General features: G+C 58.7%; 118 protein-coding genes, 3 tRNA genes and 1 other RNA gene (1 of these 122 only partly in view). 67 read left to right on the top strand and 55 right to left on the bottom strand.

The window, feature by feature from the left end:
• Positions 1-37: 37 nt before the first annotated feature.
• Positions 38-244, bottom strand: a complete 207-nt coding sequence (locus L6963_RS02380) for a hypothetical protein (RefSeq protein WP_237206507.1) — start codon at positions 242-244, stop codon at positions 38-40.
• On the bottom strand, positions 237-419 hold the full coding sequence (locus L6963_RS02375; protein WP_135012838.1) for a hypothetical protein: 183 nt from the start codon (positions 417-419) through the stop codon (positions 237-239). The genes L6963_RS02380 and L6963_RS02375 overlap by 8 nt, the downstream gene beginning before the upstream one ends.
• Positions 420-821: 402 nt before the next feature.
• Here L6963_RS02375 and L6963_RS02370 point away from each other — a divergent pair, with 402 nt between their 5' ends.
• The gene (locus tag L6963_RS02370) at positions 822-1,271 is read left to right on the top strand and encodes a DUF488 family protein (RefSeq protein WP_237206506.1); all 450 of its coding nucleotides are present in this window, start codon (positions 822-824) and stop codon (positions 1,269-1,271) included.
• A 2-nt stretch (positions 1,272-1,273) separates the two neighbouring features.
• Here the strand turns inward: L6963_RS02370 and L6963_RS02365 are convergent, their stop codons facing one another.
• The 4 genes from L6963_RS02365 to L6963_RS02350 all read right to left on the bottom strand — a co-directional run bounded on the left by L6963_RS02365 (position 1,274) and on the right by L6963_RS02350 (position 4,833).
• Complete coding sequence (locus L6963_RS02365) at positions 1,274-2,053, bottom strand: hypothetical protein (RefSeq protein ID WP_237209098.1); 780 nt, start codon at positions 2,051-2,053, stop codon at positions 1,274-1,276.
• A gap of 489 nt (positions 2,054-2,542) precedes the next feature.
• Positions 2,543-3,946 (bottom strand): GmrSD restriction endonuclease domain-containing protein, encoded by a 1,404-nt coding sequence (locus L6963_RS02360; protein WP_237206504.1) that lies wholly within the window; start codon positions 3,944-3,946, stop codon positions 2,543-2,545.
• Positions 3,947-4,112: 166 nt separating this feature from the next.
• Positions 4,113-4,526 (bottom strand): ImmA/IrrE family metallo-endopeptidase, encoded by a 414-nt coding sequence (locus L6963_RS02355; RefSeq protein WP_237206503.1) that lies wholly within the window; start codon positions 4,524-4,526, stop codon positions 4,113-4,115.
• The gene (locus L6963_RS02350) at positions 4,507-4,833 is read right to left on the bottom strand and encodes a helix-turn-helix domain-containing protein (RefSeq protein WP_237206502.1); all 327 of its coding nucleotides are present in this window, start codon (positions 4,831-4,833) and stop codon (positions 4,507-4,509) included. Before L6963_RS02350 ends, L6963_RS02355 begins: the two co-directional genes overlap by 20 nt.
• Positions 4,834-5,004: 171 nt before the next feature.
• On the opposite strand from L6963_RS02350, the gene L6963_RS02345 reads away from it, so the two are divergent.
• Positions 5,005-5,241 (top strand): helix-turn-helix domain-containing protein, encoded by a 237-nt coding sequence (locus L6963_RS02345; RefSeq protein WP_237206501.1) that lies wholly within the window; start codon positions 5,005-5,007, stop codon positions 5,239-5,241.
• 300 nt (positions 5,242-5,541) lie between these two features.
• On the opposite strand, the gene L6963_RS02340 is transcribed toward L6963_RS02345, so the two are convergent.
• On the bottom strand, positions 5,542-5,934 hold the full coding sequence (locus tag L6963_RS02340; protein ID WP_237206499.1) for a hypothetical protein: 393 nt from the start codon (positions 5,932-5,934) through the stop codon (positions 5,542-5,544).
• 101 nt (positions 5,935-6,035) lie between these two features.
• On the opposite strand from L6963_RS02340, the gene L6963_RS02335 reads away from it, so the two are divergent.
• A complete protein-coding gene (locus L6963_RS02335) occupies positions 6,036-6,287 on the top strand; it encodes a hypothetical protein (protein ID WP_237206498.1) in 252 nt (83 codons plus the stop codon).
• Here the strand turns inward: L6963_RS02335 and L6963_RS02330 are convergent.
• Complete coding sequence (locus L6963_RS02330; protein WP_237206497.1) at positions 6,284-6,484, bottom strand: hypothetical protein; 201 nt, start codon at positions 6,482-6,484, stop codon at positions 6,284-6,286. The genes L6963_RS02335 and L6963_RS02330 overlap by 4 nt on opposite strands.
• 75 nt (positions 6,485-6,559) lie before the next feature.
• On the opposite strand from L6963_RS02330, the gene L6963_RS02325 reads away from it, so the two are divergent.
• The 46 genes from L6963_RS02325 to L6963_RS02100 all read left to right on the top strand — a co-directional run bounded on the left by L6963_RS02325 (position 6,560) and on the right by L6963_RS02100 (position 41,193).
• Positions 6,560-6,760 (top strand): helix-turn-helix transcriptional regulator, encoded by a 201-nt coding sequence (locus L6963_RS02325; RefSeq protein WP_237206496.1) that lies wholly within the window; start codon positions 6,560-6,562, stop codon positions 6,758-6,760.
• The gene (locus tag L6963_RS02320; protein WP_237206495.1) at positions 6,760-6,939 is read left to right on the top strand and encodes a hypothetical protein; all 180 of its coding nucleotides are present in this window, start codon (positions 6,760-6,762) and stop codon (positions 6,937-6,939) included. The genes L6963_RS02325 and L6963_RS02320 overlap by 1 nt, the downstream gene beginning before the upstream one ends.
• Positions 6,932-7,234: a hypothetical protein gene (locus L6963_RS02315; RefSeq protein WP_237206494.1), complete on the top strand. Its 303-nt coding sequence runs from the start codon at positions 6,932-6,934 to the stop codon at positions 7,232-7,234. Before L6963_RS02320 ends, L6963_RS02315 begins: the two co-directional genes overlap by 8 nt.
• A complete protein-coding gene (locus L6963_RS02310) occupies positions 7,231-7,389 on the top strand; it encodes a hypothetical protein (protein WP_237206493.1) in 159 nt (52 codons plus the stop codon). Before L6963_RS02315 ends, L6963_RS02310 begins: the two co-directional genes overlap by 4 nt.
• A complete protein-coding gene (locus tag L6963_RS02305; RefSeq protein ID WP_237206492.1) occupies positions 7,386-7,646 on the top strand; it encodes a hypothetical protein in 261 nt (86 codons plus the stop codon). The genes L6963_RS02310 and L6963_RS02305 overlap by 4 nt, the downstream gene beginning before the upstream one ends.
• Positions 7,647-7,737: 91 nt before the next feature.
• Positions 7,738-9,180, top strand: a complete 1,443-nt coding sequence (locus L6963_RS02300) for a ParB/RepB/Spo0J family partition protein (RefSeq protein WP_237206491.1) — start codon at positions 7,738-7,740, stop codon at positions 9,178-9,180.
• Positions 9,180-9,836 (top strand): hypothetical protein, encoded by a 657-nt coding sequence (locus L6963_RS02295; RefSeq protein WP_237206490.1) that lies wholly within the window; start codon positions 9,180-9,182, stop codon positions 9,834-9,836. Before L6963_RS02300 ends, L6963_RS02295 begins: the two co-directional genes overlap by 1 nt.
• 427 nt (positions 9,837-10,263) lie before the next feature.
• On the top strand, positions 10,264-10,599 hold the full coding sequence (locus tag L6963_RS02290; protein ID WP_237206489.1) for a hypothetical protein: 336 nt from the start codon (positions 10,264-10,266) through the stop codon (positions 10,597-10,599).
• Positions 10,600-10,604: 5 nt separating this feature from the next.
• Positions 10,605-11,378: a phage antirepressor KilAC domain-containing protein gene (locus L6963_RS02285; protein WP_237206488.1), complete on the top strand. Its 774-nt coding sequence runs from the start codon at positions 10,605-10,607 to the stop codon at positions 11,376-11,378.
• A 12-nt stretch (positions 11,379-11,390) separates the two neighbouring features.
• Entirely contained in the window at positions 11,391-11,582 is a 192-nt protein-coding gene (locus L6963_RS02280; RefSeq protein WP_237206487.1) for a hypothetical protein, read from the top strand.
• Entirely contained in the window at positions 11,579-12,046 is a 468-nt protein-coding gene (locus L6963_RS02275; RefSeq protein ID WP_237206486.1) for a hypothetical protein, read from the top strand. Before L6963_RS02280 ends, L6963_RS02275 begins: the two co-directional genes overlap by 4 nt.
• Positions 12,043-12,297 (top strand): hypothetical protein, encoded by a 255-nt coding sequence (locus L6963_RS02270; RefSeq protein WP_237206485.1) that lies wholly within the window; start codon positions 12,043-12,045, stop codon positions 12,295-12,297. The genes L6963_RS02275 and L6963_RS02270 overlap by 4 nt, the downstream gene beginning before the upstream one ends.
• Before the next feature lie 32 nt (positions 12,298-12,329).
• A complete protein-coding gene (locus L6963_RS02265) occupies positions 12,330-12,527 on the top strand; it encodes a hypothetical protein (protein WP_237206484.1) in 198 nt (65 codons plus the stop codon).
• 48 nt (positions 12,528-12,575) lie between these two features.
• The gene (locus L6963_RS02260; RefSeq protein WP_237206483.1) at positions 12,576-13,247 is read left to right on the top strand and encodes a hypothetical protein; all 672 of its coding nucleotides are present in this window, start codon (positions 12,576-12,578) and stop codon (positions 13,245-13,247) included.
• Between the two features lie 66 nt (positions 13,248-13,313).
• A complete protein-coding gene (locus L6963_RS02255) occupies positions 13,314-13,664 on the top strand; it encodes a hypothetical protein (protein WP_237206482.1) in 351 nt (116 codons plus the stop codon).
• Positions 13,661-14,416 (top strand): hypothetical protein, encoded by a 756-nt coding sequence (locus L6963_RS02250; protein ID WP_237206481.1) that lies wholly within the window; start codon positions 13,661-13,663, stop codon positions 14,414-14,416. Before L6963_RS02255 ends, L6963_RS02250 begins: the two co-directional genes overlap by 4 nt.
• Before the next feature lie 95 nt (positions 14,417-14,511).
• A complete protein-coding gene (locus L6963_RS02245; protein ID WP_237206480.1) occupies positions 14,512-15,780 on the top strand; it encodes a hypothetical protein in 1,269 nt (422 codons plus the stop codon).
• A gap of 22 nt (positions 15,781-15,802) precedes the next feature.
• Complete coding sequence (locus L6963_RS02240) at positions 15,803-16,201, top strand: VRR-NUC domain-containing protein (protein WP_237209099.1); 399 nt, start codon at positions 15,803-15,805, stop codon at positions 16,199-16,201.
• A gap of 55 nt (positions 16,202-16,256) precedes the next feature.
• Positions 16,257-16,913 (top strand): hypothetical protein, encoded by a 657-nt coding sequence (locus L6963_RS02235; RefSeq protein WP_237209100.1) that lies wholly within the window; start codon positions 16,257-16,259, stop codon positions 16,911-16,913.
• 254 nt (positions 16,914-17,167) lie between these two features.
• A tRNA-Gln gene (locus L6963_RS02230) sits at positions 17,168-17,240 on the top strand.
• A 753-nt stretch (positions 17,241-17,993) separates the two neighbouring features.
• Complete coding sequence (locus L6963_RS02225; protein ID WP_237206477.1) at positions 17,994-18,251, top strand: hypothetical protein; 258 nt, start codon at positions 17,994-17,996, stop codon at positions 18,249-18,251.
• A gap of 3 nt (positions 18,252-18,254) precedes the next feature.
• Positions 18,255-19,931, top strand: coding sequence for a terminase large subunit (locus L6963_RS02220; RefSeq protein WP_237206476.1), 1,677 nt, complete (start codon positions 18,255-18,257; stop codon positions 19,929-19,931).
• A gap of 12 nt (positions 19,932-19,943) precedes the next feature.
• Positions 19,944-21,380: a phage portal protein gene (locus L6963_RS02215; protein ID WP_237206475.1), complete on the top strand. Its 1,437-nt coding sequence runs from the start codon at positions 19,944-19,946 to the stop codon at positions 21,378-21,380.
• Positions 21,381-21,398: 18 nt separating this feature from the next.
• Positions 21,399-22,448: a hypothetical protein gene (locus L6963_RS02210; RefSeq protein WP_237206474.1), complete on the top strand. Its 1,050-nt coding sequence runs from the start codon at positions 21,399-21,401 to the stop codon at positions 22,446-22,448.
• The gene (locus L6963_RS02205; RefSeq protein ID WP_237206473.1) at positions 22,445-23,314 is read left to right on the top strand and encodes an AAA family ATPase; all 870 of its coding nucleotides are present in this window, start codon (positions 22,445-22,447) and stop codon (positions 23,312-23,314) included. Before L6963_RS02210 ends, L6963_RS02205 begins: the two co-directional genes overlap by 4 nt.
• A gap of 3 nt (positions 23,315-23,317) precedes the next feature.
• Positions 23,318-23,689, top strand: coding sequence for a hypothetical protein (locus L6963_RS02200; RefSeq protein WP_237206472.1), 372 nt, complete (start codon positions 23,318-23,320; stop codon positions 23,687-23,689).
• A gap of 18 nt (positions 23,690-23,707) precedes the next feature.
• Positions 23,708-24,730 carry a major capsid protein gene (locus L6963_RS02195; protein WP_237206471.1) on the top strand — a complete coding sequence of 341 codons (1,023 nt, stop codon included), beginning with the start codon at positions 23,708-23,710 and terminating at the stop codon, positions 24,728-24,730.
• 2 nt (positions 24,731-24,732) lie between these two features.
• A complete protein-coding gene (locus L6963_RS02190) occupies positions 24,733-25,047 on the top strand; it encodes a hypothetical protein (RefSeq protein ID WP_237206470.1) in 315 nt (104 codons plus the stop codon).
• 14 nt (positions 25,048-25,061) lie between these two features.
• Complete coding sequence (locus L6963_RS02185) at positions 25,062-25,499, top strand: Gp19/Gp15/Gp42 family protein (protein ID WP_237206469.1); 438 nt, start codon at positions 25,062-25,064, stop codon at positions 25,497-25,499.
• Positions 25,496-25,846, top strand: coding sequence for a hypothetical protein (locus L6963_RS02180; RefSeq protein ID WP_237206468.1), 351 nt, complete (start codon positions 25,496-25,498; stop codon positions 25,844-25,846). The genes L6963_RS02185 and L6963_RS02180 overlap by 4 nt, the downstream gene beginning before the upstream one ends.
• Positions 25,847-26,185 carry a DUF5403 family protein gene (locus L6963_RS02175; protein ID WP_237206467.1) on the top strand — a complete coding sequence of 113 codons (339 nt, stop codon included), beginning with the start codon at positions 25,847-25,849 and terminating at the stop codon, positions 26,183-26,185.
• 3 nt (positions 26,186-26,188) lie between these two features.
• Entirely contained in the window at positions 26,189-26,605 is a 417-nt protein-coding gene (locus L6963_RS02170; RefSeq protein WP_237206466.1) for a hypothetical protein, read from the top strand.
• Positions 26,606-26,647: 42 nt separating this feature from the next.
• Positions 26,648-27,229: a hypothetical protein gene (locus L6963_RS02165; RefSeq protein ID WP_237206465.1), complete on the top strand. Its 582-nt coding sequence runs from the start codon at positions 26,648-26,650 to the stop codon at positions 27,227-27,229.
• A 92-nt stretch (positions 27,230-27,321) separates the two neighbouring features.
• Positions 27,322-27,699 (top strand): hypothetical protein, encoded by a 378-nt coding sequence (locus tag L6963_RS02160; RefSeq protein WP_237206464.1) that lies wholly within the window; start codon positions 27,322-27,324, stop codon positions 27,697-27,699.
• 128 nt (positions 27,700-27,827) lie between these two features.
• A complete protein-coding gene (locus tag L6963_RS02155) occupies positions 27,828-28,046 on the top strand; it encodes a hypothetical protein (protein ID WP_237206463.1) in 219 nt (72 codons plus the stop codon).
• A gap of 63 nt (positions 28,047-28,109) precedes the next feature.
• A complete protein-coding gene (locus L6963_RS02150) occupies positions 28,110-31,292 on the top strand; it encodes a phage tail protein (RefSeq protein WP_237206462.1) in 3,183 nt (1,060 codons plus the stop codon).
• 6 nt (positions 31,293-31,298) lie between these two features.
• The gene (locus tag L6963_RS02145) at positions 31,299-31,862 is read left to right on the top strand and encodes a hypothetical protein (RefSeq protein ID WP_237206461.1); all 564 of its coding nucleotides are present in this window, start codon (positions 31,299-31,301) and stop codon (positions 31,860-31,862) included.
• Positions 31,855-32,424 (top strand): hypothetical protein, encoded by a 570-nt coding sequence (locus tag L6963_RS02140; RefSeq protein WP_237209101.1) that lies wholly within the window; start codon positions 31,855-31,857, stop codon positions 32,422-32,424. The genes L6963_RS02145 and L6963_RS02140 overlap by 8 nt, the downstream gene beginning before the upstream one ends.
• Before the next feature lie 514 nt (positions 32,425-32,938).
• Entirely contained in the window at positions 32,939-33,292 is a 354-nt protein-coding gene (locus L6963_RS02135) for a hypothetical protein (protein ID WP_237206459.1), read from the top strand.
• Between the two features lie 182 nt (positions 33,293-33,474).
• Positions 33,475-35,622, top strand: coding sequence for an 8-oxoguanine DNA glycosylase, N-terminal domain-containing protein (locus L6963_RS02130; RefSeq protein ID WP_237206458.1), 2,148 nt, complete (start codon positions 33,475-33,477; stop codon positions 35,620-35,622).
• Positions 35,623-35,640: 18 nt separating this feature from the next.
• On the top strand, positions 35,641-37,629 hold the full coding sequence (locus L6963_RS02125; protein ID WP_237209103.1) for a hypothetical protein: 1,989 nt from the start codon (positions 35,641-35,643) through the stop codon (positions 37,627-37,629).
• 9 nt (positions 37,630-37,638) lie between these two features.
• Positions 37,639-38,877: a hypothetical protein gene (locus L6963_RS02120; RefSeq protein WP_237206456.1), complete on the top strand. Its 1,239-nt coding sequence runs from the start codon at positions 37,639-37,641 to the stop codon at positions 38,875-38,877.
• A gap of 244 nt (positions 38,878-39,121) precedes the next feature.
• Positions 39,122-39,529 carry a hypothetical protein gene (locus L6963_RS02115; RefSeq protein WP_237206455.1) on the top strand — a complete coding sequence of 136 codons (408 nt, stop codon included), beginning with the start codon at positions 39,122-39,124 and terminating at the stop codon, positions 39,527-39,529.
• Positions 39,530-39,542: 13 nt separating this feature from the next.
• A complete protein-coding gene (locus tag L6963_RS02110; protein WP_237206454.1) occupies positions 39,543-39,848 on the top strand; it encodes a hypothetical protein in 306 nt (101 codons plus the stop codon).
• Positions 39,849-39,934: 86 nt separating this feature from the next.
• Complete coding sequence (locus L6963_RS02105) at positions 39,935-40,900, top strand: LysM peptidoglycan-binding domain-containing protein (RefSeq protein ID WP_237206453.1); 966 nt, start codon at positions 39,935-39,937, stop codon at positions 40,898-40,900.
• On the top strand, positions 40,900-41,193 hold the full coding sequence (locus L6963_RS02100) for a hypothetical protein (protein ID WP_237206452.1): 294 nt from the start codon (positions 40,900-40,902) through the stop codon (positions 41,191-41,193). The genes L6963_RS02105 and L6963_RS02100 overlap by 1 nt, the downstream gene beginning before the upstream one ends.
• 281 nt (positions 41,194-41,474) lie before the next feature.
• On the opposite strand, the gene mptB is transcribed toward L6963_RS02100, so the two are convergent.
• Positions 41,475-43,049, bottom strand: coding sequence for a polyprenol phosphomannose-dependent alpha 1,6 mannosyltransferase MptB (mptB, locus tag L6963_RS02095; protein WP_237194064.1), 1,575 nt, complete (start codon positions 43,047-43,049; stop codon positions 41,475-41,477).
• Between the two features lie 129 nt (positions 43,050-43,178).
• On the opposite strand from mptB, the gene orn reads away from it, so the two are divergent.
• The 3 genes from orn to def all read left to right on the top strand — a co-directional run bounded on the left by orn (position 43,179) and on the right by def (position 44,715).
• Entirely contained in the window at positions 43,179-43,805 is a 627-nt protein-coding gene (orn, locus tag L6963_RS02090) for an oligoribonuclease (protein ID WP_237194066.1), read from the top strand.
• Between the two features lie 187 nt (positions 43,806-43,992).
• Positions 43,993-44,065, top strand: a tRNA-His gene (locus L6963_RS02085).
• Positions 44,066-44,136: 71 nt separating this feature from the next.
• Complete coding sequence (gene def / locus L6963_RS02080; RefSeq protein ID WP_237194068.1) at positions 44,137-44,715, top strand: peptide deformylase; 579 nt, start codon at positions 44,137-44,139, stop codon at positions 44,713-44,715.
• Positions 44,716-44,837: 122 nt separating this feature from the next.
• On the opposite strand, the gene rnpB is transcribed toward def, so the two are convergent.
• Positions 44,838-45,195, bottom strand: an RNA gene (gene rnpB / locus L6963_RS02075) — RNase P RNA component class A.
• Between the two features lie 32 nt (positions 45,196-45,227).
• Between rnpB and L6963_RS02070 the strand changes: the two genes are divergently transcribed.
• Entirely contained in the window at positions 45,228-45,995 is a 768-nt protein-coding gene (locus L6963_RS02070; RefSeq protein WP_237206451.1) for a YaaA family protein, read from the top strand.
• A gap of 5 nt (positions 45,996-46,000) precedes the next feature.
• Here the strand turns inward: L6963_RS02070 and L6963_RS02065 are convergent, their stop codons facing one another.
• Positions 46,001-46,897, bottom strand: a complete 897-nt coding sequence (locus tag L6963_RS02065; RefSeq protein WP_237206450.1) for a Nif3-like dinuclear metal center hexameric protein — start codon at positions 46,895-46,897, stop codon at positions 46,001-46,003.
• Between the two features lie 64 nt (positions 46,898-46,961).
• Between L6963_RS02065 and msrA the strand changes: the two genes are divergently transcribed.
• The 3 genes from msrA (at position 46,962) to epsC (ending at position 49,278) form a co-directional block, all read left to right on the top strand.
• Positions 46,962-47,486 (top strand): peptide-methionine (S)-S-oxide reductase MsrA, encoded by a 525-nt coding sequence (gene msrA, locus L6963_RS02060; protein ID WP_237206449.1) that lies wholly within the window; start codon positions 46,962-46,964, stop codon positions 47,484-47,486.
• Between the two features lie 76 nt (positions 47,487-47,562).
• Complete coding sequence (gene cysK / locus L6963_RS02055; RefSeq protein WP_237206651.1) at positions 47,563-48,489, top strand: cysteine synthase A; 927 nt, start codon at positions 47,563-47,565, stop codon at positions 48,487-48,489.
• Between the two features lie 204 nt (positions 48,490-48,693).
• Positions 48,694-49,278, top strand: a complete 585-nt coding sequence (epsC, locus tag L6963_RS02050) for a serine O-acetyltransferase EpsC (RefSeq protein WP_237206448.1) — start codon at positions 48,694-48,696, stop codon at positions 49,276-49,278.
• Positions 49,279-49,380: 102 nt separating this feature from the next.
• Here the strand turns inward: epsC and L6963_RS02045 are convergent, their stop codons facing one another.
• The 6 genes from L6963_RS02045 to L6963_RS02020 all read right to left on the bottom strand — a co-directional run bounded on the left by L6963_RS02045 (position 49,381) and on the right by L6963_RS02020 (position 53,921).
• Positions 49,381-50,256, bottom strand: coding sequence for a glycosyltransferase family 2 protein (locus tag L6963_RS02045; protein WP_237206650.1), 876 nt, complete (start codon positions 50,254-50,256; stop codon positions 49,381-49,383).
• A gap of 140 nt (positions 50,257-50,396) precedes the next feature.
• Positions 50,397-51,875, bottom strand: a complete 1,479-nt coding sequence (gene gndA, locus L6963_RS02040) for an NADP-dependent phosphogluconate dehydrogenase (RefSeq protein WP_237206447.1) — start codon at positions 51,873-51,875, stop codon at positions 50,397-50,399.
• Positions 51,876-51,977: 102 nt separating this feature from the next.
• Positions 51,978-52,163 carry a hypothetical protein gene (locus L6963_RS02035; protein WP_237206446.1) on the bottom strand — a complete coding sequence of 62 codons (186 nt, stop codon included), beginning with the start codon at positions 52,161-52,163 and terminating at the stop codon, positions 51,978-51,980.
• Positions 52,164-52,316: 153 nt separating this feature from the next.
• Complete coding sequence (locus L6963_RS02030; RefSeq protein ID WP_237206445.1) at positions 52,317-52,976, bottom strand: hypothetical protein; 660 nt, start codon at positions 52,974-52,976, stop codon at positions 52,317-52,319.
• Positions 52,977-53,166: 190 nt separating this feature from the next.
• Positions 53,167-53,239: transfer RNA gene (locus L6963_RS02025), tRNA-Val, on the bottom strand.
• 265 nt (positions 53,240-53,504) lie between these two features.
• On the bottom strand, positions 53,505-53,921 hold the full coding sequence (locus L6963_RS02020) for a DUF3052 domain-containing protein (protein WP_237206444.1): 417 nt from the start codon (positions 53,919-53,921) through the stop codon (positions 53,505-53,507).
• A 389-nt stretch (positions 53,922-54,310) separates the two neighbouring features.
• Here L6963_RS02020 and aceE point away from each other — a divergent pair, with 389 nt between their 5' ends.
• From aceE to fabF, 5 genes are all read left to right on the top strand, one after another.
• Positions 54,311-57,052, top strand: a complete 2,742-nt coding sequence (gene aceE, locus L6963_RS02015; protein ID WP_237209104.1) for a pyruvate dehydrogenase (acetyl-transferring), homodimeric type — start codon at positions 54,311-54,313, stop codon at positions 57,050-57,052.
• Positions 57,053-57,350: 298 nt separating this feature from the next.
• Positions 57,351-58,262: an ACP S-malonyltransferase gene (locus L6963_RS02010; protein ID WP_237206442.1), complete on the top strand. Its 912-nt coding sequence runs from the start codon at positions 57,351-57,353 to the stop codon at positions 58,260-58,262.
• Positions 58,263-58,285: 23 nt separating this feature from the next.
• Positions 58,286-59,311, top strand: coding sequence for a beta-ketoacyl-ACP synthase III (locus tag L6963_RS02005; RefSeq protein WP_237206441.1), 1,026 nt, complete (start codon positions 58,286-58,288; stop codon positions 59,309-59,311).
• Positions 59,312-59,545: 234 nt separating this feature from the next.
• The gene (locus tag L6963_RS02000) at positions 59,546-59,791 is read left to right on the top strand and encodes an acyl carrier protein (protein ID WP_237206440.1); all 246 of its coding nucleotides are present in this window, start codon (positions 59,546-59,548) and stop codon (positions 59,789-59,791) included.
• Between the two features lie 92 nt (positions 59,792-59,883).
• Complete coding sequence (fabF, locus tag L6963_RS01995) at positions 59,884-61,155, top strand: beta-ketoacyl-ACP synthase II (RefSeq protein WP_237206439.1); 1,272 nt, start codon at positions 59,884-59,886, stop codon at positions 61,153-61,155.
• Between the two features lie 98 nt (positions 61,156-61,253).
• On the opposite strand, the gene L6963_RS01990 is transcribed toward fabF, so the two are convergent.
• The 32 genes from L6963_RS01990 to ftsY all read right to left on the bottom strand — a co-directional run bounded on the left by L6963_RS01990 (position 61,254) and on the right by ftsY (position 96,412).
• Positions 61,254-61,805 (bottom strand): DUF3145 family protein, encoded by a 552-nt coding sequence (locus tag L6963_RS01990; protein WP_237206438.1) that lies wholly within the window; start codon positions 61,803-61,805, stop codon positions 61,254-61,256.
• A gap of 32 nt (positions 61,806-61,837) precedes the next feature.
• Positions 61,838-62,833, bottom strand: coding sequence for a tyrosine recombinase XerC (locus L6963_RS01985; protein ID WP_237206437.1), 996 nt, complete (start codon positions 62,831-62,833; stop codon positions 61,838-61,840).
• 43 nt (positions 62,834-62,876) lie between these two features.
• A complete protein-coding gene (dprA, locus tag L6963_RS01980; RefSeq protein ID WP_237206436.1) occupies positions 62,877-64,121 on the bottom strand; it encodes a DNA-processing protein DprA in 1,245 nt (414 codons plus the stop codon).
• Positions 64,118-65,668 (bottom strand): YifB family Mg chelatase-like AAA ATPase, encoded by a 1,551-nt coding sequence (locus tag L6963_RS01975; RefSeq protein ID WP_237186104.1) that lies wholly within the window; start codon positions 65,666-65,668, stop codon positions 64,118-64,120. The genes dprA and L6963_RS01975 overlap by 4 nt, the downstream gene beginning before the upstream one ends.
• A 2-nt stretch (positions 65,669-65,670) precedes the next feature.
• On the bottom strand, positions 65,671-66,087 hold the full coding sequence (locus L6963_RS01970; protein WP_237206435.1) for a YraN family protein: 417 nt from the start codon (positions 66,085-66,087) through the stop codon (positions 65,671-65,673).
• Positions 66,088-66,366: 279 nt separating this feature from the next.
• Positions 66,367-66,702: a DUF2469 family protein gene (locus L6963_RS01965; protein ID WP_185174550.1), complete on the bottom strand. Its 336-nt coding sequence runs from the start codon at positions 66,700-66,702 to the stop codon at positions 66,367-66,369.
• Positions 66,699-67,481, bottom strand: coding sequence for a ribonuclease HII (locus tag L6963_RS01960; protein ID WP_237206434.1), 783 nt, complete (start codon positions 67,479-67,481; stop codon positions 66,699-66,701). The genes L6963_RS01965 and L6963_RS01960 overlap by 4 nt, the downstream gene beginning before the upstream one ends.
• A gap of 4 nt (positions 67,482-67,485) precedes the next feature.
• Positions 67,486-68,220 (bottom strand): signal peptidase I, encoded by a 735-nt coding sequence (gene lepB / locus L6963_RS01955; protein ID WP_237186101.1) that lies wholly within the window; start codon positions 68,218-68,220, stop codon positions 67,486-67,488.
• Positions 68,221-68,270: 50 nt separating this feature from the next.
• Positions 68,271-68,927, bottom strand: a complete 657-nt coding sequence (lepB, locus tag L6963_RS01950; protein WP_237206433.1) for a signal peptidase I — start codon at positions 68,925-68,927, stop codon at positions 68,271-68,273.
• Positions 68,928-68,950: 23 nt separating this feature from the next.
• Positions 68,951-69,298 carry a 50S ribosomal protein L19 gene (gene rplS / locus L6963_RS01945; protein WP_135011098.1) on the bottom strand — a complete coding sequence of 116 codons (348 nt, stop codon included), beginning with the start codon at positions 69,296-69,298 and terminating at the stop codon, positions 68,951-68,953.
• A gap of 290 nt (positions 69,299-69,588) precedes the next feature.
• Positions 69,589-70,413 carry a tRNA (guanosine(37)-N1)-methyltransferase TrmD gene (trmD, locus tag L6963_RS01940; protein WP_237206432.1) on the bottom strand — a complete coding sequence of 275 codons (825 nt, stop codon included), beginning with the start codon at positions 70,411-70,413 and terminating at the stop codon, positions 69,589-69,591.
• 5 nt (positions 70,414-70,418) lie between these two features.
• Positions 70,419-71,036 carry a ribosome maturation factor RimM gene (gene rimM, locus L6963_RS01935; RefSeq protein WP_237206431.1) on the bottom strand — a complete coding sequence of 206 codons (618 nt, stop codon included), beginning with the start codon at positions 71,034-71,036 and terminating at the stop codon, positions 70,419-70,421.
• A 141-nt stretch (positions 71,037-71,177) separates the two neighbouring features.
• Positions 71,178-72,794, bottom strand: coding sequence for a 5-methylcytosine restriction system specificity protein McrC (locus L6963_RS01930; RefSeq protein ID WP_237206430.1), 1,617 nt, complete (start codon positions 72,792-72,794; stop codon positions 71,178-71,180).
• A 4-nt stretch (positions 72,795-72,798) separates the two neighbouring features.
• The gene (locus L6963_RS01925) at positions 72,799-74,328 is read right to left on the bottom strand and encodes an McrB family protein (protein ID WP_237206429.1); all 1,530 of its coding nucleotides are present in this window, start codon (positions 74,326-74,328) and stop codon (positions 72,799-72,801) included.
• 73 nt (positions 74,329-74,401) lie between these two features.
• Positions 74,402-74,644, bottom strand: a complete 243-nt coding sequence (locus L6963_RS01920) for an RNA-binding protein (protein WP_237186095.1) — start codon at positions 74,642-74,644, stop codon at positions 74,402-74,404.
• A 2-nt stretch (positions 74,645-74,646) separates the two neighbouring features.
• Entirely contained in the window at positions 74,647-75,075 is a 429-nt protein-coding gene (gene rpsP / locus L6963_RS01915) for a 30S ribosomal protein S16 (RefSeq protein ID WP_185174544.1), read from the bottom strand.
• 207 nt (positions 75,076-75,282) lie between these two features.
• Positions 75,283-76,464: an ABC transporter permease gene (locus L6963_RS01910; protein ID WP_237206428.1), complete on the bottom strand. Its 1,182-nt coding sequence runs from the start codon at positions 76,462-76,464 to the stop codon at positions 75,283-75,285.
• On the bottom strand, positions 76,461-77,378 hold the full coding sequence (locus L6963_RS01905) for an ABC transporter ATP-binding protein (RefSeq protein WP_237206427.1): 918 nt from the start codon (positions 77,376-77,378) through the stop codon (positions 76,461-76,463). Before L6963_RS01905 ends, L6963_RS01910 begins: the two co-directional genes overlap by 4 nt.
• Positions 77,379-77,502: 124 nt before the next feature.
• Entirely contained in the window at positions 77,503-78,222 is a 720-nt protein-coding gene (locus tag L6963_RS01900; protein ID WP_237206426.1) for a response regulator transcription factor, read from the bottom strand.
• Complete coding sequence (locus L6963_RS01895) at positions 78,219-79,610, bottom strand: sensor histidine kinase (RefSeq protein WP_237206425.1); 1,392 nt, start codon at positions 79,608-79,610, stop codon at positions 78,219-78,221. The genes L6963_RS01900 and L6963_RS01895 overlap by 4 nt, the downstream gene beginning before the upstream one ends.
• A 56-nt stretch (positions 79,611-79,666) precedes the next feature.
• Entirely contained in the window at positions 79,667-81,604 is a 1,938-nt protein-coding gene (locus L6963_RS01890) for a hypothetical protein (RefSeq protein WP_237206424.1), read from the bottom strand.
• A gap of 72 nt (positions 81,605-81,676) precedes the next feature.
• Positions 81,677-82,171: an NUDIX domain-containing protein gene (locus L6963_RS01885; protein ID WP_237194143.1), complete on the bottom strand. Its 495-nt coding sequence runs from the start codon at positions 82,169-82,171 to the stop codon at positions 81,677-81,679.
• Positions 82,172-82,348: 177 nt separating this feature from the next.
• Complete coding sequence (ffh, locus tag L6963_RS01880) at positions 82,349-83,923, bottom strand: signal recognition particle protein (RefSeq protein WP_237194151.1); 1,575 nt, start codon at positions 83,921-83,923, stop codon at positions 82,349-82,351.
• 214 nt (positions 83,924-84,137) lie between these two features.
• Positions 84,138-85,853 (bottom strand): ABC transporter family substrate-binding protein, encoded by a 1,716-nt coding sequence (locus L6963_RS01875; RefSeq protein WP_237206423.1) that lies wholly within the window; start codon positions 85,851-85,853, stop codon positions 84,138-84,140.
• Positions 85,854-86,187: 334 nt separating this feature from the next.
• Positions 86,188-87,903 carry an ABC transporter family substrate-binding protein gene (locus L6963_RS01870; protein WP_237206422.1) on the bottom strand — a complete coding sequence of 572 codons (1,716 nt, stop codon included), beginning with the start codon at positions 87,901-87,903 and terminating at the stop codon, positions 86,188-86,190.
• A 75-nt stretch (positions 87,904-87,978) separates the two neighbouring features.
• Positions 87,979-90,054, bottom strand: a complete 2,076-nt coding sequence (locus tag L6963_RS01865; RefSeq protein WP_237206421.1) for an ABC transporter ATP-binding protein — start codon at positions 90,052-90,054, stop codon at positions 87,979-87,981.
• Positions 90,055-91,029, bottom strand: coding sequence for an ABC transporter permease (locus L6963_RS01860; protein ID WP_237186084.1), 975 nt, complete (start codon positions 91,027-91,029; stop codon positions 90,055-90,057).
• Positions 91,026-92,012 carry an ABC transporter permease gene (locus L6963_RS01855; RefSeq protein WP_237186083.1) on the bottom strand — a complete coding sequence of 329 codons (987 nt, stop codon included), beginning with the start codon at positions 92,010-92,012 and terminating at the stop codon, positions 91,026-91,028. The genes L6963_RS01860 and L6963_RS01855 overlap by 4 nt, the downstream gene beginning before the upstream one ends.
• Before the next feature lie 428 nt (positions 92,013-92,440).
• Positions 92,441-93,271 carry an exodeoxyribonuclease III gene (locus tag L6963_RS01850; RefSeq protein WP_237206420.1) on the bottom strand — a complete coding sequence of 277 codons (831 nt, stop codon included), beginning with the start codon at positions 93,269-93,271 and terminating at the stop codon, positions 92,441-92,443.
• Positions 93,272-93,414: 143 nt separating this feature from the next.
• A complete protein-coding gene (locus L6963_RS01845; protein ID WP_237186081.1) occupies positions 93,415-93,753 on the bottom strand; it encodes a P-II family nitrogen regulator in 339 nt (112 codons plus the stop codon).
• Between the two features lie 14 nt (positions 93,754-93,767).
• Complete coding sequence (locus tag L6963_RS01840; RefSeq protein ID WP_237206419.1) at positions 93,768-95,024, bottom strand: ammonium transporter; 1,257 nt, start codon at positions 95,022-95,024, stop codon at positions 93,768-93,770.
• Positions 95,025-95,308: 284 nt separating this feature from the next.
• Positions 95,309-96,412 carry a signal recognition particle-docking protein FtsY gene (ftsY, locus tag L6963_RS01835; protein WP_237206418.1) on the bottom strand — a complete coding sequence of 368 codons (1,104 nt, stop codon included), beginning with the start codon at positions 96,410-96,412 and terminating at the stop codon, positions 95,309-95,311.
• 155 nt (positions 96,413-96,567) lie between these two features.
• On the opposite strand from ftsY, the gene L6963_RS01830 reads away from it, so the two are divergent.
• Positions 96,568-97,926 (top strand): MFS transporter, encoded by a 1,359-nt coding sequence (locus L6963_RS01830; protein ID WP_237206417.1) that lies wholly within the window; start codon positions 96,568-96,570, stop codon positions 97,924-97,926.
• Positions 97,927-97,932: 6 nt separating this feature from the next.
• On the opposite strand, the gene smc is transcribed toward L6963_RS01830, so the two are convergent.
• A complete protein-coding gene (gene smc, locus L6963_RS01825; RefSeq protein ID WP_237206416.1) occupies positions 97,933-101,409 on the bottom strand; it encodes a chromosome segregation protein SMC in 3,477 nt (1,158 codons plus the stop codon).
• A 200-nt stretch (positions 101,410-101,609) separates the two neighbouring features.
• On the opposite strand from smc, the gene L6963_RS01820 reads away from it, so the two are divergent.
• Genes L6963_RS01820 through L6963_RS01810 form a run of 3 tightly spaced genes read left to right on the top strand, consistent with a single transcriptional unit; the run spans position 101,610 to position 106,425 of the window.
• Positions 101,610-102,641, top strand: coding sequence for a 3-oxoacyl-ACP synthase III (locus L6963_RS01820; RefSeq protein ID WP_237206415.1), 1,032 nt, complete (start codon positions 101,610-101,612; stop codon positions 102,639-102,641).
• Between the two features lie 8 nt (positions 102,642-102,649).
• Positions 102,650-105,367, top strand: coding sequence for an alpha/beta fold hydrolase (locus L6963_RS01815; protein ID WP_237206414.1), 2,718 nt, complete (start codon positions 102,650-102,652; stop codon positions 105,365-105,367).
• Positions 105,361-106,425 (top strand): NAD-dependent epimerase/dehydratase family protein, encoded by a 1,065-nt coding sequence (locus tag L6963_RS01810; RefSeq protein WP_237206413.1) that lies wholly within the window; start codon positions 105,361-105,363, stop codon positions 106,423-106,425. Before L6963_RS01815 ends, L6963_RS01810 begins: the two co-directional genes overlap by 7 nt.
• 143 nt (positions 106,426-106,568) lie before the next feature.
• Here the strand turns inward: L6963_RS01810 and mutM are convergent, their stop codons facing one another.
• On the bottom strand, positions 106,569-107,522 hold the full coding sequence (gene mutM / locus L6963_RS01805) for a bifunctional DNA-formamidopyrimidine glycosylase/DNA-(apurinic or apyrimidinic site) lyase (protein WP_237206412.1): 954 nt from the start codon (positions 107,520-107,522) through the stop codon (positions 106,569-106,571).
• A gap of 165 nt (positions 107,523-107,687) precedes the next feature.
• Between mutM and L6963_RS01800 the strand changes: the two genes are divergently transcribed.
• Positions 107,688-109,196 carry an amino acid permease gene (locus L6963_RS01800; RefSeq protein ID WP_237206411.1) on the top strand — a complete coding sequence of 503 codons (1,509 nt, stop codon included), beginning with the start codon at positions 107,688-107,690 and terminating at the stop codon, positions 109,194-109,196.
• A gap of 100 nt (positions 109,197-109,296) precedes the next feature.
• Here the strand turns inward: L6963_RS01800 and rnc are convergent, their stop codons facing one another.
• The 4 genes from rnc to coaD all read right to left on the bottom strand — a co-directional run bounded on the left by rnc (position 109,297) and on the right by coaD (position 111,356).
• On the bottom strand, positions 109,297-109,980 hold the full coding sequence (rnc, locus tag L6963_RS01795; protein WP_185174526.1) for a ribonuclease III: 684 nt from the start codon (positions 109,978-109,980) through the stop codon (positions 109,297-109,299).
• 10 nt (positions 109,981-109,990) lie between these two features.
• Positions 109,991-110,194, bottom strand: coding sequence for a 50S ribosomal protein L32 (gene rpmF / locus L6963_RS01790; RefSeq protein ID WP_135011069.1), 204 nt, complete (start codon positions 110,192-110,194; stop codon positions 109,991-109,993).
• Between the two features lie 33 nt (positions 110,195-110,227).
• Positions 110,228-110,710 (bottom strand): YceD family protein, encoded by a 483-nt coding sequence (locus L6963_RS01785; protein WP_185174525.1) that lies wholly within the window; start codon positions 110,708-110,710, stop codon positions 110,228-110,230.
• 169 nt (positions 110,711-110,879) lie between these two features.
• Positions 110,880-111,356: a pantetheine-phosphate adenylyltransferase gene (gene coaD / locus L6963_RS01780; protein ID WP_135011067.1), complete on the bottom strand. Its 477-nt coding sequence runs from the start codon at positions 111,354-111,356 to the stop codon at positions 110,880-110,882.
• Between the two features lie 155 nt (positions 111,357-111,511).
• Between coaD and L6963_RS01775 the strand changes: the two genes are divergently transcribed.
• Positions 111,512-112,709: the 5' portion of an aminotransferase class I/II-fold pyridoxal phosphate-dependent enzyme gene (locus L6963_RS01775; RefSeq protein WP_237206410.1), read on the top strand. The gene runs 20 nt beyond the window's last position; only the first 1,198 of its 1,218 coding nucleotides appear in the window; its start codon is at positions 111,512-111,514; the stop codon falls past the right edge of the window.

Genomic DNA, 112,709 nt, shown 5'->3' with positions numbered 1-112,709 from the left:
ACTTGTGTGGGCCGGGGCTCTCTGCTGTCTAGGCAGTTCAGTTTTTAGTTGCAGGACGCCCTGCGCCGTGCTTTTGCCGATAGGTTGCATCCCAGGCTTCAGCAGTATCTGGAAGCCAGCACTCTCGGCCTCCAACGGAGGTGAAGTCAGCCGGCGGTAGCTCGCCTCGCTTGTATAGCCCTTGCTTGGTAAGACCCAGGAAGGTGGCTAGCTCAATGGTGCTGACGATGATGGTTTTAGCCATTGCGGCCGCCTGCCTTGAGGTGCATTACCAAGGTTGCTGTGTTTGCTGTTGCAAGAACGCCCCAGAGGATTGCCATGCCAGTGTTGCCCTGGGCTATCTGCATGATGACTAGCGTTACTGATAGCACCAGGATGGCTACATTGAGGGCTATCAGGGTTTTTCTGTTCTGGTTCACGGGGGTTTCCTTTCGGTATAGTGGGAGGGGCTCGCCCCGAGGTAATTGCGGTATCTCGGAGCGAGCTTTCGTTTACTTGCTGTCGCGGTACATCTTGTAGGTGATGACCGTTGCTATCGCTACCAGTAGGGTGTTGATGCAAGAAACGATGAGGGAGACAATCTCCATGTTTCCTCCACTATTTGGTTGTATTGGAGCGGTTGCCCCAACAGTTATTAGTTTACCAGATTGGTAAACTAAAATAAAGCTGGAAGGGTAAATAATTCAGAAAAACCCGGACAATATCATCAAGTCGAGCGGCTACCTTCAGCGACTGAACCTCTCTATGAGATTGCACCATTTCCATCTATAACTCTGTAACAGGTTATATATGATTGACAGTTTGGAGGTAAGGTAAGCCCTATGGCTGAATACAACCTTTACGGGTTCGGCTATGAGGGCAAAACCGCTGAAGAACTCATAGCCACCCTCAAAAACTATGAGATTGCAACCCTCGTTGACGTGCGACTGACCCCTATCTCCAGAAAGAAAGGGCTCTCAAAGACTAAGCTAGCGATAGCAATAGAAGCCACCGGCATGACCTACCTGCATCGCCCAGCCCTTGGCAACCCCAAAGACAACCGTGCAGGCTTCAGCACCCCCTACACAACCGAATGGGCCGTTGCCCGCCACAATTTCGAGCAAGTCCTTGAAAACGAGAACGCGGTACAAGCCCTAGAAGAGATTCATCAGCTTCTCGAGCACGGCAACGTCGGACTCCTCTGCTTCGAGGCAAATACCAAGTGCTGCCACCGGGACGTCATCATGACCAAGATAGGCTCTAACGCAACACCACTCCTGCAGCTGGCATAGACTCATTTGGTGCGTTGCACCCCAAGCACACTGTAGGCGAGTGTGGCCTTGTGCTGGTTTCCGACGTAGAGAACAGGCTTCTTTTCGGCGGCAAGCACGTTCCCCCAGCGGTTCTGGATTTCCCTCACTGTGTCAGCATCCGGCCACTCGGCGTGGCGGCGGGTAAATGCCTCAAGTTCCCAATCCAGGAACGGCTGCCTGTGACCCGAGCACGTCTCACGTTGGCAGAGATATTTCATATGAACTGCGAACCGCGGTTCTTCAAGCTTGATGCGCTCAGGCTCGTCGTTCAGCAGATCCATTAGATCCCCTTGCCTAGCACTGTTTTCGATTGCCCTGCGCTGCTTTTCATTCCACCCAGGGAACGGATGGATTTCTAGGCCGAGTATTTCGCGAGGCCGAATGACAGCCAATGAGGGGTAGAGCTTGTCATTATCTGAGCTTCTGGCTATTTCGAGGATGTCACACATGCTCAGCTCGCTAATCATCGGCTCAACGTATTTCATCCTCTGCTTGGGGGATGTGAGCGGACCACCTGGCTCAACCTCCAAGTTGTCTCGATCCGGCTTATAGCTCTCGGAGCGGAAGTCACCTTGTGCAGGAATAATCGGGACATTGACAAAGGTGTACTTTTTGAACTGCTTGTAGTGTTCTAGGCTTCTAAAGGGTATTGGGTAGAGTCTCACCCAGCGGTATTCCTCTTGGTCGACTCGGATTCCAGCTACGCAGACGGTATCGCCGTAAGAGGTGGAGGGTTCTGGGCGGGCCTTCACCAGAATCAAAACTCGTGCAGTCTCTCGCCGGGCTGTCCGGTCTTTCGGGTAGATGCGCTTAGCTGGGTGAGTGTGGGCTGGCAACTCAAAAAGTGAATCCTGGTTCATGTGGTTAAGAATACGATTAAAAATCGCTTCTTGGGCGTCTGCGCACAATGACCACGATCCACCTCTAATGAAGGTTGCCCTAGCCGCCCATGATTCTCTGCTCTCGCCCCCAATCCCGGGTGCTGTTGTTGCTCTGTCGCATCTCTACACTTAACCGCCCAAATTTGTTGAGCCATTCAACATCGCCCAAGCCACCAACGTCCCCCTGGAATGGTTCTACCAGGACGACAACGCCCAGCCCCCTGCCTCCCCCACAGGCAACCTGCCAGCCTCTCTCACGGTTCGTGGGACTCCCGGCGGCATCGAGGTAGACCAATAGATTTCTAGCCCCTCAGAGGGCAGTAGAAAGCCCCGACCCACTTCTGTGGGCCGGGGCTCTCGCTTTATCTCTTAGCTAGATTCGCAAGCAATACCATCTTTATTACCATCAAGTGCTGGCCTGTACGCTGGGTCGCTATCGGGGATGTCGTAGCGGCCGGCATTATGGGCCTCAGTGCAGTTCTTGAAGTACTGGGCTGGCGCTGCTGGCGCTACGGGAGCCTGTTCAGCAGGTGGAGCGTAGTAGGCCGGGGCAGTTTCCTGGACAGGGGCGGGTGCTGGGGCGGCCGGTTCTTCATAAGTAGGCTCTGGCTCAGGCGTTTCAATCCTCGCTCCGCATCCCGGGGCGGTTAGCACATCGACCATTGCTATTTTCTCTGCTTCTGTAACCCATAAGCCATATTTTGCTTTCACGTCAATCTGCTTTGAGACATACTCGCAGCGATATGAGGTCTGAGGAGGTAGCCAGGTAGCAGCGTCACCGTCACCCTTCTGCTGATTGGTTGGGCCATCGACTGCAAGCAGGTTGATGGGGTCGTTTGCGAACTCAATGCGCTGAGTTTCAGATAGCTGCTGGGCGCCCTTCTGCCATGCGTCGGATAGTGCAACGACATGGTCAATTTGCACTGCTTCGGAGGTTCCTTGGCCTCGCTTGAAGGAGATGAAATCACCAGTGTAGGGGTCAGTCAGATTTCCCCTGAGAATCACGCACCCTCTGGTGCCAGGCTTTGATGAAGCTCCTATGAGGTCACGACGGAGGATATCGTTTCTGGTATCGCAACCGTTCCTATCGGTATCAACCCATCCGTTACCAAATAGATTGCGGTCGTATCCGGTTTTAGGGGCACGACCCTTTACCTCTAGCTGGTTGAGCTTATCTAGAGATTCTTGAGCACCTGGTGCCTTCTGGGTGTCATCAGAGACAGCGGCTACGGCATTGTCAGCAATATCGGGATTCTCAGCGACGGCAAAGGCGTTGTCTTCTGTTCCTTCATCGTAGATCTGGCCATCTGTGTCAGCCGTGGCCACGGCCTCTGGTGCATCGCTGGCGGCCGAGGCTGAGCTGGATGTTGCGCCTGCCTGGGTGCTCTCGTCATCTGAAATTGCGCTACCAACGATTCCAATGACAGCGATGCCAAAGATAAGCATGAAGATTAGCCCAAGACAGCCGATACACCCAAGCACTCCTCGACCAGCAGGATTTTTGGCCAACTCTTTGCCCTGCGTGGCAATCCATTCACCGGCTTTTGCGCTCGCTACGGATGCGGTAGCCCCGGTAGCTCTTTTGCTTCCTGTAGGTTTTTTAGCTGTGGGTGACTGCCAGGTGTTCTTTTTCCTGCTAGCTGGCTTGCGTTTCGGTGGTGCAGTTAGCTTGATGGCGTTGCGAGGGTTGGTCATGCGCTTGATTTTGCGGACGCTTTTAGGCGTGACCTTCCTTTTGGCTTTGCGAACCATTTTCTTGCCTGGGTATCTCATGCTTGTTTCCTCTTGCGGGGATAGTGGTGTGTGTTGCTTAAAGAGTAACTGTTTACTTCATCAGGAAAGGGGAAGAAAGCCCAGCTTGAACAAAATGACCTACCTCCTTCTCGGCGGTAGGTCATTTTCGTAAAATCCCAGCTACTTACCAGCTCTGCCCACTCCCCTAGGCCACTTCATCTAGTTCGATGAGTTCGACTCCGTGCGCTCGTACCCAGGCGTTGAGGAGCCGGTTGGTGATGCCTAGCTCGCGGGCTACTTTGGCGCCGTCGTCGGGGTACATGGTGGCTGCTTGGCGGAAGGCTGCCGGGTCGATGAGCAGTTCAGCTGCTTGAAGGTCTCGCTTGGCTTCGATGGACGGTGAGCTGAGCACGTGCAGGTAGGGTTCGTCCCCTGCTATGACGTGCATGAGGTCGTGGGTGATTGCGCAGCGCTCTTGTGTTTGGGATAGGCGGGTGTCGACGATGATTTTCGCTCCGTCCCAGTAGGCGTGGAGTCCGCCGGCTAGTTTGCGGTAGACGATGGGGACGCCGAGTTCTTCGGCGAGGGTGTAGGGGTCTTTAGTCGTCGATGTAATCAACGCCCTTCTCCTCGTCTGTTTCGTAGGCGGCTAGGGTGTAGCCGTCGCGGGTGGCGGGGACCCATTCGCCGGCGGAGTTGTAGCGACCGGACGGACGCTGGGGTTCGGCTTGTTCTTGCTGGGCCAGGACGGCACGCTCGGCAATTCCAATAATCTCTGATGGGGATATTCCAAGCGCCTTGCAAATCAAATCCAATTCGTTCGTGTTGATGGGCGCTTCGTCTCGGTTCACAGTCCTACTCAACCGGCTACGGCTAATGCCCGTGGCAGCTTCTAGCGTTCGTAGATTTTCACCGCGGCGAGTCATCCATACCCGAATCTCTTCATTCAGGCGGCTGCTGAAGGCATTTGCAAGGCCGGCGGCCTTTCTATTTCCTGTTTCCATAGCTTCAGAATACACCAATTACAGAAAAAATCTCAGAATAGCTTGACTTGTCTCTAAATTGAGACATAAAATGAAGCTACCAAAGGAGGAATCATGGCAACCCTAAATCAAACTATCGCTGAGAACATCAGCATTGCCCTCGCAAAAACGGGTGAAACACAGACTCACCTAGCCAATGCAGTCGGCATCGACAAAAGTCGCATGTCGCGCATTCTGGCCGATGAATCACCAGTTTCAGCCGTAGAACTCTTCGCAATCGCATGCTACTTCGGCGTCCCAGCTCAGTGGTTCAGCGAGCCTCGCCTCGAAGAGCTTGCAGTGGCAGCCTAATTTTTTACCCATGTGTCTCTATTTAGAGACTTGCTGGCGCTCGCCGACCACCACCGTCCGCCCCGTCCCCCGAAAGGAACATGCAGTGATCAAAACCCAGCTCGACTTCACAGGAATCAGAACCCGCGACAACGACAAGTGCCACTGGTGCGGTCAGACAGTTGACTTCACGACCCGGCATTCAGGCACATCAGGGTGCTACGACTTCATCGACAGCAACAAAAAACCACGGGCCACCGAAGCGAACACCGTGGTTTCATGCAGAGCCTGCGAAGCCAGCCGACGCAAACAAGCTACGGGCTAGTCAGTACCCCAGAACCTGTCATAGTCGATTTCGTCCTCTGCTGGGCCTGCGTAAGGGATCCAAACCCCATGCTTCCAGGTATCAAACGAAATTGAACGCTTAGCACCAAATTCACGGTTCAAGTCCATACGAAGCATCTCAGCATAATCACGACGCAAAGGAGCCGTCTCATGCCAATAAGGGTGGAACTCAAACCTGAAATTGTCCGTCGCACTCAGCACAAACGTACGCCCCTTATACCAAGTCTCCATGACGTTAACGTGCAAAGCCTCTTGGGGCTGAAGAAGTTCATAGAAATTATGAATCGTTGCAATCACCTCTTCAGGGGCTTCCAAAAGAACTTCTTCCGAACCATCACTGTGCAGGAAAACCAACTGGCCCTGTGCCATATCTATACCTCGTTTCACTAGACAACAAACCAAGTATCTCGTTAACCCGCCCAGCACGGAAGAGCCAAAGCGCGGACGTCCGCACCACCCGAAAGGAAATCATGAGCGAAAATCCAGCAGAAGAGCAGAAGTACGCCACCGACAACTACGCGCTTTTACTCGAATCCCAGGCAATGGAGCGCATTGCTCACCTCGCCAACGAGCTACGCGTAGGAGTCAACAGCAAAGACTTTGACTGGACAACTAAGAAGAAGCATGTCAGCAGCTTAGTCTCCCAAATCAACGTGGAGCACATCAAGATGATGCAGTACGAATCCCGTTTCGTAGACGTCTCCCAGGCCCACTCAGGCTAGTTCTTCTTCTTAAGCTCAGCGACTTCAGCCTTTACAGCTTCTAACTCGTCCATCGTCTGAAGAAGTGCCTGGGCTAAGTACCTCATAGAGACAACCGGGTTACCCTGAGCCGCTACTTCAACGTTCTCGCGCAAAGAAGCCGCTGAGGGGTTATGGCCCTCAGGGCTGGAGATGATCTTAGTTTCGATGATGTTCATAGCCCAAGTATCTCGTTAACCCGCCCGGTACGGAATGACCTACCGCCGGCGTCCGCCCGCTCGAAAGGAAAATCAATGGCAACCGCGTCTTTCCCCGCCGAATTGCGCCTGTACTCGCGCAGTGAGGTCTGTGGAATCTTCGGCATCAGCGGTGAAACACTGCGCCGCTGGGTCAAATCAAAAACCTTCCCACAGCCAGTGATGATTGGCCGGGCTCCCAAGTGGACATACGCAGATATCCAAAAGGGCATCGAAGACCGTAGGGCGGCAGCCTAATGGGTCAGCGGTACACCTACGAGAAATGGTGCCAGATCTGCGACTGGCATATCAGCGAAGTAGCCCTGAGCCAGCTAGCCCTTATGGAGCTTGAAGAGAAGCTCGACGCAATGGCTCAAGAGCACGTAAAGACTGTTCACCCCCTAGATTTTGAGAAGAAAGGCCAAGTAAATGGCTAAGACCGGCACCGTCCACGAGCGTGTGGGCATTGTGATTACCCGCGAGGACACCCCTCGCACCCTCGATTCACGCGAGGTTCAGTACCCCGATTACAAGGACGCTAAGCGTCGTTCTGAGGCGCGCCGCGCAGCCGTCGACTACGCGTTAACCCGCGCCCTGGAGCCTCGCTCCCCCATCACCATTGACTGGGCCACCAACGAAGTTTTTGCCGCTGAGGGTGGCTGGACTCGCCAGATTGCCACCTTCACCACTGAGCAGTATCAGATTGACCGGCCCGTGATGGAGGCGGCATGAGGCTGAAAATCTGGCTCGCTCTCTTCGCTGTTTTTGCGGTGCTGGCGCTGGCTAATCCTGGCCAGAATAACGGGGGCACTTTCGCGGTGATTTTGTTGGTTGGCGTTCTGGTGTATTCCATGCCCACCCTGGCTAAGGAAGAGGACGCGCAATGAGCCTCCCGGCACCTCGTATCACCGAGCAGCGGTTCTGGATGGGCCTACGCGCCGACCACCGTGTCCGCGGGCTCAAGGCCCAGCGCGAGGTCAGCTTTGACCGGCTGTTTCGGGAGCTGGCAGAAGTAGCGGTCGGCATGCGGGCTGAGGCTCACCAGGTTGACCAGGTGCTAGCCGCCTACCGCCGGGAGCATGGGTTGACCGCTGAGCAGGTCCGCGCTGAACGCCGGAACCGCCCGGCCTGGCCCCGCTGGTAGCCCCCCCCCGTCGCTCCCATCTGTTACCGAAGTCCCGAGTTTTTTGACGAAAAATTTCCCGCAACGTTTCAACCACCGAAAGACCGCCCCAATGACCACCATGAAAATCACCGAGTACGACGTCAGCTCAGTATTCGCCAACCCCCACAACGTCCGCGACAATCTCGGCGCACCTGAGGGCGTGGACGAGCTGGCCGAATCCATTCGACGCTACGGCCTCATGCAGCCGATTGTGGTGACCGCGCACCCCACCCGTGAGGGTGATTTCATGCTGATTGCTGGGCACCGTCGCCTAGCTGCTGCTAAGAAGGCCGGGCTTCTGACTATCCCCGGCATCTTCACTGACCAGTTCGAGGGTGACGGCGAGCAGATTGCTGCCATGCTCACCGAGAATCTGCACCGCGAGCAGATCACGGCCGTTGAAGAGGCACGCGCTGTGCAGGCCATGCTTGATTTGCCCGGCTTCACCGTGGAGAAGGTGGCGACCGCTATCGCGAAGTCCCCCTCGACCGTGCGCCGCCGTGCCCAGCTTCTGGGAGCCGGTGAGCGCGTCCTTGATGCGGTCAAGGAGAAGAAGATTGACCTCTTCCAAGCCGAAGAAATCGCCAAGTACGCCGATGAGCCCGAGCTGGCTGAGAAACTAACCGAAGCCGCGGAATCCGGGAGTGACTGGAATTGGCAGAGCGCCCAGAAGCAGGCTGAGAGCGTGCTGGAGTGGAAGACTCTTGGCCCCAAGGTTTACGACCACCTGGTGAAGCTGGGCTATGACTTCCTTGAAGCGGAAGAGGCCAAAGGCTCTGCTTTCAACCGTCGCTACACCTATGAGCTACCTGGGCTCTCTGACCAGCCCAAGGAGCTGCTGGAGCTGACATCCCGCGTAATCCCCCAGGACGTGCTGGACGAGCACGGCAAGGACGGCTTGCGCCCTTACCTGAATAATTCAAGCCGCGCCGTTGAGTGGTACACCCCGGCTCCGGTCAAGGAAGAAGCCAAGAAGCCTGAGCTGACCCCCGAAGAAATCGCGGAGCAGGAAGCTCGCGAGAAGGTCAAGCTTGCTCTGCGAGTTGAGCGCCCCAGGTTCAAGGAGCACCTTGAGAATCTGGCTGGGCAGCCTGGCAAGCTCAAGGGCACCGCCCACGGCGCGCTGGTGGAGGTTATCTGCAACACCGGGTACGAGCTGCCTGACATGCTGACCCTGCTGGGTATCGATTTCGACCCCAACGAGCCTAACAAGGGCGATGTGTACCGGGACGCCGTCGCCGCTAAGAGCCTGGACCAGCTAGCCTACGCACTCTTCATGGTCAGGGTTATCAATATCGGGCACACAGGCACCAACATTCTCTACAACCTAGACAATTTCAACCCAACCGGCTACGGACGATACATCAACCACAAAATAGACGCCCTCGAAACCATCTACGGCATTGAGCCTTCCGACGCTATCAAGCAGGCCCGGGCGTACTGGGAGCCTGCTCTGCCCGGTACTGAGGCTGAGGCTCCGGTTCCAGTAATTGATGATGAGGTGAACTTCTGATGGTTTACAACCGTGAGGCACGGGCCAGGAAGGCTGCTGCTGCCAAAAGCCATGACGAGCAAAAAGCCCGCTTTATCGCCAATATCCGCGCACAGGTAGCCAAAGAATTCAGCGGCCAAATCTCCAAGCTAAAGGAAGAAAACCAGGCTCTTGCCAGTCGGTGCAAGACGCTGCAAGGTGAGCTGGACGCGGCTCGCGCCGAGATCACCGCGGCCGCCGAGAATTACGACACCTTAGCCTCGGTCAATCAGAACCTGCAGGAAGCGGCCGCCAAGGCTAGTGAGCGTGCTGATAAGGCTGAGCAGGAAGCTCGCCTGGCTCGCGCAGAGGCCGACTCCCCCAGTGCAGTCAAAGCCATTGAAGAGCTACTTGACTCGGAAAGAGAGAAGACCGCCAAGCTCACCGAGCACATCACCGATCTCAAAAGCCAGCTAGGGCGAACCCGACAGCGTATCGGCGATGTCCGCCAAGAGTACGAGGCTCTGCTGGAAGGCCAGGATGACGGCACGGTCGCCGTTATCAGCGCCGACGGCGTCGAGCTGCGCGGCCCCTACACGGAAGCCCCCGTCGAGGATGTAGCCCATACCCTAAACCTCGCTTTCAAGCTCTTTGTAGAGGAGGGAAGTGATGCCAACATTCGTGCAGCTCTTGGCTGAGGGTTTCACTGTCGTCTTAGTAGCAGCTCTGCTCACCGGCTTGCTCTCCATAGCCTGCGCTGTCGCCATTGACCCCGTCTGCCCTTTCGGTGAAGCCGGCGCAGACGCCGCAACACGATTTTTCACGCCACCCAACGAAAGAAAAACCAATGAATCATCAGAACGCAATCATCTCGATAACTCTGACCGTAGGCGAGAAAGAAGCCGAAATTACAGTGGACCGTTCAAACCCCGACCAGACTACGTGGACTGTGATTTGCAAGGAATGTTCCCAGGAGCTCGGGACCTATGACCGGGCTGACCTCGCGGTAAAAGATGCAGACAGCCACCTACAACATGCCGACTGCTCATGATGACCCGCTATTGCCGTCACTGTAAAACCATCACCGGCCACTACAGCGCCGACCACCATCTAAAGGAGACCCCCATGACCGAAAAAACCATCACCCTCTACACCAAATCCACCGGCTGCCAGCCTTGCAACCTCACCAAGCGCAAATTCGTAGACGCCGGCATCGCCACCAAGGACGACGGTGGGCAGCTCACCTCAGCTATCGAGGGTATCGACCTCAAGGTCTACGACGTGGACAAACCCGAGAACCGAGAAATCGCAGAAGAGCTTGCTCACGAAGGCGTTACGTCGGTGCCCCTCGTCCGTCTCAACTTCGAGCTAACCCCCGAAGACGACAGCCCCCGCGACTACTGGCAGGACTTCCGCCCCGACCTCATCAGCGCACTAGCCGACCAACTCACCGAGGAATAACCCCCATGAACCAAGAAATCCAGCACTTCAACTTCAACGGCCTACAGCTCCGCGCAATACTCATCGATGGGGAACCCTGGTTCGTAGCTACCGACGTCGCCACCTTCCTCGGCTACCGCATGGCCTCAGACATGGCTCGCTCCCTACAACCAACCCAAAAGGGTACGCACTCAATGCGTACCCCTGGCGGACACCAAGAACTCTCCATCATCAACGAGCCAGGCCTCTACTCCGCCATCATGCGCTCCCGAAAAGCAGAAGCCCTACCCTTCCAAAACTGGGTAACCACCGACGTCCTCCCAGCTATCCGTCGTACCGGCTCCTACAACGCAACACCCCAGCTCCCACAAAGCTACTCAGAGGCACTACGCGAACTGGCCAGCACAGTAGAAGCCAAAGAACGCCTAGAGCTAGAGAACGCCCAGATGAAACCCATCGTCCAGGAATACGACGAATTCATGGGCGCACGAGGCACCTTCACCGCTGAGCAAGCCGCGAAACTGCTATGCCGAGCCGGTGTTGAAACAGGCCAGAACCGACTACTGAAGTTCATGGACTCAATCGGCTGGACTTCCAAGCGCGGCTTCGGCGCTCACCGTGCTGTGCAGCGGTATGTGGAGCAGGGCCTCATTGACGTTCAGGCCACAAAGTACAGGCACCCCAAAACGGGTGAGCTCATGGTGGGCGACCCCAAGGTCGTGATTACCCCGAAGGGCTTGCATAAGTTGCGTGACCGCATGCTCCCGCCCATTGAAGATTTTGCCCAGCTAGAGAACTAAGGAGATAGAAAGATGAAGCGACCTGACATTGTGTGGAAGAAGATTGCCGAGGCTACCGAGGGCCTGGCCGTTACCGAAGAGTCTGAGCCCACCCTGACCTCTGAGGAGCGTGAGGACTGCAATCTGCAGATCAAGCGCTTGCGCCGTCAGTGGGCGGCGGCCGCTGAGGCTCAGGGCAAGCTGCTGGCCGGTGGTACCCGATGAGTGCCCCAAAGAAGCCCGCCCCGTGGGGTGGCATCATGGCCATGCTACCCCTGATTATTACCGCTGCTGTGCTGAATGTTTGGGCTGACCGGCTGGGGCCGTCCTGGCCTGCCACCTCGCAGACCACGGAGGCTGCCACAGACCCTGCCAAAACAGCGCAAAGTAGCGCGGCCGCCCAAGCCAGCGCCCCGTCCATGAAGTTCCATTATTACTCCCGCGAACCCGTCATAGGTGCCTACATCACAACGGACGGGACGCCGCGGGTGGAGCGCAATGGGTGGTCAACCGGGTCCGCCGGCGGCACCGAGAACATCTGGTACGCAAGCGGAGAGGAAACTGAGGCCTTGCTGATTAGCTCCACGTCCACCGTCACTCGCATCGTCTGGGTGCTGCCCGATGGCTCCCAGCGCGTCCAAGAAGGCGATTTGACTTACTACGACCCAGAGACAGGAATTTACGAATGACCAAAATCTACACCGCAAAAGAGCTAGCTGATATCTCGGACGACCCAGCCACTATCGAAGCAGCGCTAGGGGTAATCACCTCCGAAGCTCACGCCGCCGCGATTACAGGAGAACGCTGCTTCTCCTTCCCTATTGGCAGGTTTGACCATTCATACACCCCAATCATCAAGCGCCTCGGGGAGCTCGGCTACAAGGTAGATATTTTCCCAGCCGGCCAGATCGGAAAAAGCAACGTGTGTATCAGCTGGTAGCCATACCTAACCCCCTAAATCGGAGACCCCTAATGAAAATCCTTCTCGCAATCCTCGCCTACATCATCACCTTCGTTGTTATCGCCCTCACGGGGGTAACCATTGAGGCCCTTGGGGCTTGGCTCTTCGCCTGGCAAACGAGGGGGGCTGTTTTTGCTCCCTTCGCTATCACCGGCGCAATCGCAGGAGTTCTCGCTTTCCTTGCGGTAATGGGCGCCAAAACCCGATAAAACATAGCCGCTAAATCAACCATCTGACCTGGTAAAGGAACTTACAAATTGACCAAGAAGAAGTATCCCGAAGAGATTTATCCGAAGTTCGGTTTCAAGACTGACGCTTTTGGCCGTCTGACACAGTGGACCACTTGCAACAGCGACTTCGAGCGTGCCTACGACCTGGGTTTCAGGGACGGGAGTGACAAGGAGCGTCTGGAAGCGTCGAACCCCCTGGTGGGCTGGTCTAACCTCACCGCCGCTATCGCCGATGGGGAGCGTATCGACTGGGACGCCCTCGACGGGCTAGAAGCGAAGTGCGTACACCCCGAGCTGGGGACGCTGACACACAAGCTAGTGCGTGACCAGCCTGAGCCGCCCTATTCCTGGACGGGGTGGGGTGATGCCGACAGCATGATTAGCCACTGGGACACCGTTTTTGAGTGCGCCTGGCAGGGCTCGTCTGGCTGGACCCTCTGGATCAAGGGCGACATCCCCCTGCGCAAGCAAACAGCCGACGAGCTGGCCCTGGGCACCTGCTTCCGCGCCCGCTACCAAAAGGGTGCGCTTACCCACACCTACGCCTGGGCTCAGGTCGTAGAAGTACTCGACATAGCCCACGTCGCTTGCTTCAACGAGCATTTCACACACGTCATCGCTTCGTACCACCCCGCTGACATTGAGGTGCTCGAAGTCTACGGTGTAGGCATCTTCCAGGCCCCCAAGGAGAACGCATGAGCCAGCACGCGAAGAATACACCCCGCAAGCCATAACCGGCACTTACACCATCTGAGGAACAACCGAATGAGCATCAACACAGCAATAGAGATACTCAACACTATCGTGCTAGGTGGCTGGGCAGGATTCGGCATGATCTGTGGCCTGCGCTGGTGGCAGGAACGCAAGGCCCGCGCCGAAGCCTCCCGCGCCGAAGCCTCCCGCGCCGAAGCCTCCCGTGCCTTCCGAGCCTTCCGTCAGGCAGTCAACCAGATCTCCGTGAATCACCTCACCGCCGCCAAATCCCAAGCCTGGGAAGAAGGCTTCACCAAAGGAGCGGCCTACTACCACGAAAGCGGAAAAGAACCCGCCGCCTTCACTGAAACAGCCACCAGCCTCAACCCCTACAAGGACCAAACAAGAAAGGACAGCGCATGACAACCCTCACCGTCAACACCAGAGACTTCCAAGACGCACTCACCGCGCTCGCCCCCTTCCTCTCCAAAAACGGCAAAGACAAGGACAGAGTAGAACGCGGCGAATTCGTCCTCTGCACTATCGCGTCCACAGGCCGACTGCTCCTAACGGCTTACCAAAACTCAAGCTACTGGGCCATCGCCACGGTAGCCCTAGAGAACTTCGATGGAGAAGTCACCGATTTCGCCATCCACTACTCCGACATCGGCGTAATCACCGGCGCATTCCCCAAAGCACGCGTAGACGATTCAGTCAGCCTCACCATCGAGCACTACAACTACGAATCCAAGAAGCTACAAGGCGACAAACTTGTCACGGAATACAAACGAGACACCCGAATCCGCCTAGACGAAGTCGGCCAGCTCTTTGGCTCACGCTCAGCCCAATTCGCCGGAGTCGACGCCCGCTCCCACTCAGCAGCAGAGATGTGGGCCCAAGCCGAAGGAATCCTAAACAAAGCAGGTGGAACACCTCCACACTTCTTCGAACCGCAAACCCTCAAATACTTCGCCAAAGCCGCAAACATCTACGGAATTATGATCGCCGCATACACAAACGAAGAAGTTGTCGCTCGCGCCAAGAACTTCGTAGGCTGTGCACCACTTCCCTGGAAGCCAGATGGCTACACGCCCCCACCACACACCAAAGAATGGGCACAATTCATCGCCCACGAAATACCCCTAGCGCCAGACCACACCGTCTACGCAGCCTAACAACCAAACCCCACCAACCAGCCAACCAAAGGAGCCCAACCATGCACAACCACAAAACCAACCACCGCGCTCGCGGGGGTAAGTAAGTGGCTTGGATGAAATGGTCTGACACAACGTCAGACCACCCCTCTTTTGCGAGGCTCTACAACCTGCCCTACTGGACTCCTGCCCTGCGCCGTGAGCTCACCGGCTTTCTCTTCCACTGCGCCAACCACAGCGCGCAGCACTACACCGACTACTACATCGAAGAAGGCGTGGTAAAACGCGAAGGCGGGCTCGAACCTGACTCAGAGAACGTTTTTACTCAGAACTGGGAACGGCTGGCCGACGCGGCACTGAAGGCCGGTTTCTTCACCGGCGTCTACAAGAACGAAGACGGCCAGGTCGCCTACAAGCTCATTGAAGACCCCAATGATTTCGTACATCTCATCAAGGAAAAGGAGGCTGCATGGAATAGAGGCCGTGACCGAGACCTTGACGACACAGTTCTCTTAGGAAAAGTTCGAGTCCGCGACGGCGATCAATGCCGATGGTGCGGAATCGTCGTAAACTTCGATGCTCGCAACAACGGGCGCGCAGGCACCTATGACCATGTCACCAGCATGGTCGTAGCTAATGGAGACCCCAGCAAGTTGCTGGTCTCATGCCGCGGCTGTAACCAAGCAAGAGGTAACGGCAAACACTGGGATAAACGCCTGCGCCCTGCTCCGGTGAACCCTTACTACAGTGAATCCACCGTCGAGCAGCTAAAAAAGTGGGGCTTCCACGTGAACCCCACAACCCCGCCCATCTTTGATGAAGAAGTTGAACCGGCCACCTCGTCGACTCCTAGCGTTGAGCCCGAAACCGCGGCTCCGCTGGTTGAGTCCGAGGACGCTACGGCTCCTTCTTCCAGCTCCGGCTGGTCCCCGGTTGAGCCGAGCGCGGTCGAGCGAACCGTTGAGCCTGAAACTCTGGCTCCGGTGACCGCTCCCGCGCCTACGGCTCCCGTGGCTGACCCCGTTGAGCAGATGATGAGCGAATGGGACATCATGCTCTCCGCTGGAGAGCAGGAAGAGGCGCTAGCTTCCTCTCAGAGCTCCCCGGCCGACTCGCCCCGTCAAGACGCCCACGAGCGTCCGCCTGCCCCGCAAAATCGCGCCACAGGGCGTATCAGCCGTTCTTCTGGCAGAGTTCAGCCAGACTTCTACAGAAAACGACAGAAACGAAGTGGGGAGAGTCTGGACGTTCCGGGACGGGACGGGTCGGGACGGGCAAGCAACCTTACCCAAGTACAAGCTGAAAAAACCTCAAAAACTGAAGAAACCGCTAAACCCAAGAGGAAAAGGCGAGGAAGAAGAAAGAAGAAGACCAATGAAAAGTAAGCAGGTATGGGATATGGGAAGGGTGAATAAACCCCCGAAGCCCTTGCCCAAAGGCACCGTGCCACCGTCCTTTGCCATGACCGCCACAGAGCTTCGAGCCCGGGAAATAAACGCCTGGTCTGAAAAAGACTTCCAACAGCGCGTCATCAACCTAGCCGAATCCCTGGGCTACTCGCTGATCTACCACACCCACGACTCACGCCGTTCCCAGCCTGGCTTCCCCGACCTGGTCCTGGTGAACCCCAACGCCAAGCGCGTGCTCTTCCGCGAACTCAAATCCGCTAAGGGGCGCATCTCCCCTGACCAAAAGCTCTGGGGTGAAGGCCTGCTGCAGGCCGGGGCTGACTTCGACTTCTGGTACCCGAAAGACTGGGCCAGCGGAAAAATTATGGACCAACTGAAAGGTGGGAACCGTGCCTGAACACAAGATTGATGACCCCACTTGCGGGTGCTATGGCTGCATTGCGGAATGGGAGGTGAAGTCAATCGCCCGTGACTCCCTCGCACTGCTCGCTCAGGAGCGCGTCCGCGTTGATCTCGTCGCGCCCGACGAAATCGGCAAGCGAACCCCGCCCGTTGAACTTCCCCTGTTGCTCCAGCTCAAGATGGCAGCCGAGAGCAAAGGAAGCGAGCGCGGGTCGTCTGGTGCTCGGCGGTCTGGTTTGCCGGTGGATTTGGTGGCTATGGAGTTGCTGGAGGGTGTTGGCCGGGGTTTGCATGTTGATGCGGTGGAGCTGGGTGCGCGTGATGAGCTGAGCTCTGAGGATTTGTTCGAGGACGCTTTGGCTTTGCTGGACGTGGTGGGGTCTGTTGATCCTGGCGTTTTAGCGTCGCGGGCTGTGGTTTGGCGTGGGTGGGTTGCTCAGATTCAGGCGTATCTTGCGCCGGAGCGTCGGACGCCGGTGCCTGGTGTGTGCCCGGCTGAGGGTTGCGGGCAGGCTGAGTGGTTTTCGTATGATGAGGACGGTGACGCGGTGAGTGCCCCGGCTTTGATGGCATTGTGGGAGGGTGACCGGGTGGATGCGGTAATGTGCTCGTGCTGCTTTGCGGTGTGGCCTCGTGGTCAGCTCTGGGAGTTGGGCCAGGCGTTGGGTCAGGGGCTGGATTGGAGGACGCTTGCGCGGCCTGAGTGATTGGTGTTATCCTGGTCTTGCTGTGGTGAAGTGTATCTAAATGCGCTTCACGTAAATGATGGAAGCCCCTCGCTTGTGCGTGGGGCTTTCGTCGTTTAACACAGTGTCCAATGGACTCATAGTTTGTAGGACTCTTTGTGGTCTTGTGGATGTTTGAGGTTGGGCTTGCGGATTTCCCTTTCGTTGCCTTGGTTGGAACGAGCGAGGCTTCCGGCGTCGTTGCCTGTAATCAGGTGGCGGCGCCGGCGGCTTGATGGGCGTTGTGAGTAATTGGAAACTCGCCGGGTTTTGGTCCCGGAGTTGCAGGTTCGAGTCCTGCATGCCCAGCTGGTGCGTCCCCTAGTTTGATTCACACATATTCTTGAATGGTTTCTACGGATTCAAAGCATGCGGGGGCGTGCCTACCTTTTGTTTGATGGGCGGTGGTGGTCGTGGCTTGGAAGGCTAAGAGCTCGCGTACTACACCGTTGCCGCCTGATTGGTGGCGGCGCCGAGCGATAGTTCTCAAGCGCGACGGTTACCGCTGCGTGCATATCCGCGAGGACACCGGGCAGCGCTGCATTGAGAAGGCTACCGATGTGGATCATATCGGTGAGCCTGATGATCATCGTATTCATATGCTGCAGAGTCTTTGCTCGTGGCATCACAATCAGAAGACCGGCTCGCAAGGTGGCCGGCGGGTGCGTCAGAAGAAATCTTCGCCGGTTCATCCGGGGTTGATTTCTGGCTGACCCCCCCTTGGGGGGTCCCCCCGCCCCTGCGCGGGCCCCTCCCCGCTCCGTTCTGGGTCTCGCGCTGTGTACGGGTCTGGGGGAATTGAGTTTTTGCTAGTGAGATAGTGTTTTCGTGGTTTGGTGAGGGGGTGTTTTCTCTATGGCTGGTGTTGGTCCGGCTCCTAAAAAGGATGCGATTCGGCGTAATAAGAGGCCGGAGTTTACTCAGCTGCAGCAGGATGGCGAGGTGCGAGGGCCTGAGCTTCCTGAAGATGTCTTACTGAATACCAAGGGGGAGCCCACCGAGTGGCATCCGATGACCCGGCGCTGGTGGGAAAATTGGAGGCGCTCGCCTCAGGCTTCGCGTATGCTTTCTGACCCTGATTGGGATTATCTGCTTGATACTGCGCTGATTCATCACAACATGTGGAAGAACGGACGCTGGGATTTCGCTTCTGAAGTGCGCCTGCGCGTGGCCAAGTTCGGGGCTACCCCTGATGACCGTAACCGCCTGCGCGCTGAGATTGTCACTATCCCTGAGGTTGGGGACGTCCGAGCTGAGGATATCCCGAGCTTATCGGCTGCTCGTAGCCGCAGGAAGGCCTTTCTGGAAGAAGAGGAGTAAGGCGTGGCTCGTACTCTCATCAAGCCTGCTGGGTCCAGTCCTCGGCGCTCGCTGGGCTTTCTTGCCTGGTGGTGGATTGAGACTTTCGTGGTCAATGGCCCGGGTGATGTGCGCGGCACGCCGGTTCGTCGAGGGGATGAATTCGGCGGTTTCATCGTCGATTGCTATGCGCTTGATGAGCACGGTGACCGCCTGGTCGATTCGGCCTTTTTCTCCCGGCCTAAGGGCTGCGATAAGTCCGGTCTTGGCGCGCACTTGGCGCTCTTCGAGGCATTTGGCCCCTGCCGCTTCGCTGGCTGGGCTTCTGGCGGTGAATGCTATGAATTCCTAGGCCAGCGGTACTACTACGAGCCGGGCGAACCGATGGGCCGCCGCGTGGTTGACCCCATGATCCGTATTATGGCCACCGAAGAAGGTCAGACCGGCAATACCTACGACAATATCTACGTGAACCTGACCGAGGGCCCGCTCTCCGCGCTCGCCGCTGAGGGCATGGACGTCGGGCTGACCCGCGTGAAACTGCCTGATGGTGGCGATATCGTGCCCACCTCATCCGGTGCTGCATCAAAGGACGGCGGTAAGGAAACCTTCGTGGTCTTTGACGAGACCCACCTCTATAACCTTCCCCGCCTGCGTGATATGTATGCCACGGTCAAGCGAAATCTCAAGAAGCGCGCTAAGGGCGCTGGCACCTGGTATCTGGAAACCACGACCATGTACGCCCCTGGTGAGGATTCCATCGCTGAGCAGACCTACAACCTGGCCCGCAATATCCAGGACGGCAAATTTCGTGGCCGTCAACGCCTGCTCTATGACCACCGCGGCTCTCAGCTCTCTGACTTGAGTGACATCAATGCGTTGAAGGAAGCGATTATCGAATCCTACGGCGAGGCCATGGAGTGGAACTCGGTAGAGGCAATCATCGATGATATCTATGATCCGCGCTCGACCGTCAACGATTCCCGCCGCTACTTCCTCAATGCCCTGGTGGAAGGCTCGAACGCCTGGCTCCGCTTGGACACCCTGGAGAAAGCCACCAAGGACCTACCCGAGAAATGGGGCGACCTGGTCAAAGATGGGGAAGAAATCACCCTGGGCTTTGACGGCTCGCTCACCAATGACGCCACCGCTTTAGTGGCCTGTCGCGTCTCAGACGGCTTGCTCTTCCCACTTCGCATTGAGGAACGCCCTGACGGACCCGAAGCCCGAGACTGGCGTGTGGACGAGAAAAAGTTTGACGCAGCCGTCCGCCTAGCCTTCCAGCGTTTCACGGTAGTCGGCTTCTTTGCTGACCCGCCCTACTGGCAGGACTGGCTCGATAAGTGGGAGCGTGACTTTGGCGAAGAGCTCCGCGTCGCATCAAGCGCCGGCTCAAAAATCGCTTTCTACACCGCGCACGATACCAAGATGCACTTCGCGCTGCAGCGTTTGAAAATTGCTCTTGATGACGGCCGCGCAAAAGTCATTCCCAACCGCCAGCTGGTCAGGCATTTCCAGAATGCACAGAAGTGGACGCGCTCGCGCAACATGGAGGTCATTGGCAAGGAGTCGCAGAAGTCCCCGCGCAAGATTGACGCGGCGATTGCTGCCACCTTGGCCTATGAAGCTCGCGCAACCTTCATCAAGAAGGGCATCACTGAGAAGCCCAAGCAAACTTTTGTACCCCGCCGTATCTACTAAAGGAGGTCCCACGTGGCTTTTGAAAAGACCCTGCTCAAGACCCCCGACAGTGATGAATGGTGGGTGGCTCGCCTTTCTAAGGAGCTGAGTGCCCGGCGTCCGCGCATTGAAGAGCTGCAGGCATGGCTTGACGGCAAGCCCCCGGCCCCCTGGCAGCTTGATACCAAGGCTCAGGACGGCTATGAGCGCCTGCTCAATATCGCCTCGCTGAACCTGGCTGAGCTAATTGTCTCATCCACCCTCTACCGTACTCAGGTGGAGACCGTACGGGCGGGCAACAGCCCCACGGATGAGCAGACGGACGCTATGAACGCCGCCCTTCTGGAAACCGACGCTAACGCGCATTTCCGGCAGGCTATCGAGTGGATGCTCTCGCTCTCTGTGGCTTACCTGCTGGTGCGTGAGGACCACGATGACGCGGGAAATGTGGTTGGCCGACTAAGCGCTGAGCACCCGGCTGAGATGGTCGCTGAGGCTGACCCCACCGACCCGGCTAAGAATGTGGCCGCCCTCAAAGTTTACCGCGACGATACAGCCAACCGCGATGTGCTGGTCCTCTACCGCGATGGCTATATGCGCGTCGCCTATAAGCCGGGCACTTCGGTCATCTTCAAGAAGACCATCAGCCTTTCTGGCTTCGAATGGAGCACTGAGGACGAATCGGCGCAAGCTCCCGGGCTCGTAGAGCTCTCCGCCCCTGGCGTACCGGTCTACACCCTACAAAACCGCTTCGGCAAGGGTGAATTTGAAAAGCATATCCCGCACATGCAGCGCATCAATCACATCATCTTGCAGCAGATGATTATCACCGCCATGCAGGCATTCAAGCAGCGAGCTATTAAGGGTGTGCCGCACGAGGACCCTGATACCGGTGAACCGATTGATTACAGCAATATCTTCACCTCTGACCCAGGCAGTCTGTGGATGCTTCCTCAAACCGCCGAAATCTGGGAATCAGGCACCGGCGATATCAACCAGCTCATCACCTCCATCACCAAGGACGTCGAGCGGCTAGCTATCGCCGCTCAGGCTCCGCTCTACGCACTCTCATCGGATGCCGCCCAGCAATCCGCCGCGTCCTCCGAGCTCATGCGCGAGGGCCAGATTTTCAAGGCCGAGGATTTGCAGAAACGACTCACCCCGCGCTTTGCCGCCGCTGTGAGCCACATGCTGCGCTTCTCAGGGCAAGAAGAGCTTGCTGACCGCCGACAAATGCGGGTGGTCTGGGCTCCAGCCCGCCGGTCGTCCCTGCTGGAGCGTGCCCAAGCTGGCCAGCTGGCTATCAAATCTGGCCTTCCGGTGCAGACCGTGGCCGAACTCTTCTTCGAATTCTCCCCGGCTCAGATTCAGCAGATGGAAGCCTACCGCGCTTCCAACGCCCTGCTCGATGCCGGCAGCGGTCAGAGCCTGCTAGCAGGTCTGAACCTCGATACCGAAAACACCGAATAGTGAGAGGGGGCGGTTCCCATGGCTAAAGTCAGTCAGAAGCTGATGCAAACGGTCATGGGGGCTGACTCCCTGCACTCGCGCATGGTGGCCATGCTCATGGAAGCCCTGGGGGCTATCTGGGGGTCTTTCGATGGCTGGTATGACGATGACGCGGTACAGCGGGCCGCCACGCTCGCTGCTGAGGCTGAGACCCGGGCGCTGAAGCAGATTTACGAGATCGCGGCCGCTAGTGCCCGGGAGCTCATGAATCAGGTGGGTGCCCCGCCTGCCTCTGAGGCCCCGGAGGTTTTCGAGTACCCCCGCCCGGTTGACCCGGTGGAAGTCTGGCAGCGCCCGGCCGAGCAGTACCGGTACGCACTCTCGGAGGGTAAGAGCGAGGTCGAGGCCCTGGACGCGGCCTTTCAGCGGGCCAGCCACATCGGCAAAGATAATGCCCAGCTGACCAAGCGAAACGCCAGCATCGCCCAATTTCGCCGCTCTGAGAAAGTCATCGGCTACCGGCGCATTATCCACCCTGAGCTTTCCAAGAGCGGGGTATGCGGCCTGTGCATTGTGGCCGCTGACCGCATTTACGGCATGGAAGACCTGCTGCCCATTCACGGTGGCTGTAATTGCTCGGTCGCTCCCGTCACCAAATCCAATGACCCCGGGCTCTCCCTCAACCGGCAAGACCTCGACGCCCTCTATGAGGCAGCGCAGGGCAATGATTACAAGAACCTGAAAAACATCCGGGTCACCAGCTACGAGCACGGCGAGCTAGGGCCCGTCCTGGCTCGCGTCGGTGATACCTACCTGACGCCGGAGGAAGCCCAGAAGCGCCGACGCAAGAAGAAACCACCCTACGTGGTGCCAGGCTCCCGGGCCAAGGAGCTCACCCCGGCTGAGGCGCAAAAGCGTCTCTCACGCGCCCAAGCCCAAAGGGAGGCATACGCCAAAAAATGGGAAGAGCTCAAAGCCGAGGGAATCAGCCCCGACGACGTTAGCGCAAGCGGATACGTCTATGGGCTGCGCCGATTAGACAAAGAAATTGCCAAGTACACCAAGCTAGCCGCTAAGGAGGCAGCATGAATAAAGTCCACCTCATCGTGGGCCCCCCGGGCGCAGGTAAGAGCACCTACGCCACAGAGCAGGCCGCCAAGACAGGCGGCACCGTCATCGACTACGACAACTTCCGGGCGCTCGCCCCTGACGCTGATACCGCTGAGCGGTGGCGCCTTGAGGCCGAATCCCGCGCCCATGACCTGGGCAAGGACGTTTTCGTGGTGCGAACCCTGGCTAAGGCCGATGAACGCGCCGAAGCGGCCGAGCGTATCAAGGCCGATGAGACTATCGTGCTGCTGACCTCAGCCGAGGTCTCTAAGGCCCGCGTGAGTGAGCGCGACGGCGATGACTCGAAGCATGAGGCCATCGACGCCTGGTGGCAGGATTACACCGGTATCGAGGGTGAAACCACCATCACCTTTGATGATGAGCCAGAAGAGCCGGCTGAACCTGCTGAGCCTGAGACAGACGAGCAGGGCGACGCGGAGGGCTCCGAAGACTCGGACGCCGAGGGCGAGTCCACCGGGGATGAAGACCCCTCCCCCGGCCAAGATGTGCAGGCCCTCATTGAGGCTGCCCGGGCTGAAGAACGCGCCAAAGTCAAGGAAGAATTCGCCTTGGAGCGATTCACCACCCACCTGAGTGCCGAGGCCACGGCCCGCAAGCTCAACGCTGACGCCCTGCAGCTACTCAAAACCTCCCTGGCCCCCGCGGCCTTCCTCAAACCCGATAACTCAGTCAATATCGAAGCTCTCACCACCTTCCTGGACGCTTTCACCCGTGCTAAGGGCTCCTACGAGAACCACTCTGGCCATCGAGGGACCCAGGCAGTCGGCGGCAAGGATCTGGGCAAGGCTAAGGCTGAAGAATTTCTCAATAAAAAAGGACGGTAAAACATGTCTATCATCGGCACCCCCGTAACCACCATCATCGACGGCGACCAGTCCTGGCTCGCCTCCGCCCACGGTCAGTGGAACGCCCGCACCGTGACCCTCGACCTTTCGAAGTTCACCCCAGGCACCCACTTCAAGAACGGCCACCTGCCCCAGGGCTTCCCCCTGGCAATCGGCTCAGATGGCTTCGCAGGCCCCTACACCGGCACTGATTTCGCCGGTCACCTCATGCATGACCTGGCCGTCGCGACCGGTGAAAACGGCCGAGTCGCAGCGCCCATGCTCGACCACGGCCGCGTCGTCGCCTCCCGCGTCCCCCTGGAAGGCTTCACCAAGCCCACCACCCAGGCCAACTCGACTATCACCTACCTCTAAGAAAGGCGGTACATCAGCATGACTACTCTGAATACTGACATTTTCGACCCCGCCGCGCTGACCGAATTCATGCGCGAGCTCTACATCGCCAAGGAAGAAAAGGACGGCGTCCTCTCCTCCTTCCTGCCTAACTACAACGTCGATGGCGCAACTGTCGACGTCACCGTCGAGGGCAACACCCCCGCCGAGCCTGCCAAGCGCCGCGCTTTCGACGCTGAACCTCGCTTCGGCACCGGTGCCAGCAAGGTCACCCGCACCATCAAGCTCATGCCTCTCTCAGAGCAGGGCCGCTTCGGCGAGCAGGAAGCCGTCACCACCGGCCGCAACTCCGCTACCGCCAAGGAAGCCTGGATCAAGCGCCGTGCAGCCCGCATGGTCGACGCTTACTTCGAGCGCCTGGAGCTTGAGCGCGCCAATCTGCTGGTCACCGGTCGCCTGACCATCGAGCAGGACGACCTGAAGATTGACGAGTCCTTCGGTCGCTCCGGCACCCACGACGTCACCGCTGGCACCCTCTGGAACGCAGGTGGCGATCCCCTCGAAGATATCGCCCTCTACGCCGAAACCTACGCCAACAGCAACTTCGGCGCAGAACCTGGCACCGTCCTCACTTCCCGCCGAATCCTGCGCCAGCTGGCTAAGCACTCTGCTTTTGCTACTGCGCTCGCTAATGGCGGTTCTCGCCCTGCTGGCCTGGCTGACATTAACGACGTCCTGCTGGGCCAGGGGCTACCCGTCATTCAGGTCTTTGATAAGGCCACCGCTGCAGGGCGTCTGATTCCCGATGACCGCCTAATCTTCCTGCCCGCCGCTGGTGAGAAGTTCTCTGCCACTGGCTCTGAGCTCGGCGGCACCCCCTGGGGCACCACCGCTTCAGCTTTCACCCCCTCATGGGGTATCGATGAGGCGGACGCTGCTGGCCTGGTGGCAGCGGTTTTCGAGAACTCCAAGCCCCCTGTGGGCCTGGAAATCGCCGCTGACGCGATTGCCCTGCCTGTGCTGGTCAATGCTGACCGTTCCCTGGTCGCTAAGGTGCTCTAGTCATGGCGGCCGCAAAGCGTAAGCTCGCGGTCAATGTGCTGGTGCGAGACCCCAAGACTGACCAGCCTGTTTTTTTGCAGGCTGGTCAGGACCTGCCGTCAGGTTTCAAGGACCTGGTTGCTGAGGTGAACCTCGTACCGAAGCAGACCGCTGGGAGCAAGAAGAAGACCGAGGCCGCTGCTGAGGAAGTGGCGGCTGTAGAAGAGGCTGTCGAGCCTACCCCCGTGGAAGAAACCGCGCCTGAGCCTGAACCTGTTACCGCTGATGTGGTTGATGATTCAGAGCTGGACGCCGGTGATTCCTTCGATACCGAGTAAGGCGGTGAAAGCCCATGGCCTGCAATAATCTGCTGACCATTTCACCTGATGAGGTGAATGATGAGCTGAGGGGCACCCTTGATGTGAATGACCCGTCGGCCATGACTTGGCTCGACCGCCAGCTAGCTAAGGCAGAGCGCAAGCTCTTTGCGCTCTGCCCAGCTACTGAGACCCGTATCCGCCAGGGGGATGCCCGCACTATCGCTATCGCTAAGGATTTGGTGGTTGAGGCGGTAGCGCGAGTGGCGCGAGTGGACCCAGAGGCCGTGGGCTTCCGCTCGGAATCAGAAGATGGGTACTCCTACAGTGTGGACCCTCTGACCCGCGCCGGGAACATTTGGTTTCCTGACACTGACCTAGCACAGCTAGGGTGCGGGGCTAAAGCCTCTGGCTTCACCCCGCGCTCAGCTACCCTCGCCCGAGGAACTGCTTGGCATGGTGGTCTACGATGACCGCGCTCCGCTACGGCGTACACACTGTCACCGTCACCCCTGTGGTGGAATCTGATGGGCCATACGCTGAAGAGACCCTGGGCAAGCCGGTCATCATCCGGTGCAACGTCCAGCCGGTCTCTGCTGCTGAGCGGCAAGACCTGGGGCTGACCACCACCACGGCCTACCGCATCAAGTACTTTCACCCGGTGCACGGCGGCAAACCCTGGCCTGGTGGGCCTTACTCAAAGATTGATTGGCAGGGGCGTCGATTCGAGCAACGCGGCGAGGCTCTGCTCTCATCCATGTCTCCGCGTACAGCCCACTACAAAATCATCATGGTCAGCCAAGCATCTGAGGTGAGATAAATGAGCTTCGTCGGTTTCAAAAACCTTGAGCTTGAAGCCGCAAAAGTCGCATCACGCGAGCCAGCATTCAAAGCCCAGGCGCTAAAGGCTAAGCAAGCGGTAGAAACAGAAATCAGCCGCATGTATTCGAAAGTATCTTCTGAAGCAACTGGCAGATTCATGACCTCGATAGATACAGCAACCGCAGTAACCCGTGGTGGCGTGCACGATATCGAGGTCTACAGCGATGATCCCGGCGCCCTCAGCATCGAATTTGGCTACATGCGCAAGGACGGACGCTGGGAACCAGGGAAATTCGTATTCTCTCGCGCCCTTATGCGTCTACGATTTGGAGGCTAGCCCATGAGAACCATCGACACCCTCGGAATCATCGAAAAGAACCTCGCCGGCATCAGCCCCCGCCTCTACTTCCAACCCCCCTCCGACCTACTCAAGAAGCTCCCAGCTGTCATCATCGAGCAATCCCCACCAACCCACTTCAGCAAAAACGTCCCCAACCCTGCTCTCTCAGCAGTAGCTACGGTCAGTATCGCTGCGCTCGCCTCGAAGCGCGAGCAGGCATACGAAGCCTGCTCTGAGGTCTTTGGCCGGCTCTTTGATTCCGTGCATACGGTCACAGAGCTTGGCTGGGTGACTCGGTGTACTGAGATTCAACAGCCGCACCTCGTGGCTCATCAATATGAGGCCTCGACGCTTTTTCAGTATTCGGCGGCCGTGCAGATCATCTTTAGAAATAACCCTAGTCAGCAGCGCTCTTAGCGTCGCTGACTTTTCTTTTACCACCGATTGAAAGGACGGCTCATGCCTACCCTTGATGAAGCGCTTGACGCTACAACCATTGCCAATATTGGCCATATCTACTATGCCCCGGTCGGCACTCCTTGGCCTGACCTCAGCACTTTCGAATTCACTGGCGAAGATTGGGGAGCCTGGAAGTGGCTGGGTGACACCTCGGCCGAAAATCTTCCTGAGTTCGAGGCCGACGAGGACGAGGACGCTAATAAGCGCACCTGGGACCGAAAGAATACTCGCAATGGCGGGAAGATTACCGGCACCATCAACGGCGTCGCCTTGACTAAGGAATTCTTCAGCATCACCAAGTCAGGCGGTAAGGAAGAGGCAGACGGCTACGTCACCACTATCCGCACCACATCGAAAGCCTGGAAGATTCTGATTGTTGTCGAGGACGGTGCCTGGGCTACCGGCCTAGGCCTGTACGTCGCTGCTCTCAAGGCTGGCCTGCGAACCCACGACCTCGAGAATTACACAGAGGTCCCCGTCAACGTCACAGCCGAGCCAGATGCCGAGGGCAACCTCTACAAGGACTTCTTAGCCGTCAAAATGACCGCGGTAGCCGGTGAGGCCCCCGGCGTAGGCGGATAACCAGCCCCACCCCACTGCCTAACTGGCGGGGTCAGCACCTACGCTGACCCCGCCTCTCTCGTACCCAACAACAACCTGCATAAGGAGAAACCATGACCAAGGCCAAGGAAACCGCAAAGAAGAAAGGCGCCAAGATGCCCACTGACCGCCTGGAAGCTGAGAAGCCTTTCAAGGAATACCCCGGCGCTGAGCACTTCCGACCCCTCAACGAGGTCGACCCCATCGACGCCATGGAGCTTGTAGCAGATATCGAAGATCTAGATTCTTCTGATGCTCCCAACCTCAAGGAAATCAAGCCGATTTTTAAGAAAATCGCCACCGAAACCTTTATCAAGGATGTCGAGGCCTTCCGCCGGGAGTTCTACAACGCCGCCAACCTTAACCAAGCCGTTGAAACCACTCTCGCGTATGTAGCAGAAATGGGAAAAGGTGTGAGCTCGAACAGCTCCTCACCGACCACCCAGAGCTAACCGGCGACTTCCTCGCACTCTTTCATGCTGATCCTTTCCAGCTCATCTGGTCTGATGACTTGCGCCCTTTCCTAGCCTTGCTAGAACGCATTCGCTATGAAGAGCGCTCCGTCTACCGAGCGAAGGAAATGCTTGGCTCTGAAACCCACTTCGGCTGGTCGCTTGATACCTACCTGCTAGCGGCAATCACCAATGCCGCCAACACCAAGGTCAAGGGCAAGAAACTCACCCCCACGCAGAGGGTGAACCCACCCAAGGTCGTTAAGAAAAAGACCACCCGCCCGGTTGATTTCAGCAAGCCGGTTCGAAATCTCAGGCTTTCAAGCCTCATACCACAGCAGGCCTAGCCCCCCGGGGCTGGGCCTGCCCCACATACTCACAATCTCATAGCGTTTAGGCGGTGAAAGCCCATGGCCACCATTGGCAAGCTCTCCATCCGAGTTTTCCCCGATACTTCCAAATTCCGCGAAGAAGTCCGAAAAACCGTAGAGCGCGTCAAAGAAAACACCAAGGGCACCGTCAAGGTCTACGCAGAGCTAGATCGAGCCTCACTCGCCAAAATCCGAGCGACCCTCAAAAGCCTGCACGAGGTCATCGACCTCAATGTGGAGGCCAACACGGTCCTAGCCAAGGAGCGCCTAGACTCTCTCAAAGAGAACCTAGAAGCAACCGTCAACGCTAATGCAGACACAGGCAAGGCCGCCGCTTCCCTCGCAGCCCTAGCCCGCACCCGCGTCGCTGATGTCGTCGTCAACCTCAAGGGGATTGCTGCTGCTCGCGCAACGCTAGCCTCTCTTGCCGGCGGTAACATCCTCGGCAAGATGGGCAGCGGCCTGGGGAGCCTTTTCACTAACTTCGACGGTATCTCGGCTAAGGCTGCTACTGCATCTACTGCAATCGCTGGCCTATCGGCCGTCGCGCTCTCAGCAGTAGGCAGCATCACCACCCTGGGCGCGTCTCTGGCGGCTATGGCCCCAGCAGCGCTAGCTCTCCCCGGTATATTCGCGGGTTTCGGTATCGGCCTAGCTGCTGCCTTCGACGGTCTGCAGAACATCCACCTGGCCATGGCCGATGTCATGGGCGCAGGCTGGGACCTCGGCAACGTATTCCGCGAAACCCGGCGCATCGCTGGTGAAGGCTTCTGGTCTAATGCCACAGCTGGCCTAGCCGAACTCATGGCTAACGGTCTACAACCTCTCATCGATGGATACATCGAGACCACTACGGTTATGGGCACCTTCTGGGGAGAATTCTTCTCGGGTCTGTCCACCGGCCTAACCGCAGTCGGCGGCATGCAGGCACTTTTTGCACCTCTCATCGAATCCATCAAAATCGCTGCAGAGGGGGCCCGACCCCTTGCCGATGCCATCATCAAGCTAGGCTCAGTAGGCGGGCAGTACCTCCCCGCTATGGCCTCCGCATTCGTGGAGATAGCCAACCGCTTCAACGAATGGATCACAGCGGCCGTCGCGTCCGGTGATATCTTCACCTGGATTGATGGGGCAATCACCAACATCAAGCTCCTGGGCTCAGCCTTCGCAGACATCATCGGCATCTTCGGCGCTATCTCAAACGCCGCAGCCGCCGCAGGTGGCGGAGGCATCGCAGGACTTGCAGCAGCTCTAGACACCATCAACCAGGTAGTCAGCGGCCCTGCCTTCCAAGGCGCACTAACCACAGTATTTGAGGGCGCCTACGCAGGCACCTCAGCCCTACTCCCCGCAATCCAGGCCCTCGGCTCAGCCTTCGAGGTCCTAGCGCCCACAATCTCCAGCGCACTGGCAATCGCAGGCAACGCCATCAATAACCTAGTCACCGGCATCGCCCAGGGTCTGGCAAACCCCGCCCTAGCCGCCGGCGTCCAACAGCTATTCGATGGCATCCTCACCGCCTCACAAGCCCTACAGCCAGCCTTCGCAGCCCTTGGCCCTGTCATTGGCGCGCTCGCCGGCACATTTGGGACTTTGGTGGCGACCCTCGCGCCTATCGTGGCTCAAATCGTCACGGGTCTTGCCCCGGCTTTCTCCCAGCTCTTTACCGCGCTGGGACCAGTGATTGAGGCGCTGGGGACCGGGCTGACCGCTGTACTGAATTTCTTGATTCCCATCATTTCTCAGGCCGTCACCTGGGTGGCGAATTTCATGGGACAGTTCCCTGGTCTCAGCGCTGTCATTCTCACGGTGGTAGCTGCTGTAGCAGGATTTATCGCAATACTGGCACAGATAATCAGTTTCGTAGCCCCTATCGTAAGCGCGATAGTAGGATTCGTAACTTCCCTCGGTGGCCTAGCCGCAGCATGGGGAACGGTCGTATCCGTCGTGACTACAGCAGTAGGAATCCTCGGAACGATCGTCAGCGCAATCGTCTCCTGGCCAGTAATCATCGGCGCAGCGGTAGTAGCCTTAGTCGCTCTTATCGTCGCGAACTGGGACGCAATCGTCGCCTGGACCACCCAGGCGTGGGAGAACATCAAGTCAGCGGTCACCTCAGCCGTCGACGCCGTCGTGACCTGGGTACAGACCTCCTGGGGGAACCTGGTCACCAACATCTCGGCAATCTGGGAATCGGTGACCACCTGGACCACCCAGGCATGGGAGAGCATCAAAAACGCGGTCTCCAGCGCACTTGATGCCGTCGTCCAATTCATCAGCACCGGCCTTGAGAACGCCAAGACCACCGCGACAAACGCCTTGACTGCAATCCAAAACTTCTTCACGAATGCATGGAACGCAATCACCTCATTTGTCTCCAGCGCCCTAGCAAACCTAGTCGCCGGAATACAAGCACAGCTCGCATCAGCGCAAGCAACCGTCTCAAACGTCCTCACCGCAATCACCAATTTCTTCTCCACCGCCTGGAGCTCAATCCTCTCCTTCGCTACCAATGCGCTCGCTGGAATCGTCTCAGCGATTTCTAGCGGCATGGAGAATGCAAAGGCTTTTATCAGCACCGCCATGGCGGCTGCTGTCAGCCTGATGCGGCAGGCATGGGAAAACATGAAGCAGGCTGTTTCGAACGGCGTGCAGGCAGTGGTGAGCTTCGTGCGTGAGATTCCGGGGAAGATTACCTCGGTGTTCTCTAATTTCGGTTCTCTGCTGCTGAACTCAGGCCGCGCTCTCATGGACGGCCTGACCCAAGGCATCAAGAACGGTGTAAGCAACGCGGTGAACGCGGCGAAAGACGCGGTCAGCAAGATTCGTGATTTCTTCCCCTTCTCCCCTGCTAAGAAGGGTCCCTTCTCCGGCCGAGGCTATGTCACTTACTCAGGTCAGGCTATCGTCAAGGATTTCTCAGCGTCTTTGGCTGCTGGTCGTGATCAGATGGCCCGCGCCGCAGATACCGCACTGGGTGGTATTGACTTCACCGTCAATACCCCTGAGCCGCTTCTATCTGCTACAGAAATCACCCCTGCCCCGTCACTAAACAGCTCTGACGAGGCAAACCATTCTGGAACTAATGGCGCACTAACGATCGATGCAGTGGCTATGGCGCTGGCTCAGGCGCTCGCGCAGGTCAGTATCATCACCAATATCGGCGGCCGTGAATTCTATGGAGCAATTCAAGAAACCAACCGTAAATTCGGAAGGATGTAGTGAACCATGTTTGACGAATTCACCTTGCCTCGGCGCGGTTTCATCTTCATATCAGAGGGTGAGTCCGCGCTGCCTTTGGCACTGACTAATTTTTCAGTCAAAACTCCCGATGTCGCTCCTGCTGGGTGGCGCTGGCTTGGGTCTACTTCGGAGAAGCAGCGGTTTTCGATGGAGCAGCTTGAGGGTGTCACTGACCCTATGCTTTTTGATGGGGAGGTCGAGACCTTGTGCTCTCGCCCGCTTTTCTTGAAGTTCACTTTCGGGGGTTTGTGGGGCTCAAAAAATACTGTCAATGAGATTCTGCAGGGGCAGGACCTGCAAGATTTGGGCGGGTGGGTTCTCCCTTCTGAGGTGGTCAATGCTCGCAGATCTGTCACTGTGATGATGGTTGACGACGACGGCGGTCTGTTTGGCTGGTATTTCGGTCGGGTCAAGCTACAGGGGAACCTTACCGGCGAGCATGATGAGGATTATTTCACTGGGTTTTCTGTGGTTGGGCATGTGATAAGGCCATTGGGGTCGGAGCCTAGGGTCATGAAATTCTACAAGCAGAAGGGCTCCGATGAATGAATCTTCCCTAATGAAGCTCTTTTCAGGCCGTCATGGGCCTGTGCTGGTCTCCACCGGTAAACATGCCCCTGCCCCGCCTATTGATTCAATCAAGGTGGGGCAGGCCGATACTTACCCCCAAGGCTGGGAAGCTCTCTCATCCACTTCAGCTGAGAATCTGATTGAGATTGCTTTGAGCGAGGGTGAAGATGATTGGAAGAAATTCGATGACCTGGACACCCTCTGCGTACTCCGTCAGTACATCACGCTGAAGATTTCCCAGCTCTCTATGAGCCAGGCGGTATTCGAGCGCACTTTCGGTGCTGGCGAGTGGGACTCTGCCCTTGGCGCATACCGCGCTGAGGGCAGAGTCAGCCCCGCCTATCGGTCTGTGCTGATCTGCTTTTTTGGGCGCGAGAAAGTGATGGGGGTGTATTTTTCGCGGGTGAAGATTACCCCGGGAGATTCGCTTGCTTCTCTTTCTCGCTCTTACTTCTATGAGCTGCCCCTGACCGGGTACGTGCAGGAACCAACCCAGCCTGGTGGGAAGTACGTCGTCTACTCGCCAAGGAAGCGTGCATGAGGCCGGTTTTCAAAATCGGCACCCGAGAATTCCACGGAGTCATGGAGCAAGCAAACCAGCAATACGGGAAAGGGCGTGGTTTTTGATGTACATCGGCACCTCAGCGGACGGCCTCTTTCACGTCTCCTGCCCCACCAGCCAGGAGGTCACCCAAGAAAGCCAAGCCGCGCTCCACCATTTTGCCGATGGGACCAGGGCAGCTACCATCTTCGGAGCGCTGACAACCCCCCGTATCTGGGGGGTTGAGAATTCAGCAGAGATTCCAGCTGATATGGCCTTGATGGAGCAGTTCGCCACATCAAACCGCTGGTATCAGCGTGGGGGCTTGCAATTTCTGCCAGCAGGGGCTTCCACCGGTAATGCGCTCTCGCCTCAAGAGTGTGACCTGAGCACCCTTCCGGGGTACTCTCCTGCCCCGGTAGATGCCGGCGGGTGGATCCTAGGCTTCTTAGGCACACGTGTGCCCACCGTCCTGGCAGAGAAAGTGGCGGTTCCCAGGCAAGGGGTCAAGACTATGACCTTCTCAGCCTGGGTGCAAGGGGCCGCCACTGTCACAATCACCGGGTATATGGGGCAAGAAATTACCGGCAGTCTTAGCCTGACTCTCACCGGTGAAGAGACAGTCTTCTCCCGTGCTCATGGCACCGGGAGCCTGCCAGAAGATACCCGCCATATCAGCATTGAGGTCACCGGCACGCTCACTAAGCCTGCCCTGACATTCACAGACACCCTCACCCCTTATACGCCTGGGCAGGCTGCCAGGCGGGTGCTCGTGGCTAAAAATAGCCAGCGTACCCTTCTGGCTACCCGCGCCGCCCAGTACGCCGCCTACGCATACACCATCACAGAGCTAGGAGCCGGATCATGATTCTTGTGACCACCCATGTATCTTTGCGGGGCAAAAATATGGGCATCCACCCAGTGGCCTGGAAGGCTGCTCTCTCTAATGATTTGCCCGGGCGTTTTAGCGCTGGTGATTCGGTTCCCATGCGAACCGGCACTATCCACTGGGGAGCGGAATTACACGGCTATGATGGGGAAACTGGGCTGATGCCTGACCCTTCGCCCCTTGAGAAGTCTTATCCTGCCCCTGGTGACCGCGTTGAGGTGTGGGCCAAAGTCGTGGCTGATGGTGAAGCGAAAACATATAAGGTTTTCACAGGAACCATCGAGTCAACCACCGGAGGCATGGGCGAGCCACTAGTCTCTGAGATCATTGATGATTCGGATAAGCTGGCCTCTCCCGTGGCCTGGTATTCCCTGGCCTCTCGTATGCCCCGGCGGGCTAATACTCTCTGGTATGCCCCCCGCCCTGGCTCGTATGTAGGTTTTGTGCTGGCAGAGACAGCTCGACAGTGCGGTTTCGGGGCAGAATACCCCGAGCATCGCGGCGGGTACATTATCAACACCCACCTGAACGGGTCACTCTGGTCGGATTATCTTTCTGGTGGGGCTCGGCTGATTATCGCCGGTAAAGATGCTGAAGCCACCGAGCAGCCATACTTCGCCTCGGTAGAATCTGGGGAGGCTGGCCTAGCTGAAGGGGCAGCAGGGTGGGATAAGGGAGATTCCCCGATGGTCGCGCATAACGGGCTGTGGGTTGATATGGAGATCATTGGGGCAAGGGCTGAGACCTGGCTACGCGCCGGTGTCCGTTTCTCTACCAGCTCACGCCTGTTGCTGGCTATCGATAACGGGCAGGTACGTATCTCAACCAAAACCGGAGAGCTACTGACAGTAGCCCCACTGGGCGAAGGCAACCGCCTGGTAGGGGTTTTCTACCCTGCCCAGGTTGGAGAGAACCTGTGGGTGCGCATCGACAAAACCTTCTACAAGACCACCCTCACCAGAACCGACTCGACGAACACTCTCACTTCCCCTAGCGTGGCAAAAATGACCTATGAGGGCTCCCCCGTCTTCTTGGCTAAGCAGGGCCGCGGACTGGTGAGGGACCTCGTCATGGGTGCTATGCACGGGGAGCAGGCTACCGCCACCGCCTGGGAAGCTATCATGCGCTCCCGCACGGAGAACCGCGCTAAGTACCGCATCGGGGATATCCCCACCGTAGGCTACCTGCCTGGAAGCGATCATATCTCGGGAAAGGCAGCCATAGCCGCTGTCGCTGAGCCTTTTTGTATCAGCTCTTGGGTCGATGGGCGCGGCACCTTGCAGTTTGCCACGGGCAAAGCCCTGCGTGAGCAGAAAGCCGAGATCTCACTCACCGAGGCTTATTTCACCTCAATCACCTGGGAGAAAAAGCTTCTGCATCAATGCTCGAAAATCACGGTGACGGGCAAAGCCGTGGATATCTCCATCAAATCCACTGGCGACCCTATCCATGTAGTACATGAGGGCGGGTCAGAAACCTTCGAGGCCTCCGATACCATCACCGAGTGGATCAGCCTCGATGGTGATACCGATTTCTTTGAGATTGATACAGCGGTGAAGAATCTCAATGATATTTACGATGCCTGGAAGAATGGGGATACCGAGTCGGGTAGGAACTGGCGCGGCTGGTGGGGCCTATACTCAGTCTTTGCTGTAGCTAAGACTGATGTGGTGGAAGATGAGCCGGGGAAAACTCCACGGGATGCTATACCCGGCGGCCGTATCTTCTGCAAGGTAGACCAGATCACACCCCGCACTTTCAAGCTGACCACCGGCTACCAGCGTGATTACTTTTCTCACTCTAAGCCCCAGATGCCTAAAGAAATCAAAGAGGTGATGCGCCTAAACGATGACGCCTCGGCCATGCCAGTAATTAGAGCCGGCGGTAAGGTAAGCATTTACCAGGCCCCGCCTATCCGAGTAGAAACAGGTGGGCCTGCTGGCCCTGAGCTTACCCATGACATGGGTGTTTTCCAGGGCGAGGGCGGCCCCTACATGGCTGCGCTGCTTGCTGATTATTTCGGGAAAGAGCACCCGGTTTTCTCAGATGTGGGCACCGTTTTTGACCCGCGCATTGAGGTGGGCGCTGTCGTCAACATGGATTGCTCCAAGCGGTGGGGTCACCGCTTCCAAGCCCTGGTCACCTCCGTCTCCCATGACCCAGTAGCTGGCACTACCACCTTCACACCAAGGGTGCTTTTCAGCACCCGGGTGAACCGCACCTATGAAGATGTGGCAGCGGGATTTGCGACACTTGGGCAGCTCGGTAAAGCTGGAGATTACACCGATACCCATATCATCAATCCTTGATAAAGAAAGCAGAATAATATGGGAACTTTTTATACCCCACAGGGCATCCCCGTGCCTGATCACAGCGAGGATGCAGTGATACCCGTGCATCTATCAGAAGCCTTCGGGGTCACCGACCACCTGATTCGCTCTAAGGCTGGTGGGGCCTTAGAAGCCTCTGCATATGCTGCCGAGGCCGCTTCGCGCCTGGACAGCAAAATGGCGTCTCTTACATCTCAGATGGCCTCTAGCGAGGCTTCTATCGCTGAGGCGATTGCGGGGCTTGCCGCTAAAGTGGAGGCCGCCACTGCCACTGATGCAGCGGTAGCCACTGACAAGACCGTTGCTGTGCTGGTCGATGACCGGGCCACAGAGACCTCAGCTGCGCTTTCCCGGAACTTTGTTCAGGATGGCGATGGGGTATGGCGGGCCGATAAAAACGGTTTTGAGAAGATACCCACCCCTTCCAGCAACGCCGCCGCTGACGCAGCCCGCGCACGGCGCAATACACTGCTTTGGATTAACTTGCGAAATAAGGTAATCCAGGCAGGTGGCGGCGTCATCGAATTCGGCTCAGGGGTCTACGAATTTGAATCCATGCCCTTTGATGCTGATATTCCCGGCGTAGTACCGGCGAAAATCAACGAGCTGAATGTGACAGTGCAGGGCACAGCTGGGTACGGAACCGCCATTCGGCTGACCGGCACCTTCTATGGCGGCGCGGCGGTGCCTATCGGCCGCAAAGCCTATGGCGAAGGCTCCGTCCGCAACGTGACCATCAGAGATATTTCTCTGCTGCATAATGCCAAGTGGGGCTACCCCGACCGTGCCCCCTTCCAGGGTGTGCGCGTGGAGATGGCAGCGGCGATTATCTTTGAGAATGTCCGTATTGCCGGTTTCGGGCGAGGTGGTTTCTACGCCGAAAACATGTGGGACTCACGGCTTCACAATGTGGAGATCATGTACTGCGGCACTGCCAATAAGACAGGGGCTCCCAACGATGAAGCCCCCTACAATTCCTATGCAGCAGAGTTCGTAGGCACCGGGGTTGGGTCGACCAACGCCGTGCATGTCGATGCTTTGCGTATTGAGCAGGCTCCTCTTATGCTCAAGGTCGGCCCGCAGGCTCGGCTTCTTGATTTCTCTGATTGTAAATTTGAGCACGGGCACCACGACTTGACGCTGAATCAGACAGCCTCTCTCTCACCTATCCAGCTAGATGGCGCCCTGGAGGTTTCTTTCACGGGCTGTAAATTTACTGCTTCTCAGACTGTGACCCAGCAAGGCGGCACCCCTAAGCCCTTTGTGCGGTCTCTGCCGGTGATGGCCGAATCCTTCACAAAATTTGGGTATCGCTCCTCTGTGAAATTCTCAGCCTGCCACTTCTTTGCCAATTCCCAGACTGACCAGAACTGGTTTGCCGGAGATGACACGGTCTTTACGGCCTGCGATTTCTCCCGCGCACGGGGCCAGAACCATCCCTTCCGGCTGGGTAATTTCAATACTTTTGACGGTTGCACTATCTCCACCATGAACTCATACCAGCGGTTTTTCACCATCGAGGGTAAGGGCAATCGGATTAAGAATTGCACCCTGCGCCCTGGTGAGGGTGAGCCGGTGAACGCAATCTTCGAATGGGGCGTTGCCGCTAGCGAGAATGATATTTCTGGTGTCTCGGTGGTTTCTACCGTGGCCCCGAAGGCTTGGGTCTCTGGTGCCTCTAATGATGGTATCGGGTCAAATCGGGTGAATCTTGCCTCTCGGCGTGTGGTGCAGACCCATGCTGGTGGCGGGTCGGACTCGGTTTTTGGCGCTGAAGTTGTGGCTCTGCCAGAGGTGGCAGACACCAATTGGACCGGCTTCAATCACGGCTGGGATGGGCAGAGAATCCTGGTGATTTCTCGGGCGGCTAATACCCGGTTGCAGCAGGGGGCGCGGTTGAAAAATCGTGGAGGCGCTTCGCTGACGCTTGGCGCTGGCGAGTCGGTTTCTTACACGCACTTTGATGGTGCTTGGTATCAGAATTAGGAGCTGTTTATGGCTGTTTTTGAGGAAGTCACAGGGCGTTTTATCGCCCCTGACGGTTCCCCTCTTTCTGGGTCGGTGGTGTTTACCCCGGCCTTTTCTTTTGCCCGGGACGCAGAGGCGGTGACGCTGCCTGCGCCGGTGACAGTACAGCTGGACACCGAGGGCCGGGTGACTGCGTCCTTACAGGTGCCTGACGAGTCCACCCAGCCGACCACCTGGACGTGGCAGGCCTGCCCGCGCCTACGTCACGCTGGCGGCGCTGTGGGGCTGGAGCCTTTTATTTTCGAGCTGGTGGCCGGGCACCCGGTGAATCTGGCTGAGGTGCTCCCGGTGCCTGACCCCGTGACCGGGGAGTTTGTGACCCGGGGTGAGACCGGCGCTGACGGCGTTGGCCTGGCCGCTATCACCACCGAGGGCGGCGAGCTAATCTTCACCCTCACTGATGGCTCCGAGTCGCGCATCCCCGCGCCCCAAGGCGTGCCGGGCACTGGCGTTGCTGGGATATCCCTGGAGGGTGACGAGCTGGTCTTTGCCTTGACTGACGGCTCTGAGACCCGTCTGCCAGCACCCGTGGGGGCTGACGGCCAAGATGGCGATGACGGGCAGGACGGCGTGGGCATCTCCACCATCACCTTAGAGGACGGCGAGCTGGTCATAGCTCTTACTGATGGGGCTGTGACTAGGCTTCCCGCTCCGAAGGGCGACCCCGGAAAGGACGGCACATCCCCGCCTGCACCGACCCTACGTGTAGAGCAGGTGCAGACCCTTCCACCTGGGTCTACCGCTACCGCCCATATCGGCGGTGAAGCCCCTGACTACACCCTCACTCTTGGCGTCCCGCAGGGTGAGGCTGGTCAGAAGGGCGATAGCGTGGCTGGCCCTCCCGGCCCCAAGGGTGAACCGGGGAACCCCTCCGCCCTGGTGCTGGTGGGCGTGGGGCGCCCTGATACACCCTCGACCCTTTCCCCTGAGAATCAGACCGCTGTGGCTAGCGCCCCGGTGGGGGCTACTTTCACCTCTACTGATGGCGCTGGCACCGGGGCGTGGGCCTGGGTGAAAACCCCAGGCGGCTGGCAGGTCACCTACGCAGATACTGGGTGGCGAGATATAACAGCGACTGCGGTTTCTACCGAAACCGCACAGCCGGGCGGTGCAATTCTGGTGCACCGTACCGGCCAGGTGGTTACCATTCAGCTAAAGCGCCTGGCCCCCCCTCGCCATAGATGGCGTCCCGGTGGTAGAGACTGAGTGGCTTGCCCTCGGTTTTAGAAATCAGCACCCTGTAGCTGGGCTTCTGCATGATATAGGACGCGGTGAGTCAAGAGCTGGCTTTGCCGCAAGGCTCGCTTCCTCAAGGTGGTGGAAGTACACCAGGCCTCTGAAAATTAATGGAACCACTGCCACTGATGGTAATGGGGCCCTATGCTTTACAACTTCCGACCCCTGGCCTGCGACGCTACCGGGCTCCCCGGCGTAGGAAGGAGAAATCGACATGCTTGCTTTTAATCGGCTTTGGCTCATGCTTTCTGAGCCCCGCGTCGTCACCGCCTTCTTCCTGACTATCTACGCGGTTTTCCTGATTCAGGGTGTGCAGGGGCTAATGGTACCCCCGCACCCACACGACGAGCAGGTCCAGACATGGACTCGCCTGCTGGTCAATGGGTCGCTGGTCGCTGGTGGCCTGGTAGGGGTGGCATCTACCCCGAGGGGGCTGTGGCAGTTCGAGAGGGCCGCCATCCTCTTTGTGATGGTGGCTTCTGCGGTTCAGCTCTTCTGGACTCTCTTTGACCCAGACCCGGGCGTGCGCTGGGTTAGCCTTTGGCGCTCTGTGACTATCCTGCTTTTCCTTGGTGCGCGCTATTACACGATTCGGTGGGCTCGCGCCGACCCTGGCAAATAAGAAGGTGAGGGATGTGCCCAATGATTTCCTACCCTTCCTCCTAGCCTTCTTCGGCGCCGGTGGTGCAGGGACCATGCTGGTGAAAAGTTTTCTCGATTGGCGCTCTGGCAAGGTCGCTGCTGAGAAGGAGGAAAACCGTGCCGCTCTGCGTGTGGCCCAGCAGGCTGAGTACCGTGCAGAGTGCGAGGCGCATAACCGGCGGGCTATGGTCGAGTACGCCGCTGAGCTGCGCCGTATCATGCGTGAGCATGGCATCGACCCACCCCCGCACCCGGTGATTCAGACCTGCTTCGAACCCCCGAAGCCTGAGACCCCCTAACTCTGGGGGTCTTTTCTTTACCCAAAAACAGTGCCCCCGCACCACCAAGGTTCGGGGGCTTACTCATTTAATGAAAGGAAAGGCCAATGCCTTTTATCACTGACCTGGCTGACAAGCTCCGCTCCTACACCGCGCCGGATGGCTCCAAGCTCAGCATCGTAGAAACTGCTGGGTGGAAGACTCGCGGTTATGCCGGGCAGGGTATGGCGAGCGTGGATGGTGTGGTCTGGCATCATACTGCTACCCCAGAATCTGCCTTCGTGCGCTCGAATGCCCCGACCTTGAATATTCTTATCAACGGTCATTCTTTTCTGCCTGGTCCGCTTTCTCAGCTGGGTCTGGGTCGAGATGGCACCGTATATGTTGTGGCAGCTGGTCTGTGTAATCACGCTGGTACCGGTAGCGTCTCCGGAGCCTACCGCAACGTTGGCAATTCGTATTTCATCGGCATTGAGATGGAATCCTCTGGCATCCGGGATGACTGGACCGCGGCTCAGCGTCGCGTCATGCCTCACCTGGGTGCTGCCCTAGAGCGTGGCTACGGCAAGGGCAAGGACTTCATCCAGATTGGCCATAAGGAGTATTCTGACCAGGGCAAGATTGACCCGGCGTACATCGATATGAACACCCTGCGCCAGTCCATCAATGATCTGCTCTACGGCGGCAAGACCAACGTAGCCCCCGCCGCGCAGAACGCTGCCCCCGTCCCGGCCCAGCAGACCGCCGTGGGCAATAACCTCAACGCCCCGCACTGGACTGTGCGCGCCGGGGATACCCTGGCTAGGATTGCACGCTACTACTTCGGCTCATCGACCGCCGCCGATATCAAGAAGCTCGCCGACTACAACAGCATCAAGGACCCCAATCGCTTGGCCGTGGGTCAGCGTATCTTTATCCCCGGCCCCCTGGTCTGGACTGTAGAGGCTGGCGACTCTTGGGAGAAGATTGCTACTTACTACGGCTACAGTGTGCAGGCGGTCAAGGATCGCAATCCCGGGAAGTCTCTCACCCCGGGTACTGTGCTGGTGCTGTGGAAGGCCGGGGAACGCTGATGGCTGGCCCGACTTTTTCCCGCGATGTAGGTGAGCTGCCCGGTGTGGACGCTGCTACCCCTGCCCCGGTGGCTGAGGCTAGTGACGCGGTGGCCGAGCTGATTACCGCCAGGGCCCGCCGCTGGGTCTACGCGATCTACGCGCTAGGCTCGGTGGTGCTTGGGGCTATCCAGGTCGGCTACAGCGCTGGAGGCTATACCCACCCGGTCTGGCTGGCGGTCTTAACCGCGGTCTGGGTCTTCCTGGGTGGCCCACAGGGCCTGCTTGCCCTGCTCAAAACCCCGCCAGAGTAAACAGAATGCCCCCGACCCTTAGCTGGGCCGGGGGCGCTTTTTCTATGCCTGCAAGCGGGAAACCACCGCACCACCCCGACACCAGGGGGCTCCAGCTCAAGCCATGCTGGTTGAAGGAATTTTTGAAAGCAGTAGATGACCACTAGATGACTTACCGCTTTTTCACTTGATAATAAAAATATCCCCCACTTGTTTTACCAAGTGAGGGATACATTGAGCGCCCCAGGAGGGAGTCGAACCCCCGACCAAGAGATTAGAAGGCTCCCGCTCTCATCTGGAGGCTATATACTCACCTCGTAGAGGGACGAGCGCTGGCCGCGGCGGAGTACTCGGCGGGTTGCCGGGTCGAAGAAGACCAGCCAGAAGGCATAGGCCACGCTGAGCACAGCCGCAATGAGGCGGCCCATGTTCTGATCAAAGTTATCGAGATAGGGCGAGACGGCAAGCTGATCTGAGACCCCGTACATGACAAAGAACAGGGTTGTCAGGAAATAGAAATCTAGCTGCCAGTCGGTACGCACACCTGCCACCACAAACAGCGGGATGAACCAGAGCAGATACCAAGACTGCAACATGGGTGAAAAAACCACAACCATAGCTAGGGCCAGGCCGGTGCGGCGGATGAGGTTTTCGTCCTTTCCCACAAACATGACGACTACGGCCAGCAGCATGCCGGCTAGTTTCCCCAGAGAGAAGAAGGTATCGCGCACCGAATTCGCCAGGGCATTATCACCGGTGATAGACACCAGGATTTGGTTGATTTGTAGCCCCAGGAAGCCAATGGGGGTGAACCAGATGTACTGGCCGCCGGTGGTAGCTAGGGCTCCAATCCATCCAAAGCCCAGGTCGGTTACAGCTCCGAGCACCCAGAGCTCCGCCATGGAGATAGCCAGTGTCATAGCCCAGAAAATAAAGCGGCGGGGCCAGCTGGCTCCCCTACCGGCCCAGAACAGCCCGATAAAAGGTAGGGCGACCAGGGCAATGGGCTTGACAGCTACGGCTGCGGTCACCAGGGTAATTCCCAGTAGGCCGCCCATCGTATCGCGCCGGGCTGCCGCGTGGTATACACCTGCCAGTACCAGGCCGGTCATCAGGGCATCGTTATGGGAAGAAGTGATGAAGGCGGCGATAAAGAGGGGGTTGGCCAGCACTAGCCAGTTAGCGCGTATGCCATTGATGCCGTGGAGTTTCGCCAGCTTGGGCACGTAGTAGGCGATAAGCCCCACCCCGATAAGAGCAACCAGCCTAAAGAGGTAGAGGGCGGTATCTACGGAGTCACCGGCGATTTGGGCTACCCATTTTTCAATAAGCAGGAAGACGGGGCCGTAGGGCGGAGCCGACTCAGACCACATCTGGTCAGCACCGTACTGGAAGAAGTTATTGACAGAAGAAACCCCGTACTCATAGGGGTTAAGCCCTGAGGCCATGACGCGTCCCTGAGCAAAGTAGGAGAAAACGTCACGGCTATAGAGGGGGAAAGCAAAAAGCTGGGGAAGCATCCAGCAGATAATCGCTGCGGTTGCCCAGCGTTTTGCACGCTGATCCCAAACGAGCAGCTTCTGCACCATGCGTAGCCATTCACGGCAGAGCATCATCGACCCCACAACGAGCAGGGCAATACAGGTAATTAACCCGGGTGCTGTGTAGCGCAGCGGGATAATCCAGTCCACGCGGCGGAAAGGTGAGGCGTCTGCGAGCCACCCCACCCCAAAGGATGCAAACATCACCAGCAGAGAACCGATGGTTCCAAAGATGAGGGTTCGCAGGGGGCTACCCGAAACATAGTGAGCTGTCTTGGGGTTATACCGGTGCACCGGGATGCTGTCGGTGTGGGTTTGCGCTGTTCTGGGGCTCATGGTCCTCCTGGCCGAGCAAATGAGTACACCTGATTTTACCCGCCGGCTGAGTGGCACAGGCAGGTCTTAGACCTTCTGCTCTCTGAAAATCTGCTGTGGGTTAGGCCCCTAAAGGGGTAGATTGGTTCTGTGTCTATTTCAAATGAACGTATTGTATGGATTGATTGTGAGATGACCGGCCTCTCTCTAGAGAAGGACGCCCTGATTGAGGTCGCCGCGCTGGTGACCGACGGGGATCTCAATATTTTGGGTGACGGCGTGGACGTCGTCATTAAGCCCGAACCAGAGGCGCTTGAGCAGATGGATGATTTTGTGCGCAACATGCACACAGTCTCTGGTCTACTGGATGACCTGGATCGGGGCATCACTATGGCTGAGGCCCAGCAGCTGGTGCTGGATTATGTGAAGCAGTGGGTCCCCGAGCCGCGCAAGGCTGTGTTGGGTGGTAATTCTGTGGGCACCGATAAGACTTTTTTGGTGCGCGATATGCCCGAGCTCGTAGACTACCTGCACTACCGCGTGATTGATGTGTCTACCATCAAGGAGCTTTCCCGCCGCTGGTTTGAGAAGGCCACCTATAATGCCCCGGCGAAGACCGGCAACCACCGGGCACTGGGCGATATCCAGGATTCCATTGACGAGCTGCGCTACTACCGCGGCACGGTTTTTGTGCCCTCCCCCGGGCCCGATAGCGCAACCGCCCAGAAGGTTGCCCAGGAGGTTGCGGCAACCCGCCAGCAGATTAATCCTGCGTAGGAGTTCAGGCGGTGCGGACGCTGCCCGTTGCCTGGTAGCGTCCGCCCGGCCCCCAGCCCCAAAAGTTCGTGAGCACAGTCACCCCATATAACCTCATTTTCGATTTGCGGGGAATCAAAACTGTGTGTAAGCTAGTATCCGTTGCCAAAACAAGCCGGTGAAAGAAACGGTAGTTTTTGTAAACATGGTGGTCGTAGCTCAGTTGGCAGAGCGCCTGGTTGTGGTCCAGGAGGTCGCGGGTTCAACCCCCGTCGATCACCCCGAGTAGAAGGGTCGCTACGGTTTTTATCGTAGCGGCCCTTTTTGTTCACCCCGTGTGAGAGGTTATGTCATGACTGTTTTGCCCATTGTTATTCACGGTAACCCGGTTTTGCACCGCCCGGCTGCCCCGGTGACGTCCTTTGATGATGAGCTGCGCAAGCTGATCGACGATATGTACGAGACCCAGGAGGTCTCGAACGGTGTGGGCCTGGCTGCCCCCCAGGTGGGTGTGGGCCTGCGCCTGTTCACCTACAAGTTTGAGAATGAGGACGGTGTGCCCCCGCTGGGCGTGGTGGTTAACCCCGTGCTGACTCTGGGTAAGATTTCGACGGCTGATCCTGATCCCTACGATGAGGTTGAGGGCTGCCTGTCCTTCCCCGGTTATTCTTTCCCGCTCAAGCGCGCTGACTGGGTCACGGTCAACGGGTTCGATGGTGAGGGTAACCCGCTGAAGTTTGAGGCGACCGGATGGTTTGCCCGCGTCATGCAGCATGAGACTGACCACTTGGATGGCAAGCTCTACGTGAATCGACTGAACGCCAAGTACACCAAGAAGTACAAGAAAGTTGTTAAAGCTGAGGGCTGGACTGCCGAAGGTAACACCTGGATGCCGGGCGTAGACCCCGACCCCTTTGGTCACGGGGAGTAAAGAACGGGACGCCCGATAAGCCTGGGATGAAGCGCATTTTTCCGAGCGAGGAATCAAAAAATGCGCTGAATCGGTGAGCGCCAGCGAACCGCAGAACCCGGCGTGCGCCGCATAAAACTAAAAGAACGGGACGCCCGATAAGCCGGGTTCTGTACCTACCCGAGGGCAGGCGGCAATCATCCATCTAGACCCGTCGTTGCCGGCGGGTTCAAGCAGCCTACCCGGGCGCTTCACCGCACTGGTTACTAGCGCGCCCTGTTTGGCCTTGCTCCGGGTGGGGTTTACCGAGCTACCGCAGTCGCCTGCGGTACTGGTGAGCTTTTACCTCACCTTTTCACCCTTACCCCGTGGTGGGGCGGTTTGTTTTCTGTGGCACTGGCCTGCAGGTTACCCTGAGTCGACGTTATCGACCACCCTGTGCTGTGGAGCCCGGACTTTCCTCGAAGCGTTTGTGCGCTGCGCGATTGCCTGGGCGTCCCGTTCTGGGGTTCTACTTTACTACACTGGTGGGTATGTTGATTTTGTTTCCGCCGTCTGAGGGTAAGACTCCTGCCACATCTGGCTCCGGGGTTGAGTTGGGTGAGTTGTTGGCTCCTGAGTTGACGGGGGCTCGTGAGGCTGTGGTGGATGAGTTGGTGCGGGTGAGCGGTTTGCCCGATGCTGGGCAGCTGCTGAAGGTGGGTCCGTCCTTGCTGGCTGAGGTTGAGCGGAATACTCGGTTGTGGTCGGAGCCGGCGGCGCCTGCGTCCGAGGTGTATTCGGGGGTTTTGTTTGAGGCTTTTGGGTACGGTTCTTTGGGGGCGGACGCGCGGGCGCGGGCTGATAGGGCTGTTGTGGTGATATCTGCGGCGTGGGGTGCGGTGGGTCTTACCGATATGATTCCGGCCTACCGGCTGTCGATGGGCACGAAGCTGGGTGAGATCGGTGATTTGGCTAAGTTTTGGAAGGGCGAGCTCAAGCACCCCTTGGATGAGTTAGCCGGGGATCAGCTGGTAGTGGATGGCCGCTCTGCGGCCTACGCAAAGGCGTGGACGCCCGCCCCACAGCGCCATCTGCTGGTTCGGGTGGAGAGGGTGGCGGCTGACGGGAGCCGCAAGGTGGTCTCGCATATGGCCAAGCATTACCGAGGCCTGTTGGGCCGCTACCTGGTGCAGGAAAATCTGACCGAGATTGAGGACGCCGGTGAGCTGGCCGAGGCGCTTGCCCCCGGTTTTGAGGTGGAGCTACTCTCCCCCACCGAGAAGAAGCCGGGTACCCTGACTCTTCTGGTGAGGGAGTAGGGCACCTAGCGGGTGGAGGCTAACCCCGCTACCTGCCCGGTGGAGACAGTGAAGTCCCAGGGGTCGGTGTTGAGGGTCGAGACGTAGGTGTCGATAGTAAAGCCTCGCTCCTCCAGTTTTTCGGTGATAAGGCGGGCGGCCCCGTCCATCCAGAGCCATTCGCTGGCGTAGTGGGAGCAGTCGATCAGGGCCGGGGTGTCGCCGCTGATGAGGGCCTGCTCGCGGGCTTCTGAAGCCGGGTGGTGGCGCAGGTCGGCGGTGATGTAGACGTCCGCACCCGATGCGCGGGCATCGCCAAAGAGGGAATCGCCAGCCCCGGTGCAGAGGGCAATTTTTTGAACCTTCTGATCGGGCCGGCCTGCGATGCGCAGGCCACCGGCGGTTGCTGGCAGGAAGTCAGCAATTTTTTCCGCCAGTTCCTTGAGGGTGACAGGGGCAGGCAGACTGCCAACGCGCCCGATGCCGACGCGAACGTCCGCCCCATCAATCTGTACGGTCTCTTCCTCGGCCAGGATCTCGGTGTTGGTGATGCCCAGCTTGCTCATGAAGACCTCGTTGGTGCCGTGCGGGGCCGAGTCTACGTTGGTGTGGGCGCCCAGCAGGCCGCAGCCAGCCTCAATGAGGGTGTGCACGATTTCGCCCTTGTAATCACTATCGGGCAGGAAGGACGCCCCGCGCAGCAGCAGGGGGTGGTGAGTAATGAGCAGGCCCGCGCCTTTTTCTGCGGCCTCGCGGGCAGTTGCCACGGTGGCGTCCACCGCGAAACCAACGGTGGTGACGGGGGCATCAGCGCGCCCGACCACCAGACCAGCAGCGTCCCACTTCTCGGCAAGAGTGGGCGGGAAAATATCGTGGAAGGCCCGGGTTACATCGTTCAGGGTGGGAGTTGAAAGTTCAGTCATGCCCCTATTGTGTCATGAGCGCCGGGGCGGGAATAAGACTGGGGAGCCTACGGTTACCCGAAGTATGCAAAGTTTTGTTGTAGGCGGCGGATGCTTCTGGTGCATCGACGCCGTATATCGTCAGTTTGAAGGAATTACCGCCAGTATCAGCGGCTACACCGGTGGGCACGTTGAGAACCCCACCTACCGCGAAGTCTGTTCGGGTACCACCGGCCACGTCGAGGTCGTCAAGGTGGAGTTTGACGAGACCGTCATTCCCGCCGAAACCGTGCTCGATATCTTCTTCACCTCGCACGATCCCACCAGCTGGGATAGGCAGGGGGCGGACGCCGGCCCCCAGTACCGCTCGGCCCTCTACTACGAGAACGAGGAGCAAAAGGCCCTCTTCGAGGCCGCCATTCAGCGGGCCTCTCAGCTGTGGGACCAGCCCATCGTGACGGTGGTAGAACCCCTGGGCGCCTTCTATGAGGCTGAGGACTACCACCAGAACTACTACGCCCTTAACCCCTACCAGGGGTACTGCATGGCCGTCATCAATCCCAAGCTGGCTAAGGCTAGGCAACATTACGCCAGGTTTCTTAGAAGTTAAGCCCTCCCCCTTTGTTTCGTAAACTAGAGGGCGAACCATTCATCGCTTCCACCTGAAAGGTACACTCGTGTCAAAGATGTACAACAATATCACCGAAGTTGTCGGCCGCACTCCCATCGTCCGCCTCAACCGCCTGGATGCTGATCTGCCCGGCAACGTCGCAGTCAAGCTGGAATTCTACAACCCCGCCAACTCCGTCAAGGACCGCATCGGTGTAGCTATCATCGACGCCGCTGAGAAGTCCGGCGCCCTCAAGCCCGGCGGCACCATCGTTGAAGGTACCTCAGGCAACACCGGTATCGCCCTGGCTATGGTGGGCGCTGCCCGCGGCTACAAGGTCATTCTGACCATGCCCGAAACCATGAGCAACGAGCGTCGCGTCATGCTGCGCGCCTACGGTGCTGAAATCGTGCTGACCCCCGGTTCTGAGGGTATGCGCGGTGCTGTTGAAAAGGCCAAGGAAATCGTAGCCTCCACCGAGAACGCTATTCTGGCCTCCCAGTTCTCCAACGAAGCTAACCCCGAGATTCACTACAACACCACCGGCCCCGAGGTCTGGGAAGCCACCGAAGGCAAGATTGATATCTTCGTAGCTGGCGTTGGCACCGGCGGTACCGTCTCTGGTACCGGCAAGTACCTCAAGGAGCAGAACCCTAACATCAAGGTTATTGCAGTCGAGCCCAAGGACTCCCCCCTGCTGACCGAGGGTAAGGCTGGCCCCCACAAGATCCAGGGCCTGGGCGCTAACTTCGTACCCGATACCCTCGACCGCGACATCTACGACGCCGTCACCGACGTTGCTATCGACGACGCCGTTGCCACCGCCCGTAAGCTGGGTACCGAAGAGGGCATCCTGGGCGGTATCTCCTCCGGTGCAGCCGTCTGGGCTGCCCTGGAAGAAGCTAAGAAGAGCGAGAACGCCGGCAAGCTGATTGTCGCTGTTGTTCCCGACTTCGGTGAGCGCTACATCTCCACCCTGCTCTACGAAGATATCCGCGGCTAAACATTTAGCTCCGTGATAATCTCGGGCACCCCGCTGGTTGGCAGCGGGGTGCCCGCGTGTCTATGTCTGGTGGCATGCGCGGACGCCCGCCCTCAGCTTGACGTAAATATTGTGGGTGAGACGGAATATCGTTCTAGCCGTGACTGTTGTAGAGTTCAGCAAGAGCGCCCGCCGCGCTCCCCTGCCTAGATTGTGAGGAGAACCATGAGTTTCCGAGCGCGCCTGCGTGAAGACTTAGACACCGTCAAAGCACACGACCCCGCAGCCCGCGGTGATGTGGAAATCATGATTAACTACTCGGGTATGCACGCCATCTGGGCTCACAGGCTGGCCCATAAACTGTGGCAGAAGGACTCTACCCGTACATTAGCCCGCACCCTCAGCCAGTTTGCCCGCTTCATGACGGGGGTTGAGATTCACCCCGGTGCCACCATTGGCCGCCGCTTCTTCATCGACCACGGCATGGGGGTGGTGATTGGTGAGACCGCCGAAATCGGTGAGGACGTCATGCTGTATCACGGGGTTACCCTGGGTGGGCGTTCCCTTGAAAAGGGCAAGCGCCACCCCACCATTGGTGACCGGGTAACAATCGGTGCAGGAGCTAAGGTGCTGGGGCCGGTACGCATCGGCGCAGACTCGGCAATCGGAGGCAACTCCGTGGTGGTGCACGACCATCCCGAGGACTCCATCATTACCGGCATCCCTGCCCGCTCGCGTCCGCGCACCCCCGACAACAAAAAACCCCTGGTCGACGCCGTCGAATATGTGGACCCGACCATGTGGATATAATTCACTGGATAAAGTTCACCTCTACGCAGCAAAATGCCCTTTCACATCTATAAAACGGTGAAAGGGCTTTTGATGTGTGCCGGTGCTAACTGCGATGGATAGCTAGACTTGGCGATTTCCTTGTGATCCCCACTTACGAGAAAGGACACGTCGGGACGCTGTACCGTCACTGCGAAATTTGTTATAGGTCTTTAACCACGGTGTTCGCCCGTGATAAACCAAAATCCCGGGATCCTGAACAAAAACCAATTTCCCGCTAGCCCGCGAAAAGAAATCACTATGTTCATAAATCCGAAGCTCTTCGTCCCAGCCCCCGATAGATCGTATTGAATCAGCACGCGCTATAAAAATATTGGGTACTTTGACTCGAACTGGAAGTCCGTATAGATTATGACCAGCTTCATATATTGGGGTATCGGCTCCATGGTATAGAGACAAATGGCTAGGGCCGTGAATATGGGTTTTGAAAGTAGGTACTTCAACCAAGGTAGCGGCCACACCATCAACGTCAGGGTGAGCTTCTAGATAATCGTAGGCCTTTTGCCAGTTGGTGAGCCGTGTGAATACTAAATCATCGTCTGTAATTAAGACATAGGGTGTCGTCACCTTTTCTAGTGCCCTATTGCGACCAACAGATATACCCACATTGAAGGGTAACTGCAGTACTTCAACCTGTGGGTCACGAGTTGACCAGTGCTTCTGTGAATCATCTGCTACCAGGACCTTTCCGGTAAAGGTTGCCTCCCGAATCGACGAAAGCAGACGGTTCATGGCTTTAGGACGTGAAAAAGTCTTGGCGACGATTGTGACGTCTCTGTTGAATTCTGCGCTATAGGGGGCCAGCCCCTTTCCGTTTTGCCGGGCGGCAAACCGCAAGTAGCGGATGAAGTTGTTCACTACGATACCGTAAGCGTAGCGGAGGGGAAGTCCTTGATCGCTATCGAAAAAAGCTACGAGGCGGTCCTTAGATACCGGCATTTTTATCACGGGGGCTCCTTCAATGATGCGGGTGCTGGCTACCAGTGTACCCGGTAATCAATGTGAAAGTTTCAGCTAAATATGGGTGTGCCCCGACTGTGCGAGCAGACGGGGCACCTATGCGTCATCCTTGGGAGCGACTAGTGGGTGTGGGAGTCCTCAGCGTTGATTTCGCTGCGGTCGCCGCTCCACTCGGTGTGCCACATACCCTCGGAGTCAATGCGGCCGTAAGTGTGGGCACCGAAGAAGTCACGCTGCCCCTGAATCAGGGCAGCGGGCAGGCGCTTGCGGCGCAGACCGTCGTAGTAGCTCAGGGATGAGGCGAAGACGGGGACGGGCACGCCCTCAGCGGTTGCCTTAGCAACTACACGACGCCAGGAGGGAACGAGTTCTTCCATGAGCTTCTTGAAGCCGGGAGCAAGCAGCATGTTGGCGGGGGTTTCGTTCTTGTAGGCTTCCATGATTTCGCCCAGCAGCTCTGCACGGATGATGCAGCCAGCGCGCCACAAACCTGCGATGACGTCGAGCTTAAGGTCCCAACCGTATTCGTCACCGGCCTTGGCCAGCATATCCAGACCCTGGGCGTAAGAAACCAGCTTGGAGGCGAAGAGGGCCTTGCGGACGTCCTCAATGAACTCTTCATCGCCGTTAGCAACGGCGGTGGTTGCGATTAGGCCTGCAGGTAGCTCTTCCTGGGCCTGCTTGCGGGCTTCAGCGTTGCTAGAAGACAGGGCACGGGCAAATACTGACTCTGCAATACCGGAGACGGGTGCGCCCAGATCCAGGGCTGCCTGTACGGTCCAGCGGCCGGTACCCTTCTGGCCGGCCTCATCGACGATCACGTCGACCAGGGGCTTACCGGTCTTAGCATCGACCTGGGCCAGAACCTCAGCGGTGATTTCGATGAGGTAGGAGTTGAGGTCGGTGGTGTTCCACTGCTTGAAGATTTCAGCCTGGGCTGCGGGCTCAAGCCCAGCAACGGTGCGCAGCAGGTCGTAGGCTTCACCGATGACCTGCATGTCTGCGTACTCGATGCCGTTGTGGACCATCTTAACGAAGTGGCCGGCGCCGTCGGTTGAGATCCAGGCGCAGCAGGGATCGCCGTTGGGTGCTTTGGCTGAAATCTTTTCGAGCAGGGGGCCGAGGGATTCGTAGGACTTAGCAGAACCGCCGGGCATGATGGAGGGGCCGTTGAGGGCGCCTTCTTCACCGCCGGAGACGCCGATACCGACGAAGTGCAGGCCCTTTTCTGCCAGGGCACGCTCGCGGCGGATGGTATCGGGGAAGTGGGAGTTACCGCCATCGATGATGACATCACCTTCATCGAGCAGGGGTTCGAGCTGCTCAATGACAGCATCAACGGGGCCACCCGCCTTAACCATGATGAGGATGCGGCGGGGAGCTTCAAGAGAGTCAACCAGTTCCTGCAGGGTTTCGGTGCGGATGAAGTCGCCTTCATCGCCGTGGGCTTGGAGCAGGGCGTCGGTTTTTTCGACAGAGCGGTTGTGCAGGGCTACGGTGTAGCCGTTGCGAGCCAGGTTGCGGGCCAGGTTTGCACCCATGACGGCCAGGCCGGTTACACCAATTTGTGCCTTACGAGCAGTATTGTTTTCAGTCATGTCTTTAAGACTACGCTGGTCTGCTCTGTTTATGGTTCAGCACCGGGTGAGATGAAGCAAACTCTCACATTCTGGGAGAACAGCGGGAGAAGTGATCTTAGTTTAGGAATCGTAGGTGTCGGTGAAGAGTACCCACAGGGCTGCAACTCCGATGATCAGAGCTACACAGGCGAAGATTGACCAGAGGGTCACCAAGGCCCCCTGGGCGATGAAGAAGAGGGATATGAGCAGCCAGGTTACCGACAAGAATACGGCGGTAAAGTTGCGAGGTTTAAAGTTACGGTTCATCAAGAGCGCTGCTCCTTCTCGGTATTGACGCATCGCGACCATTAGTTCAGCTGTTACCCCTCACAGACTACTTCATGGTTTGGGGTCGAACAGAAAAAGGGAAGAGCCCGGCGTGGAGCTCTCCCCTTTTTAATGTGGGTTATAAAAATTGACCTAGGAAGTTTTAGTAGACGGTGCAACGGTAGACGAGGTTGTGCTGGCTGCGCCATTAACTGAATAGGTCGCGATGTAACCGGTGTAGAGGCCTGCTATCTCGCTGGGAATCATCGCGTTACCACCGTCTGTGAAATGGCCAGCGATATTGGTTGAGATTGCAGTGCCATCAATCGGAGTTGAATCATTCCCAGCAATTGAAACACTGCTCAAATCGGCCACGGTGCGTGTAGTGCTGTAGATCAGATAGTTGTCTGATGAGAGCGTGGTGCCGTCGGCTAGAGTTACGATAGATCCGCTATAGGTACTGAAGGAGCTCCACTCTGCTGCTGATACCTGGAAGTTATGCTCGAGCTTGGTAATCTCGTAGAGACTGTTTTTGGGAATCAGCACTAGATAAGTCAGTGAAGTTATGCTGACGCTGGCAGTGCTTCCGTCAGTAGTGTAAAGATCGAAACCTCCCTGGCCATCACGGTTAGTAGTACCGGTAAAAGGCGCAGGATTTGTACTGTTTGCGGGCTGGAATTCAAAAACTTCGGTGAGACCTGAAGCAGTAACAGCTGCAGGCGATGCAGCGTAAGCAGGGATAGCTGCGGTCGCAAGGACGGCGGGAGCCGCCCAGGCGGTCCCCTGAAGCAGGGTGCGACGGGAAGTTGTCACGATAGGTTTCCCCTCTAAAAGTATGTGTGTGAGTCAAACTGAAGTTTTCAGTCTACCTATCGATGCCTTCTGCCGGTGCAACATTTGCCCTACCAAGACGCCCACACATAGGCCCACACCCTCCCCCACCTGACCTACAGCTAGCCGTAGAAAAAGAAAAAGCCCCACACCAAGGTGTGGGGCTTATCTGTGGGTCCTACCGGGATCGAACCGATGACATCCACGGTGTAAACGTGGCGCTCTACCAGCTGAGCTAAAGACCCTTGTTGCCTCTTCCGCGTTATCTCTCGCGGCGACATGTAATACTTTACGCAGACCCAAACGGTCTTGCAAATCGAAACCGCCCCTCAAGGCGCAAAAAGCCCGATTTTCTGACTATTTTACACAGACAAATATCAGAAAATATCGGCTTGGCAAGCACTTATATTTTTTTCAAAAAATTTCTAATTTTTTTCTGAACCACCGCTTCCCATGGCTAAAACCCATGAAAAAGGGCCCCCTGTCTACCCTGACAGAAGGCCCTCACACTTATTTCCCCTGTTTCATGACCAGGCGAAAAGCAGCCCAATCCTGAGCTAGCGACTCAGATGTGGTCACATGCAGCCCCGCCAGCGGGGCAGCTTCTTGAATCTCCACCGGAGGAATATGCCCATCCCGACCAGACTTGGGGGTCAGCAGCCATACCACCCCACCCTCGTCAAGAGTAGCTAGCACATCCATCAGACCATCGACCAGGTCGCCGTCCTCAGCACGCCACCACAGCAGGATGCCATCGACAACTTCTTGGTCATCCTCATCAAGAAGCTCTGTTCCCAGAAAATCCTCTAGGGCATCGCGCAGGTCGAAGTCGACATCCTCATCGTAGCCAAACTCCTGCATGAGGCTGCCAGCAGGCAGGCCCAGCTTCTGGCCAACAGTTTCTTTTGTAGCACCGGTGGCGCTCACGTACGTCCTCCAAGATTCAAATGACAATGGCGGGCTAGCAATTCAACAAAGCCCCGCACACCCTCCTTCACCACTTCCGCAACGAAAGTAAACGAGACCGGGCATGCCTTTAGTTCCTACTGAACACGCTTCATGCCCCCAAATCAACAGAACACGACCAAAATAGGCCAGCTAATTTCACCCTCAGAAAAAGTAGGGGCAAGTGACGGCTATTTCACACCCCCAAACCCTTGAAACCACAACCTTAAAAGAAGCAATTTGTGACAACATAGAAGGGAAGTTGTCTTAGCGCCTGCCCACCGGCCGCGCAAGGCATACACCCAAGGCTCACCGGGCACATAGGCTGCCGCTGGTGAACATATACCCCTACAACAAAGAGAGGTTGACTAGTGGGACCCTCAGAAACGAACGATCACGTTTTGAGTGCACTGACCAACAGCTTCACCGACATCGACCCCGAAGAGACCAGCGAGTGGATTGAGTCCTTCGACGACCTGGTTGAAGCTCACGGCACCGAACGTGCACAGTTCATCGTGCGCTCACTCATGCAGCGCGCTGGCCAGAAGTCGATCACCGTACCCATGGTGACCACCACTGACTACGTCAACACCATTCCTGTCGACCAGGAACCCGAATACCCCGGCGACGAGCAGATTGAACGCCGCTACCGCGCCATGCTGCGCTGGAACGCTGCCATGATGGTTCAGCGCGCACAGAAGGCCACCATTGGCGTAGGCGGCCACATCTCCTCCTACGCGGGTGTAGCTACCCTCTACGAAGTAGGTTTCAACCACTTCTTCCGTGGCCGCAACCACCCCGGTGGCGGCGACCAGATTTTCTTCCAGGGCCACTCATCCCCCGGTAACTACGCCCGTGCCTTCCTCGAAGGCCGCATTACCGAAGAGCAGCTCGACGGCTTCCGTCAGGAAAAGACCAAGCAGGGCACTCACCTGCCCTCCTACCCCCACCCCCGTAACCTGCCTGACTTCTGGCAGTTCCCCACGGTTTCAATGGGCCTTGGTCCCCTGAACGCTATCCACCAGGCACAGTTCAACAAGTACCTGCACAACCGCGGCATCAAGGACACCTCAGACCAGCACGTCTGGGCCTTCCTGGGTGACGGCGAAATGGACGAGCCCGAGTCACGCGGCGCCCTGCAGCTGGCTGCCAACGACAAGCTCGATAACCTGACCTTCGTGGTCAACTGCAACCTGCAGCGTCTGGACGGCCCCGTTCGCGGTAACGGCAAGATCGTTCAGGAACTTGAAGCCTTCTTCCGTGGCGCAGGCTGGAACGTCATCAAGGTCCTCTGGGGCCGTGAATGGGACTCCCTGCTCGAGAAGGACAAGTCCGGCGAGCTCGTCCGCATCATGAACGAAACCCGCGACGGCGACTACCAGACCTACAAGGCTGAGTCCGGCGGCTTCATCCGCGAGCACTTCTTTGGCCAGACCCCTGAGACCAAGGAACTCGTTGCAGACATGACCGACGACGAAATCTGGGCCATGAAGCGCGGCGCTCACGACTACCAGAAGGTTTACTCAGCCTTCAAGGCAGCAGTTGAGCACAAGGGTCAGCCCACCGTCGTTCTTGCTCAGTCTGTTAAGGGTTACGGCCTGGGTGCCTCCTTCGAGGCCCGCAACGCCACCCACCAGATGAAGAAGCTGTCGATGGAAGACCTGAAGCAGTTCCGCGACCACCTGCGCATCCCCATCTCCGATGAAGAGCTGGAGAAGGACCTCTACAACCCGCCCTACTACCACCCCGGTAAGGACTCCGAAGAGTACAAGTACCTCATGGCCCGCCGTGAGGAACTGGGCGGTTTCGTCCCCTCCCGCAAGAATGTTCAGCCCAAGATTACCCTGCCCTCAGACAAGGCCTACAAGGGTGCATTCAAGGGTACCGGTAAGCAGATGGCTGCTACCACCATGACCTTCGTGCGTCTGCTCAAGGACCTCATGCGTGAGAAGGACTTCGGCCACCGCATCGTGCCCATCATCCCCGATGAGGCCCGAACCTTCGGCATGGACTCCTACTTCCCCACCGCCAAGATTTACAACCCCAACGGTCAGAACTACCTGGCTGTTGACCGTGAGCTCATGCTGGCCTACAAGGAATCACCCGAGGGCAAGATTATTCACGTGGGCATCAACGAGGCCGGCGGTACCGCTGCCTTCACCGCCGTAGGCTCCTCCTACGACACCCACGGCGAACCCATGATCCCCGTCTACATCTTCTACTCGATGTTCGGCTTCCAGCGCACCGGCGATGCCTTCTGGGCAGCAGCTGACCAGATGACCCGTGGCTTCATCATGGGCGCAACCGCCGGCCGCACCACCCTTACCGGTGAAGGCCTGCAGCACGCAGACGGCCACTCACCGATTCTGGCTGGCACCAACCCCGCAGTGATCCACTACGACCCCGCCTACGGTTACGAAATCGGCCACATCGTCAAGCGCGGTATCGAGCACATGTACGGTGACAAGGACGAAGACCACAACGTCATGTACTACATCACCGTCTACAACGAGCCCATTCAGCACCCCGCTGAACCCGAGAACCTCGATATTGACGGCCTGCTCGGCGGCATCTACCGCCTGCACGAGGCAAAGAATGACGGCCCCCGCGCCCAGCTTCTGGCCTCAGGCGTTGCAGTTCCCTGGGCTGAAAAGGCACAGCAGATTCTGGCCGAGGACTGGGGCGTCTCAGCAGACGTCTGGTCAGTTACCTCATGGACCAACCTGCGCCGCGACGGCCTTGAGACCGAACGTGAGCTGCTGACCAACCCGTCCGCCACCCCCCGCACCCCCTTCGTTGCCCAGCAGCTTGAGGGTGCAACCGGCCCCATCGTTGCCGTGTCTGACTACCAGACCGACCTGATGGACGGCATCCGCCAGTTCGTTCCCAACGAATTCGCGACCCTGGGTGCAGACGGCTTCGGCTTCTCAGACACCCGAGCCGGTGCCCGCCGCTTCTTCAAGATCGACGCCGAGTCCATCGTCGTCCGTACCCTGCAGATGCTGGCTAAGCGAGGCGAGGTCCCCGCTGATGCACCTGCTAAGGCCTTCGAGAAGTACGACCTGAACAACATCAATGCAGGCACCTCAGGTACCGCCGGTGGCGACGCATAAGCCCCTGTGCTGATCAGTTCCTAGCTCACAGCGAGTCATAGATTCGCGCTGAGTGTAAGGGCGGCCCCCACGATTATCGTGGGGGCCGCTTTTTGTTCTGGGCAGTCTTTGGGCTAGTCAGTCTTACCCTCTAGCTTTCTTGGGCCGAAGCCCTTAGCTGTGAGTTTTCTTGGCTTTTGAGATTGAACAGCTGTGCCGCCCCAGCTGACCTGCTAACAGGAGTAGGATAGTTATTTGAACAAAGCGCTAGAAACTTTCAAGTTCTAGGTCTCACACTCTATTTTCAAGGCGGTTACGCGTGATAGCACTGGTGTGCCCCGGCCAGGGGTCGCAGAAGCCCGGGTTCCTCTCAAGCTGGTTAGACCTCGATGGGGTACGCCCCCACCTCGAGCGTCTCTCTGAGGCTGTAGAGCTCGACCTGGTTCATTACGGCACCGAGGCCGATGAGGAAACCATCAAGGACACTGCTATTGCCCAGCCCCTGATTGTGGCAGCTGGTCTTGTCACCGGTCGCCTAGCCCAGAAGGCCCTAGAGGGCCAGAAGCTTGTTTTTGCCGGTCACTCAGTGGGTGAGATTACCGCTTCAGCCCTAGCCGGTGTGCTCACCGAAGAGGACGCCATGCGTTTTATCAAGGTGCGGGCCGATGGCATGGCTCAGGCAGCTGCCGCTACCCCCACCGGTATGGCTGCCGTGCTCGGCGGAGTTGAGGACGACGTCCGCGCCGCTATCGCTGAAGCCAACCTCACCGCCGCTAACTCGAACGGCGGCGGGCAGATTGTAGCCGCTGGTTCCCTCGACGCTCTTGCAGCTTTCGCCGAGAACCCGCCCGCTAAGACCCGCGTGATTCCGCTGAAGGTAGCCGGTGCCTTCCATACCGACTACATGGCGGCAGCCCAGGGGCCCCTGGCAGACTTTGCGGCAGGCCTCTCCCCCGCAGAACCGACTGCTGAGCTGCTCTCAAACTTCGACGGCCAGCCCGTTGCCTCAGGGACAGCGGCCCTTGAATCGCTGGTTGCCCAGGTGACCCGCCCCGTCCGCTGGGACCTGTGCATGGCAACTCTCGCGGAGCGGGAAGTTACCCGCCTGGTTGAGGTTGCTCCCGCCGGTACCCTCGTGGGCCTGGCCAAGCGCGGTATGCGCGGCACGCCGGCGTCCGCTATCAACACCCCCGATGACCTTGCACCCCTAGCCCAGGCTCTTCAGGCCTAAAGTTTCCCCGAAAGGACTTCACGATGCCTACTCTCAAGCAGGTTGAGCCCAACCGCTACTCCCGTATTCTGGGCTACGGTGCTGCCCGCCCCGACCTGATCGTCACCAACGACGACATTGCCGGCCCGATCGACTCCTCAGATGAATGGATCGTTCAGCGCACCGGCATCAAGACCCGCCACCGTGCCTCAGAAAAGATTTCTGTAACAGATCTTGCTGTGGGAGCTGCCCAGGACGCCCTGGCCGCCTCAGGTGTGCAGGGCGAAGAGCTGGATGCCGTCATCGTCGCAACCATCTCCCACCCCTACGCCACCCCGGCCCTAGCTACCCTGGTCGCTGAGGCTGTCGGTTCCAAGGCTCCCGCCTACGATATTTCAGCTGCCTGTGCCGGTTTCTGCTACGGCATCGCCCAAGCTGACGCCCTGGTGCGGTCCGGTACCGCCCAGAAGGTTCTGGTCATCGGCGTTGAGAAACTCTCGGATTTCATCGACAACACCGAACGCACCATTTCCTTCCTGCTCGGTGACGGTGCTGGTGCGGCGGTCGTTGGTGCTTCCGATGTGCCCGGCATCGGCCCCACTATCTGGGGTTCGGACGGCGAGCGCTGGGGCGCTGTGGGCATGACCCATTCCATGCTTGAGATCCGCAACCGTGATTTTGTGGCTAACCCGGTGCAGGAGGGCGAGAAGCTTTGGCCGACCCTGCGTCAGGACGGCCAGACGGTCTTCCGTTGGGCTGTGTGGGAGATGGCTAAGGTTGCGCAGAAGGCTCTCGATGCTGCCGGTATTACTGCAGATGATTTGGGAGCGCTGGTGACTCACCAGGCCAACATGCGCATTATCGACCAGATGGTGAAAACCCTGAAGCTACCCGAGAGCGTTGTGGTGGCCCGCGATATCGAGTGTGCGGGTAACACCTCTGCTGCCTCCGTTCCGCTAGCTGCCCACCAGCTGCTCCAGGATAACCCCGATCTTTCTGGCAAGTTTGCCCTGCAGATTGGTTTCGGTGCGGGTCTGGCCTACGCGGCTCAGGTTGTTATGTTCCCCTAACCTGCCCTGTGCCGGGTCGGTGGGGCGGGCGTCCGCACCGTATTTTGACAAAATGTTAGATTTATTTCAAAAATTAGGTGGCGTCACAGCTTAGCTTTGTGCGGGCTAGGGGCTACACTCAATTTTGGAAGCTAAAGTGGGCTCTGCCCGCTTAACCCTCAACCGCTGCGCACCCCTGCGCGGTGAGTTACATCAGTGGCCCCACGCCACTCATACTAAGACGAAGGAGCCATCATGGCAGATCAGAACGAAATCCTCGCAGGTCTTGCAGAAATCGTGAACGAAGAGACCGGTGTAGAGGTTGAGGACGTCCAGCTCGAGAAGTCCTTCACCGAAGACCTGGACATCGACTCCATCTCAATGATGACCATCGTTGTGAACGCTGAGGAAAAGTTCGGCGTTACCATTCCCGACGAAGAGGTCAAGAACCTGAAGACCGTCGGCGACGCTGTTAACTTCATCGCTAACGCTAACGCCTAAGTCGCGTTGACCAGGTTGGGCACGGTCTTATCGTGCCCAACCTGCTTTTTATTCTTTACTCCAACCCAAGACTGTATTCGAAGGAATCAAGCATGACTCGTAAAGTTGTGGTCACCGGCCTCGGCGCCACCACCCCCATCGGTGGGGATGTCCCGACGACCTGGGAAAATGCGCTTGCAGGTGTCTCAGGCATCACCACTATTGAAGAGCCCTGGGTTGAGGAATTCGACCTGCCGGTTTCGATTGCTGGCCGTGTGGCTGTAGACGCTGTTGATTCGGGCCGCCTGACTAAGGTTGAGGCTAAGCGCCTGGACCCCTCGGGTCAGCTGGCTTTGGTTGCTGCGCGCGAGGCCTGGGAGGACGCCGGTTTTAGCGGCCCTGACGCTGAGGCTGCTGAAGAGTGTGATCCGCTGCGGACCGCCGTTGCGTTCGGTACCGGTATCGGGGGCGTGTGGACGTTACTCGATGCCTGGGATACTCTGCGCGAGAAGGGCCCGCGCCGTATGCTGCCTATGACGGTTCCCATGCTGATGCCCAATTCAAATGCTGCTGCCGTCTCGATGAACCTGAAGGCCCGTGGCGCTGCCCAGACCGTGGTGTCCGCCTGCGCTTCGTCGACCGAGGCTTTGGAGCTGGGCCTGATGCTGATTCGCTCGGGTAAGGCCGATGTGGTGATTGCCGGTGGTTCTGAGGCTGCAATCCACCCCATGACGATTGGCGCCTTTGCAAAGATGCAGGCCCTATCGACCCGCAACGATGACCCTGCTGGTGCTTCCCGCCCCTACGATACCGGCCGCGACGGTTTTGTGATGGGTGAGGGCGGTGCTGCGCTGATTCTCGAATCTGAGGAGCACGCGCTGGCCCGCGGTGCCCGTATCTACGCGGAGCTGGCTGGCACCGGCGTCTCAGCGGACGCCCACCACATCACCGCTCCCGACCCGGCTGCTCTGGGTGCTACCCGCGCCCTGCAGGAAGCTCTGACCGATGGCGGTATTTCTCCCGAGCAGGTAGTGCACGTCAATGCGCACGCAACCTCTACTCCCGTGGGTGATATCCCCGAGTCCCTGGCTCTGCGTGAGGTCTTCGGGGAGCACACCGGCAAGATAGCTGTGTCTGCAACCAAGTCAATGACCGGTCACCTGCTCGGCGGTGCCGGTGCTCTTGAAGCTGTACTGACTGTTCTTGCGGTTTACCACCGCAAGGCTCCCTGCACCATCAACCTGGAGAACAAGGACCCCGAGATTGACCTCGACGTTGTCACCGAGGCTCGGGACCTTCCCGCCGGTGAGATTGTTGCTGTCTCGAACTCCTTCGGCTTTGGTGGCCACAACGCTGTAGCGGCTTTCCGTAGCGTCAGCAAATAGTACCGTGTTGGTCTAGCTTGTGAGAAAGGGCCCTTCTGCGCGAACCCTGGTTCGGGCAGAAGGGCCCTTTGCTGTGCTCTGGGGCATACTCTCTTGTCTTAGGCCCGGAGCCTGACGGTAGCGCTGGCCGATGAGGCGTTAGGACGCAGGGGCTCAAGTTCGTCGTCCCAGGGCTGGCCAACGGCCGCAGAGAACTGCCGGTAGAGTTCATCAAAATTACCGGCTGCTTTTTCGAAGGCATAGCGGATGCGGTCTTCGGTCACGGTGAAGTTGCCCTGGAGATCTACCGGTAAGGTGCAGATGCCGAGTTCGGGGGTGTGCATGATGCGTAAGGCGTCGGAGGTTGCGGTGCGGCGCTCGGTGACTTCAAAGTAGCTGCCCTTGAAGTGACGGAGGGTGGAGGCGATGAGGGCGGCTCCCCCGCTGTTGCCCTGCCAGCTGATATCTGCACGGTGGTAGCCCGGTTTCTGGGGTTGGGCTTGCCAGGTGGGGGTCAGCCGGTGGGCAGTGAGATTTTCAAGAGCCCAGGTCACGTGGCTTGTGAGGGCTGAGGGGACAGCCAGCAGAAAGATAAAACCACCGGTAGGGTTGCCGATAGTCTCTGGCGGTAGGGGGACGGGCTGGCCGGTCTTTTCTGCTGGTGAAAACATGGTCTTCCCATCCTATACCTTCTGCCTTACCTTTAGGCCCGGGGGTGAGCCCTACTATAGGCCTGGGCAAGGCGGTCTACCGAGACGTGGGTGTAGACCTGGGTGGTTGCTAAAGAACTGTGCCCAAGAAACTCTTGGACGGCTCTAATGTCTGCTCCCCCATCGACCATGTGGGTTGCTGCCGTATGGCGGAAGACGTGGGCGCCTGTGGCTTCGGTGTCGTCCAAGGTGCCCAGGAGGGTGGTGAGGTCTTGGCGAATCTGCCGGGGGTTGGCGCGTTTACCCTGGGGGCCGATGAAGAGGGCGTGTTGAGCCGGGGCGCTTTTAGCTGCTTCTGTCTCGGGAAGCCACTGCGGGCGTCCTGCCACAACCCACTGGTTGAGAGCCTGCATAGCCTGGGCCCCGAAGGGCACAACCCGCTCTTTATTGCCCTTACCCAGCACGCGCAGGGTTCGCTGGTGACGGTCAATGCTTGCTAGGTCGAGACCGGTGAGCTCTGAGATGCGCAGCCCGCTGGCGTAGAGTAGCTCCACTACCGCTTGAAGACGCAGGAGTCGGGCGTCCCGCGGGGCCTGCTCCAGAGCTGTTGTGAGGGTTGTGGTGAGGTCCTGCATCTGGGCTTCGCTGAGTACCGAGGGCAGGTGGTTGCTCTTCTTAGGAGTAGTGAGTTTGAGTGCCGGGTTGGCCTGGATGAGTTCTTCTTCCTCCGCCCAGGTGAAGAAGGTCCGCAAGGACGAGGTCCGCCGGGCCATAGAGCTCCGGGCAGCTTGTTTTCGGTGATGGTAGGCTAGCCAGTCTCGAATGACTTCAAGAGTGATGTGGGAGAGGTGGGTGGTGCCGTGCCTGCGGGCATGGGCAAAGAAATCAGTGAGGTCAGAGACGTAGGCTCGAATTGTTTGGGGTGAGCGGTGGAGCTCGTAGGTGAGGTAGCGCTCAAAGGCTTCAAGGGCTCGTACGAACTCTCGGTCTTCGTCAACCGTGGAGGCCCCGATTTTGAGGGTGGTGGGTAACTGGTCTGCTGGGTTCACCGTACCGCTCCTTTCTACCGGTGGCTGAGGTCAGGTTTTCATTCTATCCCCCGGAGCTTTCCGCCGATGGTTTGGTTTTTCGCCAACCTATGCCTTCCTGCTCTGCGAGGTTGAGTCGGTTGAGTTGGGATAGGGCAATCATGACGGTTCGGGCAGGTAGCGCAAGGTCAGCACTGAGCTGTTCTACGGTAGCCGGAGTGCGGAGGGGCAGTACGTCCCACACCCGTCTTTGAGTTTCGGTGAGCGAGTCCAGGAGCTGCTGGTGGGCAGAAGGAGCTGCAAATAGGCTGGTTTGTTCTGCAGCTATCTCCGAGGTTCTGTCGTCAAGAATCTGGCGGGCATCGGTCACAAGCTGGGCTAGACCGTCGCGAATCAGACGGTGGCAGCCTTCTGAGGTCGGTGAAAAGATAGGGCCGGGTACAGCGTAGACGGGGCGACCCAGTTCCAGAGCATGGTGGGCGGTGTTGAGCGCACCACTGCGCCAGCGGGCTTCGATAACTATGCTGGCCCCGGTGAGAGCGGCGATGAGCCGATTACGTTGAAGGAACCTGTAACGGGTGGGGTTCTGCCCCAGGGGAACCTCGCTCAGCAGCAGGCCCCGTTCAATAATCTCGTGCAGCAGGCGTTCATTGGGCTTGGGGTAGAGACGGTCAAGACCTCCTGCCATTAACGCTACCGTGGGCAGGGAAGACGTTGCTGTAGCGAGTGCAGCTCGATGGGCGGTGGCGTCTACGCCAAAGGCTCCACCTGAGACCACCGTATAGCCCCGGTTTGCTAGTTCACCGGCCAGGTGGCTTGTTGCTGAGTTACCGTAGGAGCTGACATCGCGGGACCCCACTACCGCATAACTCTTTTCGGTGGTGAGCTGGGCTAGTAGCTGGCGGTCTCCCCTGCCCCAGAGGCCGACCGGAGTTTTTTCTGCGAGGTCATTCAAGGCCTGTGGCCAGTCTGGGTCTTCGGGTATACATAGCCAGCTGCCGCTGGCCCGGGCTAAAGCCATATCCTGTTGGACGCTGATACCTGCCCGTCTGCTCTTCCACCGCTGGGTCCGTTCACCGATGGCACTAGCGAGGGCAGGTGCCGCAGATACATCGTGTGCTCCTGCTTCCTCAAGGTGGCGGGCTAGAAGATGCGGGGTGAGCTCCTGACGGCCGGTGAGGTAGTCTGCGGCACGCACCGGTCCCACTAACCGAAGCAGGGTGTAGGCGGCGACGTCCTCGGGGTCGGTAATGCGCAGGATCTCGGTGCGGGCTCTACGAATATCGTGGTGGGGGTCGTGATGTGTCATGTCTGGTAGCTTTCAGTGGCATGGTTGCGGAAGTAGAGGGCGAGGTCAAGGTGGTCTCGGCTGGGGCTGGTGGCTCCATCTAAATCGGCTAAGGTCCAGGCTGTCCGTAGTACTCGGTCATAGCCGCGGGCTGTGAGGGTGCCGTGGTCCAGGGCGGTGGAGAGGGACGAGGTGAGTTGGGATGGAAGCTTGAGAGGGCCTCGCAGAATCTTGCCGTTCGTCTCAGCGTTTGTGGCCATGCCCAGCGGACTCAGTCTTTCTGCCTGGGCTTTGCGGGCTTGGCTAACCCGGTAACGGATTTCCTCTGAGCTTTCGTTGGTGCCGCTGGTAGCGAGGTCGGCGGCCGTTACTTTAGGAACGCTGATATGAAGATCGATACGGTCGAGCAGGGGCCCCGATAGCCGGCTGAAGTAAGACCTTCGCTCACGGCTAGTACAGGTGCAGTCTAGGCCGCGCCCCACGTTGTAGCCGCAGGGGCAGGGGTTGGCAGCTAAAACGAGTTGGAACCTAGCCGGGTATCGGGCTGAAGCAGCTGAGCGACTAATAATAACTTCGCCGCTTTCGAGGGGCTGGCGCAGAGAATCTAAAACGCTGCGCTTAAATTCCGGGGCTTCATCGAGAAAAAGGACGCCCCGGTGCGCCTTTGAGATACACCCCGGCTTGGGCAGCCCGGCACCGCCTCCCATAATCGCCGGTGCGCTGGCAGTGTGGTGGGGTGCTTCGAAAGGCGGTCTGGTCATCAGTTCGGTGAGCGGCTCACCCGAACGGCAGAGCGAGTGCACCGCGGTGACATCCAGGGCTTCTTGCGGTGTGAGCGGAGGAAGAATACCGGGGAGGCGTTCTGCCAGCATGGTCTTGCCAGAACCAGGTGGGCCGGTCAGCAACAGGTGATGGCCCCCTGCAGCCGCTATTTCAAGGGCTAGGCGCCCCTCAGCCTGCCCGGCAACATCTGCCATATCAGCGCTCTGCTGCGGGCTGCTGGGCTCCGCAACGGTCCTCTGGCTCCCCACCAGAACTGGTCTTTTGAGTTTTTCTGGTTCGGGGCAGCCCAGAAGTTCAAACACTTCAGCGAGACAGCTGACCCCGGTCACTTCAACCCCCTCTATGAGGGCTGCTTCTTGGGCGTTGCCTTCGGGTACAACTACCCGCTCATGACCGGCATCGCGGGCGGCTTTGACGGCAGGTAGTACTCCGGGAACCTGTCGCACGCTCCCATCGAGACCGACTTCGCCCAGGAAGACCGTGCGGCCTGATGAACCTAGCTGCCCCGCCGCCTGCTGGGCTGCAACCAACATGGCCACATCAAATGCCGAGCCGCGTTTGGGAAGAGTAGGCGGGGTGAGGTTGATGGTGAGTTTCTGGGGTGGCAGGGGCAGCCCGGAATTCTTCGCGGCAGACCGTACCCGGTCTTTGGCCTCGTTCAAAGAACTATCGGGCAAGCCAAGCAGGACGAAGCCGGGTAGGGCAGATGAGATATCGGCTTCTACTTCGACGAGGTAGCCGGTGACGCCCACCAGGGCAACCGAATAGGTTCGTGCGAAGGCCACGGCTACACCACCGCCTGCCGATGCTCAAAGGTGAAATCCGTGGGGCTCCCGCACAGGGCAATAGCGTCTACTCTCATGGTGGAATAGGGAGCCCGGTTTTCTGCTAACCAGGCGTAGGCCAGGTGTCGTAGCATCTGGCATTTCCGGGCAGTAATGGATTCAAGAGGGTGCCCGTAACCCGCACCAGAACGGGTTTTAACCTCGATAAAGACCAGGGTCTGGTCGCTATCGCGCATAATCAAATCAAGTTCACCGCTCCACCTCGGCCGCTCTTCAGTTCGTGCGGGCCGCCAGTTACGAGCCAAGAGAGTATAGCCCTGTTGCTCTAAGACTGCCAGGGCGATATCTTCACCCCAGCGCCCCACTTCTTTGGGCCGCAAGGACGCATGGGGCGAGACTGGCTGTAGTGCGGGGTTCATAGGGGCCTCCTTCAAGTATCAGGGTTAGCCCCATCATGACCTGCTGTGTCTGGTTCTACCTACCTCTGTGCTGGCTGTGGATATCGCCCTTTCCCTATACCACCAGGTCAGCGCCAGATAGCTCCCCTATTCACGCTCATAAACGGTACAGCCGTGACGCAACCATGACGCCCCGCGCGTCCTTATCCCCAGCCAGCTGCACCGGGCGTCCGCGCATCTCTGCATACAAAAAACCCGCCCCTTCCCTCACGGGAAGGAGGCGGGCTCACACGCTAGCTTTTAGGCCGAACCGGGGTCGAAATCACTCATGGTCGGCACGACCAGGTCTTCGGCGGCAGCGCGTTCTTCAACGTTCACATCGCGCACCGAATACACCTTCACGTTCTTAACAAACCGAGACTGGCGGAAAATATCCCATACCCACACGTCCTGCATCTCAACCTCAAAATACAGAGACCCATCAGCAGTTCGCGGGGTCACCTGCACCTGGTTGGCCAGGTAAAAACGGCGGTCGGTCTCAACGATATAGGTAAAGAGCTCAGCTACATTCTTGTACTCTTCATACAGGGCTAGCTGGGCACCCGATTCGTAGCTCTCAAGGTCTTCTTGGCTCATTCTTGTTCCTTCTCTCGTTCCACCATAGCCTTCTGGATTTGCGCGTCGGTAGCCGGCAACGACCAGCTCAACCGGTGCAAGGGGGTGGGGCCCAGGGTCTCGATAGCGGTTCGGTGGCCACCTGACCCGTACCCCTTATTTTTCGCCCAACCATAGCCGGGATAGCGGGCGTCCAGCTCGTCCATGAGATGATCGCGCTCCACCTTGGCCACTACCGAGGCCGCAGCGATAGAAGCGCAGCGATAATCACCTTTGATCTCCATCTGTACCGGCCCGAACCAACCGCCCGGCTCCCCTGCCAGCCCTGCCCAGGCCTCGGTGACCAGGGCGCGGTAGAGAGAGGTAGCCGAATCAAGCTCGGCAAAGAGGTCGGGCTCGGGGGCAGATAGCCAGTTATGTTTGCCGTCCAAGAGCACGGCGTCGGGGTAAGCCCCAGCCCTAGCCACCTGAGCCAGGGCCCGCTGCCCCGCTAGACGCAGGGCTGTGGTAATTCCCAGGGCATCGATTTCAGCCGGGCTAGCGTGCCCCACAGCGGTTACAGCCCACTGCTCTATCAGCGGGGCCATAGCCAGCCGCTTTTTCTCGGTCAACGCTTTTGAGTCGATCAGCCCCTCGACCGTCAGCTCAGCACTCGCCTCGATGACGGCAACGCCCACGGTGACCGGCCCAGCTAGCGGGCCGCGACCTACCTCGTCCATGCCCGCCACCAGGGTCTTGCCCGTAGCAAAAAGCTGGGCTTCAACACTCAGGTCAGCGGACGCCGGTTCTTGAGTTGGCACGGTCTTACTCGGTGTCGGGTACGTCGGCAAAGACATCGCTAGCCCCACCAATGAAAGTGAAGCTAGACAGGGGCCAAGCAACCACGAAGACTTCGCCCACGACGTCGGCGTCGTTGATGAACTCGGTGCCGGTCTGAATATGGTAGCGGGAGTCAGCGGAGTTAGAGCGGTTATCGCCCATGACGAAGTAGGAGTTCTGGGGAACGATCACGTCGAAGGGAAGCTCGGTGGGGCTTACACCTGGCTTGAGGTAGGTCTCGTCAATTTCTACGCCGTTGACGGTAATACGACCATCGGCGGTACCCACGATGTGGTCACCACCCACGCCAATCACGCGCTTGACCAGGTAGTTTGATGAGCTATCGGGCATAACCCCCACAAAGGCAAGCGCATCACGCACGGGGTTAGAGCTGGTAGAGACCGGCATCCAGCCCTGAGTGTCCTTAAAGACCACGATGTCACCGCGCTCGGCTTCGGTGAAGAGTCCACCTGCCACGTTCACAAAAACGCGGTCGTTGATCTGCAGGGTATCTTCCATGGAGCTAGAAGGAATGTAAAACCCGCGAACCACAAAGGTTTTCAGCAGGAAGGCGATGAGCACCGCGTAGAGGATAATCAGGGCGTACTCTTTGACCGCGCTGTTTTCGCGGCGGCGCTTACCGCCGCGGGGCTTGTCGGTCGAGGCTGTGGTGGCGTCCTGTGCCGCTGCCTCGATGCTGTCTGAATTCTGCTGCTCCATGAGCCCGCACCCTTCTGCTATGAACGTGTTTAGAGGATAGTTTAGTGGTTTTAGCTGGGAGCTTGACCAAAGCGCTGGGCTGGCCAGGCGATGAAGACCGGGGTGCCGATGATTTTCTCGGTGCGGATCATACCGCCGCCGGGTGCCCCTAAGAGGGCCCTGGAGTCAGCGGACGCCGAGCGGTGGTCGCCCATCACCCACATGCGTCCTTCGGGTACCTGCACGCTAAAGCTCACCTCGCTGGCGCTGTCGCCGGGGTAAAGATAGGGCTCTTCGGAGCGCTGCCCATTGATGAGAAGATAGCCCTCGGCATCGCAGCACTCGACGGTATCGCCAGCTACCCCGATGACGCGCTTGATGTAGACCGTATCTGAGCCCACCAGCCCGAGCCACTGCCCCGCGGTTGTGAGCGGATCACGCACCCAGGGGCTGCCGGGCACATAGGGGGCAAAGGAGCCGGTACCGTCAAAAACGACCACATCGCCACGCTGGGGCTCGGTAGCTAGTTTTGAGACTAGAATACGGTCGCCCGGTTCATAGGTGGGTTCCATGGAACTTGAGGGTATGTAGAACACATCAATGAAAAAGGAACGAACCACCAGGAGCACGGTGAAGGCGAGGGTCGCAGCGACAGCAACAAGGCGCCAGCCCTGTAGAAAGGGTTGGCGCCTTGCCTCAGAAGAGTCGGCGTTTACGCCAGTCTCCATAAATCTGATGAAACCTAAATGGCTTAGGCTTCGCGCTTCTCGCGGATACGAGCAGCCTTACCGTGACGGTCGCGCATGTAGTAGAGCTTTGCACGGCGGACGTCACCGCGGGTGACAACCTCGATCTTTTCGATGACGGGAGAGTGTACGGGGAAGGTACGTTCTACGCCAACACCGAAGGAAACCTTGCGGACGGTGAAGGTTTCGCGGACGCCAGCGCCCTGACGGCCAACAACGAAGCCCTTGAAGACCTGGACACGGCTGCGGTTACCTTCAACAATGTTGACGTGTACGTTCAGGGTGTCGCCGGGGCCGAACTCGGGGATGTCGGTGCGAAGTGACTTGTTATCAATGAAGTCAAGAGTCTGCATTGAGTTTCTCCGTGAATATCTCTGCCGCAGGTCAAACATATTCGGTGTATGTCGCAGGCAGTGTCTAGGGGTCACCGGGTGGTGCCAGACTGATGCTGTCTGCGATGAATTCTTTACTCACCGCGCTCTGAACGGTCAGAGCCGGTGGTTCACGCTGTTATAGGTCGCTCTTCCCCCTGCGGCAGGGGCGTGCCCAGCATGAACACAAATAAAAATTATCCCACAGAAAACCCGCCTGCACCAGGGGTGCCGGGGCGGGCGTCCGCGTGTTGCTTGTGAGCTTACCTACTTTACCGACCTTCGCTCGAAAGCTCGGCCTCGCGCTCAGCTTTTTGGGCAGCTTTCTGCTCGGTGTGAAGCTCCTGCAGGAGCTTGCGGTCTTTCTTGTCCCAGTTCTCTGCGGGGTAGGCCTTGACCATGTCGGGGCGGCGGGCGAAGGTGCGCTTGATTTGCTCGTCGCGGCGCCAGCGGGCAATGGCCCCGTGGTTGCCAGAGAGCAGGACGGGCGGCACCTGCTGGTTTCGCCAGGTGGCGGGCTTGGTGTAGACCGGGTACTCCAGCAGCCCGCCGGTGTGGGACTCTTCGGCCAGGGACTCGGGGTTACCCATAGCACCGGGAATCAGGCGGGTAATGGCCTCAATCATCACCATCACGGCCACTTCACCCCCGTAGAGCACGTAGTCGCCGATTGATACGGGCAGCACCCTAAATTCCTGCTCAGCCCAGTCCAGCACACGCTCGTCAATGCCTTCGTAGCGGGCCGGGGCGAACACGATGTGCTCTTCTTCGGCCAAGTCGTAGGCCAGCTGCTGGTTGAAGACGGTGCCGGCCGGTGAGGGCACGATCAGCAGGGGTTTGCCCCCGTCCGCCCGTGCGGACGCCGGTGAGTTAGCCAGTGCCTGATCCAGGGCCAGGCCCCAGGGCTCGGGCTTCATGACCATGCCCGCTCCCCCGCCGTAGGGGGTATCGTCAACGGTTTTGTGCCGGTCGAAGGCGAAGTCACGCAGGTTGGTCAGGTGCAGGTCGACCTTGCCCGATTCGCGGGCTTTGCCCATGAGGGAGAGCTCTAGCGGGGCCAGGTATTCGGGGAAGATGGTGATGACGTCAAAGCGCATGAGCGTTAGTTGTGCTCGCTCTCGGTCTCGGGTTCTGCTTCTTCATCGTCGCTGTTGAGTTCGAGCAGGCCGGCGGGCGGGTTGATGATAATGTAGCCCTCCTCGGTATCGATGGCCGGGACGAGCTCTTCCACGAAGGGAATCATAACTTCTTCGCCGTCTGCGGTGTTCTCCAGGACTAGCAGGTCCTGGGTGGGCATGGTCTGCAGGCCGGTGACGATGGCGATGGGTTCTTCGGGCAGGTAGCCGTCTTTAATGTCGGCAGCCAGGTAGACGGGTAAGTCGAGCAGTTCGTGCTCGTAGTAGCCTTCATCGTCACCGTCGGTTTCTGCTTCGCTAGCAGAGTCAAAGGTGAGGCGGGTGTCCCGCAGGTCTTCGGCCTGGTTGCGGTTGATGACTTCTTCGAAGGCTACGACCAGGATTTTCTTGTTCCAGCGGGCTTTTTTGACGGTGAGGGTGCCTGCGGGGGCGATGGCTCCTGCGGGGCTTGCGGGGGTGAAGTTTTCGATGTCGAGTACGGCCCCGGGAGCGAAGCGTTCTTCGGGGGCGTCGGTGAAGAGCTGGACGGTGACTTCACCGCGGATGCCGTGGGGTTTGCCGATGCGGGCGACCTGTACCTGCACGCGTATCTCCTTGGGGGTAAAGGTGGTGTGGGGTTTGGGTCTAACTTTACCGGGTTTTGCGGACGCCGGTGGGCAGGTAAAAGCCCCATGCCAGCAAGTGCTGGTATGGGGCTTTCTCCATTTCTTTACCGAATTCTACCCCTATGTAATGGATTTTCGAGATAACTTTTCAAGCTTGTCGGAAATCGAGTTGTCATCTTTTAGAACAAAGTTCTTTTGTTTAGCTTCTGCTTCAGAAGGAAACGGTAGATAGAACTGGCCCACCTGAATGAATTCGTCTGTATCAGGTGTTTCTTGGCTATCAGTAAACTTGTCCGCGTAGGGAATGTACTGGAATTCAGGCTCTTTATTGACCAGCTTAGAGTCACTGCGAATGGGATAGGCCAGATAAACGTTCCTTTTGGTTCTTAAGGCGTAGGTGGCCATCTGATATTGGTCCCCCATACTGGCTTCTGTAATACCAAGCGCATTATCCTTGTATTTTGCGTCCACATAAAAGGTTGATTCCTTGTAAGTTACGACCACATCAGGCCGCTTACCTCCGTCAGCAATTTTCCAATCATTATTTTTCCGTTCGTAAAATATGTGTATTGGCCGGACTTCCTTCTGTCGTTTTGCTTCTATATTTTCAACCTTATTCAACTGCTCTTGCACGAGCTGCTCCCAAAGTCCGCTCATCGAGTATTTGAGGTTAGCAACAACGCCAGGGCCTTCCTTTTTGTTCGCTGTAGCGTTGAACCTGGTCTGAAGAATAGCCCGAGCAAGCTCATAGCTCTTTCGCACAGCTAGAGACTCCTGTCTAGGAACCTTGTAGTGGGTTGACTGAGCGATTAGTGCATGCCGTGAGGTGATAGTTACATCCCGAAGCTGGGCAGCGACAAGCAGGGCCTTAGCGTAGCTAGTCTTTTTACCTGCAAGGTGGTGGTCTTTTAACTCAGGAACACAAAGTTCTGTGGCGGCTCTTATGACTTGCCAGATGTGATTATCAGAAGTGAGCTCATCGAATTCGCACTCAATTTTCGGAGACCCTGTTATCGCCCGTCGGATCAGGCCTTCCGGAGTCATCCGCCCCTTGACCGTTGCTATCTCATCTGTATGAAGCACATACTGAGGGCGCCGGTCACGTAGGGCTACTAGCGCTTCTTCGATAAACCGCATGTACACAAATTTTTTCATGAACTTGCTGGACGCAAACATAGAAGTACCAGCTGAACCGAAGTCTTTGGACGTAGGAATCGGCTCGATTTTAACCTGGTAGGCGTCAAGCATAGCCCAGAGGGCCTCTGGCGCTTTCATATCCTGTTTGTTTGCAGGATTCAGTGGTTTATGGACACCAGCTTTCTTTGGTGCTGAGGTCACTGACCAGAGGGGTGATAGCCGAGATTCAGTTTTTTCATCAGTCAGGCCATCTTGCTCTTTTAAATCTGCGGTCGCTGATTCAGTTGGGGCTTTTTCTACTAAGGTGGTTAGCAGGCTCACTAGGTATGGATCTGATACACCAATGATGTCTTGCTCATATAAGGTGTAGTGAGACTCACGAGAGCTGGTGAAAGCCTCCTGGCTTAAGATGAAGGATTTAGCTTTAGTATCATCAGGGCGCCAGAGCTTGGGGAGGATATGAAAAATGAGAGTCTGATATTCTTCAGAATCCGGCATGGCAGGCGCCCGCAATACGGTAAGCCCTACCCCATTACCTCTGCCGCTGGCCTGAAACCAGCGTGTGGTTTCAGGCAAATGTGACTCAGTCTGAGCGTTCATCTGACTAGCTTTCTTGTGAACTTTCGAGGGATTCCACAGAATTGTTTCCTGCTAGTCCTGGTTTTTTGCTAGCCTTGCCCGAATTGTTATCTGAAGCCTCTTCAACAATAACCTTTTGGCCTAGGCCTTCCCCCTCCTTCGTAAGACGCAATCCTGCAACGCGTTGATTGAATGGTTCCTCAACCATAAGGTCTTCGAGGTGAAATATATAGGCAATTTCAGCCAGTTGTTTCAGCAAATCATGGGCAATCTGCTTAGAAGTTTTTTTGTTTTCATAGAAGTAAGAATGACCTAGCCTGGCATCAGGACCTACTATTTTCTGCAACTTAATATTAACCTGCGAGTACCAGCGAAAAAGTTCAGCGAGTTCTGCCTGTCTTTCTTTTTCGAATTCATTTTCAAAATCTTCCAAGGACTTCGGCTCCATAGTATGCCAGGTGAAGCGACGACGAAGAGCTAAGTCGATAGTTCCCACAGAGCGGTCCGTTGAGTTCATGGTTCCAACAATGTAAAGATTGTCAGGCACAGCTAAATATTCAAGGTCTCCTTCATAATTTTCTTCAGGTGGGTTCGACTTTTCTGGCAGAGCATCAATAGCAGTTTGAAGACGAACAGTAGTAATTCTTACAGATTTAGCTTCATCGCGAGTGAGCACTGCTCTTTTATAGGTACCGAGTTTTGCAACAGGAGCACGTTTGCTTTCCTCAATTACCATGAGTAAATCACCGAATACTTTAGCGGTATTAGCCCGGTTGATTTCATCGATGAAGAGTAAATAATTGTGCTCGGGGTCTGCTGCAGCTCGGTTGCACAGCTCCACAAAAATGCCGGCCTTGCCCGTAAAACCTCCATCTTTCAAGGGACGCAAACCTGACACAAAATCTTCATAGGAGGTGGAAGGATGAAAGACTACTGTTTCGCTACGTTCCGGGGTAAAACCAAGATCTTTATTTTCCCCACTTAACTCAAAGAGTGATTTTTGATAATAAGTTTTTCCACACCCCGCAACTCCCTCTAAAATCGAATTAAGCTGAGCTATTTTAATCTTATTTTTCATACTTTCACCTTTGGCACCTTTTTTCGTTTTATTAAGCATTCCATCCCCATTGAATTTATATTGCATTTCTTTTTTTATTGCCCAATCCCCCGCCCCAAAGTGTACAATCACCTTGTCAAGAATTTCATTTTTATTTTTCAAAAATTCTGACAATCTCTCAAAAGCATCTTTATCATCTAAATTTTCATCATCAAACTCTTCACCAAAGCAGCTTAAGAAATGCTTTACAAAAGTCCTGGGAGTTCTCGCTTTCGTAATTGCACTAGTTCGACCAGGCTGCGATTTATCTAGCCTAAACTCTTCAAATTTTTTAAATAAATGATTTCCCTGATCTTGATATGTGATATAGATGTATACACCTTTTTTTACACCAAGGTGAATATTCTTTAAAATGTCGCTTAACGGCACCATCCCTTCATATTCCCGAGTCCACTTATCTTTATATTTACCTTCACCAAGCCATTCAATTTTATTCATAATTTCCTTTCAACAGTAAAGAGGCTCTATTCCAATGATATCTGGGATAGAGCCTCTTACTTCAAGTATTCAGTTAGCGTCGCTTGTCCGTGTCGATGACGTCTACGCGTACGTGGTCGCCGTCGTTGATGGCGTTGACCACGGTGCGGATGGACTTGGCGGTGCGGCCGGAGCGGCCAATCACGCGTCCAAGGTCATCAGGGTTCACGCGAACCTCCAGAGTTTCGCCCCGGCGGCCGGTTTTGGCACGCACCTGGACGTCGTCTGGGTTGTCGACGATACCCCGAACGAGGTGTTCGAGAGCGTCAGCCAACATGATTACTCAGCTGCTTCCTCAGAAGCTGCTTCTTCAGCAGCCTCTTCTGCGGGAGCTTCTTCAGCCTTGTCCTCGCCCTTGGGGGTGATTGCCTCGGGAAGGATGACCGAACCCTTTTCGGGAACAACGAACTCGGGCTTGGCGTCAACGGGCTTAACGGTTGACTCAGCCTTTTCGCCCTTGGCAGCAGCCAGGTCGCCGGTCAGCTTCAGCAGAGCAGCTACCTGCTCGGTGGGCTGGGCGCCAACGGACAGCCAGTACTGGGCACGCTCTGAGTTGATCTCGATGCGTGAGGGGTTCTCGGTCGGGTGGTAAATGCCGATTTCCTCGATAGCCTTACCGTCACGCTTGGTGCGTGAGTCAGCTACTACAACACGGTAGCGGGGATCGCGGATTTTACCGAAACGCTTCAGACGAATTTTAACAGCCACTGTAGTGGTTTCTCCTGTTTTCTATAACTGTTCGAGGTCAGGTCTCAGCTCGTGGGGCGGGCTTCGTCATGACCTCTGCGGACACAATTTCTCCCGGATGAGAGGGGCCGGGAAAAATCGAGTACCCGTCAAGTATGCCAGCTTATCCCCGCTTAATCTAGGGTTACGCTCTTTGGAGTGAGCGTGTTGTGAGCAAGCTGACCGTGTTTATTTCTTCAGCGCCTGCTTCCAGCTGACTGAGGTACCGCCGCGCATAATGTTGGCCCGGTAGATGCGGGCGCCGAGGCGGGTAAGAAGTGCGGCTGCTGCCAGGGTGAGGGCGAGGGCGAGTAGGGGCTCCCAGAGGGCTACGTCTTCGGTGAGTAGGCGGCGGGGCATGGCAATTGAGGATAGGACAGGCACAAAGGAGACGACCTTGAGCCAGGTTCCTGAGACGTAGATACCGGCAAAGAGGGCGGCGATGAGCACCATGGTGATGGGGTTGGAGAGGTTGGCGATATCTTCGGTGCGAGCTGCCATGGCGCCGACGGCGGCCCAGATGGTGGCGATAGCTGCGAAGCCAACGACGTAGAAGAGGGCGAACCAGCCGACCGAGGGTAGGATCCAGCCGAATTCTGAGGCGCTTCCGGTGATTTGCATGCCGATGAGGCCTGCGACTGCGTAGATGGCTACTTGCAGGATGGCGAGCACGATGTTGCCCACGATTTTTCCGGCGAGAAGTTGGCCGAGCGGTATGGCGGTGGCGATGATTTCGACGATGCGGTTTTGTTTTTCTTCGACCACGGAGTTGGCGATGGCTACGCCGAAGAGCACGGTGGTCATGTAGAAAATCATGGCGAAGACCATGGCGATAAGGAAGGCCAGCCCTGCATTGCTGTTGCCGGAGAGGACGCTGGTGCTCACCTGGGTGCCCGCGGCCAGGGCTTCGAGGTCAACGCCTGCGGCAGCTGCGTTTTCGGCTGTAACGGTGGAGGTGATGACGGCACCCAGTTCAGTGGCCAGGCTGTTGTCGGGGGAAGAGTCAAAGACGAGTTCCCAGCCCTGGTCGGTGGGGGCGAGGTAGGCGTCCGCATCCCCGTCGGCAACGAGGGTGCGGGCGGCGTCCGCGCTATCAACCTGGGTGGCGGTGTAGCTGGTGTTCTCGTCGCTGCTGGCTTCAGCGGCAGCGACCAGAGAGGTGGCTCGGTCGTCGCTGGTGGCGACGGTGTAGTCGGTTGACCCTGAGCTCATAAAGTAAGGGATGAGGATTGCGGCCAGGATAATGACGAGGGAGAAGATGGTTCCGCCGATGAAGGATTTGTCGCGCAGCTTGACCATGATTTCGCGGGTGGCGACGATTTGCCAGGCGTTTTTGGGGGCGGTGCTGGGGCGGGTGGGTGCGGTGTTCATTGGCCGGTGACCTTTCGGTAGATGTCGCCGAGGGTGGGAAGCTGGCGGGAGAACTCCTGTATATCGTGTTCCAGACCGCTGCTGAAAATCTGGTGACGGACGCTGACCAGGTCAGCGCCGGGGGCCAGTTCGAGGACGGCGTCGGTGCCGGAGACGTCAAGGACGTTGACCCCGGCCAGATCGCGGAGCCAGGCGGCGTCCGCCCCACCCCGGTAGAGGTAGCGGGGGGCGCCTGATTCGCGCAGTTCGGTGGCGCTACCGCTGGCGCGGACGGTTCCGCCGTGCAGAATAACGACGCGGTCGCAGAGACGGTCAACCAGGTCGAGCTGGTGGGATGAGAAAAGGATGGGGACGCCATCACGCATGAGCTCGCGCATCATGGAGACCATGGTGTCTACGGCTTTAGGGTCAAGGCCAGAGAAGGGCTCGTCGAGGATCAGGGCGGTGGGCTGGTGCAGGATGGAGGCTACGATCTGCACCCGTTGCTGGTTGCCGAGGGAGAGGGATTCGAGCTTGTCGTTCAGGCGCTCCCCCAGCCCCAGTTCGGTGAGGTGGTCGGTAGCGATGGTGCGGGCGGTGCTGGCGCTCATACCGCGCAGCTGGCCCAGGTAGACGAGCTGGGCAAGGATTGCCTGCTTGGGGTAGAGGCCGCGCTCTTCGGGCATGTAGCCAAAACCCGCGCGGTCTGCGGCGGTAATGGGACGGCCGCCGTAGAGTACCTGCCCTTCGGTGGGTTCAAGCAGGCCCATGATCATGCGCATGGTGGTGGTTTTACCCGCGCCGTTAGCGCCGAGGAAGCCGGTCATGGAGCCGGGCTCAACGGTAAAGCTCACCTTTTCTACAGCGGTGGTGGCACCGGGGCCGCTGCCGTAGACCTTGGTGAGGTCACGCACTTCTATGGTTCGGTCAGTCATGGGGCACTTCCTTTGGGTAGCTTGTACCTCAAGTCTAGGAAGGCTGTGAGCATAACAACTCCCCCGCCGGGTGGAGCCGGGCGGGGGAGATTGTGGGCAGACGCTGAGAAGCTGGGTTGAGAATCTAGGCTAACCCTACCCGGTGGGCGAAGATAACGGCGCCAACGCGGTCGCGGCTGTGGGTCTTAGCCAGGATGTTAGAAACGTGCGTCTTGACGGTTGCCGCCCCGAGGAAGAGTTTTTCTGCAATTTCTGCGTTGGTGAGGCCCTGGGCGAGCAGCTCTAGGGTTTCTTTCTCTCTGGGGGTGAGTGCGCCCAGGGCGAAGGCGTCCTCGGGGCTCAGCTCCTGGGCGGAGCGTGCTCCCCCACTCTTGCCCGCCCCTAAGCTACCTGCCTGCGCGGCGGCGTCCTGCCCCTTGGTCTGCTCCACAAAACGGGCAATGAGCGGCAGGGTCATCTCGGGCGACAGCAGGGCCAGTCCGCCGGCAACCTTCCGGATAGCTTCAACCAGCTCATCGGCGTCCGAGGTTTTGAGCAGGAAGCCGCTGGCCCCGGCCTGCAGGGATGAGAAGAGGTAGTCCTCGCGGTCGAAGGTGGTGAGGATTAGGACGGACGTGCCCGGCAGCTTCTCGGTGAGGGCGGCTGTGGCGGTGATTCCGTCCATCACGGGCATTTGAACATCCATGAGAACCACATCGGGGCGGGTGGCTTCGGCAAGATTGAGAGCCTCAGCCCCGTTGCGGGCCTGGCCGACCACCTCGATGTCGTCCTCCATTGAGAGAATGAGGGCGAAACCTGACCTCACCATGTCTTGGTCGTCAGCTAACAGTACTTTGAGGGTCATGAGGTGCTCCTAGAGGCGTGGGGGTCGTGGGTTTCGTCAATGTCTATGGGGAAGCGTACCTGTACCTTCCAGCCGTCCGCACCGCTGCGGCGTCCGATCCAGCAGGTACCCCCCAGGGCAACGGCTCGTTCCCGGATACCCTGTAGACCGTAGCCGTGGCGGCTGGGATCGGGTATGTATTCTTGGCCTTCTCCCCGCTCTGGGCCGGTGGCAGGGCCGTCGTCGGTGACCTCTAATTCTGCCCAGTGGGCTCCAAAGCTGCCGCCGGTACGCAGGGCCAGCACCGCATTCTGGGCAGCTGAATGTTTGCGCACGTTAGTCAGGGCTTCTTGAGCCATGCGGTAGATGGACAGCTGGGTTCCCTGGTGAAGGTGGGTCAGGCGGTCAAGGTCCTGCTCCCCTACCTGCAGCCGGGTCTGGACGCCGACCGAGCTCATGTGCTCTACCAGGTCAAAAATTTCAGCAACCTGGGGTTCTTTCGCCGAACCGCCGCCATGCTCCGCTTCCCCGGCTGCCCGCATGACTCGAATCAGGTTCTTCATTTCAGAGACCGACGAGCGAGCCAGCTTTTCAATGTTGGCCAGGGGCTCTGCTGCCAGTTCAGGTTTCTTACTCAGGGCCCGGCGGGCTGCTGCCGCCTGAATCCCCATGGACGAGACGTGGTGGCCCACCGAGTCGTGGAGTTCTCTGGCGATGCGCAGTCGGTCGCGGGTCACGGCGTCCTGGGCCATCTGCTCAGCCTGCCGCTCTAGCTGCTGGGCCTGGGCCGCAAGGACGGTCCGCTGGTAGGCCTGGTTCCAGGCCGTGCGCCCCATCAGGGCTGCGCACCCGTAGTAGAAAAGATTCGTTACGGAAGCCATTACGTAGCCGGCGGTGGCCTGGCTAAAAGGGCCGCCTGAGTACTCTTCAACGCCCGCCATGCTGTAGGCCGAGTCGGTTACCACCCAGGCAATCACGATCCAGACGAGAGCAGCAGCGCAGACCAGGGCGTAGACAATCCAGGTCAGGGTGCGGTTTTTGCCCCAGGCTATGCCGGCAAAAAGCACCGCGAAATAGCAGAGCTGGTAGCTCAGGGTGGCGGGCGCTATTTCGGACACATAACTCAGGGCAAAGAAGAGGGCGGTAGCTACCAGCATCATGCTCAGCGGGTAGATACGGCGCAAAATCAAGGGCAGGGTCATAGCAGCAGCTGCCCCATAGGAGTAGCGAATCTGCTCGGTATCGTCCCCCAGAAAACCCGCAGAGTGGTAGGCGGCATTCAAGAGAAGAGTAGCTGCAAGCACCACGCCCCACACCAGAACATCCTTACGTAAGGACGCCGCCGGTGGGGTGGGCCGCTCCCAGTCGGGGTCTATCTGTGAGAAGGAAAAACGGGTGGCAGTGTTCACCAATCCACTGTATCAAGACCTAGCACGGGGCAACTCCCCCGCTAGAGGGAACGTACCTACTGTTGGTCGCGTGCCCCGAAGAAGCGTCCCAGCTGCTGGCGGGCAAGCTGCCCAGCCTGCCGACCCAGTTTTTGGGTATTGCGCACAACTTTGGGAGCCTGAGGCTCAGGACTTCTCTTTTCCTCCTGCTGGGCCTGGGCCCGTAGCTCTTCGGTCAGTGAGAGGGGGCGGGTCTGATGATGCTCCATCGGGGGGAGCTTTTCTGCGGCTACAACCCGCTGGTAGACCCGGGCGATCAGCATCTCAGCAGCACCGGTAGCTCCTAGAGTCGCTGCTGCAATCAGCGCTGCTCGGGGCGAACGCCCCTGTGTCGCACGCCGGGCTGCCCAGAGTGCCAGGGCCCCTGAGGCACCCAGCTGGGCTGCGGCGTCCGCGGTCAGAAGCCAGGGGCGCTGGCGGATTTCGCGGCTGACGGTGCTGAGCGTATCGGTGCCGTTAGGGTAGGCGGTGACGCTTTCCTTGAAACGGTCAAGACCGTTCATATCGACGGTGAAGCGGCGGTAGCCCACGAACTCGTCCAGACCTACGGCCCCGGTGAGCACTTTGAGGAGCTCTTCGGGCAGTTCCAGGGCGTGAATGGTGGACTCGAGCCCGTCGCTGCTTTCGCAGTCCAGCACGTAGTTGGTCAGGCGGTTAGCTGTTTGTTCATCTAGCCCATAAAGCCAGATGAGCTGTTCAAGCTGGTCGCGGGCGGCTAGCTCCCTGAAGGGGGCAGGGAGTAGACCGGGCAGACTCCAGACCAGGTTGCCCACTTCGCTGGAGACCCGTTCAAGGGCAGAGCCGATTTTTGTGAGGGGTGACCAGCTGAAAGTCAACACGGTGCCCACCAGACCCGAGTCGGGAGTGCCCATGACCTGGTTAACCCAGTCGGTGACGCTACCGGTTTCGGGGCCGGTGGAATCGGCCGGGAGCACGAAGGTCAGGTTCTGACCAAAGAGGGTCTGCTCAGCCACAATCGAGGGCACGTTCATGGCTTCAAGCAGGTTGGCCAGGGTGCGGGGGTCTGCGGTGAGCAGCGACCAGCCCTTATCGGCAGGTGCCGCCTCAACTTCACCGGCCATGAGCTCAGGCTGCATGTAGGTAGCAAGGTCAGCCATCGACAGCTCCACCAGCGCAGCACTCACCCCGTGCGGGTCAAGGCTCAGGGAATCGGTACCCTGGGAGAAGGACGCCAGGTGGTAGTCCTCCCCCGGCTTTTGGGGCAGAAGGCAAGCAACATACGGGAAGAGAGCGTCCAGTTGCACCAGAAACTCGTCCAGGGGCACACCGGGCAGCAGCACCCCGGTGCTGTCGGTCTCCACGGTGCGCAAGGACGCCTGCCCCGGCACCCGCTCGCACAACACGAAGAGCTGGGCGCGGCGTCCGTCCGTCTCAAGGGCCGTCACCGTCGCCACCGACTCTAAATAGCCCGCTAGCTGAGGGGTGATCTCCCAGTTCAGCTCTTCCATCGCGGCCAGATCCTCTGGGGTGGGGTCGCCGGTCAGCGCCTGAAGCTCCTCTGCGGTAACCTCAGTAGAAACCTCTTCAGGCTCTGCCACAAGCTCTTCGCTCCCCTGCTCAGCCTGCATAATCTGCTGAATCAGATCATCAAACTTATCGGGGTCGGCAGCGAGCTCCTCAACGCTCTTGATATCTTCATCGGTGTACTCGTAGCTCTGGTCAGCTCCCTGAGCCTGCTCCCGAATCATGCCGATAATGCTCTCTAGCTGATCCCGGACCTGCTGCTCAACGTCAGTGGGCAGGGCAAGCTGCTCACCGGCGTCCGCCCCCTGCGGGGTATCAGACGCGCCGCTGTACAGGGCAGGCACTAGCTCCCGCCAGCTCCCCCAGGGCTGGGCACGATCAATGCGCAGACGCACCCACAGCACATCAGAACCCACAACCTCCCCGCGGGAGGCACCCTGCTGGGCGGGGTCACGGTGTGATTCAGTCATATGCTTACAATCCTTCTCAACGCTTCATCAAACGGGCAGAGCTCTGCCCCGGGCCACACAAGGCAGGGATAACTAGCGTGCAGGTGAATCGCTAGAGAACTCGTACACAGCCCCGGTCTGCAGGGCCCGGAAAGCCTGCTGCAAACGGTAGGCCTGCCCCTGATCAAAGTAGTTACCCAAATCTTCGGGTGCTACCCATTCATAAGCGGTCAGCTCTTCTTCCTGCAGGGTAATCACCGCATCGGCAGGAAGTACACCGGCGTCATAAATATAGCTGGTTGAATCGCCCCAAATGCCCATCTGCAGGCCGTGGAAGATTACCAGAAGACGGCCCGGCTCAAGGGTAAGGCCAACTTCCTCAGCCACCTCACGGAAACAGGCTGGCTGCGGCGCTTCGCCCGCCTCAACGGTGCCACCCGGGATAGTCCAGCCGTCCTTATAGTTAGGCTTGACCAGCAGCATCTGCCCCGCTTCATTACGAATCACAGCACCGGCCGCCAGACGACGGGTGGGCAGACTTTCAATAAAAGCCTTCAGCTCTTCTTCAGGTAGATAAGAATCAACCACGGCACTGCTCCTTCTCGGCTGGCGGTTACTACACCCAATGTACCGCGCCAAACCACAGCGTGAAAGGTAGAGGGGCCCTTGCACTCTCTCAGCAGAACTTCCCCGCCCACCGCACGTCCTTAACAACTAAAGGGGCGGGGGTAAGCCAACTGCTTACCCCCGCCCTATGAGCAGGTTTTACTTGAGGAACTTCTCGAAGCCCTTAGGCAGGTTCAAATCCTCAGGCTTCACATCCTGGGTCTGCTGACCAAAGGCCGAGCCCAGAGCGGCCTGCTGCTTAGCCGCAGCTGCCTGCTCCTGCTGGGCGCGCTTTGCCGGGTTGCCAGAACGAGCCTTCTGCTTGCCCTTCCCCTTGCCCTTATTCTTACGGGCAGCACCACCGGCAGCGGCCATACCGGGCATCTGCATGCCACCGGGCATACCGGCCATATTGCCGCTAGCCAGCTTCTTCATCATCTTCTGGGCCTGTGCAAAACGCTCCATAAGCATGTTGACCTCAGAAACGGTCACACCGGCACCCTTAGCGATACGGGCACGGCGGGATCCGTTAATAATCTTGGGAGCCACGCGCTCGTGCGGGGTCATGGAGCGAACAATAGCCTCGACGCGGTCGATTTCCTTCTCGTCAAAGTTCTCCAGCTGCTGACGAATCTGGGCTGCGCCCGGCATCATCATGAGCAGCTTCTTCATGGACCCCATCTTGCGAATCTGCTGCATCTGGGCCAGGAAGTCTTCAAAGGTGAAGTCTTCCTGGTCAACGAACTTCTTGGCCATGCGGTCAGCTTCGGCCTTGTCCCAGGTCTGCTCGGCCTGCTCAATCAGGGTGAGAACGTCACCCATGTCGAGAATACGGCTGGCCATGCGGTCAGGGTGGAACTGCTCAAAGTCGGTGACGTTTTCACCGGTTGAGGCGAACATGATGGGCTTGCCGGTTACCGAAGCAACTGACAGGGCGGCACCACCGCGGGCGTCACCGTCCAGCTTGGAGAGGACGACGCCGGTAAAGTCTACGCCCTCGTTGAAGGCGTTAGCGGTGTTGACGGCATCCTGACCGATCATGGCGTCGATAACGAAGAGGACTTCGTTGGGCTCAATGGCGTCGCGGATATTGCGGGCCTGCTGCATGAGCTCAGCATCTACACCCAGGCGGCCTGCGGTATCGACGATGACCACATCGTGCAGCTTGGCGCGGGCCTCAGCGACACCGTCGCGGGCTACCTGGACGGGGTCACCGGTGGGTACGTCGAATTCGCTGGTGACACCGGGGTGGGGAGCGTAAACGGGTACACCGGCGCGCTCACCCACCACCTTGAGCTGATTGACGGCATTGGGGCGCTGCAGGTCAGAGGCCACCAGCATGGGGGTATGACCCTGCTTCTTGAGCCAGTGGGAAAGCTTACCGGCCAGGGTGGTCTTACCGGCGCCCTGCAGACCGGCCAGCATGATGATGGTGGGGCCGGTCTTGGCCATGTTGATACGGCGGGTCTGGCCACCCAGAATGTTGACCAGCTCTTCGTTAACGATCTTGACGATCTGCTGGGAGGGGTTGAGGGCCTCGGAGACCTCGGCGCCCAGGGCACGTTCCTTGATGTGGGAGGTAAATTCGCGGACGACGGGGACGGCGACGTCGGCATCCAGCAGAGCCCGGCGGATTTCGCGTACTGTTGCGTCAATGTCTGCTTCAGTCAGCTTGCCTTTGCCGCGCAGGTTTTTGAAGGTTGCTGTCAACCGGTCTGAGAGTGAATTAAACACGGGCTGTGCACTACTTTCGTGGCTGGATGGGCGTCGCGGGCTTAAAGGAGCCCGCTAACAAATTTAAGAATCAGCTATTAAGAATAACGTATATAGGCAAGGAGCCGCCGGGTTTGCGCGGTTGGGAGTTAGAATCCCTGTTTCGACACTTTCGCCGGTTTTCCACGGCTAAACCGTAGAAAACCGGCGAAAAAGTTGAATTCAAGGGGTGGGATTACTCCTTGACCCAGCCCGCGTTAATGTAGGCGGACGGGTTGGCGTAGGGACGTGCAAAGAGGAAGGCACCATAGTTGGCCAGGTTGGTCTTGCAGAACCAGATTTCGGGGCCGTTGATGATGGGGATCATGGTGGCAACCTCAGCCATGTGCTTCTTCTCGATTTCGTTGGATAGGGCGTTGCGCTCTTCCATGGACTCGATGGTGCGCAGGCGTTCGCACATGGCGTCAATTTCGTCGGTACCGATGCCGTTGTAGGTGGCTGAGTGGTAGAAGTACTCTGCTGAACCTGAGGCGTCTTCACCCAGGATGCCGTAGCCGGAGAAGGTGACGTCGTATTCCTTGTTACCGATGACAGTGGAGAAGTTCGCGTCAGGCTGGTTGTCGATGGTGCATTCGATACCGGCAGCCTTCATCTGCTGAACGATGGTCTGAGCAGTTGCTGAGGAGACAGGGTCGTCGCCAAAGGTGGTGATGGCAAACTTTGCGTTACCGCTTGAGTTAGCCAGATAGTCACCATTTTCGCTGTAGCCCGCATCGGTCAGGATTTTCTTGGCTGCCTCTGCACCGGTTTCGGTTGGGTAGTTGTCCTGGTAGTCGGTGGCGAAGGGCATGAGCATCATGGAGCCGGGGACTTCTTCGGTCCAGTTGAGGCCGTTAAAGCGGACGGCTGCAATGGCCTGACGGTCGATGGCGGCAAAGATGGCACGGCGCAGGGCAGTGTCGGTGAGTCGTTCAGGGTTAATAACCAGGCCGCCGGCATAGAGATTCTGCCCGCGGCGGGGTTCAGCGCCGCTGGTGCCGTCAATGTCGTTGTAGGCGGTCAGGCTGTTTGCGGTTACAGCATCGATTTCACCGTTGCGGAAGGCTGCGCGGGCGGCGGCCGCTTCCATCTGGCGGAAGGTGATCCGTTCGAGCAGGGGCTTTTCACCCCACCAGTTCTCATTGGGGACGACGGTGAGCACCTTCTGGGCGGAATCCCAGTTATCGACCTTGTAGGGGCCAGAGAGGTAGTCATTGTTGATGGTATCGAGCAGGCCGTCGTTGAAGATTGCGGGGTCTTCCATGGCGGGGTGGACCAGGCCGGTGCCGAAGAGGCCCTCGATAGGGTAATAGGGTTCGGTCATGGTGATCTTGACCGAGTAAGCGTCTCCGTCTTCTTCGATAGAGGCGATGTGGGCATAAACGCCGGGATCAACGATGTTGTAGCCCTCTTCGGTGAGGGTCTTGTGGGTAACCTGCAGGGCCTTGACGTCTACGGGGGTACCGTCGTTGAACTTAGCCTCAGGGTTGAGCTTGATGGAGATGGTCTGCACGCCGTCAACTTCACTGGCTTCGTAGGCGGTGCAGTAGTCGGTGTTGATGCTGTATTCACCCAGGGCATTGGTCTTCCACAGGCCGCTGACGGTGGCGGTGTTGACGGCTGCCATGACGTTAAGATTGCTAGTGGTGTAGCCGGTTTGGGTGGCTACGTTAAAGTTGGGGCCCAGGGTGGATACAGCGAGGTTAAGGACGCCGCCGGTCTGCAGGTCTGCGCGGTCGCGTTCGTTGATGGCGACGAGCTTTGAGATGTCGTCGCCGCTGGTAAGGGCTGAGCCGGTTTCGGCACTTGATGTATTGCTGTTACCGCCGCAGGCTGCGAGTAGGCCGGTCATGCCAGCTAGGCCGGAGACCAGGAAGAAGGACCTGCGGTTGAGGTTGATACGTGCAGTCATGATGCCATCCTTAGATAAGCAGAACTTAATGTTCGCCACACCTTTTGTGTGATTGAGACTACCCTAGCAGGTAATGTGGGCCATAGAAACGCTTTTTCAATCTCTATTTCACATACTGGCGCTGTAAGTGCTGAGTATTTTTATCAGAAATAGATTAGTTTCTCTAAATTTTTTGATTTTTCAGTGTTTACAATGCCTCTCCCCCTCCTTCAACCCACAGACCTAGTGCAGCCCCAAGGTCTTAGCCGGGATTAAAGAAAGCTTGCCCCACCACCCAGGTTAGGTAGTGGGGCAAGCAGGGATTCGCCCTAGGAGTTTTCTAGATCAAAGGGACTTAGTCCTTCATCCAGCCAACACGGGCCCAGAGGTGGGGGTTGGCAGAGTGACCGCCGAACATAGCTGCACCGTAGTTGGCCAGCTTAGTCTTGCAGTAGTGGATATCGGGACCATTGAAGACGGTACCGAGGGTTGCAAACTCGGCCATGAACTTCTTTTCGATCTCGTTGCACTTTGCGTTACGCTCAGCGTCGTCCTCAATCTTTTCCATCTCGGCGATCATGGCATCGATTTCCTCAGAGCCTGCGGCACCATCGAGGTTAGATGAGTGGTAGAACTGACGGGTTACTGAGGTTGCATCGGAGCCAACAGTGAAGCCTGAGAAGGTCATGTCGTATTCCTTGTTACCAACCACCGAGGCGAAGTTAGCGTCGGGCTGCTGGTCGATGGAGCACTCAATGCCGATGGTCTTCATCTGTTCAACCATGGTCTGAGCCAGGGCAGCTGAGCCAGGGTCGTCACCGAAGTTGGTCACGCGGAAGCTAGCGTTAGCGCCGTCCTTAGCGTAGTAGTCGCCGTTCTTGGTGTAACCGGCATCTTCCAGAATCTTCTGGGCAACCTCAACGCCACGATCGGCGGGGAAGTTGTCCTGGTAGTACTCAGAGATGGGCAACAGAAGCATGGAGCCCGGGGTCTCTTCGGTCCAATTCAGGCCCTGGAAACGGATATCTGAGAGGGCCTTGCGGTCGGTGCCTGCAAAGATTGCGCGGCGCAGGGCGGCGTCCTGGATACGGGCGGGGTTGAGGTTCAAACCGCCGGAGAAGAGGCGCAGAGCGCGACGGGGCTCAGCATCGGGGGTTCCCTCAACGTCCTTGTAGGCCGCCAGGGTACGAGCACCCACTGCATCGATTTCGCCGTTGCGGAAGGCTGCGCGGGCTGCGGCAGCTTCCATCTGGCGGAAGGTGATGCGGTCCAGGATGGGCTTAGTACCCCACCAGTTTTCGTTGGGAACAACGGAAAGGCGCTTTTCTGCTGAGTTCCATTCTTCCAGCTTGAAGGGGCCTACGCCGTAGTCGGGGTTGGGGTTGTCGGTCCAGCCCTCGTTGAAGACTGCCGGGTCTGCCATGGCAGGGTGTAGCAGGGTACCAAAGAGGTTATCTGCTGGGTAGTAGGGCTGCTTCATCGTCACAACAGCAGAGAAGGCGTCGCCATCTTCTTCAATGGACTCGATGAACTCGTACATGCCCGAGGTAACAATGTTGTAGTCGCCCTCGGTGGACTTGAAGACGTTCCATGAGGTGCGCAGGGACTCAATATCAATGGGGGTGCCATCGTTGAACTTAGCCTTGGAGTTCAGCTTGACGCGGATGGTCTGCACGCCATCAACGGTTTCAGACTCGTAGGACTCACAGAAGTCGGGATTGATGCTGGGGGTACCGTCGAAGTCTGACTGCCAGATACCGCTGGTCATCGAAGTGTGGAAGGTGGAGAGAACGAAGCTGTTATTTGCTGAGTTACCGTTCTGGGAGGAGATGTTGAAATCAGGGCCCAGGGAGCTAACGGGCAGGTTGACGACGCCACCGGTCTGCAGGTTAGCGACGTCCTGCTCGTTGATTTCGACCTTAATTTCATCACCGGCTGCTGCCATGCTGGCGGTTGCGGCGCTGGTGGTGTTGCCGCCAGAACCACCGCAAGCGGTCAGCAGACCAGTGGTTCCCAGGATGCCGGTACCCCAAAGCAGGGTGCGGCGGTTCAGAACTACATTCTTGTTCATTCTCTCTTCTCCTTTGTAAAGAGGATGGGTAAAAGTGGGCTTGAAGTGATTTCGATTACATACTATACATGTAATTTAGCTCATAGCAACTTCGTGTTCAGGATAATGACAGGCGTACTGGTGGTCCTCGCTCGCCCGGCTTAGAACAGGCACATTCTCGGTGCAGTTCTTCTGCTTATCTTCAGGAAGAAGCTTGAAGATGGGGCAACGAGTTGCAAAAGCACAGCCCTCCGGTGCATTCACTGGGGTGGGCAGGTCACCTTCGAGCACAATGCGTTGGCGGTTGGCCTCTACCTCGGGGTCGGGCACAGGGATGGCAGAGAGTAGAGCTCGGGTATAGGGGTGCACGGGGTTATCAAAGACCTCGTCCACATTGCCAATCTCAACAACCCTGCCCAGATACATAACGGCCACACGGTCAGAGGCATGGCGCACCACAGCCAAATCGTGTGCGACCATCAGGTAGCTCAGCCCCAGTTCGACACGCAGCTTCTCCAGCAGGTTAATGACGCCTGCCTGAACAGAAACGTCAAGAGCAGAGACCGGCTCGTCGAGAGCCACCAGCTTGGGGTTGACAGCGAGCGCACGGGCGATGCCGATACGCTGGCGCTGGCCGCCGGAGAACTGGTTGGGGAAGCGGTTGACGTGGTCCGGTTGCAGGCCGACGGTCTTCATCAGTTCAAGCACGCGCTTCTTGATGTCCTTGACTGCCCAGCCCTGGTTTTGCAGGGGCTCAGCCAGGATTTCGTAGACGGTGAAGCGGGGGTCGAGTGCACCCGTTGGGTCCTGGAAGACCATCTGCTGATTCTTGCGCAGGGCGTTGAGTTCGGAGCCGCGCAGGCCCTGCTTGTTGGAGACACCGGCGATGACGATTTCGCCGTCGATATCCTTGGAGAATTCCATGATTTCGAGCAGGGTGGTGGTCTTACCACAGCCGGACTCACCTACGATGGAGAAGCACTCGCCCTCACGGATATCGAAGCTAACGCCGTTGACTGCCTTGACGGTGCCCACACGGCGCTTGATGAGGGCGCCCTTGGTGAGGGGGAAGAATTTTTTGACGTCCTTTACCTCAAGCACGCTGGCGCGCTCTTCGCGGGGTACGCCGTCGAGGGCGGAGACCGGGATAGAGGGTACGGGGAACATCTGTTCAGGACGTTCGTTGACGAACTTCTCTGCATACAGGCAGGCTGAGCGGTGGTTCTCGCCGGTACCGGCAATCAGCTTGAGCTCAGGCTCTTCGGTGAGGCAGGCGTCCGTAGCTACCGGGCAGCGGGCTGCGAAGGAGCAGCCCACCACGGGCTTGAGCAGGTTGGGCGGGGTTCCCTCAATTGGCACCAGGGAAGTCTTTTCCTTGCGGTCCACGCGGGGAACAGCACCCAGCAGGCCGATGGTGTAGGGCATGGAGGGCTTCTTGTAGAGGTCGGCAGCTGCGGCGTGTTCAACTGCCCTGCCGGCGTACATCACCATGATTTCGTCTGCCATACCAGCCACGATTCCCAGGTCGTGGGTAATCATGATGGTGGCAGCGCCGGTCTCCTCTTGAGCCTTCTGCATGACTTCAAGAACCTGCGCCTGGATGGTGACGTCCAGCGCGGTAGTGGGTTCGTCGGCAATCAGCACGCGCGGCTCATTGGCAATAGCCATAGCAATCATGACGCGCTGGCGCATACCGCCAGAGAACTCGTGGGGGAAAGACTTGAGACGGCTCTCGGGTGAGGGGATGCCGACCAGACGCAAGAGCTCCACGGAGCGAGCCTGAATAGCCTTATCGCTCATACCCTTGTTGTGGGCCTTGAGTACCTCAGCCAGCTGGTGGCCGATGGTGAATACCGGGGTGAGTGATGACAGCGGATCCTGGAAGACCATGGAAATCTCTTTGCCACGGTAGTCGCACATCTGCTTATCGGTCAGACCCAGCAGTTCGGTGCCGTTGTACTTGATGGAACCGGTGATATCTGCGGTGGTGGGGTGCAGGCCCATAATCGCCATAGAGGCAACCGACTTACCCGAGCCGGATTCGCCCACGATGCCCAGCGTCTTGCCCGCGTACAGGTCGAAGTCAATGCCGCGCACCGCGTGCACAATACCGTTTTCGGTATTGAACTTTACGTTGAGGTCTCGGACGCTCAGTACTGGTGTAGTGCTCATTTACTTCTTCTTTTTCTTAACTTTGCCAACGGACAGGGAGGTGGGATCGAAGGCGTCGCGCAAGCCGTCATTCATCAGGGCCAGGGGGCCAACCAGCAGGAAGAAGAACAGCAGCGGAATCCAGAACATCCAGGGCAGGGTGTTGATCTGGCTTGAGGCCTGGGCGATGAGTGACCCCAGTGAGAAGTTGGGGTATTTCACGCCAATACCGATGAAGGTGTAAGACACCTCAGCCAGAATTGCTGCGGTGATGCCGCGGGTGAATTCAAGCACCATCAGGGAGCCGATGTTGGGAACCAGGTGACGCCAGACAATCTTGAGGGGGTGCACACCCATGTAGCGGGCGGCTTTGACGTAGTCGCGGGAGATGAGCGACATGGCCATAGCTCGAATCACACGGGCGGTGTACATCCAGCTGAAGATTAGGAGCACGATGGTCAGGATGAGCCAGCCGGGCAGGTTATCGCGGATGGCCTGGCCGCCAGCACCGTTGATGACAATCGCTACAACCAGCAGGCTGGGCGCCATAATCAGGGTCTCAAGGACGAACAGCATGGTCTTGTCGATCTTGCCGCCGAAGTAGGCCATGACGCAGCCGTAGATAGCTGCAAAGATGACGGAGACACCGCCCACGATCAGACCGATGAAGACCGAGGTGCGGACAGCTTCAACCATCTGGGCGTAGAGGTCGGTACCTGCGCTGGTAGTGCCGAACCAGTGCTCGGCGCTGGGGCCGGTGGAGATATAGAAGGGGTCGATGGTGGTGGTGTCCCACTTGGAGAGGAAGCCGCCAAAGAGACCGAAAGCTATCACCAGCAGCAGGACGACCAGGCCAAAGACCGCGGTCTTGTTACGCATAAAGCGGCGGAAGATAATCTTCTTCTTGCTGATGATGTCGAAGTCAGCGTTAGTCTGATCGACCCTCGTGATAATACCGGTGAGGTTGTTGTGGTCGATGGAAGGTGAATTGCTCATGAGATCCTCACTCGGGGATCGACGATGGTGGTGGCGATATCAGCGATGATGGCGCCAACTGCGAAGATGAAGGAGCCGTAGGCCAGGGTTGCTACTGCCGCGTTGACGTCCTGGGCACCGATTGCCTGGATTGACCAGAGACCAATACCGGGCCAGGCGAAGATGGCCTCGGCGAAGAAGCCGCCGGTGAAGATGGAGGGAACGGTAAAGGCGATGGACTGGGCTACCGGGATGAAGGAGACTCGCAGGGCGTGGCGGCGGATGGCCTGGTTGCGGGTGAGGCCCTTAGCGCGAGCGGTGCGCACAAAGTCGGCGTTGACGCTGTCGAGCAGGTACTGGCGCTGGGAAATCTGGTAGCCGCCCCAGCTCATAATCGTGATACAGAAGGTCGGCACGATGTAGTGGGCTGCCAAGTCTACCCAGTATTCGAAGCTACCCGGGGTGAGGCCTGGCGAGGAAATACCGGTTACGAAGAAGATACGCTCCCCCGCTGCACTGTTGATAGCTACAGCTCCCAGCTGGACCAGGAAGTAGGCAATGGGGGCGGGCAGGATGTAGACCAGGTAGGAGTAGCCGGTAATCACACGGTCAGAGAACTTGTACTGACGAGCTGCTGAGTAAACGCCCAGGGCTACACCGATGATGAGGGAGAGAATCACGGCCACCAGGTAGAGGCGGGTTGATACCCACACGCGCTGACCGAATTCAGCGTTGATGTAGGCGCCGTTGGGGCTGCGGCCCCAGTCCCAGTGCAGAACAACGTTGGTCAGCCACTGGACGTAGCGGTCCCAGGCACTCATGGTGGGGTCGAGGTTCAGGGCAGCGAAGTTGCGCTGAACCTGCTCCGGTGAGGGGCGGGGAATGCGTTCCTGTTCAAGCAGGGCGGGGTTCAGCGAGGTAACGGCGAGGAAGTAGCCACCGGTCGTCGTTAAGAAGATCATGACGGCGTAGGTAGCTGCTCGCCTCAGCAGATACTTAATCATGAGGCGAACTCTTTCTGGGTAACGAACATTGTGTGTGAGCCTTTACAGATACTGCCAGGCTTGTGATGCCCAACATATACTGACGTGTTGAGTTGAGTATATTTAGTCGCACCCGTCACATCAAGTTGGGCAACACACCGCTCGTCCGCAGCAAAGAGTCGGCGAAACGTAGCCGAAATAATCCACGCATTAAAAAGCCCGAGAATACACGGGCGCAGCCTTCGCCGCTCCCCCGCTTAAGCCTGATTCTGCAGTTTCTACCGCTCTAAAACTTTAAAAACATTAAACATTTACCCCGGTTTTTCTCACATATCAGTTCACCCTTGTTGAACGACCGTCCTGCCCCCATCACCCGGACACAGCAAAGCCCGAGGGCCCCTGGCGGTACAGGGGCCCTCGGGCTTCTAACCGATTAGATTAGGTTTTACCTAGCCCAGGTCGATATCGAGGAGAATCGGAGTGTGATCCTGGCGCGGGCCTGAGTCAATCATCTCTGAGGCTCGCACCTTTTCTGCAAGGCGGTTGGAAACCAGCCAGTAGTCGATGCGCCAGCCGGTGTTGTTGATCTTGGAGGTACGGGACCGCTGGGCCCACCAGGTGTAGGCGCCGGTGACGTCCCCGTGCAGGTGGCGGAAGGTGTCGGTAAACCCTCTAGACAGAATGTGGGTAAAGCCCTCGCGTTCTTCGTCGGTGAAGCCGGGTGAGCGGCGGTTAGCCTTGGGGTTGGCCAGGTCAATTTCGGTGTGGGCAACGTTGAAGTCGCCGGTTGCAAGCACGGGCTTGGAGGCGTCCAGACCGGCAAGATAATCGGCGTAGAGGCGGTCCCAGACTTGGCGGTCAGGCAGGCGACGCAGCCCGTCTGAAGCGTTGGGGGTGTAGACCTGGGTGACGTAGAAGTCCTCAAATTCCAGGGTGATCATGCGTCCTTCTGCATCCATGGTGGTGGGGGCAGAGAGGCGGGGGTAGGTGACGGTGGGCTCTAGCTCCTGCTTGTAGAGGAACATGGTGCCCGCATAGCCCTTGCGGGCGGGTTCGTCGGAAGACACCCAGGCGATCTTGTAGTCGGGGAAGTAGGCATGCAGGGCTTCGAGATGTTTCTTGGTGGGTCCCTTGGCTGAAAGCTTGGTTTCTTGGAGGGCAAGGACGTCGGGTTTCAGCAGGGCGATGGAGGCAAAGACATCGCGGGAGAGCAGGGCACGGGCCGACTCACTGGTGAGTGCAGCATTGAGTGAATCAACATTCCAGGAGACAAGTTTCATGCCCCCTAGTCTACCCGGCGCTCCCCCGCCGCCGCCCTGACCCACGTCCGCACCTCCCTGCCAGCTCTCCTACCCAGACTGCAAAAAGTAAGGGCAGACCCACGAAACCGTGGATCTGCCCTAAATTTGTATGTCGCTTGTGTTTAGATGGCGGAGACGCCGCGTTCTCCGGTGCGGACTCGAACTACCTCGTCCACGCTGCTCACCCAGATTTTGCCGTCCCCGGCGCTACCGGTATTGGCGGTGGCGATAATGAGGTCGATGATGTCCTCGGCCCGGTCAGCGTCCGCCAGGATTTCCAGGCGAACCTTAGGAATCAGACGAATATCGTATTCCTTGCCGCGGTAGACCTCTACGTGCCCGTGCTGGCGTCCGTAGCCCTGGGCTTCTGACACCGTCATCCCGTCGACCCCAAAGTTTTCGAGGGCCTGGCGGATGTCGTCGAATTTTTCGGGCTGAATCAAAGCGGTAATGAGTTTCATAGCGTGAATTCCCTCTAGTTTTTAGCGAAGGCACCGGAGGTGCCGCTCGACATGGCGTAGGCGGTTTCAGCGTGCTGGGCCAAGTCGATCCCCTGGACCTCCTGCTTCTCGCTGACCCGGAAACCCATGGTGCGGTGAATCGGGATCACAATCAGCAGGGTCACAACCGCGCAGTAGGCCATAGAAATTAGGGTTGCAACGGTCTGGGTGACCAGCAGGCCTAGACCGCCACCGTAGAAGAGACCTGCAGTTCCGGTAGCCGGGGTTGCAATAAAACCCAGAGCCAAAGTGCCGATGAGACCGGAAACCAGGTGTACACCCACAACGTCCAAGGAATCGTCGTAGCCCAATCGGTACTTGAGGCCCACGGCCCAGCCTGAGGCGATACCCGAGATAAAGCCCAGGGCCAGAGCTCCGACCGGATCGACGTTTGCGCAGGCCGGGGTGATAGCGACCAGCCCCGAGACCAGGCCGGACGCCGCACCCAGGGAGGTCACGTGGCCATCGCGAACCCGTTCAAGTAGGGCCCAGCCGAGCATGGCAGCTGCCGGGGCAGCAAGGGTGTTGACCCAGATCAGACCTGCCTGGGCGCCGTCCGCAGCAGCCCCCACGTTGAAACCGAACCAGCCGAACCAGAGGATAGCTGCGCCGAGCATGACCAGGGGCAGGGAGTGGGGGCGCTGGTTGGGGTCTTCCCCAAAGCCCTTGCGAGCGCCCAATACCAGGGCCAGGATGAGACCGGCGACGCCGGCGTTGATGTGGATAACCAAGCCACCTGCGAAGTCAATCGCTTCGCCGAACATAGCCCCGATGAAGCCTTCTTCGCCGAAGAGACCGCCACCCCAGACCATAAAGGCCAGCGGGCAGTAGACCAGGGTGAGCCAGAGGGGCACAAAGATGCACCAGGCCCCGAAGCGGGCGCGGTCTGCGATAGACCCTGAGATGATAGCCACCGCGATGATAGCGAAAGTGGAGCTGAAGGCTACCGAGAGGAGGTTGGTGCCGCCGTCCGCAAGCGTAGCTGATAGGCCAAAATCGTTGAAGGGTGAGCCGACGATGTCGTGGATGAGGGCATCTCCCCCGCTCATGCTGTAGCCCCAGAGCACCCAGCACACGCCGACAAGTCCCATTGAGATGACCGACATCATCATCATGTTGAGTGCTGACTTGGCTCGCGTCATACCGCTGTAGAAGAGAGCGAGACCCGGTGTCATGAACAGAACAAGTGCCGCGGCGACCACGGTCCAAACATCACTGGCGGTGAGTTCCATGCCTGTTACCCCTTTCAAAACCCGTATAGAAAACCTGTGTGCCGGTAGACCGGCTCTTGGTGTGTTGACAGGTTCTATTGTTCTCTGCGCGTGTTTCGGCTGCTTGCGCGTGGAGTTTCGCCCTGGTTACAGGTGCCCTCCCCGTGTTGCGGGCATGAAAACAGGGGTTACGGGAGTGTTTCGGGCAGTAACGGGCAGGTTACCGGCGCTCTAGGCGGGCATGAAAAACCGGGGGAACTGTTTCAAACAGTTCCCCCGGCTCCTCGATGAACTCAGGTTGCGCTTTAGTCGAGGAGGGCGTCAACGAAGGCACCGGGCTCGAAGGGTGCCAGGTCGTCGGGGCCTTCGCCCAGGCCGATGAGCTTGACGGGTACACCCAGCTCTTCCTGGATAGCGACCACGATGCCGCCCTTGGCTGAGCCGTCAAGCTTGGTCAGCACGATACCGGTAATCTGAACGACCTCGGAGAAGACCTTGGCCTGGATCATGCCGTTCTGGCCGGTGGTGGCGTCAATGACCAGGAGCACCTCGGTGACCGGGGCTTCTTTCTCGACCACGCGCTTGATTTTGCCCAGCTGGTCCATCAGGCCGGCCTTGTTTTGCAGGCGTCCGGCGGTGTCAATCATGACGGTATCGACGCCGCGGGCCTTGCCCTCGCGGATAGCTTCGAAGGCAACGGAAGCCGGGTCGGCGCCGTCCTTATCGGAGCGGACGGTGTCGACCCCTACGCGATCGCCCCAGGTCTGGAGCTGGTCGGCAGCTGCCGCGCGGAAGGTGTCGGCGGCACCCAGCAGGAGGTTCTTCTCTTCGGCAACCATCACGCGGGCCAGCTTGCCCACGGTAGTGGTCTTACCCACGCCGTTTACACCGACGACCAGTACGACGCCGGGGTTGCCGTCGGTACCGTCTAGCGCCAGGGAGCGGTCTGTATCTTCACCCACGATTGAAAGAAGCTCCTCACGCAGCATCTGCTTGACGTGGGCGGGATTCTCAGTGCCCTCCACGCGCACACGCTGCTGCAGGGCCTCCACCAGGCGGGCTGAGGGCTCAGCACCCAGGTCTGCCAGGAGCAGGGTCTCCTCGACCTCATCCCAGACGTCCTGGTCAATCTTGTCGCGGGACAGCAGGGCCAGCAGGCCCTTGCCCAACAGGTTGTTAGAGCGGGAGAGTCGGGCGCGCAGACGCACCAGACGGCCTTGAGCGGACGCCGGACGCTCGATCGTGGTAACCGGGCCGTCAGCGCTATCTGATGGTAGGTCATCAGAATCGCGAGTGCCCTCGTAGCCGCCCTGAGGGGCCTTAGGGCCGCGCAACAGAACTGCGAGCACGCCGCCTAAAATCAGCACACCCAGAAGTATGTACACAATGAGAGTTAGAGAATCATTCACCCTTCTAGCTTGCCATATTCTCCACGCTCCATACAGCCCCGATGATGGGAGTAGAATGCACTTCTGCACAGCGCCACCCCACAACAGCAGGCATTGTGAGCTAAGATACTTTTCGGAACGATAGATACCGCACAGAGGCACCACAACACACGCACATGAGTAACCACATACCCACCCCCTCCATGGACACCGGGGCTATCCCCATCATCCCCGAATCCGTACGGCAGGAAAGCCGCAACCAAAAGCCCCGCGCCACCGAAACCGTCAAGGTGCCGACCCAAATTAAAGTCCTGATTGCCGCCTCATTCCTCATTGCCCTCGGCTACGGCCTGGTCGCCCCCGTGCTCCCCGGCTTTGCCCGCAGCTTCGATGTGGGAGCCATGGCAGCGACCTTCGTTGTCTCAGCCTTTGCCCTCTCGCGCCTGGCTTTCGCACCGGCGTCCGGGCGCCTCATTTCCCGCTTCGGCGAGCGCCGTATCTACTCGGCGGGCCTCATTATTGTGGGGCTGGGTTCCATCGGAGCCGGGCTTTCAGTCAATTACCCCATGCTGATTGCCTCCCGAATTGTAGGCGGAACCGGTTCGGTCATGTTTACCGTAGCGGCCATGGGTATTCTGGTGCGCAACTCTCCCCCCACTATTCGGGGTAAGGTATCGGGCTACTTTGCCACTTCATTTTTGCTGGGCAATATTTTGGGGCCCGTGCTGGGAGCAGCGGCCTCGTCCCTGGGTATGCGGGCACCCTTCTTTGTCTATGCGGCAATGCTCCTGTGCGCTGCCCTGGTAGTGCTCACCCAGCTCAAGGACGAGCCGCAAGAGGTCAACCTCAACACCCAGGGTATCGCCGTACCCAAGCCCGAACTCAAGCTGGCCGACGCCCTGAAGTTCACCAACTTTAAGGCAGCCCTCGTGACCAACCTGGCGGTAGGGTGGAGCGTCTTCGGCCTACAGTCCACCGTAGTTCCCCTCGCCGCCGTAGCCCTCCTAGCTAACCTACACGCCGGTGAAGCCGGCTACGACGCCGCCGTTGCCGGAGCCAAGCTGGCAGGTTTCACCCTGGCCACCTACGCAGCCGGTAACGCCCTAATCCAGATTTACTCGGGCAAGATGGGCGATAAGATTGGCCGCCGCCCCATGGTCTTTTCCGGGCTGATTCTGGCAGGTATCGTCACCATCGTCTTTGGCCTGATTACCAACCCGGTTGTCTTTGTGGGGGCAGCTGTACTTCTGGGCATTGCTTCGGCCCTGCTCGGCCCCTCCCTGCAGGCTGCTGTATCAGATATTGTGGGCAACAAGCGCTCAGGCGGTCAGCCCCTGGCCTACTACCAGATGGTCTCAGACATCGGCCTGATCGTCGGCCCGCTCGTAGCTGGCTTTATTATCGACGCCTGGGGCTTCTTCCCCGCCTTTATCGTGGCCGGCGCTCTGCTTCTTCTTGCGGCTATTGGCTGGTTCCCCGGCTACCGCCCCAAGTTCCCGGCAGACATAGCTGACGAAGGCTACACCGGCAAGTAGCTTGCCCTAGTCCGCCAGGCGGTGCGAGAGCACGCTCGAAACCCCCTGCCGCATGGAAATGCCGTAAAGGGTATCGGCCTGAGCCATGGTGCGCTGGTGGTGGGTAATCATCAGCAGCTGGGACTTCTCCCGCAGTTCCGCCAGCACCTCCAGCAGGCGGCCTAGATTCCGGTCATCAAGCGCCGCTTCCACCTCATCGAGCACATAGAAGGGGGCTGGGCGAGCCATAAAGACTGCCAGCAGCAGAGCTAAAGAGGCCAGAGTGCGCTCGCCGCCAGAGAGCAGGGAAAGGCGGGTAACCTTCTTGCCAGCAGGCTTGACCCGGATATCAAGGCCGCTGTGTTCCAGGTCGTTGGGGTCTGCCAGTACCAGCTCGGCCTGCCCGCCGGGAAAGAGCAGAGCAAAAATCCGGCTGAACTCCACCTGCACATCGGCCAGTGCCCGACTGAAAGAGGTTTCAATCTGGCCGGTCACGTCCTTCATCACGGCCCACAGGTCTGCCCGCGAGGTCTTGATGTCTTTAATCTGCTGGCGCAGGTAGCTATGGCGCTGTTCGAGGGCCTCATATTCTTCAAGGGCCAGGGGGTTGATAACTCCCAGGCGGGCCAGCTCTGCCTCGGCTGTCGCCAGGTCAGTCTCAATGTCCTCCCGGGGTAGGTCACTGGCCTTGTGGCTCTCTAGCAGGGTCTCAAGACTGAGCCCCAACTCGCTATCTACCCGCTGGGTCAGGGCTTCCCAGCGGGCTTCAACGCGGGCACCCTGGGCCGACGATTCAGCCTGCAGGGTTAGGGCAGCAGCCAGGGAGGTCTGGGCACCGGCCAGTTCTTCGCGGGTAGCGGTGAGCACCTGCTGGGCCTGCTCAGCACGGGCCAGGGCCTTACTGTGTTCCTCGTACTCCTGGCTCTCCACCTGCGCGAGGGCCAGCGCCAGAGCCTTGGCGCAGGCAGCTACCCTGCGGGCACGACGACCGGCGTCAGCGGCCTCTTGTTGACGCAGCTGACGAGCTTCCTCAGCCTTTTCGAGGGCGGCAAGGGCTTCTTGGGCCTGGGCGAGACGGGCCTGAGCAGCCTCCTCTTTTTCGCGGGCGTAGGTTGCTGTGGCCTCGGCGAGGGTTTTAGCCTCCTGGGCTTCGACCAGGGTTTTTTCTGCGGTGCGGACGGCCTCGCGCAGGGTAGCGCTATCGGCTTGGGGTTCTGTGCTGCGAGCCCGAGCCAGAGCCTCTTGGGCGGCCTCCACATGCCTTTGGGTCTTTTTCTGGGCTTCTTCAGCACGGGTGGCGGCTTCTTGCAGACGGTCAAGGGCCGCCTGTGAGCTTTCTGCTCGGCCGGTGAGGGTGGCAAGGTCTGCCCGGGCGGCAGCTAGCTGGGCCGTGAGTGAGCCGGTGGTGCGGGCCTGGGCTTTTTCAGCCTTCTGAGCAGTCTTTAGTGCTTCTTCAGCCTGCTGGTGGGCTCTCTCTGCCTGCTCCTGTTGCTGGGCAAGCTCCCGGTGGGTCTGTTGAGCTCGGGTGAGTTCAGCGTAGCGTTCAGTCAGGGGACGCTCTTGGGAGGGGTAGAGGGTTGAGCCTGCGGTTAGCACGATTCCGTCGGGGGTTACAGCGCGGATACCCGGGTGGGCAGCTACCAGGGCGCGGGCGGCTTCCTCGTCGGGAGCCAGGTAGATATCGGCGGTGAGCACGGCGAGGGCGCGACTGAGGGCCTGCGGTGCGGTCAGGACGTCCGCCAGCGGGCGGGCTTGATAAACCTCAGCTTGAGATGTAGATAGTTCATGCAGGTCAATCTGCTCAATGTCACCCTCAAAGGAATAAAGCTGGGTTACTCCAGCGGGCAGGGACTCACCGCTCGTCAGGGTGAGGGCCCTCAGATAGGGGCCCAAGGCAGCAGCCACAGCAGCCTGCCAGGTATCTTCAATCTCAAGTAGAGAAATAAGTTCCTGAGCTCCCTGCTCCAGGGCCTGCTGGCGGAGACCTTCACTATCGCCACTTTCGGCATCGTCATGCTGCCAGGCCGCCTCAAGGGCCTCGCAGCGAGCTTGAGCAGCATGAAGCTTTACCTGAGCTTGATGCAGTTCTTTGCGGCTGGACTCCACCGCTTCGCTCGCCCGCTGCCGCGCCCGACGCAGGTTTTCTTCTTCGGCTTCGGCCCGCTCTAGCTGCTCCCGGTAGCCGTTCACAGCTGCCTGGGCCCGCTCGGTATCAGCACCGGCTGAAGCCCCCTGCTCTTTAGCTTCGGCATACTCAGCTACTCGTCGGGCGGTCTCTTCACCGGCTCGCTCAAAAGCTACGCGGGCGGTAGCCAGCTGGGCGGTAAGCTGCGACAGGTTCTCCTTATAGTCCCGCACCTGCTGGTCGGCCGTAGCCAGGGCCTGCTGGGCTGCGCTCTGCTCTGCCCGAGCCTTTTCTAGGGCAGAGTGGGCAGCGGTAAGTTCTTCTTCAGCCGCTTTCCCCGCCTCCCGGGCCCGTTCAAGGTTTTCTTCCTCACGGGCACAGGCCTGCTGAGCCGAAACCAGGCGGGTGGCGGCGTCCTGGTCTTCTTCCTGGTGGTGGGAGGCGGACAAACGTTCAGCGGCCACCAGCTGAACCGTCTCCACCAGGTGGGCAACCTCTTTCAGGGAGGTACGGCGCTGGGTGGCCTCATCAAGTGCCTGCTGGGCTACCTGCCGGGCCTTGGCCAACTCCCCCAGCTGCCCCTCGAGGGTGCGGCTGCGCTCCTGCGCCCGTAGGCGGGCAGCCTCAGCCTGCTGGCCAGCGGCCTGCTCGGCCTCCCGCTCCTGCATCATGGCACGCGCGTCATGAGCCAGAAGATCAGCGGTCAGACTGCGAACACGACCCGCCACCTCGCTAGCTGCCCGGGCCGCGTCAGCCTGCTCCCGGCGTCCTTCCAGCTGCTCAGCCAGCTCACCGGCTAAATCCTCCAGCCGGTCAAGATTGGTCTTCAAATCATCAAGCTTGCTCGCGGTCTTCGCCTGGCGCTTACGGTGCTTGAGCAAGCCAGCAGCCTGCTCAATCAACTCGCGCCGGTCATCAGCGGTGCCGTGCAAAATCTTATCGACCTGCCCCTGCCCCACCAGGGTGTAGAGTTCCCGGCCCACGCCAGCGTCCGCCAGTAGGTCCTGCACATCAGCCAGACGGGCAGGCTCCCCGTTGATCTCGTACTCAGAACCGCCTGCAGAAAACATGGTGCGCGAAAGCCGGATCTCAGCATGAGGCAGCGGCAGGGCGCCGTCCTCGTTATCAATCACCAGCTCAACCTTGGCGCGCCCCAGCGCACCGCGGGAACCACCGCCAGCAAAAATGACGTCCTTCATGGCGCCACCACGCAGCTGCTTAGCCCCCTGGGCACCCATCACCCAGGCAAGGGCATCCACCACGTTCGATTTACCCGACCCGTTCGGCCCCACCAGCACATTCAAGCCAGGCTCAAACTCAAACACGGTGGCCGACGCAAAAGACTTAAAGCCGCGCACGGTCAAAGATTTTAGGTACATAGTGGTGGGCCCCATCGGTTGGGTAAAAACGGGTTTGGGTCGGCTTACCACTTTACCGCAGGCCCGCGCCCCTGTTCGGTGTGAGATGAACCCGCACCATCAATCACCGCACCTGCCCCGCCGGGGCATATTATTGAAAAAGTGCCCTGTTTCTTCAAATAAGGGCTTACCCAAGTCCGCACTAAGGCTAGAAGAGTAGATTGACCGCTAATTCAGATATTCGCCACAAGAACGCCTCCCTGCTATCGGTAACCAGGGTGCTACCGCCGGAGGTCGTCACCAGCTCCTACTTTGACGAGCAACTAGCGGCCACCTACAAGCGGCTGAGGATGCCCAAGGGCCTACTCGAGCGCCTCGCCGGTATTAGCGAGCGCCGCTCCTGGGGCTCCTCCATGCATTTTGAGGACGGCGCGGTGCAGGCTGCTGAGCAGGCTATCGCCCAGGCCGGTATCAGCAAGGAACAAATCGGGCTGATTATTAACACCTCGGTCACCCGCGATAATTTTGAACCAGCCGTGGCCGTGGGTATTCACGACCGCCTGGGTCTGCCCCGCCACGCCCTGAACTTCGATATCACCAACGCTTGCCTGGGCTTCGTCAACGGCATTACGGTTGCCGCTACCATGATTGATGCCGGGGCTATCGACTACGCCCTCATCGTCGACGGTGAAGACCCCTCCCCCTGGCACGCCACCGCCCTGCGCCAGCTGAACCGCCCCGATTCAACCCGAGACGATGTGCTGGCCCAGTTCGCTACCCTGACCCTGGGCTCGGGAGCTGCGGCCGCCGTCATTGGCCGCTCCGACCTGCACCCGGCGGGCCACAAGATTATCGGTTCGGTTTCCCGCGCGGGAACCGAGCACCGCAATCTCTGCATTGGCGGTGAAGCCGACCAGGGGATGAATACGGACGCCGCGGGTCTGCTCAAGCACGGCCTGCAGCTGGTTGCTGAGGCCTGGGAAGAAGCCCACCAGAACGGCTGGGACTGGGGCAACATGCGCTCCTACGTAACCCACCAAATTTCTAACGCCCACACCAACGCCATTATTGAAGCCGTGGGTATCGACCGCGAGCGCATCCCCATGACCTTCCCGGTCTGGGGTAACGTGGCGGCAGCCGCCCTTCCCATGACCCTGGCTGAGGAAAGCGCCCACTTCGTAGCCGGTGACCGTATTCTCTGCATGGGTGTGGGCTCCGGCCTGAACACCGCGCTCATGGAAATCACCTGGTAGGAGCCGCTATGACGTTTTCTCAGCTCACTCCTGTTCCTGCTCTCTGGCCCGGCGTTGACCCTGCCTGGTCCCAGCAGGTGCAGGTGCCCGCGTCCGCCCCGGTAGAAGAAGCCGGGGCTAGCCGCCGCTGGCACTACCTCGATAATGGCCCGGCGCTCGAGGCCGCCGGGCGCACTCCGGTCGGTACCGTACTGGCGGTGCACGGTAACCCCACCTGGTCCTATCTCTGGCGGTCGGTCATCGCTGCCGCCACTGTTGCCGAGCAGCCCTGGCGCATTGTAGCGGTAGACCAGCTCGATATGGGCTATTCGGAGCGCACCGGCCTAACCCGCTCGCTCTCAGACCGTATCGCTGACCTCGGTGATTTTACCGCCGCGCTTGGGCTTGATACTACCGAGCTGCCCCTTGTCACGCTGGCCCATGACTGGGGCGGGCTGATCTCGCTGGGGTGGGCCCTGCGCCACCGTGAGATTGTCTCGGGTGTCGTGCTGACCAACACCGCTGTTTTTCATGACGCCGGTGAGAAGATCCCGGTAGCCCTGCAGGCAGCCCTCAACCCGGCTCTACATTCCTGGGCGACCGAAAAATCAACCGCCTTTATCGACGTGACTCTGGGCCTGGCCCAGGGCGGGCTTGATGCTGCGGTCAAGAAGGCCTACAAGCTTCCCTACACCACCGCCGAGCATCGGGTGGGCGTGCGAAATTTCGTGGCCGACATACCGGCAACCGAAGCGGCTGCCAGCTACCGCCCTATGGTCTCTATTGCCGAAGGTATTACCGAGCTCGATGTACCTGCCCTGATGCTCTGGGGAACTAAAGACCCGGTCTTTCAGCGCCGCTACATGGCCGACCTGGCTACCCGCCTGCCGCAGGCAGATATCCACCGTTTTGAAACCGCCAGCCACCTGGTTGCCGAAGACGAAGACATCGCCAGCCCCATTCTGGACTGGCTGACCGAGCACTTTGTCACCGGCACCACCCAGCGGGACCTCCACCTCACCGCGCGCGCTGCCCGGGTGCCGGCGTCCGCTCATTACCGCCCTATGGGAGCCGAGCTGGCAGACCGGGCTGACGACACCACCCTAGCTATCGTTGATATGAGCAGCAAGGGGGACGGCACCGAGGTAGCCGCCCAGCTCTCGTGGGCTGAACTAGCTGCCGAAGTAGACCGGGTTGCCTCTGGCCTGCACCGGCTCGGGGTGAAGCCCGGCGACCGGGTCAATCTGCTGGTGCCACCCGGCATTAAGCTCACCACCCTCATCTATGCTTGCCTCAAAATTGGGGCCGTGATTGTTGTGGCCGATACCGGCCTGGGCGCTGCGGGGCTGACGCGCGCGCTCAAGGGGGCCCGCCCGTCCTGGCTCATCGGTATTCCGGCTGCCCTCACCTTGGCCCGTACCCTGGGCTGGCCCGGCCAGCGTATTGCAGCCGGTTCCCTTCCCGCTGCCGCTGCCCGGGCCCTGGGCGTGGTGGGTGCGGTCGATGACTTTGCAGCCCCTGAGATTTTTGCGGTAGCCGACCCTGACCCCGATGCGGACGCCGCTATCCTCTACACGTCAGGCTCCACCGGCCCGGCCAAGGGCGTGGTCTACACCCACCGCCAGCTAGCGGCTATGCGGGATACCATCGCAGCCACCTACGATCTGGCTGCCGGCAGCGGTCTGGTTGCGGGCTTTGCCCCCTTCGCCCTGCTGGGCCCGGCCCTGGGAGCTACCTCTGTCACCCCGGCCATGGACGTCACCAAACCTAAGACCCTCACCGCCGCAGCCCTGGCATCCGCAGCTTCGGCAATTGGGGCAACCACGGTCTTTGCTTCCCCGGCAGCCCTGATGAACGTGCTCGAGACCGTCGATGGCCTCAGCAGCCAGCAGCGCTCTGCCCTGGGGCAGGTCACCACCCTGCTCTCCGCCGGGGCTCCCATTACCTCTCCCCTGCTGGCCCGCCTGCAGACCCTGCTGCCGGCAGCTTCCCTGCACACCCCCTACGGCATGACCGAGTCCCTGCCCACCACCGACGTCTCCTACGCCCAGATTCAGCAGGCCGAGCAGGACGCGGCAGCCGGGCTCCTCGGCGCTGGCGGCGGTGTCTGCGTTGGTACCCCCGTCCACGGGGCAGCCCTGCAGATCGCTCCCCTGCTTGAAGACGGCACGGTCTCGGAGCAGGTGACCAGCGAACCCGGTATCACCGGTGAAATTCTGGTGGCAGCCCCGCACATCAAGGACCGCTACGACACCCTCTGGGTCACCGAACGCGCTTCCAGCGCCACCCCCGGCTGGCACCGCACCGGCGATGTGGGGCATTTCGATGCCAGCGGACGCCTCTGGGTTGAGGGCCGCCTTGCCCACGTGCTGGTGACCGCCCAGGGCGTACTCACCCCGGTTGCCCTGGAACAGGCTGCCGAGCTCGATGCTGAGGTGCGCCGGGCAGCCGCTGTTGCTACCGGCCCGGCCGGGGCGGCGTCCGTCCTCATCGTGGCCGAAGTTGGCCCCACCTTCCGGGGCAAGAAAACCCACAACGGCCTGGCACCAGCCGACCTAGCCCAGCGGGTGCGGGAGCGGGTACTGGCTGAGACCGGTGTAGAGGTATCGGCTGTGCTGGTTGTTGCTGAGCACCCCACCGATGTGCGACACAACTCGAAGATTGACCGCCCGGTTCTTGCTGCCTGGGCTGAGCAACTCCTCCAGGGGAAAAAGGCCCGTCTGGGAAAGGGGGTTATCGCGTGGTAGTTTCGCTGCGTCCGCTCGCCCCCGAGTTCTGTCAGCCTACTCGCGATGAGCGGGTGCTGGTCACCGGTGCCTCGGGGCTTCTTGGCCGCGAGGTCGTCTTTGCTCTGCTCCGTGCCGGCTACTCTGTGCGGGCCTTTCAGCGCGGGGACTCCGGTATCGCCCAGATGCTCCCTGCCCACCTGGCTGACCGCTTCGACCAGGTGCAGGGTTCTCTCACAGACCAGCTGGCGGTCCGCCGGGCTGTCACCGGCGTTCAGGGTGTTATCCACCTGGCAGCCAAGGTGTCTGTGGTCGGAGACTGGGAGGACTACCGGCAGGTCAATATTGAGGGCACCCGCACCCTGCTCGATGCCGCCCGCACAGTCGGTATCGGCAAGTTCCTGCACACCTCTTCGCCCTCTGTAGCCCACACTGGAGCCTCCATCGTGGGCGAAGGTAACCCGCCCGCTAGCCCCGACCAGGCCCGCGGTAACTATGCCCGGTCTAAGGCCGAGTCTGAGCTGCTGGCCCTAAGCTACAATGCGGACGACTTCTGGGTGGGTGTGCTGCGCCCCCACATTGTCTGGGGCCCCGGCGATACCCAGCTGGTGGAGCGCGTCCTAGAACGCGCCGCTGCTGGGCGTCTACCCCTGCTCAATCGGGGCACCGCCATGATTGACACCCTCTACATCGATAACGGGGCGGACGCTTTCGTACGCGGCTACCAGCGCCTGGAAGCGATTCGCGGGGTACCCCTGGTGGTTACCAACGGCCAGCCCCGCCCGGTCGGTGAGATTATCGCCGGTATGTGTACCGCCTGCGGCGTCAAGCCCCCGGCCTACTCGCTGCCGGCGTCCGTGGCCTATGGGCTGGGTTTGGTGATGGAAAAGGCCTGGGCCCGTTGTGCCCCCGGGCAGATTCCCCCGCTGACCTCTTTCTTAGCCGAGCAGCTGTCCACCGCCCACTGGTTCGACCAGCGCACCACCCGGGAACTCCTGGACTGGTCCCCTGCCATCTCCCTGGAAGAAGGGTATGAGCGGCTGGGCGACTACTACGGACGCAGATTTCGTAGGAACTAATAACTAGCCCTTTTCGAATAGGCAGGCAGAGCGCCGACAGCCAGCTGGACCGGGGCTGGCGGTGAATTGGGCGAGCGCCCCGCGCGAGACCAAGAGGGTTGCTGGCCTAGGCGCTCTGCCTGACTTTCTATTCCCTGATGTTGTTACATGCCCCGAGGTCTTCTCTGACAGTGAGGGCACCGGTAGGAGCTCCTGCCCCCGAAGGGCTCCCGCACCATCAGCGAGGTGCGCCCCGCTTCTAGGCAGCGGGGGCAGGGCTGGCCTGCCTGCCCGTAGGCATTGAGGGACCTGTCGAAGTAGCCCGACTCCCCGTTGACATTGACGTAGAGGGCATCGAAGCTGGTGCCGCCCTGGGCTAGGGCATCCCGCATGACGGTGCGCGCGGCGTCCACCAAGTCCCGGGCGGTTGAGGCGGAGATACTCTTGGCCGGTTTAGCGTAGTGTAGGCGGGCTCTCCAGAGGGCCTCGTCGGCGTAGATGTTGCCTACCCCGGAAATGGCGCTTTGGTCGAGCAGGAGCTTCTTGATGCCGGTGGAGGTGCCCAGCATGGTGCGTCTGAACTGCCCGAAGTCGAAGTGGGGGTCGAGCGGGTCGCGGGCGATGTGGGCAACGGCCTGCGGGATGAGGGGTAGCCCCAGTGCGGACGCGGACGCCCCCGGCACCGGCTCCCCGGCGGCGTTGTGTACGGGGAGCAGGGGGCTTACAAACATGCCGCCGAAGATACGCTGGTCCACAAAGCGCAGGGTGAGCGGGGCTTCGCACCCACTCTCGTCGGTGGCTCCTGCTAAGTCTATGAGCACCTTGAGGTGTTTTTCTGCTGGCATCTCGGGGTCTTTGAGGAGCACCTGGCCACTCATGCCCAGGTGGATGACCAGGGCAAAGTCTTCGTTGTTCTCAAAAAGCAGCCAGAGGTACTTACCTCGTCTTGCCACATCGATAATCCGTTGGCCTGTGAGTAGCCTCTCGAAGTCCACCGGCCCGGCCTCGTGGCGCCGCACCGAGCGTCCGTCCACCACCTGCACGCGCTCCAGCACGGCGCCGAGAATGTGCCCGGCTAGGCCCCGGCGGACCACCTCGACCTCGGGTAACTCCGGCATATTCACTCCGCCTTTCCAAAAATGAAAAAATATGCACCGCGTGGTGCCCACATATTGAACATATCAGGTGCAGAATAGACCCTGTGCATTCTCACCTGTCACCAGCCTACTGATATATGGCGGGCGGCAGGGGCAGAACCAACCCTTCTGTAAAAGGAGAGACTTTTGTCGACACCCCCAACCCCCACGGGGCAGCACGCTGATGTGCCGTCCTTCGCCCACGAGCAAGAGGGCTTCCAGCAGGGCCTCAAGCCCCGGCAGATTCAGATGATTGCCATGGGCGGGTCCATCGGAACCGGCCTCTTTCTCGGCGCGGGCGGACGCCTGCACGACGCCGGCCCCTCCCTCATCTTCCTCTACGCGATCGCAGGTTTTTTCGGCTACCTGATTCTGCGGCAGCTGGGTGAACTGGTCAGCTACCGCCCCTCGTCCGGCTCCTTCGTGAGCTACACCCGCGAATTCTACGGCGAAAAATGGGCCTTCTTCGTGGGCTGGATGTACTGGTTCTCCTGGGCCGCCACCGCCATCGTCGATGCCACCGCTATCGCTATCTACTTCAACTGGTTCGGCCAGTACATCCCGGCTATTGAGCAGATAGACCAGTGGGTTGTGGCGTTGGTCGTCATTGTTGTGGTGGTCTCGATGAACCTAATTTCGGTCAAGATCTTTGGTGAACTCGAGTTCTGGTTTGCCCTCATCAAGGTGGGCTCCCTGCTGCTTTTCATGGTGATTGGCATCTTCTTCGTCATTTTTGGTACCCCCACCGGTTCCCCCGTGGGCTTTACCCATATCGCGGAGTCCGGTTTCCTCCCCAACGGCCTGCTGGCTGCCCTGGTGGTCTCTCAGGGCGTTATCTTCGCCTACTCCGGTATTGAGCTGGTCGGTACAGCCTCGGGTGAAATCAAGGACCCCCGCAAGGCTATCCCCAAGGCCATCAATACCGTGGTCTGGCGTATCGCCCTCTTCTATGTAGGCTCCGTACTGCTGCTCTCCCTGCTGCTGCCCTACGACGCTTACTCAGCTGACGAGTCCCCCTTCGTCACCTTCTTCGGTTCTATCGGGGTCGACTACGCTGCCCCCATCATGCAGCTGGTGGTCATTACCGCAGCGGCCTCATCGCTGAACGCGGGTCTCTACTCCACAGGCCGTATCACCCACTCCATGGCCATGAACGGCTCAGCTCCCCGCTTCACCGGGGCTATGAGCAAGTCTGGCGTACCCATTGGCGGTATCCTGCTCACCGGCGCCGTGGCCCTGCTCGGTGTAGCCATCAACTACTGGAAGCCCTCAGAGGCCTTTGAGATCGTCCTCAACATCTCAGCCGTCTGTATCGTGATTGGCTGGATGGCCATCACCCTACCCCACCAGCGCTTTGTGGCCATGGCCCGCCGGGGTGAGCGCGTCCGCCCCGAGTATCAGGCTCCCCTAGCGCCCGTCACCAACTGGCTCACCATGGCCTTCCTGGTGGGTGTACTGGTGCTCATCGCCTTCGACTACCCCATCGGCACCTACGCCCTGGCGGCCATGCTTCTGGTGGTGCCCGTGCTGGTGGTTGGCTGGCTGGCCGTCCGCAAGCGAGTACGGGCTCTGGCAGCCGAGCGTTTAGAGCAGGTTCCCACCCAGACCACCTCTATCAACATTGTGGGTAGGGATGACGAAATCAGCCTGCCCTAGCCGCAGCAAGGCATCAGCCTGGTAGCACGACAAGAGGGGGGCTCCACCGATATCTTTCGGTGGAGCCGCCCCTCTTTGTGTAGGTAAAGTCTTGCTTGGCCTAGCCGTAGACCCTGTAGTAGGCCTGTTCGGCAGCCATACGCTCGGCTTCCTTCTTGCTGGTGCCCTTGCCCTGCCCCATGACCTTCCCGGCCAGGAGGACCTTGGCGGTGTAGCGGCGGGCGTGGTCGGGGCCGGTGCCCTCAACCTCGTAGACGGGCTCGCCGGTGCCCTGGGCGGCAGCGTATTCCTGGATTTCAGTCTTCCAGTCGCGCCCGATATTCAGGGTCTTGTTGTCATCCAGCAGGTGGGAGGTATGGGCCAGCACGAGCTGGTGGGCGGCCTCAGGGCCGTGCTTCATATACACGGCACCGAATACGGCTTCCATGGTGTCAGCCAGGATGGAGTCCTTATCGGCACCACCGGTTTTCTTCTCCCCCTTACCCAGTCGGACGCAGGGCCCCAGCTTGAGGCTGCGGGCCAGGTTGGCCAGGGTTCGGGTAGAAACAATCACGTGGTGGCGCTTGACCAGCTCGCCCTCGGGCAGGTCAGGGAACTTCTTGTAGAGCTCTGAGGCGACGGCCAGGGACAGCACGGAGTCGCCCAGGAATTCTAGGCGCTCGTTGTGGGGTATGCCGCCGTTTTCAAAGGAGTAGGAGCGGTGAGTCATTGCAAGCTGAAACGTCTCGGTATCGAGGTCGATACCGAGACGTTTCAGAAACTCTTGTGATGCAGAGTTAGTCATAAGGCGCGAATTAGGCGTCAGCTACCTTGCGGCCCTTGTACTCGTAGAAGAGTTCGTTGCCAGCTGAGTCAGTCACGAGCTTTGCCTGGTGGGGCAGGGAGTAGGTGACGCGACCGTTTTCTACGGTCTTGACCAGCTGAGGAACGGAAGCCTTCCACTGGGAACGGCGGGCGCGGGTGTTAGCACGGGACATTTTCCGCTTGGGAACAGCCACAGCTATCTCTTTTCTCTTGTTGCTTTATAAGTTTTATTTGTCGTTCGCATCGAGCAGCGCTGATAGCGCGTTCCACCGGGGGTCGATGACCTCATGGTGGTGCTCAGGGTCGTCCTCTAGGCGTGCGCCGCATTCGGAGCACAGGCCCTGGCAGGAGTCACTGCAAACAGGTTGGAACGGCAGTTGAAGAATCACTGCGTCCCGCAGCGCCGGTTCGAGATCAATTTCATCGTTCTCTACGGCGTACTGCTCATCTACTTCATCTTCGGGGCCGCCTTCGGGGGCCTTCTCGAAAACAAAAAGCTCTTGAACATCGGCTGTAACATCAAAGTCAACCGGGTCTAGGCAGAGGCTGCATTCACCGGAAACGGTGACAGTTGCAGTACCAGTTACCAAGATACCATCTGAAACGGATTCCAGGCGAACATTGAGGTCAATGTCGCTGCCTTCTTCCGCCTCAATCAGAGCGTTGCCAAAGTCGCTTGGCGCTGGCAGAACTTCATCAAGGGTCTCCATTGCGCCCGGGCGATGAGCTAGATCTCGAACCGAGATCTTAAGGGGCGATGAATCTTTTCGTGAAATGACGAACTCCCTATCGAATGTTTTAAACCAAGTACCTATTTTAGGGGCTTAAGACCGGCCGAATCAAGCGCTCTAGGTTTAACCTCTTGTTTGGCTGACCACATTAATGCTCGGGGTAGAGGGCTCGCTGCACCGCGCGCGGGACGAAAGCCCGCACGTCCCCACCGAAGCCTGCGACCTCTTTAACGATGGTCGATGAGATGTGGTTGTACTTGGGGTCTCCGGCGATAAAGCTGGTTTCAACCCCGGCGATGTGCCGGTTCATCGAGGCCATGGGAGCCTCGTATTCATAGTCAGCGGTATTGCGCAGCCCCTTCACGATGAGCACGGACCCCTGGTCGCGCACGAAGTTAGCCAGTAGCTCCCCCTCGGGTAGCACTTTGGCACTCACCCCGTCGAACAGGGCGAAGGTTTCCTCAACCATGGCGACGCGCTCTTCGAGGGTGAAGCGGTACTTTTTCTTGGAGTTGTGGGAGACCGCGACGATGACGTTACCGTAGATTTTTGCGGCGCGGGTGATGATTTCGACGTGACCGTTATGGATGGGGTCAAAGGATCCGGGGCAGACAACCAATTGCATGTCTCTAGGCTACCGCAGGTTGGTTAGGTATGACACACTAAGTCATGCTCTCTTGGGCAACAGGGCTAGGCCGGTAATCTTGGGTTCAGACAAAGATACGGACGCCCGCCCTGCACGTACGGCGGTGGGCTAGACGAGAGCGGGGTAGGCACCGGATGGCCACTGAGAAGAAGCAACGGGCCTTTGAACGGGTTGGGATAGCGGCCGGGCTGATGGGGGCGGACGGCCACTGGCGCTCTACCATCTTCGAAGAGATGTCGGCCCTTGCTCACCGCTACGGTGCCCTGAATCTGGGCCAGGGTTTTCCAGACACGGACGGGCCCGCCGAGATGCTTGACGCCGCAGCGCAGGCCCTGGCGGACGGAGTCAATCAATATGCCACGATTGCGGGCAACCCGGCTCTGCGCCAGGCAATTGCCGAGCACCAGCAGCGTTTCTACGGGCTTACCCTCGACCCCGATACCCAGGTGACGGTAACAGCAGGTGCCTCTGAAGCTCTCGCTGCCACCATAGCGGCCCTGGTAGAGCCCGGGGACGAGGTTATCCTCTTTGAGCCCTACTACGACCTCTACCCAGCCGCTGCCGCCCTGGCCGGGGCGCGCGTCCGCACCGTTCCGCTCGTGCCGCCCAGCTTTGAACCCGACCTGGACGCCCTCGAGTCGGCTTTTTCTGACCGCACTGCCCTGGTGGTGGTCAATGACCCGCATAACCCCACCGGAGCGGTATTCTCAGTCGAAGCCAAGACCAAGATTGTAGAGCTGGCGACCAAGTTCAACGCGGTCATTCTGGCCGATCAGGTCTACGAGCACCTGGTTTTTGACGGCCCTTACCAGCCCATTCAGACCCTCCCGGGAGCGGCTGAGCGGACGGTGGCAGTCTCCGCAATTTCGAAAACCCATTCTGCCACCGGCTGGCGGGTGGGCTGGATGACCGGCCCGGCAGACCTCATACTCCCTATTCGCCTGGTCAAGGGCTACTTCACTCACTCTGCGGCGGCTCCTCTACAGGCTGCTGCAGCTATCGGTGTGGGACTGGGTGACGATTTTTACTCAGGGGTCAAAGAGCGCTACGCCCAGCAGCGTCAGGTTTTGGTGGAAAACCTAGCAGGCTCCCCCTGGGCGGTGACTCCCCCGGCCGGTACCTTCTTCGCCGTGGCCGATGTATCACAGGTCTTAGCTGAACAGGGCCTCAAATCGGCAGAAGAACTCTGCCAGCGTCTTCCCGCGCAGGCCGGGGTAGCCCTGATTCCGCTGACCGCCTTTACCACCGAGAGCTATCGGCAGCAGGTAGAGACCTACGTGCGCTTTGCCTTCTGTAAGCGCCCGGAAGTATTGCAGGACGCCGCCGCCCACC

Origin of the sequence: Rothia nasimurium, from assembly GCF_928392795.1 — a bacterium.
GTDB classification, from domain to species: Bacteria; Actinomycetota; Actinomycetes; order Actinomycetales; family Micrococcaceae; genus Rothia; species Rothia nasimurium_F.
This window is presented reverse-complemented; position numbering and strand designations above follow the sequence as displayed.

What these genes read in the sequence shown, in the direction of transcription:
- L6963_RS02380 (WP_237206507.1), bottom strand. Translation starts at nt 244, where the DNA reads ATGGCTAAAACCATCATCGTCAGCACCATTGAGCTAGCCACCTTCCTG.
- L6963_RS02370 (WP_237206506.1), top strand. Translation starts at nt 822, where the DNA reads ATGGCTGAATACAACCTTTACGGGTTCGGCTATGAGGGCAAAACCGCT.
- L6963_RS02360 (WP_237206504.1), bottom strand. Translation starts at nt 3,946, where the DNA reads ATGAGATACCCAGGCAAGAAAATGGTTCGCAAAGCCAAAAGGAAGGTC.
- L6963_RS02350 (WP_237206502.1), bottom strand. Translation starts at nt 4,833, where the DNA reads ATGACTCGCCGCGGTGAAAATCTACGAACGCTAGAAGCTGCCACGGGC.
- L6963_RS02345 (WP_237206501.1), top strand. Translation starts at nt 5,005, where the DNA reads ATGGCAACCCTAAATCAAACTATCGCTGAGAACATCAGCATTGCCCTC.
- L6963_RS02340 (WP_237206499.1), bottom strand. Translation starts at nt 5,934, where the DNA reads ATGGCACAGGGCCAGTTGGTTTTCCTGCACAGTGATGGTTCGGAAGAA.
- L6963_RS02335 (WP_237206498.1), top strand. Translation starts at nt 6,036, where the DNA reads ATGAGCGAAAATCCAGCAGAAGAGCAGAAGTACGCCACCGACAACTAC.
- L6963_RS02330 (WP_237206497.1), bottom strand. Translation starts at nt 6,484, where the DNA reads ATGAACATCATCGAAACTAAGATCATCTCCAGCCCTGAGGGCCATAAC.
- L6963_RS02325 (WP_237206496.1), top strand. Translation starts at nt 6,560, where the DNA reads ATGGCAACCGCGTCTTTCCCCGCCGAATTGCGCCTGTACTCGCGCAGT.
- L6963_RS02320 (WP_237206495.1), top strand. Translation starts at nt 6,760, where the DNA reads ATGGGTCAGCGGTACACCTACGAGAAATGGTGCCAGATCTGCGACTGG.
- L6963_RS02315 (WP_237206494.1), top strand. Translation starts at nt 6,932, where the DNA reads ATGGCTAAGACCGGCACCGTCCACGAGCGTGTGGGCATTGTGATTACC.
- L6963_RS02310 (WP_237206493.1), top strand. Translation starts at nt 7,231, where the DNA reads ATGAGGCTGAAAATCTGGCTCGCTCTCTTCGCTGTTTTTGCGGTGCTG.
- L6963_RS02305 (WP_237206492.1), top strand. Translation starts at nt 7,386, where the DNA reads ATGAGCCTCCCGGCACCTCGTATCACCGAGCAGCGGTTCTGGATGGGC.
- L6963_RS02300 (WP_237206491.1), top strand. Translation starts at nt 7,738, where the DNA reads ATGACCACCATGAAAATCACCGAGTACGACGTCAGCTCAGTATTCGCC.
- L6963_RS02295 (WP_237206490.1), top strand. Translation starts at nt 9,180, where the DNA reads ATGGTTTACAACCGTGAGGCACGGGCCAGGAAGGCTGCTGCTGCCAAA.
- L6963_RS02290 (WP_237206489.1), top strand. Translation starts at nt 10,264, where the DNA reads ATGACCGAAAAAACCATCACCCTCTACACCAAATCCACCGGCTGCCAG.
- L6963_RS02285 (WP_237206488.1), top strand. Translation starts at nt 10,605, where the DNA reads ATGAACCAAGAAATCCAGCACTTCAACTTCAACGGCCTACAGCTCCGC.
- L6963_RS02280 (WP_237206487.1), top strand. Translation starts at nt 11,391, where the DNA reads ATGAAGCGACCTGACATTGTGTGGAAGAAGATTGCCGAGGCTACCGAG.
- L6963_RS02275 (WP_237206486.1), top strand. Translation starts at nt 11,579, where the DNA reads ATGAGTGCCCCAAAGAAGCCCGCCCCGTGGGGTGGCATCATGGCCATG.
- L6963_RS02270 (WP_237206485.1), top strand. Translation starts at nt 12,043, where the DNA reads ATGACCAAAATCTACACCGCAAAAGAGCTAGCTGATATCTCGGACGAC.
- L6963_RS02265 (WP_237206484.1), top strand. Translation starts at nt 12,330, where the DNA reads ATGAAAATCCTTCTCGCAATCCTCGCCTACATCATCACCTTCGTTGTT.
- L6963_RS02255 (WP_237206482.1), top strand. Translation starts at nt 13,314, where the DNA reads ATGAGCATCAACACAGCAATAGAGATACTCAACACTATCGTGCTAGGT.
- L6963_RS02250 (WP_237206481.1), top strand. Translation starts at nt 13,661, where the DNA reads ATGACAACCCTCACCGTCAACACCAGAGACTTCCAAGACGCACTCACC.
- L6963_RS02245 (WP_237206480.1), top strand. Translation starts at nt 14,512, where the DNA reads ATGAAATGGTCTGACACAACGTCAGACCACCCCTCTTTTGCGAGGCTC.
- L6963_RS02225 (WP_237206477.1), top strand. Translation starts at nt 17,994, where the DNA reads ATGCTTTCTGACCCTGATTGGGATTATCTGCTTGATACTGCGCTGATT.
- L6963_RS02210 (WP_237206474.1), top strand. Translation starts at nt 21,399, where the DNA reads ATGGCTAAAGTCAGTCAGAAGCTGATGCAAACGGTCATGGGGGCTGAC.
- L6963_RS02205 (WP_237206473.1), top strand. Translation starts at nt 22,445, where the DNA reads ATGAATAAAGTCCACCTCATCGTGGGCCCCCCGGGCGCAGGTAAGAGC.
- L6963_RS02200 (WP_237206472.1), top strand. Translation starts at nt 23,318, where the DNA reads ATGTCTATCATCGGCACCCCCGTAACCACCATCATCGACGGCGACCAG.
- L6963_RS02195 (WP_237206471.1), top strand. Translation starts at nt 23,708, where the DNA reads ATGACTACTCTGAATACTGACATTTTCGACCCCGCCGCGCTGACCGAA.
- L6963_RS02190 (WP_237206470.1), top strand. Translation starts at nt 24,733, where the DNA reads ATGGCGGCCGCAAAGCGTAAGCTCGCGGTCAATGTGCTGGTGCGAGAC.
- L6963_RS02185 (WP_237206469.1), top strand. Translation starts at nt 25,062, where the DNA reads ATGGCCTGCAATAATCTGCTGACCATTTCACCTGATGAGGTGAATGAT.
- L6963_RS02180 (WP_237206468.1), top strand. Translation starts at nt 25,496, where the DNA reads ATGACCGCGCTCCGCTACGGCGTACACACTGTCACCGTCACCCCTGTG.
- L6963_RS02175 (WP_237206467.1), top strand. Translation starts at nt 25,847, where the DNA reads ATGAGCTTCGTCGGTTTCAAAAACCTTGAGCTTGAAGCCGCAAAAGTC.
- L6963_RS02170 (WP_237206466.1), top strand. Translation starts at nt 26,189, where the DNA reads ATGAGAACCATCGACACCCTCGGAATCATCGAAAAGAACCTCGCCGGC.
- L6963_RS02165 (WP_237206465.1), top strand. Translation starts at nt 26,648, where the DNA reads ATGCCTACCCTTGATGAAGCGCTTGACGCTACAACCATTGCCAATATT.
- L6963_RS02160 (WP_237206464.1), top strand. Translation starts at nt 27,322, where the DNA reads ATGACCAAGGCCAAGGAAACCGCAAAGAAGAAAGGCGCCAAGATGCCC.
- L6963_RS02155 (WP_237206463.1), top strand. Translation starts at nt 27,828, where the DNA reads ATGCTTGGCTCTGAAACCCACTTCGGCTGGTCGCTTGATACCTACCTG.
- L6963_RS02150 (WP_237206462.1), top strand. Translation starts at nt 28,110, where the DNA reads ATGGCCACCATTGGCAAGCTCTCCATCCGAGTTTTCCCCGATACTTCC.
- L6963_RS02145 (WP_237206461.1), top strand. Translation starts at nt 31,299, where the DNA reads ATGTTTGACGAATTCACCTTGCCTCGGCGCGGTTTCATCTTCATATCA.
- L6963_RS02140 (WP_237209101.1), top strand. Translation starts at nt 31,855, where the DNA reads ATGAATGAATCTTCCCTAATGAAGCTCTTTTCAGGCCGTCATGGGCCT.
- L6963_RS02135 (WP_237206459.1), top strand. Translation starts at nt 32,939, where the DNA reads ATGACCTTCTCAGCCTGGGTGCAAGGGGCCGCCACTGTCACAATCACC.
- L6963_RS02130 (WP_237206458.1), top strand. Translation starts at nt 33,475, where the DNA reads ATGCCTGACCCTTCGCCCCTTGAGAAGTCTTATCCTGCCCCTGGTGAC.
- L6963_RS02125 (WP_237209103.1), top strand. Translation starts at nt 35,641, where the DNA reads ATGGGAACTTTTTATACCCCACAGGGCATCCCCGTGCCTGATCACAGC.
- L6963_RS02120 (WP_237206456.1), top strand. Translation starts at nt 37,639, where the DNA reads ATGGCTGTTTTTGAGGAAGTCACAGGGCGTTTTATCGCCCCTGACGGT.
- L6963_RS02115 (WP_237206455.1), top strand. Translation starts at nt 39,122, where the DNA reads ATGCTTGCTTTTAATCGGCTTTGGCTCATGCTTTCTGAGCCCCGCGTC.
- L6963_RS02105 (WP_237206453.1), top strand. Translation starts at nt 39,935, where the DNA reads ATGCCTTTTATCACTGACCTGGCTGACAAGCTCCGCTCCTACACCGCG.
- L6963_RS02100 (WP_237206452.1), top strand. Translation starts at nt 40,900, where the DNA reads ATGGCTGGCCCGACTTTTTCCCGCGATGTAGGTGAGCTGCCCGGTGTG.
- mptB (WP_237194064.1), bottom strand. Translation starts at nt 43,049, where the DNA reads ATGAGCCCCAGAACAGCGCAAACCCACACCGACAGCATCCCGGTGCAC.
- def (WP_237194068.1), top strand. Translation starts at nt 44,137, where the DNA reads ATGACTGTTTTGCCCATTGTTATTCACGGTAACCCGGTTTTGCACCGC.
- L6963_RS02070 (WP_237206451.1), top strand. Translation starts at nt 45,228, where the DNA reads ATGTTGATTTTGTTTCCGCCGTCTGAGGGTAAGACTCCTGCCACATCT.
- L6963_RS02065 (WP_237206450.1), bottom strand. Translation starts at nt 46,897, where the DNA reads ATGACTGAACTTTCAACTCCCACCCTGAACGATGTAACCCGGGCCTTC.
- msrA (WP_237206449.1), top strand. Translation starts at nt 46,962, where the DNA reads ATGCAAAGTTTTGTTGTAGGCGGCGGATGCTTCTGGTGCATCGACGCC.
- cysK (WP_237206651.1), top strand. Translation starts at nt 47,563, where the DNA reads ATGTACAACAATATCACCGAAGTTGTCGGCCGCACTCCCATCGTCCGC.
- epsC (WP_237206448.1), top strand. Translation starts at nt 48,694, where the DNA reads ATGAGTTTCCGAGCGCGCCTGCGTGAAGACTTAGACACCGTCAAAGCA.
- L6963_RS02045 (WP_237206650.1), bottom strand. Translation starts at nt 50,256, where the DNA reads ATGCCGGTATCTAAGGACCGCCTCGTAGCTTTTTTCGATAGCGATCAA.
- gndA (WP_237206447.1), bottom strand. Translation starts at nt 51,875, where the DNA reads ATGACTGAAAACAATACTGCTCGTAAGGCACAAATTGGTGTAACCGGC.
- L6963_RS02035 (WP_237206446.1), bottom strand. Translation starts at nt 52,163, where the DNA reads ATGAACCGTAACTTTAAACCTCGCAACTTTACCGCCGTATTCTTGTCG.
- L6963_RS02005 (WP_237206441.1), top strand. Translation starts at nt 58,286, where the DNA reads ATGCCTACTCTCAAGCAGGTTGAGCCCAACCGCTACTCCCGTATTCTG.
- L6963_RS02000 (WP_237206440.1), top strand. Translation starts at nt 59,546, where the DNA reads ATGGCAGATCAGAACGAAATCCTCGCAGGTCTTGCAGAAATCGTGAAC.
- fabF (WP_237206439.1), top strand. Translation starts at nt 59,884, where the DNA reads ATGACTCGTAAAGTTGTGGTCACCGGCCTCGGCGCCACCACCCCCATC.
- L6963_RS01990 (WP_237206438.1), bottom strand. Translation starts at nt 61,805, where the DNA reads ATGTTTTCACCAGCAGAAAAGACCGGCCAGCCCGTCCCCCTACCGCCA.
- dprA (WP_237206436.1), bottom strand. Translation starts at nt 64,121, where the DNA reads ATGACACATCACGACCCCCACCACGATATTCGTAGAGCCCGCACCGAG.
- L6963_RS01970 (WP_237206435.1), bottom strand. Translation starts at nt 66,087, where the DNA reads ATGAACCCCGCACTACAGCCAGTCTCGCCCCATGCGTCCTTGCGGCCC.
- L6963_RS01965 (WP_185174550.1), bottom strand. Translation starts at nt 66,702, where the DNA reads ATGAGCCAAGAAGACCTTGAGAGCTACGAATCGGGTGCCCAGCTAGCC.
- lepB (WP_237186101.1), bottom strand. Translation starts at nt 68,220, where the DNA reads ATGGAGCAGCAGAATTCAGACAGCATCGAGGCAGCGGCACAGGACGCC.
- lepB (WP_237206433.1), bottom strand. Translation starts at nt 68,927, where the DNA reads ATGGAGACTGGCGTAAACGCCGACTCTTCTGAGGCAAGGCGCCAACCC.
- rplS (WP_135011098.1), bottom strand. Translation starts at nt 69,298, where the DNA reads ATGCAGACTCTTGACTTCATTGATAACAAGTCACTTCGCACCGACATC.
- trmD (WP_237206432.1), bottom strand. Translation starts at nt 70,413, where the DNA reads ATGCGCTTTGACGTCATCACCATCTTCCCCGAATACCTGGCCCCGCTA.
- L6963_RS01930 (WP_237206430.1), bottom strand. Translation starts at nt 72,794, where the DNA reads ATGAACGCTCAGACTGAGTCACATTTGCCTGAAACCACACGCTGGTTT.
- L6963_RS01925 (WP_237206429.1), bottom strand. Translation starts at nt 74,328, where the DNA reads ATGAATAAAATTGAATGGCTTGGTGAAGGTAAATATAAAGATAAGTGG.
- L6963_RS01920 (WP_237186095.1), bottom strand. Translation starts at nt 74,644, where the DNA reads ATGTTGGCTGACGCTCTCGAACACCTCGTTCGGGGTATCGTCGACAAC.
- L6963_RS01910 (WP_237206428.1), bottom strand. Translation starts at nt 76,464, where the DNA reads ATGAACACCGCACCCACCCGCCCCAGCACCGCCCCCAAAAACGCCTGG.
- L6963_RS01905 (WP_237206427.1), bottom strand. Translation starts at nt 77,378, where the DNA reads ATGACTGACCGAACCATAGAAGTGCGTGACCTCACCAAGGTCTACGGC.
- L6963_RS01900 (WP_237206426.1), bottom strand. Translation starts at nt 78,222, where the DNA reads ATGACCCTCAAAGTACTGTTAGCTGACGACCAAGACATGGTGAGGTCA.
- L6963_RS01890 (WP_237206424.1), bottom strand. Translation starts at nt 81,604, where the DNA reads ATGACTGAATCACACCGTGACCCCGCCCAGCAGGGTGCCTCCCGCGGG.
- L6963_RS01875 (WP_237206423.1), bottom strand. Translation starts at nt 85,853, where the DNA reads ATGACTGCACGTATCAACCTCAACCGCAGGTCCTTCTTCCTGGTCTCC.
- L6963_RS01870 (WP_237206422.1), bottom strand. Translation starts at nt 87,903, where the DNA reads ATGAACAAGAATGTAGTTCTGAACCGCCGCACCCTGCTTTGGGGTACC.
- L6963_RS01865 (WP_237206421.1), bottom strand. Translation starts at nt 90,054, where the DNA reads ATGAGCACTACACCAGTACTGAGCGTCCGAGACCTCAACGTAAAGTTC.
- L6963_RS01860 (WP_237186084.1), bottom strand. Translation starts at nt 91,029, where the DNA reads ATGAGCAATTCACCTTCCATCGACCACAACAACCTCACCGGTATTATC.
- L6963_RS01855 (WP_237186083.1), bottom strand. Translation starts at nt 92,012, where the DNA reads ATGATTAAGTATCTGCTGAGGCGAGCAGCTACCTACGCCGTCATGATC.
- L6963_RS01850 (WP_237206420.1), bottom strand. Translation starts at nt 93,271, where the DNA reads ATGAAACTTGTCTCCTGGAATGTTGATTCACTCAATGCTGCACTCACC.
- L6963_RS01845 (WP_237186081.1), bottom strand. Translation starts at nt 93,753, where the DNA reads ATGAAACTCATTACCGCTTTGATTCAGCCCGAAAAATTCGACGACATC.
- L6963_RS01840 (WP_237206419.1), bottom strand. Translation starts at nt 95,024, where the DNA reads ATGGAACTCACCGCCAGTGATGTTTGGACCGTGGTCGCCGCGGCACTT.
- L6963_RS01830 (WP_237206417.1), top strand. Translation starts at nt 96,568, where the DNA reads ATGAGTAACCACATACCCACCCCCTCCATGGACACCGGGGCTATCCCC.
- smc (WP_237206416.1), bottom strand. Translation starts at nt 101,409, where the DNA reads ATGTACCTAAAATCTTTGACCGTGCGCGGCTTTAAGTCTTTTGCGTCG.
- L6963_RS01815 (WP_237206414.1), top strand. Translation starts at nt 102,650, where the DNA reads ATGACGTTTTCTCAGCTCACTCCTGTTCCTGCTCTCTGGCCCGGCGTT.
- mutM (WP_237206412.1), bottom strand. Translation starts at nt 107,522, where the DNA reads ATGCCGGAGTTACCCGAGGTCGAGGTGGTCCGCCGGGGCCTAGCCGGG.
- rnc (WP_185174526.1), bottom strand. Translation starts at nt 109,980, where the DNA reads ATGACTAACTCTGCATCACAAGAGTTTCTGAAACGTCTCGGTATCGAC.
- L6963_RS01785 (WP_185174525.1), bottom strand. Translation starts at nt 110,710, where the DNA reads ATGGAGACCCTTGATGAAGTTCTGCCAGCGCCAAGCGACTTTGGCAAC.
- coaD (WP_135011067.1), bottom strand. Translation starts at nt 111,356, where the DNA reads ATGCAATTGGTTGTCTGCCCCGGATCCTTTGACCCCATCCATAACGGT.